The organism is Micromonospora sp. DT201, assembly GCF_049841575.1.
Classification (GTDB): Bacteria; Actinomycetota; Actinomycetes; order Mycobacteriales; family Micromonosporaceae; genus Micromonospora.
The window spans coordinates 79,467-194,809 of the sequence record NZ_JBNCKP010000007.1 but is presented as its reverse complement, the minus strand read 5'-3'; the positions used below and the strand labels follow the sequence as shown (position 1 = coordinate 194,809).

Genomic DNA, 115,343 nt, shown 5'->3' with positions numbered 1-115,343 from the left:
GGGCGGTGGGGATCTGGGCGAGCGCGGCGGCGAGCGCGTCCCGGTCGGCGACGTCACACGCCACGACGGTCACCTCGGCGCCCAGGGCGGTCAGCTCCTCGGCCAGGTGGTCGGCCGGTCCCCGGCTGAGCAGCAGCAGACGGCGTACGCCCCAGGCGGTCACCAGGTGCCGCGCGACGATCCCGCCGAGCGTGCCACGTGCCCCGGTGACGAGAGCGGTACCCGACTCCTCGATCGGCCGGGGAACGGTGAGCACGATCTTGCCGATGTGCCGGGCCTGACTGAGCTGCCGGAACGCGTCCCGGGCGCGGCGCAGGTCGACAGCCGTGTACGGCAGCGGGCGCAGCGTCCCGGCCGCGAAGACCGTCAGCAGAATGTCGAGCAGTTCCGCCGTCCGGTCCGGTCCGGCCTCCTTGAGGTCGAACGCCCGGTAGTGCAGCCGCGGGTGGTCGGCCGCGTCGCGGATGTCGGTCTTGCCCATCTCGACGAAGCGGCCCCCGTCGCGGACCAGTCGCAGCGACGCGTCGACGAACTCGTGCGCGAGGCTGTTGAGGACGACGTCCACGCCGCGCCCGCCGGTGGCTGCCCGGATCCGTTCCTCGAAGCCGAGGTCACGGGAGGACGCGATGCGCTCGGCCGGTACGCCCAGCGCCCGGACCGCGGCGTGCTTGGCTGGGCTGGCGGTGGCGTAGACCTCGGCGCCGAGCAGCTGGGCGAGCTGAACGGCGGCCATCCCGACCCCGCCCGCGGCGGCGTGCACCAGGACCGTCTCGCCGGGGCGGAGCCGGGCCAGGTCGACCAGACCGTAGTACGCGGTGAGGAAGGCGATCGGCGCGGTGGCGGCCTGGGCGAACGACCAGTCGGCGGGGATGGGCGCGAGCAGCCGCCGGTCGGCCACCGAGACCGGAGCGAAGGAGCCGGGCAGCAGGCCGAACACCCGGTCGCCGGCGCGCAGGCCGGTGACGTCGGGCGCGGTCTCCAGCACGATACCGGCGCCCTCGCCGCCCAGGCCGGTCTCGCCGGGTACGGCGCCCAGCGCGACCATGACGTCCCGGAAGTTGAGGCCCGCGGCCCGGACGGCGACACGGACCTGACCGGCCGTCAGCGGCTGGGCCGGGGCCGGATCGGCGGTCAGCCGCAGGTTCTCCAGAGTGCCCGGCTCGGTGCTGTCGAGATGCCAGGGCGCCGGTGGCGGCGGCTCGGCAGTGGTCGGCACGAGCTGGGGCACGAGGACCTCGCCGGCACGGACGGCGACGCCGACGTCGGGGCCCGCCTGGATCCAGGCCAGGGCGCGGGGCAGCGCGGCGTCGTCGTCCAGGTCGGCCAGGCCGAACCGTCCGGGGTGCTCGGCGGCGGCGGACTTGACGAGCCCCCAGAGCGGGGCCGCGACCGGGTCCGGCCGCTCGCAGGGGCCGGTGGCGACCGCGTGGCGGGTCGTGAAGACCAGGCGGGAGCCGGTGAACCGTTCGTCGGCGAGCCAGCCCTGCACCAGCGCGAGGCCGTGGTGCAGCACCTCCCGCACCGTGCCGCCGACGGGCGGCCCGACGACCACCACCGGCGGCGTCGGGTCGGGCACCACGGCCAGGTCGCCGACGACCGGTGCTCCAGCGCAGACCTCCGCCGCCGGCACCGGGGTCCACCGCACCCGGTGCAGGGCATCGGTGCCGGCCGCGTCGGCGGTCAGATCGGCGGGGATGAACGGCCGCAGCGCCAGGGCGGCGACTGTGGCGACCGGTGAGCCGCGATGATCGGCGACGTCGATGCCGATCCGGTCGGCGCCGGCGCGGTGCAGGCGTACCCGGAGACCTGTGGCGCCGGCCGCGTGCACTGTGACGCCACTGAAGGTGAACGGCAGCCGGTCGACGTCGGCCACGTCCACTACCGTGCCGGCGCGCACCGCCTGCACCGCCGCGTCGAGCAGCGCGGGATGCACCAGGTACGAGCCTGCGTTCGCCTGCTCGCGCTCGGGCAGGGCGACCTCGGCGTACACCTCGTCGCCGAGCCGCCACGCCGCCCGCAGCCCCTGGAACGCCGGCCCGTAGCGGAAGCCGTCGGTGGCGGCGCGCTCGTAGAAGTCGTCGAGCGCGACGGCGGTGGCGTCGGCCGGCGGCCAGGACGTCAGATCCATGCCCGGCGTGCCGGTCGCGGAGAGCACACCCGTTGCGTGCCGACGCCACGGCCCGTCGGGTGCGCCCGCCTGAGCGTGCACGGCGATCGGCCGGCGCCCGTCCTCGTCGGCCTCGTCGACCCGGACCTGCATCGGTACGCCGCCGGACGCCGGCAGCACCAGCGGCGCCTCCAGGGTCAGCTCGTCCACGCCGGCGCAGCCGGTCTGTTCGGCGGCGGCGAGGGCCAGTTCGAGAAACGCCGTGCCGGGCAGCAGCACGGTGTCGCCGACGGCGTGGTCGGCCAGCCACGGGTGGTCCTGCCGGGACAGTCGGCCGGTGAACAGGCGACCACCCGTACCGGCCAGTGGCGTGCTGGTCTCCAGCAGCGGGTGGCCGGCGTCCCCGGCGGCCGGTACGCCGGTCAGCCAGTACCGCTCGCCCTGGAACGGGTAGGTGGGAAGGGCGGCGAGCCGAGCGGCGACCCCCGCGTACGCCGTGCGCCAGTCGACGGTGAGCCCGTGGGCGTACGCCGTCGCGAGGGAGTCGAGCAGCCGCTCCACGCCTCCGTCGTCGCGGCGCAGCGAGCAGGTCCCGAGGGCGTCGTCCGGCAGCACCGGCAGCAGCACGGGGTGCGGGCTGATCTCGACGAACACCGTCGGCTCGGCGTCCGCCAGGTCCTGCACGACAGACCCGAAGAGCACCGTCTCGCGCAGGTTGCGGTACCAGTACGCGGCGTCCAGCCCCGCCGGGTCGACAAGCGCACCGGTGACCGTGGAGTGCAGCGGCACCGCGCCGGCCTGCGGGACGATTCCGGCCAGGGCGACGAGCAGTTCGTCGCGGATGGCTTCCACCTCGGGCGAGTGGGAGGCGTAGTCGACAGGGATCCGCCGGGCGTGGATCTCGTCGGCGGCGCACGCGGCCAGCAACCGGTCGAGGTCGTCCACCGCGCCGGAGACGACTGTCGAGCGGAGGCCGTTGACCGCCGCGATCGACACCTCGCGACCGAACCGCTCGGCGACCTCGGCGGCCGGCAGCGACACCGACACCATCCCGCCCCGCCCGGCGAGGCCGGCCAGGCAACGGCTGCGCAACGCCACCACCCGCGCCGCGTCCTCCAACGACAGGGCACCCGCCACGTACGCGGCGGCGATCTCACCCTGCGAGTGGCCGACGACCGCGGACGGCTCCACCCCGTACGAGCGCCAGACCGCCGCCAACGACACCAGCACCGCGAACAGGGCCGGCTGCACCACGTCCACCCGGTCCAGCGGCCCGGCCAGCACCTCCCGCAACGACCAACCCGTGTGCGGACGCAACGCCTCCTCGCACGCCTGCATCTCGGCGGCGAACACCGGCGAGGAGTCCCACAGCTCCAGACCCATACCGGTCCACTGTGAGCCCTGGCCGGGGAAGACGAAGACGGCACGGCGGGTCGTGGCGGCGGTGACCGGTGTCGTCGCCAGCTCGCCGAGCCGGCGTACCAGCGAGTCGCGGTCGGCCGCGACGGCGACCGCCCGGTACGGCAGGTGGGCCCGTCCGGCGAGGGTGTACGCCACGTCCCGCAGCGGCAGGGTGTCCTGCTCGCGCACCGCCACGGCCAGCTGCTCCGCCTGGGCGTGCAGCGCGGCCTCGCTGCGGGCCGACAGGACGAACGGCAGCACCTCGTCGCCCGTGTCGTCCGATGCGGCCGTTGGCTCCGGCGCCTGTTCGAGGATGACGTGCGCATTGGTGCCGCTGACGCCGAACGACGAGACACCCGCCCGGCGCGTCTCTGCGCGCCACTCGACCGGCTCGGTGAGCAGCCGCACCGGACCCGTCGACAAATCCACGTGGCGCGAGGGCTCGGCGGCGTGCAGCGTGCGGGGCAGCGTTCCGTGCCGCATGGCCAGGACCATCTTGATGATCCCGCCGACACCGGCGGCGGCCTGGGTGTGTCCGAGGTTCGACTTCAGCGAGCCGAGCCACAGGGGACGCTCGCGGCGTCCGCCGTAGGTGGCGAGCACCGCCTGCGCCTCGATCGGGTCGCCGAGGGTGGTGCCGGTGCCGTGCGCCTCGACGGCGTCCACGTCACCGGGCTCCAGGCGGGCGTTCGCCAGTGCCGCCCGGATCACCCGTTCCTGGGCGGGTCCGCTGGGGGCGGTGAGGCCGTTGCTCGCGCCGTCGGAGTTGACAGCGCTGCCGCGCAGCACGGCCGCCACCGGGTAGCCGAGCCGGCGGGCGTCGGAGAGCCGGGCCAGCAGCAGTACGCCGGCACCCTCGGCGAAACCGGCGCCGTCCGCGTCCGCCGCGAAGGACCGGCAGCGCCCGTCCGGGGACAGGCCCCGTTGCCGGCTGAACTCGGTGAACAGTCGGGGTGTCGACAGCACCGTGACGCCGCCGGCCAGGGCGGTGTCGCACTCGCCCCGGCGCAGCGCCTGGGCGGCCAGGTGCACCGCGACGAGCGACGACGAGCAGGCCGTGTCGATCGTGAGGGCCGGCCCCTCCAGGCCGAAGGTGTACGCGACCCGACCGGACACCACACTGCTCGAACCGCCGGTGCCGAGGAAGCCCTCCACCTCGCGGGACACGTGTGGCAGCCGGCTCGCGTAGTCGTGGTACATGACCCCCGCGAAGACGCCGGTCCGGCTGCCGCGTACGCCGGTGGGGTCGATGCCGGCCCGTTCGAAGACCTCCCAGCACAGTTCCAACAGGATGCGCTGCTGCGGGTCCATGGCGAGGGCTTCCCGCGGGCTGATGCCGAAGAACCCGGCATCGAACCGGCCCGCGTCGTGCAGGAAACCACCTCGGCGTGTGTACGAGGTGCCCGGGTGGTCCGGGTCGGGGTGGTACAGGGACGCGACGTCCCAGCCCCGGTCCTCGGGGAAGTCTGTGGTGGCGTCGACGCCGTCGGCCAGCAGCCGCCACAGTTCGTCCGGCGAGGCGACGCCGCCCGGGTAGCGGCAGCCCATCGCGACGATGGCGATCGGCTCGTCGACGGTCGTCGGCATCACCTGCGTGGCCGGACTGCTGGCGGCCCGACCGGCCAGGCGGTCGGTGAGGTGGGCGGCGAGCGCGTTCGCCGTCGGGTGGTCGAAGACGAGCGTGGCGGGCAGGGTCAGGCCGGTGGCGGCAGCCAGGCGGTTGCGCAGCTCGACGGCGGTGAGCGAGTCGAAGCCCAACTCGCGGAAGGCGAGGTCGGGGTCGACCGAGCCGGGCGCGGCGTGCCGCAGCACCGCCGCGACGTGCTGCCGGACGAGGGCGAAGGGGTCGGCGATGACCGCGTCCGGCACCTGCCGAGGCACGCGGGCCGGGTCGGGTCGGACGGCATCGAGGCGGGCGGCGACGACGGCGGCCTCGTCGGCGACCAGGGCGGCGTCGAGGAGGGCGAGGCCGTCCGCGTCACTGAGCGGCGCCATGCCGGATGCGGCCATCCGGGCGAGGTCCGCGTCGCCCAGCCGACCGGTCAGGCCGCTGGCCCCGGCCCACAGGCCCCACGCGATCGACACCGCCCGACGGCCGGCGGCCCGCAGGTGCGCGGCGAAGGCGTCCAGGGCGGCGTTGGCGGCGGCGTAGCCGGCCTGGCCGGGTGCGCCGGCCGTCCCGGCGTACGAGGAGAAGAGCACGAAGGCCGCCAGGTCGGCGTCCTCGGTCAGCTCGTGCAGCAGCCGCGCCGCGTCGATCTTGGGGCGCAGAACCGTGTCCACCCGGTCCGGTGTCAGCGCGGTGAGCACCCCGTCGTCGAGCACGCCGGCCGCGTGCACCACGATGCGCAGCCGGTGGTCAGCCAGCGCCGCCCGCACCGCGTCCCGGTCGGTGACGTCCACCGCCGCCACGGTCACCTCGGCGCCCAGCTCGGTCAGCTCCGCGGCGAGCGCGGTCGCCGGGGTCCGGCTGAGGAGCACCAGCCGGCGTACCCCGTGCGCGGTCACCAGGTGCCGCGCGGCGAGCCCGCCGAGCCGGCCGCTCGCGCCGGTGACCAGGGCGACCCCGTCACCGAACTCCGGTACGGGGTGACCCGGCTGGTCCATGAGCAAGCTCGTGCTGCCGGCCGGCGCGACCTCCAGCCGGGACCCGTAGGCCCGGCCGTCGCGGACCGCCACCTCGGTGGCGCCGGCCGCGATCGCCGCGACCGCCACCGACCCGTCGCCGTGGTCGTCGGCCAGCGCGAACCGGTCCGGGTGCTCGGCGCGTGCCGAACGGATCAGTCCCCACACCGCGGCGGCGGCGACACCGGCGGCGGTCACCGGATCGTCCGGGCCGACGGAGACCGCGCCCCGGGTGACGTAGACCAGCCGCGAGCCGGCGAACCGCTCGTCGGCGAGCCACGCCTGCGCCGCGGCGAGCGCGGCGTGCGCGGCGGCGCGCGGCTCGTCGGCAACGACCGGCAGGAGCACGGTGGCGGGCACAACGTCGGTACCAGGAAACGCGGCCGGGTCGCGCATGGCCCAGTCCCGGGCCGGCACCGGCGGGGCGGCGGGCAGGGGTTCCCAGACGAGGCGACGCAGAGGCGTCAGGGTCGCGGGCAGCGGGCGGGTGGTCAGCGCCTCGACGTCGACGACGGGCCGACCGGCGGGGTCGGTGACGGCCAGCGACACCGCGCCGTCGCCGGTTACCCGGAGGCGGACCCGCAGCGCGGTGGCACCCGTCGCGTGCAGGGAAACGCCGGTGAACGAGAACGGCAGGCGGCCCGGCTCGTCGTCGGCCGCGCCGGCGGCCATGGCCTGCAACGCGGCGTCGAACAGGGCCGGGTGCAGCCCGAAGCGCCCGCTCTCGATCCCGAGGTCCGGCGGCAGCTCGACGTCGGCGTACAGGTCGGTGCCGGTCCGCCAGAGCACGCGCAGTCCCTGGAACGCCGGGCCGTACCGGAACCCGGCCGCGCTCAACCGGTCGCGCAGCAGGTCCACGTCGACCGGCTCGGCGCCAGCGGGCGGCCACTCGCCGGGTGCGACGGCCGGCTCGGCCGGCGTGCTGGGCGCCAGGACACCGGTGGCATGGGTGGTCCACGGCTCGTCGCCGTCCTCCGGCCGGGCCCACACCGTCGCGACCCGGCGACCCGCCGCGTCCGCCGCTCCCACCGACACCTGCAACTGGACGCCACCACGCTCGGGCAGTGTCAGCGGCGCGGAGATCACCAGCTCGTCAACGCGCCGACAGCCGGCGGGGCCGCCTGCCTGGAACAGCAGTTCCAGCACCGCGGTTGCGGGCAGCAGCACGGTGTCGCGGACCGCGTGGTCGGCGAGCCACGGATGGGTCAGTCGCGCGACCCGCCCGGTGCAGACCAGTTCCCCGTCGGCACCGGCCAGGCTCACCGTGGCGCCGAGCAGCGGGTGGCCGGTCGGCCCGGCGTACGGCGGCGCGTCGAGCCAGTGCCGTCGCCGCTGGAAGGGGTAGGTGGGCAGGGTGACGGGCCGGCCTCCAGGCACCGTGCCGAGCGTCGCTGCGCCGCGTACCTGCGCCTCCGCCACGGCACGCAGGAAGCGGTCCGGATCGCCCTGGTCGCGGTGCAGCGACCCGATCGCGGCAGCGTCCGGGGGCATCGCGACGAGAAGGACGGGGTGCGGGCTGACCTCGATGAACAGGTCCTGCCGCAGCCGCTGCACCACCGGGCCGAACCGGACGGTGTGCCGCAGGTTGCGGTACCAGTAGTCCGCGTCCAGCGGAACCGGGTCGTCGGTGACCGTCGAGTGGAACGGCACCTGTGGCTCGCGCGGCTGGATGCCGGCCAGCGCGGTCAGGATCTCGTCGCGGACGGCTTCCACGTGCGGTGAGTGCGACGCGTAGTCCACAGCGATCCGCCGCGCACGCGGCTCGGCCGCCAGGAACCGGTCCACCGCAGCGACATCACCAGACAGCACCGTCGAGTCCGGGCCGTTCACCGCCGCCACCGACAACTCGCCCGGATCCACGTCGGCGAACGGCACCGACACCATCCCACCCCGCCCCGCGATGGCCCGCAACGCCCGACTGCGCAGAGCGACGACCCGCGCGGCGTCGTCCAACGACAACGCACCCGCCACATAGGCGGCGGCGATCTCACCCTGCGAATGACCCACCACCGCCGACGGCTCCACACCGTAGGAGCGCCACAGAGCGGCCAGGGACACCATCACCGCGAACAACGCCGGCTGCACCACATCGACCCGGTCCAACGGACCCGCCAGGACCTCGCGCAGGGACCAACCGGTATGCGGGAGCAACGCCTCCTCACACGCCCGCATCTGCGCGGCGAACACCGACGACGAGTCCCACAACTCCAGACCCATCCCCGTCCACTGCGACCCCTGACCGGGGAAGACGAAGACGACACGGCGGGTGCCGGCGGGCGCCGTTGCGCGTACCGTGGCGGGCCCTGGTGTCCCGGCGGCGAGCAGGCACAGCTCGCCGACGAGCGTCTCCCGGTCACCGGCCAACACCACCGCCCGCTCGGCGAAGCGGGCCCGGCCGGCGGCGAGCGTGTGCGCCACGTCGGCCAGCCGGGGTGCGGTCCGGGCGTACTCGGCGAGCCGGGCCGCCTGCTCGCGCAGCGCCGCGTCGTCGCGGGCCGACAGCAGGTACGGCAGCACCCCGTCCACCGGAGGCAACTCGGGCTCGGCCGGGACCTCCTCGATGATCGCGTGGGCGTTCGTGCCGCTCGCGCCGAACGACGAGACCCCGCCCCGGCGCGGTCGGTCGGCACCGCCGGGCCAGGGCGTCTGCTCGCTCAGCAGCGACACCGCGCCGGCCGACCAGTCGATCCGGCTGGACGGCTCGGTGGAGTGCAGCGTGCGCGGCAGCACACCGTGCCGCAGTGCCAGCACGGTCTTGATGACGCCACCGACCCCGGCGGCGGCCTGGGTGTGGCCGATGTTCGACTTCAGCGACCCCAGCCACAGCGGTCGCTCCCGATCCTGCCCGTACGTGGCGAGCAGTGCCTGTGCCTCGATCGGGTCGCCGAGCGGGGTGCCCGTGCCGTGTGCCTCGACCACGTCCACGTCCGAAGGGGACACTCCCGCGTCGGCGAGCGCGGCGCGGATCACCCGCTGCTGGGCGGGCCCGTTGGGTGCCGTCAGCCCGCTGCTCGCGCCGTCGGAGTTGATCGCGGTGCCGCGGACCACGGCGAGCACCGGGTGGCCGTGCCGGCGGGCGTCGGAGAGCCGTTCCAGCAGCAGGATGCCGGCACCCTCGGCGAAGCCGGCGCCGTCCGCGCCCTCGGCGAAGGCCTTGCATCGCCCGTCGCGGGCGAGCCCCCGCTGGCGGGCGGCCTCGATCAGCATGTTCGGGGTGGCCATCACCGTGACGCCGCCGGCCAGCGCCATGTCGCAGTCGCCGTTGCGCAGTGCCCGCACGGCCAGGTGCAGGCTGACCAGTGAGGACGAGCAGGCGGTGTCGACGGTGACGGCGGGCCCCTCCAGGCCGAGGGTGTACGCGATCCGGCCGGAGGCGATGCTGCCGGCGCTGCCGTTGGCGAAGTAACCCTCGCTGCCCTCCGGTGCCCGGGGCAGGCGGGCGGCGTAGTCGTGCGACATGACTCCGGCGAACACACCGGTCTGGCTCCCGCGGACCGTGGACGGATCGATGCCGGCTCGTTCGAACGCCTCCCACGAGATCTCCAGCAGCAGGCGCTGCTGTGGGTCCATGGCGACGGCCTCGCGCGGGCTGATCCGGAAGAACGCCGCTTCGAAGTCGGCGGCGTCGTCGAGGAAGCCGCCCTCCCGGGTGTAGCAGGTGCCGGGCTGGTCCGGGTCGGGGTCGTAGAGGGTGTCGAGGTCCCAACCGCGGTCGGTCGGGAACCCGGCGACCGCGTCGCCGCCGGCGGTCAGCAGCGACCACAGATCCTCGGGTGACCGCACACCACCGGGGTACCGGCAGGCCATCGACACGATGGCGACGGGCTCCCGGTCGCGGCCCTCCAGCTCGTGGATGCGTTCCCGCGCCGAGGCGAGGTCGGCGGTGACCCACTTGAGGTAGTCGAGCAGCTTCTCCTCTTTGCTCACCGGATGCCACCTTCCTGGGCGGTGGAGCGGCCGAGCTGCTCGTCGATGAAGGCGAACACCTCGTCGGCGCTCGCGTCGCCGAGCACGGCCGGGTCGGGCCGCACCGCTGCGGGCGCGAGGGCTCGGCTCGGCCGGTGCTCCACCGGCGTCAGGACGGTCGCGAGGTGCTCGGCGAGCCTCTGCGGCGAGGGATGATCGAAGACGAGCGTGGCCGGCAGACGCCTGCCGGTCACGGTGGCCAGGCGGTTACGCAGCTCGACCGCGGTCAGGGAGTCGAAGCCGATTTCGAGGAAGCCGTGCGTCTCCGGGATGGCGTCGGCGGTGCCGTGGCCGAGCACCACGGCCGCGTGTTCACGAACCAGGTCGAGCAGGGAGGCGGGGGTGTGAGGGGTGCCCCGGGCCGCTGGGGGGGAATCAGCGGCCCGGGGCACGTCGCGAGCCGGGGGATCACCCAGGCCGCGTAGGAGGGCGCACGCTCCTGCTTCAGGCAGCGCCGCCAGGTCGAGGCGGGCGGCGACGACGGCCGGTGCCGTCATCGCCAGTGCGGCGTCGAGGAGGGCGAGCCCCTGCGCCGGGGAGAGCGTCAGCACGCCGGCACGGCGTACCCGTGAGAGATCCGCGTCGGTCAGGTGGCCGGTCATGCCGCCACCGCCGTCCCACAGACCCCAGGCGACGGCGACCGCGGGGAGCCCCTGCGCCCGGCGGTGCTGGGCGAGGGCGTCCAGGAACGCGTTCGCCGCCGCGTAGTTCGCCTGCCCCGGACGGCCGAGCACGCCGGCCGCGGCGGAGAAGAGCACGAACGCGGCGAGCTTGTCGTCGCGGGTCAGCTCGTGCAGGTGCACCGCCCCGTCGATCTTCGGTCGGGTGACCCGGTCGACCTGCGCGGCGGTCATCGTCTCGACCAGGCCGTCCTCCAGCACTCCGGCCAGGTGGACCACAGCGGTCAGCGGATGCGCGGCGGGAACCCGGCCCAGCAGCCGCGCGGTCGCCTCCCGGTCGGCGATGTCGCAGGCCACGACCGTCACGCTCGCGCCGAGTGCCGCGAGTTCGGCGACGAGGTCCGCTCCCCCGCCACCGCGGCTCGCCAGCAGCAGGTGACGGACGCCGTGCGCGGCGACCAGGTGCCGGGCAACCAGGGCGCCCAGCGCGCCGGTGCCGCCGGTGACGAGGACCGTGCCGTTGGGGTCCAGCGCGTCCCAGTGCTCCCGGGGAGCCGGGGCCCGGACGAGCCGGGGTACGAGCGGCGCACCGGCACGGACGGCCAGCTGCGGCTCGGTCGCGGTGAGCACGTCGGGGAGCACCCGGTGCGACTGAGGCGTGTCGTCCACGTCGACCAGGAGGAACCGGTCCGGGTGCTCGGACTGTGCCGAGCGGACGAGTCCCCAGACGGCGGCGTGGGCCAGGTCGGTGACGTCGGCGTCCGGACCGGTGGCCACCGCGTCACGGGTCACGATCACCAGGCGGGACGCGGTCAGGGCCGGCTCGGCGAGGAACGCCTGCGCCAGTTCGAGGACCCGGTGAATCGCCGACCGTGCGGACGCGGCCGGGCCGGGAGCATCGGACAGGCAGGTCGCCAGCACGTATCCGGGCACCGGAGCGCCCTGTGCGACCGCCCGACTCAGCGTCGCCAGGTCGGCGTGGGCCGGTGCGCCACCGGCCAGCGCCAGCGGGTCGGGGCCGATGACGGCCCGCTCGCCGGGGGTCGCGGCGGCGGTCGGGGCCGACCACGCGACCCGGAACAACGCGTCGGACGGCAGTGCGGTCAGTGGCCGGCTCACCAGGGATCCCACGGTGGCCACCGGTGCGCCGGTGCGGTCGTACAGGGCGAGCGACACCGCGCCGGACGGGGTGTGGCGCAGTCGTACCCGGACGGCGGTCGCGCCGGTGGCGTGCAGCCGTACCCCGGTGAAGGTGAACGGCACCCGCGCCGGATCGCCGGCCGTGACGCCGGTGACCGCCGCCGCGTGGGTGGCGGCGTCGAGCAGCGCCGGGTGCAGTCCGAAGTGGTGGCCGTCGAGGCCCTCGGGGAGCGTCACCTCGGCGAGGATCTCGTCACCGTGCCGCCACACCGCCCGCAGGCCCCGGAAGGCCGGCCCGTAGGTCAGCCCGGTGTCCGCCAGCTGGTCCAGGACGTGCTGCGGGTCGACCGGTACGGCGTCGGCGGGTGGCCAGGGGCCGTCGTCGGGCGCCGGTACGGGGGCGTCGTCGGGTAGCAGGGTGCCGGAGGCGTGCAGGGTCCACTCACCACCGGTACGCGAGTGCACCGACACGTCACGCCGGCCACTGCCGTCCGGCCGTCCGACGATCATCTGCACCTGCGCCGGCGGGTGCAGCGGGGCGTGCAGGGTCACCTCCTCGACCAGACCGCCGGCGCGCAGCACCATCTCCAGCAACCCGGTACCGGGCACCAACGTCGTCCCGGCGACAGCGTGATCGGCCAACCAGTCTCCGGTGACACGACCCTCGAACAGGAGGCCCTGCGCCCAGGACACCGGTTCACCCAGCCAGCCGGGCAGGGTCCCGTCCAGCCAGTAGCGGCGACGCTGGAACCGGTACGTCGGCAACGTCATCCGGCGGGCACCCCGACCGTCGAACACCGCCTCCCAGTCGACGTGCGCACCCCGCGCCCAGGCCCGCGCCACCGAGTCCAGGAACCGCGGCACCCCACCGTCGTCACGCCGCAACGACCCGAGTTCACGGGCCAGGATCGGGTGCGGGCTCACCTCCACCAGCGTGTCGAACCCGGCCACCGCGTCGGCGTAGCGCACCGTCTCCCGCAGGTTGCGGAACCAGTACCCGGCATCCAGACCAGCCGTATCCAGCAGCCCACCGGTCACCGTCGAATAGAACGGCACCTCGGCCGAGCGCGGCTCGATGTCCCGCAACGCCTCGATGATCTCGTCGCGGACCGTGTCGACGTGGGGTGAGTGCGACGCGTAGTCCACCGCGATCCGCCGCGCTCGCGGCTCGGCCGCCACGAACCGGTCCACCGCCTCGACGTCACCGGACAGCACCGTCGAGTCCGGGCCGTTGACCGCCGCCACCGACAGGTCCCCCGGGTCCACGTCGGCGAAGGGCACCGACACCATCCCGCCGCGCCCAGCGATGGCCCGCAACGCCTTACTCCGCAACGCGACGACCCGCGCCGCGTCGTCCAACGACAACGCACCGGCCACATAAGCGGCAGCGATCTCACCCTGCGAGTGACCCACCACCGCCGACGGCTCCACCCCGTACGACCGCCAGAGAGCCGCCAGGGACACCATCACCGCGAACAGGGCCGGCTGCACCACGTCGACGCGGTCCAGCGGACCGGACAACACCTCCCGCAACGACCACCCCGTGTGCGGGAGCAACGCCTCCTCGCACGCCCGCATCTGCGCGGCGAACACCGGCGACGAATCCCACAACTCCAGACCCATCCCGGTCCACTGCGAACCCTGACCGGGGAAGACAAACACCACCCGGCCGTCACCGGCACGAACCGGCAGGTCCTCCCCCACCACCCACCGCCACGGCAGGGCCGCCCGACCCACCGCCAACGTGAAACCCACATCCACGCCCCGCAGAGCCGACACACCCGACACCGCAGAGACCTGCTCGCCCAACGCCTCCCGCGACGCCGCCGACACCACCCACGGCGCGCCCGCACCCGAACCCACGGCGGTCGGCACGGCCTGCACCGGTGGGGCTTCGACGATCACATGGGCGTTGGTCCCGCTCATCCCGAACGCCGACACACCCGCCCGCCGCGCGCCACCACCCCAGGGCACCTCGTCGGTCAACAACCGCACCGCATCCGATGACCAGTCCACCGCCGACGACGGCCGATCCACATGCAACGTCCGCGGCAGGACACCGTTGGTCATCGCCAGCACCATCTTGATCACACCGCCGACCCCGGCCGCCGCCTGCGTGTGCCCGAGGTTCGACTTGAGCGATCCCAACCACAACGGCCGGCGCCGCTCCCGCCCGTACGCGGCGATCACCGCCTGCGCCTCGATCGGATCCCCCAACCGGGTCCCCGTACCGTGCGCCTCCACCACATCCACATCCGCAGGCCGCAAACCCGCATCCGTCAACGCATCCGCGATCACCCGCTCCTGCGCCGGACCACTCGGCGCCGTCAACCCATTCGACGCACCGTCCTGATTCACCGCCGAACCCCGCACCACCGCGAGCACCTGATGACCGTGCCGCCGCGCATCCGACAGCCGCTCCACCACCAACCAACCCACACCCTCGGACCAGCCGGTGCCGTCGGCCGCCTCGGCGAACGACTTGCACCGCCCATCCGCCGCCAGGCCCCGCTGCCGACTGAACTCCACGAACACGTCCGGGCTCGCCATCACCGCGACTCCACCGGCCAGCGCCAGGTCGCACTCCCCGCGTCGGAGCGCCTGGGTGGCCAGGTGCAGCGCCACCAGCGACGACGAACACGCCGTGTCCACGGTCAGCGCCGGACCTTGTAGTCCGAGCACGTACGACACCCGTCCGGAGAAGACGCTCGTGGCGCTACCGGTCAGCTGGTATCCCTCCACCTCGGACGGCACGGCGACGGCTCCACTGCCGTAGCCCTGGGGTGAGGCGCCGACAAACACCCCGGTACGGGTGCCGCGCAGTGATCGTGGATCGATGCCGGCCCGCTCGATCGCCTCCCACGACGTCTCCAGCAACAACCGCTGCTGCGGATCCATCGCCGTCGCCTCCCGCGGACTGATCCCGAAGAACCCCGCGTCGAAATCGGCGGCACCCTCCAGGAACCCGCCCTGCCGTACATCGCTGCGCGCGGCGCGGTCCGGATCCCATCCGCGGTCTTCCGGGAACGGGCCGAGCACCTCCCCGCCCTCGCGGATCAGCCGCCACAGGTCCTCCGGCGAGGTCACTCCGCCCGGGTACCGGCACGCCATCGCGACGATCGCGATCGGCTCGGCCGGGTCGGCGAGCGCCAGCGGCACGGCAGCGTCCGACACCTCCTCGTTCAGCCGGGCGGCGAGGGCGCCCGCCAGCGCGGCCGGGGTGGGGTGGTCGAACACGACGGTGACGGGCAGCGGCAGGCCGGTCCGTTCCTGGATCAGCCGGCGCAGCTCCACCGCCGTCAGCGAGTCGAATCCCAGGTCGCTGAAGGCCCGGTCGGCCTCGACGGCGTCCGCCGTGTCATGACCGAGGACGGCCGCAGCGTGTTCCCGGACGAGGTCGAGCAGGAACCGGTCGCGGTGCACGGCCGGGATCGGGTGTGCCTCGGTCCGCGCGACCGGCTCGACCAGGCCGGCCAGCAACGGGCGGGAACGGGTCGCGGCGAAGGTGGCCCCGAAGGTGTCCCAGTCGACGTCGGCCACCGCGCACGTGGTCTCGTCGTCGGCGACGACGCGCCGGAGCACGGCGAGCGCGGCGGCCGGCTTCAGCGCCGCCACTCCCCGGCGGCGCAGGCGCTCGGTCGACGCCTCGTCCGCCATCCCGCCTCCCGACCAGGGTCCCCAGGCGATGGACGTGGCGGCCAGGCCGCGGGCCCGACGTCGCTCGGCGACGGCGTCCAGGGCGGCGTTGGCGGCGGCGTACGCAGCCTGCCCGCCACTGCCCCACACACCGGAGACGGACGAGAACAGCACGAACGCGTCGAGCGGGGTGTCGGCGAGCAACTCGTCGAGGTGCTCCGCGCCGGCCACCTTCGCGGCGGCCACCTCGTGCAGGTCGGCGACGTCGGTGTCCCGCAGCGGGGCCTCCCGCACGATGCCGGCGGTGTGCACGACGGCGCTCAGTGGCTGGTCGGCGGGCACGTCGGCGAGCAGCCGCTCGACGGCGCCCCGGTCGGCGATGTCGCAGGCGGCGATGGTGACCCGGGCACCGAGGGCGGTGAGGTCCGCGCGCAGCTCGGCGGCGCCGGGTGCATCCTCGCCCCGGCGTGCGGCGAGCAGCAGGTGCGCCGCCCCGGCGCGGGCCAGCCAGCGGGCGACATGCCCGCCCAGCGCCCCGGTGCCGCCGGTGACCAGCACGGTGCCGCGCGGCTGCCAACCGCGCCCCCCGCCGGCAGCCGGGGCGACGCGCTCCAGACGCCGGGCGAAGACACCGCTGCCGCGTACGGCGATCTGGTCCTCGTCGCCAGCGCCACCACCGAGAAGGCAGAGCAGCCGGTCGAGGACGACGTGGTCCGGGTTTTCCGGCAGGTCGACGAGGCCGCCCCAGAGATCCGGGTGTTCCAGGGCGAACACCCGGCCGAGGCCCCACACCGCGGCGGCGCGCGGGTTCGGTGGCGCGTCACCGTCGGTCGCGCGGACCGCTCGGCTTGTCACGAGCCAGAGCGGGGCGACGAGGCCGGTCGCGGCGAGTGCCCGCATCGCGGTCAGCGTGCCGTCCGGCGAGAGCAGGCTCAGCACTCCGGCGATCGGCCCGGCGGCCGCCAGGCGCGCCGGGCCGGGCAGTTCGGTCGCGGCCAGCACGCCGGTGCCTCCGGCGACCAGGGCGTCCGCCAGCGGGTTCGGGCCGTCCTGGAGGACGAGCCAGATGCCGGCCGGCCGGGTGGGCGCCACCTCGGGCAGCGCACGCCAGCCGATCCGGTAGCGCGAACGGACCACGGCCTCGGCGGTCCCGTCGCCCGCGCCGGGCCAGAAGCGGCGGCGTTGGAAGGCGTACGTGGGCAGCGGTGTCCGGCGTGCGCCGGTGCCCGCGAACAGGGCGGGCCAGTCCACGCTCACGCCGTGCACGTGCAGGTGGCCGACGGCGCTCATCAGCGCGGCCACCTCGGGCCGTTGACCGCGCAGCACCGGCACGCCTGCCACGCCGACGCACTGCTCGGCGAGGCCGGAGAGCACCCCGTCCGGTCCGATCTCCAGGTAGGTCGTCGCGCCGTCGGCCCGCAGTCGGCGCATCGCGTCGAGGAACCGCACCGGCTCGCGCAGTTGCCGGACCCAGTAACCCGGGTCGGCGGCCTGGGCGGCGGTCAGTGGCTCACCGGTGACCGTGGAGACCAGCGGGATTCGTGGCGTCGCGTACCGCAGGCTCTCGGCGACCCGGCGGTAGTCGTCGAGCACGGCGTCCAGGTGCGGCGAGTGGAACGCGTGGCTGACCCGCAGCGCACGGACCTTGCGGCCGAGCCCGCGGAAGTGGGTGGTGATCCGCCGCACCTGGTCTGGATCGCCGGAGACCACGCAGGCGCGGGGCGCGTTGACGGCGGCGAGTCCGACAGCGGCTTCGTGACCGTCCAGCAGCGGCTGCACCTCCTGAGCGGTGGCCTCGACGGCGGCCATCGCCCCCGGGCGCGGCACCGCCTCCATGAGCCGGCCACGCGCGGCGACCAGGGTCGTGGCGTCGTCCAGGTCGAGCACGCCGGCGACGTGAGCGGCGGCCAGCTCGCCGACGGAGTGCCCGGCGATCCGGGCCGGCCGGACGCCCCAGCTCTCCAGGAGCCGGAACTGGGCGACCTCGAGGGCGAACAGCGCGGGCTGGGCGTACCCGGTGCGGTCGAGGGCTTCCGGGTCGTCGCGCAGCACGTCGCGGATCGGCCGGTCCAGGTGCCGGTCCAGCCGGTCGCACACCGCGTCGAACGCCTCGGTGTACGCGTCGAACGCCGCATAGAGGTCGAGTCCCATCCCGGTGTGCTGGCTGCCCTGACCGGTGAACAGGTAGGCGAGCCCGTCGTCGGCGCCGGTGGGTACGCCCCGGACCAGCCGCGCCGAGGGTCGGTCGTCGGCCAGGGCGTCCAGCCCGCGCAGCAGCTCGTCGCGGTCGGCGGCCACCACCACCGCGCGGTGGTCGAGGGCCGCCCTCGTGGTGGCGAGCGAGTACGCGAGGTCCACGTCGGCGGCGTCCGTACCGGCACGCAACGCGACGCGCAACCGGTCGGCCTGCTCCCGCAGCGCCTGCGCGCTCTGCCCAGCCAGCGGGAACGGCAGCGCCTCCGGCACCGCACCGGGCCGAACCGCCGGATCGGCCGGCGGCACAGTCTCGGCGGCAGGCACCGTCTCGGCCGAAGGCACCCTCTCGCCGGAAGGCACCGTCTCGGCCGAAGGCACCCTCTCGCCGGAAGGCGCCGTCTCGGCCGGTGCCGCCTCCAGGATGGCGTGCGCGTTGGTGCCGCTGATGCCGAACGCCGAGATGCCGAACCGGCGCGGCTCACCGTCGTGCGGCTGCCACCGCGTCGGTTCGGTGAGCAGCCGCACCGCACCGGTGGACCAGTCCACGTGCGGGGTCGGCGCGTCCACGTGCAGCGTCGGCGGTAGGACACCGTGGCGCAGCGCCTCGACCATCTTGATCAGCCCTGCCACACCGGCTGCCGCCTGCGTGTGGCCGAGGTTCGACTTGACCGATCCCAGCCAGAGCGGGCGTTCCCGGTCCTGTCCGTACGTCGCCAGCAGCGCCTGCGCCTCGATCGGGTCGCCGAGGGTGGTGCCGGTGCCGTGCGCCTCCACGGCGTCGATCTGGCCGGCGGTCAGGCCGGCGTCGGCAAGCGCCTGCCGGATGACGCGCTGCTGGGCCGGGCCGTTCGGTGCGGTCAGGCCGTTGCTGGCGCCGTCGGAGTTGACCGCGCTGCCGCGCAGCACGGCGAGCACCGGGTGCCCGTGCCGGCGCGCGTCGGATAGCCGTTCGAGGACCACCAGGCCGGCGCCCTCGCCCCAGCCCGTCCCGTCCGCGCCCGCCGCGAAGGGCTTGCACCTGCCGTTCGGGGCGAGTCCGCGTTGACGGCTGAACTCGACGAACAGCGCCGGGGTCGACATGACCGTGACCGCGCCGGCGAGCGCCAGGTCGCATTCGCCGCGGCGCAACGCCTGCGCGGCCAGGTGCAGGGCGACGAGCGCGGACGAGCAGGCGGTGTCGACAGTGAGCGCGGGTCCTTCGAGGCCGAGGGCGTACGCGATGCGGCCGGAGAAGACGCTCGCCGCGCTGCCGGTGACCAGGTAGCCCTCGCCGCCCTCGGCCGCGTCCGTGCTCGCGAGCAGGGCCGGGTAGTCCTGCCCGTTGGTGCCCGCGAACACGCCGGTCCGGCTGCCACGCAGCGACGACGGGTCGATGCCGGCCCGCTCGGCGGCCTCCCAGGCGAGTTCCATGAGCAGGCGTTGCTGCGGGTCCATGGCGAGCGCCTCGCGCGGGCTGATCGAGAAGAACGCGGCGTCGAACCCGGCCGGGTCGCGCAGGAACGCGCCTTCGCCGGCGTACGAGGTGCCGCGGTGCGCCGGGTCCGGGTCGTACAGGTCCTCGCGCCAACCCCGGTCGGCGGGGAACGCGCCGACGGTGTCGATGCCGGCGGCGACCGTACGCCAGAGGTCTTCGGGGTTGTCGATGTCGCCGGGGAAGCGGCAGCTCGCGGCCACCAGCACGACGGGGTCTCCGTCGTGGCCGCCGTTCGGGGCCGGGGCGGGGGCTTCCGCCGCGCCGCCGAACAGCTCCACGTGCAGCCGGTTCGCCAGCGCCCGGGGCGTCGGCTCGTCGAAGACGACAGTGGCGGGCAGCCGCAGTCCGGTGGCGACGCCCAGTCGGTTGCGGATCTCCACGCCGGTGAGTGAGTCGAAGCCGAGGTCCTTGAACGAGCGGTCGGCGCGTACCTCGTCCGGTCCGGTGTGCCCGAGGGTGGCCGCGACGTGCTCGCGGACCAGGTCGAGCAGTGCGCGCCGCCGGTCCTGCGTGCTGACGGCGGCGAGGGGCGCCGGTTGCGCCCGTCGTGCCTCGGCAGCGCGGATGGCGCGTACCTCGGGCACGGCGTGCAGCAGCGGCCGAACCCGGGAGGCGGTGAACGCCAGGTAGAGCCGGTCCCACTCGATGTCGACCACGGCCACGGACGGGACGCCGGCCTCGACCGCCCGGCGCATGCCGTCGAGTGCCGTCTCCGGCGGCATCTGCGGCAGACCGTGCCGGCGCAGCAACTCCTCGACGCCCGCCTCGGCGGCCATGCCGCCGCCGGCCCACGCGCCCCAGGCGATCGACGTGGCGGGCAGACCGGCGGCGTGGCGGCGTTCGGCGAGGGCGTCGAGGAAAGCGTTGCCGGGGGCGTAACCGGCCTGCCCGGGTACGCCGAGCGTGCCGGCGATCGACGAGAACAGCACGAACGCCTGGAGGTCGAGGTGGCGGGTGAGCTCATCCAGGTGGGCGGCGGCCGTGGCCTTCGCGGCCAGCGCGGTGGCGAGCTGCTCCGGACGCAGTTGCTGCACAACGGCGTCGTCCAGCACCGCAGCGGTGTGCACGACGGCGGTGGGCGGGTGACCGGCGACGATCGCGGCGAGCCGGTCGCGGTCGGTGATGTCGCAGGACGCCACTGTGACGCGGGCGCCGAGCCCGGTGAGGTCTGCCCGGAGCCGGTCCGCGCCGGGCGCGTCGGGTCCACGGCGGCTGACCAGCACCAGGTGCTCGGCACCGTGCCGGGCGGCCCAGCGGGCGACGTGGGCGCCGAGAGCGCCGGTGCCGCCGGTGATCAGCACGGTCCCGGACGGCTGCCAGGGCGTTCGTGGGGTCGGGTCCGCAGGCGCTGGTGCCAGGCGGCGCAGGAGGACGCCGTGCGGTCGGATCGCGACCTGGTCCTCGCCGTCGCGGCCGGTCAGCACCGCGGCGAGCCGAGCGCCGGCCGGGGCGTCGATCTCGTTCGGCAGGTCGACCAGGCCACCCCAGCGGTCGCCGTGCTCCAGGCCGATGACCCGGCCCAGGCCCCAGATCAGCGACTGCGCCGGCGCGTTCAGGGGGTCGCCGGGGCCGGTCGACACCGCGGACCGGGTGGCCAGCCAGAGCGGGGCACCGATCCCGGTGTCACCGAGGGCCTGCGTGAGCGCCAACGTGGCGGCCAGGCCATTCGGAACTCCCGGGTACGCCGGGTGCGGGCTCTCGTCGTACCCCAGTAGTGACAGCACCCCGGCGATCGGCCCGGCGGCGGCGGCCGCGCGCAGCGGCCCGGTGAGGTCGTCGTCGGCGGCCACGGCGAGGTGCCGGATCGTGGCACCGTGCCGGGTCAGCGCCGACGCGAGGTCGGGGTGCGGTGCGTCGGCCGGGGTGACGAGCAGCCAGGCGCCGTGCAGCGCGGCGTTCGGCAGGGTGGTCGGGTGCCAGGCGATCCGGTACTGCCCGGGCCCGCCGGTGGCCGGGGCGGCGGGCGCCTCCAGCCAGTAGCGACGACGCTGGAATGCGTAGGTGGGCAGGTCGACACGCACCGGCTGGTGCGGTGCGAAGCGCCGGGTCCAGTCGACAGGCACGCCAACGGCCCAGGCGCGGGCGAGCGCGGGGTCCAGATCGCCCTGGTCGCGGCGTAGGGTGCCGAGACCGAGACCCAGTACGGGGTGGGGGCTGATTTCGATAAGCACCCCCGGCAGCGTGGCGACCGCGTCCGCGAAGCGGACCGTCTCCCGCAGGTTCCGGTACCAGTAACCGGCGTCCAAGCCGACCGTGTCCAGCAATTCGCCGGTGACCGTGGAGTGGAACGGCACCTCCGCCGAGCGCGGTTGGATGCCGGCCAACGCCGCCAGGATCTCCTCGCGCACCGCCTCGACGTGCGGTGAGTGCGACGCGTAGTCCACAGCGATCCGCCGCGCCCGCGGCTCGGCGGCCAGGAACCGGTCCACCGCGTCCACGTCACCGGACAACACCGTCGAGTCCGGGCCGTTCACCGCCGCCACCGACAGATCCCCCGGATCCACGTCGGCGAACGGCACCGACACCATCCCGCCCCGCCCGGCGATGGCCCGCAACGCCCTACTGCGCAACGCCACCACCCGCGCCGCGTCCTCCAACGACAGAGCGCCCGCCACGTACGCGGCCGCGATCTCACCCTGCGAATGGCCCACGACCGCCGATGGCGTCACTCCATAGGAGCGCCACAGAGCGGCCAGCGACACCATCACCGCGAACAGGGCCGGCTGCACCACGTCCACCCGATCCAGCGGACCGGACAGCACCTCCCGCAGGGACCAACCGGTGTGCGGGAGTAGCGCCTCCTCACACGCCCGCATCGACGCCGCGAACACCGGGGACGAATCCCACAACTCCAGACCCATCCCGGTCCACTGCGACCCCTGACCCGGGAACACGAAGACCTGTCGCGCCACCGTCGTCGCGGCACCTCGGACCAGGCCCGGGTGTTCCCGGCCCGCGATCAGGGCGGCCAGCGCGTCGTCGTCGGCGACGACCGCGCGGTGCTCGAACGCGGTCCGCGCGGCCAGCGCCGCGCCGACGTCGACCCGACGTCCGCCGGTGCCAGCTCCCAGCCGTACGGCCTGGTCGTGCAGTGCCTCGGGTGAGTGTCCGGAGAGGATCCACGGAAGGTCCGGCCCCGGCTCGGCGGGCGGGACGGGGTCGGACTCGACGCCCTCGACGACGACGTGCGCGTTGGTGCCGCTCACCCCGAACGACGACACACCGGCCCGGCGCGGACGCCCCTCCGCCTGCCACGGCTCGGCCTGCTCCAGCAGCGACACGGTGCCGGCGGACCAGTCCACGTGCGGGCTCGGTGCGTCCACGTGCAGCGTGCGCGGCAGCACGCCGTGCCGCATGGCGAGCACCATCTTGATCACCCCGGCGACGCCCGAGGCGGCCTGGGTGTGCCCGATGTTCGACTTCACCGATCCGAGTCGGAGCGGATGCGTCCGTCGCGTGCCGTAGGCGGCGATCAGTGCCTGCGCCTCGATCGGGTCACCGAGGGTGGTGCCGGTGCCGTGGGCCTCCACCGCGTCCACGTCCGACGGCGACAACCCGGCCGCGTCCAGCGCCGCCCGGATCACCCGTTGCTGCGCGGGCCCGCTGGGGGCGCTCAGCCCGTTCGACGCGCCGTCCTGATTCACCGCCGTGCCGCGTACCACCGCCAGCACCGGATGCCCGAGCCGCCGCGCGTCGCTCAGCCGCTCCAGCAGCAGCACGCCCGCGCCCTCGGACCACCCGGTCCCGTCGGCCGCCGCCGCGAACGGCTTGCACCGCCCGTCCGCCGACAGGCCGCCCTGGCGGCTGAACTCGACGAACGTCGTCGGGGTCGCCATCACCGCGACGCCGCCGGCCAGCGCCATCGTGCACTCGCCGCGCCGCAGCGACTCCACCGCCAGGTGCAGCGCCACCAACGACGACGAGCACGCGGTGTCCACGGTGACCGCCGGGCCCTGGAGGCCGAACGTGTACGCGACCCGGCCCGACATCACGCTGCCGGTGTTGCCGGTCAACAGGTGCCCCTCGTAACCCTCCGGAGCGGTGGCGAACCGGCCGGCGTAGTCGTGGTACATCGCCCCGGCGAACACGCCGACCTGCTGCCCGCGCATCGAGCGGGGGTCGAGGCCGGCGCGTTCGAAGGCCTCCCACGAGATCTCCAGCAGCAGCCGCTGCTGCGGGTCCATCGCGGTCGCCTCGCGCGGGCTGATGCCGAAGAACTCGGCGTCGAAGTCGGCGACGTCGTACAGGAAACCGCCGTGCCGGGTGTACGAGTGCCCGGTGCGCTGAGGGTCAGGGTCGTAGAGCCGTTCATCCCAGCCGCGATCGGCGGGGAACACGGAGATGGCGTCGGTCTCCGCGGCCACGAGCCGCCAGAGGTCCTCGGGTGACCGCACGCCACCGGGGTAGCGGCAGCCCATCGCGACGATGGCGATCGGCTCGTCGGCGGGTCGGGCGGCCGTGGGGGCGGCGACGACGGCCGCCGCCTTCCCGGCGAGTAGGTCGTCCAGGTGGCCGGTGAGCGTGGCGATCGTGGGATGGTCGAACACCAGCGTGGCCGGCAGCCGCAGCCCGATGGCGGCGGCGAGCTGGTTGCGGAGTTCCAGGGCGGTGAGCGACTCGAAGCCGAGCGCCTTGAACGGGCGCTCCTCGTCGACCGGGTGGTCGGCGGGGTGCCCGAGGACCGTGGCGACGGCCCGCCGGACGACCTCCCGCAGGGCGTCGCGGCGTTCGGTGGCCGGCAGGTGGCTCAGCCGCCGGGTCGCTCGGGGAGCCGCGGCGCGTTCCAGACGGGCCGGCACGGCCACCGCGACGTCCAGCGCGCAGGCCCGGTCGAGAAGGTCGAGGCCCTGTTCGGTGGTGAGTGGCACCAGGCCGTTGCGGGCCAGCCGGCGCCTGTCGACCTCGCTCAACTCCCCGGTCATCCCGCTGCGTTCGGCCCACAGGCCCCACGCGAGGGACAGCGCGGGTCGGCCGGCGGCCCGCCGGTGCTGGGCCAGGGCGTCGAGGAAGGTGTTGGCGGCCGCGTACGCCGCCTGGCCCGGGCCGCCGGTGATGCCGAGCACCGAGGAGAAGAGCCAGAAGGCCCGCAGGTCCGCGTCGGCGGTCAGCTCGTGCAGGTGGACCGCGGCGTCGAGCTTGGGGCGCAGCACCGTCGCGACCCGCTCGGGGGTGAGCGACCCGAGCACACCGTCGTCGAGGACGCCGGCCAGGTGCACGACAGCGGTCAGGGGATGGTCGGCCGGGATGGTGGCCAGGGCTGCCGCCAGGGCTGCTCGGTCGCCCACGTCGCAGGCGACGAAACGGGCGTCGGCGCCGAGGTCGCCGAGTTCGCCGGCCAGGTCCGTGGCGTGCCCGCGCCGGCTGAGCAGCAACAGGTGGCGTACCCCACGGGTGGTGACCAGGTGGCGGGCGACCAGCCGGCCGAGGGTGCCCGTCGCCCCGGTGATCAGGACTGTGCCGTCCGGGTCGAGGGCGGGTGGTGTCGCGTCCACGGGTGGTGCCGCCGGAACGAGCCGGGGGACGTACGCCTTCCCGCCCCGGATGGCGATCTGCGTCTCCCCCGGCGGCAGCGCGGCCGGCAGGTCCGCGCCGGGTTCCAGGTCGAGCAGCACGAACCGGTCCGGGTTCTCGCTCTGCGCGGACCGGAGGAGGCCCCACACCGGGGCGGCGGCCAGCCCGGGCACCGCGTCCGTGCCGGTGACGGCCACCGCACCGCGCGTGACGACCACCAGCGGCCCGCTGTCGGTGGCGAGGTGCTCCTGCGCCAGGCGCAGCGCCGTCGCGGCGGCGGCGTGGGCGGCCGCGGCGAGGTCCCCGCCGGCCGGCGGGTCGACCGCGACGACCTCCATGCCGGGTACGCCGTCGGCGCGCATCGGCACCTCGGTCCACTCGACCCGGTGCAGGGCCTTCGTGGCCGCGCCGAGCTGGGCGGCGGTGACCGGGCGGGCCCGCATCGACGCGACGGTCAACACCGGATCGCCTGCGTCGTCGTAGGCCGCCAGGGCCACCGCCTCCGGCCCGGCCGGAGTGATGCGCACCCGCAGCCCACCGGTGGGTGTTGCCGCGTGCCGGGTCACGCCGGTCCAGGCGAATGGCAGCCAGGTGTCGCCGGCCAGCGGAAACGGGCCGAGGCCGAGCGCGTGCAGGGCGCCGTCGAGCAGCGCGGGCGTCGCGGCGGGGGCGTCGGCGGCCGACTCGACCTCGGCGTACAGCTCGTCGCCGTGGCGCCACACCGCCCGCAGCGTCCGGAACGCCGGCCCGTAGCCGAACCCGTCGTCGGCAAGGGCCTCGTACCGGCCGTCCAGGTCGAGTGGTACAGCGCCCGGGGGCGGCCACGCGTCCATCGGTGCCGGTGGCGCGGCGGCGGGCTCGGACGCCACGACACCCTGGGCGTGCCGGTTCCACGGCTCGCCGGCGCCTGTGCGGGAGTGCACCTCCAGCGCGCGCCGGCCATCGGTGTCCGAGGCGGCCAGGGCGACCTGCACCTGCACCGGCACACCGGGCGGCAGGCGCAGCGGCGCTTCGAGGACCAGCTCGGCGACGGGGTCGCCGCCGGCGGCGTGCAGGGCGAGTTCGACAAGGGCGGTGCCGGGCAGCAGGACGGTGTCCAGGACGGCGTGGTCCGCCAACCAGGGATGGTCGTCGGTGGACAGCCGGGCGGTGCAGAGGCGTCCGCCGCCGGGCAGGTCGATGGCCGCGTCGAGCAGCGGGTGGCCCGCGCTGGTCGGGTCGCCGCCGCGACGCGGGGTCAGCCAGTAGCGCCGCCGCTGGAACGCGTAGGTGGGCAGCTCGACCTGGTGCGGGTGGTGCGGCGCGTACACAGTGGCCCAGTCGACGGACGCGCCGTGGGTCCACGCGCGGGCGAGCGCGGCGTGCACGTCGCCCTGGTCTCGGCGCAGGGTGCCGAGGGCGATGCCCAGGACGGGATGCGGGCTGACCTCGATCAGTACCCCCGGCAACGCCGCGACCGCGTCCGCGAAACGCACCGTCTGCCGCAGGTTCCGGTACCAGTAACCGGCGTCCAGACCGGCAGTGTCGAACCGCTCGCCAGTGACAGTCGAGTGGAACGGCACCCGTGCCTCGCCCGGCTGGATGTCCGCCAGCGCCGTCAGGATCTCGTCGCGGACCGCCTCCACGTGCGGCGAGTGCGACGCGTAGTCCACAGCGATCCGCCGCGCACGCGGCTCGGCCGCCAGGAACCGCTCCACCGCAGCGACATCACCGGACAGGATCGTCGAGTCCGGGCCGTTCACCGCCGCCACCGACAACTCGCCCGGATCCACGTCGGCGAACGGCACCGACACCATCCCACCCCGCCCCGCGATGGCCCGTAACGCCCGACTGCGCAGAGCGACGACCCGCGCGGCGTCGTCCAACGACAGGGCACCCGCCACATACGCGGCGGCGATCTCACCCTGCGAATGACCCACCACCGCCGACGGCTGCACACCGTACGACCGCCACACCGCCGCCAACGACACCATCACCGCGAACAACGCCGGCTGCACCACATCGACCCGATCCAACGGCCCGGCCAACACCTCCCGCAACGACCAACCGGTATGCGGACGCAACGCCTCCGCACACGCCGACATCGACGCCGCGAACACCGGCGACGAATCCCACAACTCCAGACCCATCCCGGTCCACTGCGACCCCTGACCCGGGAACACGAAGACGACACTGCCGTCGCCGGCACGCTGGATCACGTCCTGACCGACGACCGCGCGGTAGTCCAGTGCAGTGCGACCGACCGCCAGCGAGTACGCGACGTCCACCCGCCGCGCGCCGACGGGCAGTGCGGTCAGGTTGTCGATCTGCGCGGTCACCGCCTCCGGGCTCGCGCCGGAGACGATCCAGGGCGCGTCAAGGTCAGGGCCGGGTGCGGTGTCGGTCGGCTCGCCGGCGGCGGCCTCGACGATGACGTGGGCGTTGGTGCCGCTGATGCCGAACGACGACACCCCGGCCCGACGCGGCCCTTCCCACGACACCTGCTCCGTCAGCAGCGACACCGCGCCACCCGACCAGTCGACGTGCGGGGTGGGCGCGTCCACGTGCAGCGTGCGCGGCAGCACGCCGTGCCGCATGGCGAGCACCATCTTGATCAGCCCGGCGACGCCTGCCGCCGCCTGGGTGTGCCCGATGTTCGACTTCAGCGACCCCAGCCACAACGGCCGGTCCCGCTCCTGCCCGTACGCGGCGATCAGTGCCTGCGCCTCGATCGGGTCACCGAGGGTGGTGCCGGTGCCGTGGGCCTCCACCGCGTCCACGTCCGACGGCGACAACCCGGCCGCGTCCAACGCCGCCCGGATCACCCGCTGCTGCGCGGCGCCGCTGGGGGCGCTCAGCCCGTTCGACGAGCCGTCGGAGTTGACCGCCGTGCCGCGTACCACCGCCAGCACCGGATGCCCGAGCCGCCGCGCGTCGCTCAGCCGCTCCAGCAGCAGCACGCCCGCACCCTCGGACCAGCCGGTACCGTCGGCCGCCGCCGCGAACGGCTTGCACCGCCCGTCCGCGGACAGCCCACCCTGGCGGCTGAACTCCACGAACATGCCGGGCGTCGCCATCACCGCCGCGCCGCCGGCCAGCGCCATCGTGCACTCGCCACGCCGCAGCGACTCCACCGCCAGGTGCAGCGCCACCAGCGACGACGAACATGCGGTGTCCACGGTGAGGGCGGGACCGTGCAGACCGAGGGCGTACGCCACCCGGCCGGACGCCACGCTGGGCGTGGTGCCGGTCAGCCGGTGCCCCTCGGTACCCTCGGCCGGCTCGTCGAGCCCCGGGCCGTAGCCGAGGGGGCTCAGGCCGAAGAAGACGCCGGCGCCGTCGTCCGGGCGCATGCCGGCGCGCTCGAACGCCTCCCAGGACAGCTCCAGGAGCAGGCGTTGCTGTGGGTCCATCGCGACGGCTTCGCGCGGGCTGATCCCGAACAGTTCGGCGTCGAACCCGGCCGCGTCGTAGACGAAACCGCCCCGGCCCTCGCCCTGCCAACCACGGTCGGTGGGGTAGTCCCCGATCGCGTCGACACCGTCGGCGACCAGCCGCCACAGCTCGTCGGGCGTGGTGACCCCGCCCGGATACCGGCAGGCCATCGCGACGATCGCGATCGGCTCGCCGGTGGCTGCCGTGGCCGCCGGCGCGTGCGCGGCCGGTGCGGCGGCCCGCAGATGCTCGGCGAGCCGCTCCGGCGTGGGGTGGTCGAACAGGTCGGCGCTGGTGAGCGTGACTCCGGTCGCCGTGGTCAGCCGGGCCGCGAGCTCGACAAGCGAGAGCGAACCGAGACCGAGGTCGTGGAAGGACTCACGGACGGCCGGATCCGCCACGCCCAGGGCGGCGATCTCCGCGCGGATGAGGCTCAGCGCGTCGCCGTCGTAGCGCGGCGCTGGTGTGGGCGCGCGGGTGGGGACCGGCTTCTCGCCGAGCCAGTACCGCTGCCGCTGGAAGGCGTAGGTGGGCAGCGGGATTCTGCGGGGCGCGTACGGCCGGAAGTACCCGGCCCAGTCCACGTCCTGCCCGGCGCCGTGCAGTGTGGCGAGCGCGGTGGCCACCGCGGCGGTGTCGCCCAGGTCCCGCCGCAGCAGGGGAACGACAGTGGCGGCACGCCCGGCGAGGCACTCACGGGCCATCGCGCTGAGCACCCCGTCCGGGCCGAGCTCCAGCAGGCGCGTGATCCCCGCGTCGTGCAGCGTGGCGACACCGGCGGCGAACCGTACGGTGTCGCGGGCCTGCTGGACCCAGTGCTCGGCGGTGAACGCGGTCACCACCGTGCCGGTGACGTTGGAGACGACCGGCACGGTTGGCGGCGCGTACGACAGACGCCGCGCCACCTCGGCGAACCGGTCCAGCATCGGTTCCAGCAGCGGGGAGTGGAAGGCGTGGCTGACCGGTAGGTCCCGGGTCCGACGCCCCCGGTCCCGCAGCTGCGCCGCGACGCGGGCCACGGCCGCCTGGTCACCGGAGACGACGACCGCCGACGGACCGTTGACAGCGGCAACCGTCACCCGGCCAGTTTCCGCGGCAAGGAGAGCGCCGACCTCGTCCTCGGTCGCCTCGACGGCGGTCATGACACCGCCGGCGGGCAGCTCCCCCATCAGCCGGCCGCGCGCCTCGACAAGCGTGCAGGCGTCGTCGAGAGTGAGCACGCCGGCGACATGGGCGGCAGCGATCTCGCCGACCGAGTGGCCGAGCAGCCGGTCCGGGCGCAGCCCCCACGACTCGACGAGGCGGTAGAGGGCCACTTCCACGGCGAACAGGGCTGGCTGGGTGACCTCGGTGCGGTCCAGCCGGGAGGCCGGAGCCGCGGCGAAGATCTCGTCCCGCAGCGAGGTGCCGGTGAGCGCGTCGAAGCGGGCGGCGATGTCGTCGAGGGTGGCGGCGTACACGGGGAACTCGGCGTACAGCTCGGCGGTCATGCCGGGGCGTTGCGCGCCCTGCCCGGTGAAGAGGAACGCAAGGCCACCGGCGGACGGTGTGCCGCGCAGCATGCCGGGCGCCGTCCGGCCGTCGGCCAGCGCGGCGAGCCCGGCGGCCAGGTCAGCGCGGTCGTACCCGACGATCGCGGCCCGTTCCGCGAAGGCCGTCCGGGTCACGGCGAGACCGTGGCCCACGTCGGCGAGCGTCGCCTCCGGCGCCCGATCCAGCCGGGACAGCAGGGTGCGGGCCTGGTCGCGCAGGGCTTCGGGGGTACGGGCGGACAGCAACCACGGTGCCGCGCTCATCGGCGGCGCGGGGTCGGACCGCCCATCCGTCGCCGGACCGGGCCCGAGCACCACGTGGCAGTTGGTGCCGCCGATACCGAACGAGCTGACGCCCGCCAGGAACGGCCGCTGCCAGCCGAGGCGTTCGGTGACCACGCGCAGGCTCAGCTCGGTCAGCGGCACGTCCGGTCGCTCGGCCGTGAAGTTGAGGCTGGGTGGCAGCTCGCCGTGTCGCATCGCGAGCACCACCTTGAGCAGGCTCGCGATCCCGGCGGCGGCCTCCAGGTGGCCGATGTTCGTCTTGACCGAGCCGACCAGCAGTGGCGACCCGGCCGGCCGGTCGGACGCGACCGCGCCCAGCGCGGCAGCCTCGACCGGATCGCCGCGACGGGTGCCGGTGCCGTGCAGCTCGACGTAGCGCAGGTCCGCCGGGTCGACGTCGGCGCGGGCGCAGGCGAGTCGGATGACCTCCTCCTGGGCGCGTGCCTCCGGCACGGTGAGGCCCGCACCGCCGCCGTCGTTGTTCATCGCGCTGCCCCGGATGACGGCGCTGACGACGTCGCCGTCCGCCAGGGCCGCGGCGAGCGGCTTGAGGACCACCATCGCGCCGCCCTCGGCGCGGACGAAGCCATTGGCGTCGGCGTCGAAGGCGCGGGAGCTGCCGTCCGGCGACAGCGCCCCGGTGCGGGCCACGATGAGGGCGTTCTCGACGGTCAGGGTCAGGTTGACGCCGCCCGCCACGGCGACGGCCGACTCACCTCGCCGCAGGCTTTCGCAGGCCAGGTGCACGGCGACCAGCGACGACGACTGTCCGGTGTCGACGACCATGCTGGGCCCGCGCAGGCCCAGGGCGTACGAGATCCGGTTGGCGATCATCGCGCGTTGCTGGCCGGTGAAGGTGTGTGCGTTGATCTCGTCCCGGCCCCGGCGGTCGAGCAGCAAGGCGTAGTCGTTGCCGGTCGCGCCGAGGAAGACGCCGGTGGGCCCGGCGAGCCGGGTGGGCACCAGGCCGGCGTCCTCCAGTGCCTCCCAGCCCAGCTCGAGGGCCAACCTCTGCTGCGGATCCATCGCGGCGGCCTCGCGTGCCGCGATGCCGAAGAACGCCGGGTCGAAGTGGTCGACCCGATCCAGGAAGCCGCCGAAGCCGACTCCCCGGGTGGTCTCGGTCCAGCGGTCGGCCGGTGTGCGGCCGACGGCGCTCCGGCCGGCGCTCAGCAGATGCCACAGAGAATCGGGATCGGGGGCCTGCGGCAATCGGCAGGACGCCCCGACCACGGCGATTTCCATGACGGAATTCATGACGCGCGCTCAACCTTCTCAACTCCGGTGGTCGCGTCGACACCACTCCGACGGACCGGGAAACGAATAGTCGCTAATAGTTCACGACAATGAGAACCGGAGTTCGAAAACTTACTCGCGCGAAGCACTTTTCGTCAATGCAGGTATCTGCATACACGGAATGCGCACACCCTGCAAGGACGCATTGAAAAACTCTATGCGCCGCCTCTTGTCCCGGTCACCTGCTCCAGCACGCGCAGCACGCCGAGGGCACCGTCCTCCTGCGCCAGCCGACCAGCCACGTCGGTCGCGCGACGCCGGTACTCCGGGTTGCCGGTGGCCTCGGTGAGCGCCGCGGCGAGCCGGCTCGCGCTCAACTTCCGGAACGGGATCACGCCCGGCGCGACACCCAGCCGTTCGAGCCGCTGCGCCCAGAACGGCTGGTCCACCATGAACGGCACCGGGACCGTGGGCACCCCAGCGCGCAGGCCGGCACCGGCGGTCCCCGCGCCGGCGTGATGCACCACCGCAGCCATCTGTGGGAACAGCCAGTCGTGCGGCACCTCGGACAGGGTGAGCACGTCGTCGCCGGCAGCTCGCAGGCCAGCCCAGCCGCTGTTCACGACCGCCCGCAGGCCACTGGTGCGCAGTGCGTCGAGGATCAACGCGGACAGCGCGTCGGAGTCCTCGGCGGGCATGCTGCCGAACCCGATGTAGACCGGCGCCGGCCCAGCGGCGATGAAGTCGACAAGCTCGGGGTCGGGCTTGACGTCCGGGTCGTTCGCCGGCCACCAGTAGCCAACCGTGTGGTTCCACTCCGGCCAGTCGGCGGGCTGCGGCACCACGACAGGGCTGTAGCCGTAACAGATCGGCCAGCGCGCCGCATCGACCTGGGCCAGCCAGGCGTCCGGCTTCATGATCGGAAGGCCCAGCTCGGTGCGCAGCTGGTCGACGACCGCCCGGAAGGGCTTCTGTCCCATGCTGCGCAGGGACGTCGCGGCCTTACGGTTGCCCCACCCGCCCAGCGAGCGGGTGGTGACGGTCGGCGGCGCGAACTCCCGCGTCGGGGTCAGTGGCTGCAGGTAGACACCCATGCTCGGCAGACCCAGCCCCTCCGCCACGTGCGCACCGATCCAGCCGGCCGGCGTCAGGAGCACGACGTCCGCCTCCCGCGCCGCCGCGAGCATCGCGTCCGCCATCGGCCGGGCGTGATCGGCCACCACCTTGTTGACCGCGAGCGTCACCTTCAGCGGGCTGGTGGTGCCGCTCGCCGCGAGCCGGGAGGTCATCTCCTCCTGGGTGTCCAGCGGCAGAACCCGGAAACCCAACCCTCGGCTCCGTACCAGTTTCTCGAAGAGGGCATGCGTGGCGAGGGTGACCTCGTGCCCCTCCTCCTGCAAGCGCACGCCCAGCCCGGTGTAGGGCGCGACGTCACCGCGACTGCCAACCGCCATGATCACAATTCGCATCGAAATGCCTCCATCGACTTCCGGACGGACGGCACCTCGGGAGAATGGCCGGGAACAAGGTGCCGGAGTCCGGACTGTACCGTGTGGATCGACGGCTGCGGTCAGCCACCGCAGGTGCGACGCGACACAGATATCTGTCGAGAAATAGGCCAGCAAACACCGCAGTCCTGCCGGCCGCAACATCTCCGACTCGTCCTGTTCAAAACATTCGATGCGCATTTCGTCGGCACGGCAGGGTGCTGGAAGGCTTCGACCCGGACGGGTCTGTCCGTCCTTCGACACGCCCGTCACCGAGCTCCGGGAGACACCGATGACACCGATGACACCCGAGAAGTTGAACTCCGCGGTCTTCGGGCTCTTCGCCACGCATGTGCTGCACCTGGCGGACAAGCACGACGTCTTCGCCCACCTACCGGACGCCGGATCGGCTCCGGCCGAAAAGATCGCTGTGGCGGCCGGCGTCGACGCGGAGACCCTGGAGCGGATGCTTCTGGTGCTGTGCGCGCTGGACATCGTTCTGCGGGAGGACGGCGGGTACCGCCTGCACGCCGGATACCGGCCCTACCTGGACCGGACCAGCCCGCTCTATCTCGGCTCGTTCCTGGAGCACCTCGTCACCAGCACGAGCACGAAAATCGATCGGCTCGACGACTATCTGCGCCTCGGCAAGGTCGAAGCTGACCGGGGTAACCCGGCGCCCTTCGCGGCGATCTACGCAACCGAGGATTCGACCCGGCGGTTCCTCGCTGCCATGTGGAACCTGAGCTTCGACGTGTCGCACGAGTTGGTCAGCCTGGCCGGGTTCCACGGCACCGAGCACATCGTGGACGTCGGCGGCGCGAGCGGCGCCTTCGCCGTTGCGGCCCTGCAGGCCCACCCGGGGCTCACTGTCACGGTCTTCGACCTCCCCGAGGTGGAGCCGTTTCTGGCCGAGACCGCGCGCACGCACGGCCTCGGCGACCGTCTGCGGTTCGCGGCCGGCAACTTCTTCACCGACCCTCTGCCGGCCGCGGACTGCTACAGCTTCGGCTACATCCTGTCCGACTGGACCGACGAGACCTGCGCGAGCCTGCTACGCAATGCCTACGACAGCGGCAGCGCGGGGGCGCGTGTGCTCATCGCCGAGCGACTCTTCGACGAGGACCGCACCGGGCCGCTGCCGACCGCCGTCATGAACCTGTCGATGCACGTGGAAACCGAAGGTCGCCACCGGACCCCAGAGGAGTACGTGCGGCTGCTCGCCGGAGCCGGTTTCCCGCAGGGCCGCGTGCACCGCACCACTCAGGACAAGCATCTCGTCATCGGTGCTCGGCCTGCGACCGACTGATCGCGGGACGATCGGCGACAGCGGCGATAGGGCGGCGATAGGACCAGATCAGTAGATCCTGCAACGCTTGGCAGATAGAACCCAGCGCCGAGTGACGGGACAGATGACATGCACGAGCGCGAGCTTAGAGCCTTCGTCGCCATCGCCAGGGCCGGCCGGATGGACCGCGCCGCCGAGTTCCTGGGCTACTCACAACCCGCCGTCAGCTACCAGATCAAATGTCTGGAACAGCGGCTTGGCACACGTCTGTTCTCGCGGGATCCTGACGGAGCACATCTGACCAAGGCGGGGGCCATGATCCTTCCGTCGGCTTACGCGATTCTCACCCTGTTCGAGGGAATGAAGGGCCTCTCCGTCGACAGGGCTGGGGCCACCGATTCCCGGAAACTCCAGAGAGCCGGCTGAGCCGACCGTAGGCCGCCGCGATCCGGAGTGCCGACCCCACCGTCCGTATTGCGGGTCGTCGGCGGCCACGTGCGACGTCGGCATCCGCGCCGCCAAGGGAGCGACGCATGACATCCGAAGACCGAACGCCATCCTTCTCGGTCATTTCCGGTGCCCAGGTTCATCAGGTTCTGCACGGCCGGGAGAAAGACGTCGTGCGGCTGGTGGAGAATGCCTACCGGCTGCACGGGCAGGGCGAGACGGTCAACCCTCCGTCATACTTCCTGCGATTTCCGGACCGGCCGAGCTCGCGCATCATCGCCCTTCCGGCATCGATCGGCGGTGACTCCCCCGTCGACGGCATCAAGTGGATCAGCAGCTTCCCCGAGAACATCCACGAAGGGCTGCCCCGAGCATCGGCACTGGCTATCCTCAACGATCCGCGTACCGGTTACCCGTACGCCTGTCTCGAGGCGTCGATCGTGAGCGCCACACGGACCGCGGCCTCCGCCGCACTGGCCGCCGACTGGCTGAGCCGTGACCGGCCACGTCCGCGGCGCGTCGGCATCATCGGCGCCGGGCTGATCGCCCGGTACACCCTCAACTACCTCACCGGTGACGGCTGGTCGTTCGACACCATTGGAGTGCACGACCTGGCCGCTGAGCAGGCTGCCAGCTTCGGCTCGTACTGCGCCGACAGCCACCCGGGCAGCGAGGTCGTCACCTACGACACGGCCGAGGAGCTCATCCGCTCCTGTGACCTCATCGTGTTCGCCACCGTGGCGTCCACGCCGCACGTCGACGACCCGACGTGGTTCGCGCACAACCCGATCGTCCTGCACCTGTCGCTGCGCGACCTGGCACCGGAGGTCCTGCTCACGGCGAGCAACATCGTGGACGACGTGGAGCACTGCCTGAAGGCGGCGACGTCACCGCACCTGACCGAGCAGCTCACCGGCGCTCGGGATTTCCTGGACGGCACGCTCTACGACGTCATGGCCGGCGCGGTCCGGCTGCCGTCCGACAAGCCGATCGTCTTCAGCCCGTTCGGCCTGGGCGTGCTGGACCTGGCCGTGAGCCGGCACATCCACGACGAGCTGGCCGCGGCCGGTGAGTTGCGGCCGGTCGAGGACTTCTTCTTCGATCTCAGCCGGCACGCCAACCCGAGCGGGTCGGCGGCGCGCGAGGGCTGAGCGGCCCGGGCGTCGCACGAGCGAGCCCGTCCACGTCAGACGCGACGTGGACGGGCTCTCGTGCCTGGTGGGACGCGTGCTAGCGGTAGGCGAACTCGAGCAGGGCACCCGACGGGTCGTCGGCGGGCGCGGCCGGCAGAGGCAGTTCCTTGCGGACGAAGCGCTTGAGATAGGCCGCGCCCTCCGTTCCGCCGGAGCCCGCGATGTCGGCGAGATAGCGCCGCCCGAACCCGTAGTGCCGCCCGCGCCAGGCGAGCATCGGCCCGTCGACGGCTTCGAGCATCTCCCGCAGGCCCTCGTCGCCGGAGCCGAGAACCGCCGACCGCAGTGACTGCTGGACCCGCACGTCGGATGAGCGCAGGTACGCCAGGTGCGGGAACCGCTCGAAGACCTCGGCCTTACGGGCGTCGTAGCCGTAGAGCACCAGCTCCATCAGGTGGTAGTTCAACGACTGCACCGCGCTCGCCGCGCCGGTCGCCTCCCGGAACACCATGAACATCTCCGGTGACAGCGTCCGCAGCACGTGGAAGATCTCGTTGAACAACCCGGCGTAGACGGTGAGGTGACGCATCCGGCGCATCCCACCGTCCCGGTCACCCGCGACGCCGGCGATCGCCCGGCAGGCCAGCCACCGTACGGCGAAGAAGACCACCTCGCAGGCGTGCACGGCCCGCAGGAAGAGATTTTCGTGATGATCGGCGCTCTGCGGGAAGCCGGTGCACTCCCCCAGCAGGGACATCCGCCACGCGAGGCGACTGTCGTTCCTGGATCGCTCGATGACGTGGGCGGCGTCCACGGTCTCCGACGGGTTCATCGGAAGCTCAAGGACCCGGGCGACCAGCGCACGCAGTCGATCCAGGCGCTCCGGCACGTACTCGGGCGCACTCTCGTGGCCGGCCACCCGCTCCTCCTCGGCGAGCAGCCAGGTGAGCGAGGTGTACAGCGCGAGCACCGCGCCGGTCATCGGATCATGGCGGTGGAAGGAGAGAAACCAGCCGAAGACGTGCAAGTCGGTGTACCGGTAGTACTCCGGGATCGACTCGGTCGAGAACGACCGGGTCAGTAGCCGGAGCAGTGCGTTCTCGACGGCGGGCGGACCACAGCTGGCCACCCGGTACGTCTCGGCCAGCTCCGCACGCTGCTCGCCGGTCAAGGCCTCGCGACCCGCGGCGCACTGGAGGTCGACGATGCGCAGGCAGCTCGGCGGGAGCTGGAAGTCGTCGGGCAAGCTCAGGCGTCGCGGGCTCGGTGCTTGCTGGACAGATGATGTGCCTGACATGGCGTACGCCTCTCCTTCATGAACCATGATCGGAAGGCTGTCCTACGACCGGACGGACTATCGGCGCCTGTCGCACCACGGTCCTCGCCGAACTGTCGGTTTGTCGTCGGTGAATCGCCGGCGGGAAAGCCGGGGACAACTATTTGGATCATGCCATCGCCCAGCCTGCGTTTATACGCTGGATAGAGAACTTTGCAGAGCAGGTGTGCGCACCCTCCACAACAGATCGAGGTGAGGTATTTCACCCCGACGGGTATCACAGTTCGCCTGCGGTCTGCGGCTCATAGAATGAGCTCATCCTGGGGATGCGACCGCGTCAGATCGGAGACAGACAAGATGCAGAGGCCCGCCGACCCACCAGATCCAAACGAATCCGCAGCCGTCCCGGTCAGGCCGAACGTTCCGCCACCTCCACGATGGGCTCGCATCGCCGGCCACGTCGGCTGGATAGCGCCAATCGTGGGATTCGTCCCGCTTCACATTCCGTGGATCTTCGGAATTCCGGTGATGGCTCACAAGGAGAGCTTCGAAGCCTGGTATCACGGGCGCGGACACGGCTCGGGTTCCTATCCAGAGGCCGGGATTTTCGGGATTCCGGCCGGGGCGATGTATCTGGGCATCCTCCTCGTCCTGGCAGTTCTGGGCGGCATCCTCTCGCTCGGCCTGATTCGCGACTGGGGGCTCGTCTACCCGAGGTGGGTGCCGATCCTGCGTGGCCGCCGGGTGCCGCCGTGGTTCCCGCTGACGCCGGGTGTGCTCGGCTCACTGCTCCTCGTCGGCTATGGGCTCACGCTGCCCGTGCAGATCCCGCGAGGCATCGCGGAGGCCAGCACCGAGGACCCCTTCACCCTCACCGGCGCGCTGATCGGGCTGCCCATCCTGATCATCTGGACGATCGCGCTACCCATCGTCACCTACTCGTACTGGCGTCGTACCCGGACGCCGCGCACGCCGGCCCGGAGCTTCGCCATGGACGGCGCCTGACCGCCGATTCGGACACGACGATGGCCACCACGGATCGTGCCGCGGTGGCCATCGCTGTCGGTCCGTCGTTCCGGCGAGCCGCCGTCACCGGTGCCGCGATCCGTCACTCCGGTGTGGCGATCGGCTGGATGCGCGGACGGCTGAGCCGCACGTAGTCGTCGGTCCGCAATGCCAGTGACCGGTCCAGACGTGCGGCGTTGAAGTAGATGTGCGGGTGCACCAGGAGGCCGGGGTCGACCACCAGGTCGAGATCGGGGTGGAAGGAGAACGGCAGGACGGCGCCCGAAACCGCCCCGGACAGGCGCTCCGCCGTCTCGGCGGAGGCCAGGGAGGCGGCTCGCGCCCCGTACCGCTGCTGAAGCGTGCGCAGGCAGACACGGCGGTCCCCGGGCACCACGCCGAGCAGATAGCGCGATGACCGTCGGGTGACCGACAGGCGCACGACCATGCACTTGGCCGCCTGATCGGCGGGGTGCCCGCGCAACCGGCTCGCGGCCACGGTGCCGCCCTCGGGCGGGTGGTCGATGAGCCGGTAGCGGGCGCTGCCGTCACTCAGCAGGCTCATGAGCCTGTGGTAGGTCTGTTCCTCGTCATCGGGAGCATCGAGATCGGTGTTCTCCGACAGCGGTTCCACAATCGCCATGTCGTCTCCACGATGGATTCGGCACCATTGGCAACGCGATCCGCCCCGGCACCTCGTCGTGCGGGCGTCCCGGCCATCAGCGTCGGGCCGGCGACCGCGAGCTCAGGAAGCTGCCGCCTCCATGGCGTCCACCAGGCTCTTGGGCCGCATGTCGGTCCAGTTGGCCTCGACGTAGTCGAGGCAGGCCTGCCGGCTGTCCTTGCCGAAGACGACCGACCAGCCGGCCGGCACGTCCGCGAAGACGGGCCAGAGCGAATGCTGACCCTCTTCATTGACCAGGACAAAGAATTCGGCGTCATTGTCGTCGAACGGGTTGGTCATCACTGCTCCTCATCGAGGCTGCGTGTCGAAAACAACAATAGGAACGGTCGACCCGCCGGTCGACCGGCCATCGAAAACATGAATGACAGGTCGCGGGTGTGTCACAACCGGATCGGAAGGGACTTGAGACCCCGCACGATGTTTCCGTGCCGCCATTCCAGCGACTCCGGCGGGACCGCGAGCCGCATGTCCGGGAAGCGTTTCAGCAGCCGGCGGAACGCCACGTCCGCCTCCATGCGCGCGAGCGGCGCACCGAGGCAGTGGTGGATGCCGTGCCCGAACGCCATGTGCTTGTTCGCCGTCCGGGTGATGTCCAGCCGGTCGGCGCCCGCGAACCGTCCCTCGTCCCAGTTGGCCGAGCCCAGGCACAGCAGCACGACCTCGTCCGCGGGAATCGTCACGTCGCCGATGCGGGTCGCCTCGGCGGTGAAGCGGGTCGTGGCGGTGTGCACCGGGCTGCCGTAGCGCAGGAACTCCTCCACCGCGCCGGGCGTCAGCTCCGGGTTCGCCTTCAGCATCTCGAACTGCTCCCGCTCCTGGAGCAACGCGGCCATGCCGTTGCCGATCAGGTTGACCGTGGTCTCGTATCCGGCCATCAGCAGCAGGAACGCCATCGAGACGCCCTCGGCGTCGGTCAGGCGGTCGCCGTCGTCCGCGGCGGTCATGAGGGACGAGAGCAGGTCGTCGGCGGGGTTCTCCCGCTTGTCGACGACCACCCTCGCCAGGTACGCCGACATCGCCTCGGAGGCTCGCCCGAGCTGGTCGGTCGTGCTGTCACCGGCGATCACGTTGGACCATCCGCGGAAGGACTTGCGGTCGTCCATCGCGACCCCGAGCAGCTCGCAGATCACGGTGATCGGCAGCTGGAAGGCGAAGTCGGTGATCAGGTCGGCCGTCGGGCCGGCGGCCATGCCCTCGATCAACTCGTCGGTCACCTGCTCGACACCGGGACGCAGCTGGGTGACCCGCCGGGCGGTGAACGCCTTGGTCACCAGCTTGCGCAGTCGGGTGTGCACCGGCGGGTCGCTGTTGAGCATGTGGCTGGCGAGTGACTCCGGGAAGGTGTCGTGCCGGCCCCCCTTGCTCAGCTGCAGCTCCAACACCTCGTGCATGCGCCCCGCGTCCTTGCTCAACCGCGGGTCGAGCAACGCGGCGCGCACGTCGGCGTAGCGGCTCACCACCCAGCACCGACCGCCGCCCTCTGGGAACTCGGCGCAGTAGACTGGTTGCTCGGCCCGCATGCGTTCCCAGATCGGATGCGGCTCGCGCAGATAATCACTGGTGAAAATCGCGTACCGGGACAACACGCGCTTGGTCCGGACGTCCGACATGGGTCCGTTCCCCCATCGTTGCGTCAATCAATGCGGCAGCCGGACTCTATGTCGTTCGAGAGGGCCGGAAACCGGCGGATAGAAGACTGCGATACGCGTGCGTCGACGATGCGACGCGGGACGAGAGTGGGTTCTCCGACCTAATTCTGGAGGGCGACATGAGTGACGCCGGCAACATTCTCGTCCGACCGCGCCCGCGTCCGGACGCGACGCGGACCCTGCTGTGCTTCGGTGCCTGCGGCGGCGGCACCTCGGTGTTCCGGCCGTGGGCCGATGCCGTCGACGGGCACACGGAGCTCGCCCTCTACTGCTACCCCGGACGGGAGAACCGGTTCGGCGACCCGTTCGCCACCGACTGGCGCCAGATCGTCGACGAGGCGACCGAGGCAGCGACGAGCCTGGGCGACCGGGAGCTCGTCCTCCTGGGGCACAGCATGGGCGCCTGGGTCGCGTTCGAGGTCGCTCGCCGGCTGGAGAGCGGTGGCGGCCCGGCCCCGGTGGCGGTCGTCGCGTCCGCCTCCGATGCGCCCACCCGCTGGTCGCACATCTGGGACCGGCCGCCGACGCCGGACGACTCGGATGCCGAGTTGCTGGGCTGGATGGAGCGCGTCGGGCAGGTGCCCCGGATCGTGCTGGAGGAGCCGGATCTGGCGGACCTCGCGGTCGAGGTGTTCCGCGCGGACATGGCGATGGCCGACACGTACCGCTACAAGCCCGGCTCGCGGATCACCACGCCCGTCCAGGTCTGGTACGGCGCGGACGACGACGAGGTGGACCGCGAGGCCGCCCTGCGCTGGCGGGAGGTGACCGCGGGCGGCTGTGACGTCACGGAGCTGCCCGGAGGGCACTTCTACACCGGGGAGGTCTGGTCGGGACTGCCCGGCCGGATCCAGGTACCGATCCGGCCGGGAGTCCCCGGCGCGGCTGGGCCCACGTCGTGATCAGGCCCGACCGGGCGGCACCGCGGTCCTGATCAGACGGGCCCGAGGCTGTCGGCCAGTGCGGCGACCGTGCGGTGCCGCAGCACGTCCCGGGGGCCGAAGGTGAGTCCGGCCTTACGTGCCCGGCTCACCACCTGCACACAGCCGATGCTGTTGCCGCCGAGCTGGAAGAAGTTGTCGTCGATGCCGACGTCGGTGACCCCGAGGACCTCCGCGAACAGCCGACACAGTAGGGCGTCGCGTTCGTCGCGCGGTCCACGGCCGTCCGACGAGGAGGGGAACTGCGGGGCCGGCAGCGCCGCCACGTCCAGCTTGCCGTTGACCGCGAGTGGCAGTCGGTCGAGAGGCACGACCGCCGCGGGGAGCATGTAGTCGGGCAGTGTCCGGGCGAGCTGAGCGAGCAGGTCGGTGACCGGGACCTCGGCCCCGGGACGGAGCACCACGTACGCCGCCAGGTATCTGCCCCGGTTGTCGTCACTGCGCACGACGACGGCGACGTCCTCAACCGCCTCCAGATCGCCCAGTGCGGTCTCCACCTCGCCGATCTCCACGCGGAAGCCGCGGATCTTGACCTGGGCGTCGCTGCGCCCGACGAACTCCAGCTCACCCGCGACGTTCCATCGGACAAGGTCGCCGGTGCGGTACATCCGGGTGCCGGAGCGGCCGAAGGGATCGGCCAGGAAACGGTGCGCCGACAGCCCCGGACGGGCCAGGTAGCCGCGGGCCACCTGGGCGCCCGCCACGTACAGCTCGCCGACCATCCCGGCCGGGACCGGCTGCAGCACCTCGTCGAGCACGTAGACCCGGGTGTTCAGGGTCGGCCGGCCGATCGGCGGCGACCCGGCGCCCGGGCGCAGCGGGTCGCTGATCGTGGACACGACTGTCGTCTCCGTGGGGCCGTAGGCGTTCACCATGCGTCGGCCGACCGCCCAGCGTGACGTCGTCTCCGCGGTGCAGGCGTCGCCGCCGACCGCGAGTGCGCGTAGGGAGGGCAGGCCGGTCGCTGGGACGCCGCCGAGCGCCACCGGCGGGATGCCGGCGTAGGTCACCTTCCGGTCGTTGATCACGGTGGCGAGCGCCTCGCCGGCGAGTGGTCCGGGCGGTGGCACCACCAGCACGCCGCCACCGAGCAGTGCGACGCAGATCTCCTGGAAGCTCGCGTCGAAGCTGGGCGACGCGAACTGCAGCACGCGGACGTCGGGGCCGGTCTCCGCGCAGAGACGCTCCCGGGCCGCGACCGAGAAACTCGCCAGCGCGGCGTGCTCGACGACGACGCCCTTCGGCGTACCGGTGGAGCCCGAGGTGTAGATGACGTAGGCGGCGTCGTGGAGGTGCAGCGGGCGGCGCCGCTCGACGTCGGTCACGTCGTGCGCGGGCTCGGCCGCCACCGCGGCCTGTACGGCACTGTCGTCGAGGACGACGACCGGGATCTCGGTCTCCGGCAGTCGCCCGACCAGGTCGGTGCTCGTCACGATCAGCACCGGCCGGGCGTCGCCGAGGGCGAAGGCGATCCGCTGCGCCGGATAGCCCGCGTCGATCGGCAGGTACGCCGCGCCAGACTGCATGATGGCGAGCATGGCCACCAGGCTGTCCAGCGAGCGGGGCAGCACCACGGCCACCAGGTCGTCCGGGCCCGCGCCGCGTGCGACGAGGTGCCGAGCGGTCTGGTTCACCCGTTCACCCAGCTGGGCGTACGTCAACGTGGACTCGCCCAGGTCGACGGCCACGCCGCCAGGGTTGTGGGCGACCTGTTCGGCGAACAGGGCGGGGAACGCCGCCTGGTCGACGTCCCGCTCCGTGTCGTTGTAACGGCGCAGCAGCAGATCGCGTTCCTCGTCGCCGAGCAGGCTGATCGACGCCACCAGTCCGTCCGGACGGAATGCGAGCGCAGAGAGGACCCGCACGAGCTGAGCGGCCGTGGTCGACGTGGTGGTGGTGCCACCGCCCGTTCCCGCGCGGTGGTGCAGGATCACCTCGCTGTGCGCGTACTGCCAGTTCATGGTGACCGCGAGGGCCGCGTGGCGAGCCACCTCGGCCACGGCGAAGGGGTGCGCGACGATCGTGTCGAACGGCCGGTCGGGCGCGCCCAGCTCGGTCGCCGGCACGAGGTGCTCGCCGTCCGCCAGCACGGCGGAGTGCAGGCCCGTCACGATGTCGAGCAGCCGATCGGTGGGCCGCACCCCGAGCCGCACGGGCAACGCCCCGTCGAGCGGCCCACGGGACACCACGCCAAAGACCACGTCGTCGCGCGAGGTCAACCTCGTGAGCAGGAGCGCCCACGCGGCGTGTAACCACGCCACCGGCGGAAGGCCGTGCCGGAAGGCGAGTTCGGTGATCGCCTCGACCACCGGGTGCGGGACGGAGACCCGCACGACGGTCACCGCCTCCTGGCCGCTGTCCGGCGACGGCGGCACCAGCAGGGTGGGACCAACCACCCCGGACAGCGCGGCCTGTCCGGCAGCCCGGACTCCCGTCCGGGCAGAGGCTGCCCGCGTTTTCGTGACCGAGCCCATGTCGTTATTGCTCCTCTACGTGTGGTCGCCGACCCATCGGACCTGGGCCGGCGCAGGGTCAGTCGTCGGCCCGGCGCAGGGCCGCGAGCCCGGCCACGTCCGGCGTGAACCGCACGGGAAGGCTGCTGAACCCGGACAACAGGGTGGATCGGATCGGGTTGGGTGTGCCCGTCAGCTCGACCTGGACGACGGCGGCACGCAGGCTTTCGAACATCGCCGCGATCTCCATCCGGCCGAGGTAGGCGCCGAGGCAGAAGTGCGGCCCGAAGCCGAAGGCGACGTGTCGGTTGGGCGTACGGGCCAGGTCGAACACCTCGGGCGCCGGGAACACCGCCTCGTCCAGGTTGGCCGACGCGTTCCAGAGCGTGACGATGTCGCCCTTCGCGATGGGTTGCCCGCCGATGACGGTGTCCACGGCGGCACGCCGGCCGAAGTGCATCGTCGGCGCGACGTAGCGCAGCAACTCCTCGACCGCGGACTCGATGGTGACGCGGCCCTCGCGCAGTGCGGCCCACTGGTCGGGGTGGTCGACGAGGGTGCGGAGGCCACCGATGGTGGTCAGCCGGCTGGTCTCGTCGCCAGCCACGATGAGCCCGTAACCGTTGAGGATGACCTCCTCGTCGGTGAGCGGGGCGCCGTCGACCTCGGCGGTCGCCAGCAGGCTCAGCGCATCGTCCCCGGGGTGACGCCGTTTGTGCTCCGCCAGTTCGGCGAAGTACAGCAGGATCTCGTTGCGCGCCTCCCACGCGTCGTCGGCGCTCTGCTGGTCGTCGTCGGCGCTGAGCACCGCCTTGGTGAGGGCGAGCATGCGGTCGTGGTCCTCGGCCGGAATGCCGAGCAGGTCGCAGATGGTGGCGATCGGGATACGGTCGGCCACCTCGTGCGCGAAGTCGACCTCCTCCGCCGCGACGGCCCGCGCCACGAGCCGCCGTGTGCGCTGCCGGACGAGGTCGACCACCGGCTGTAGCCGTCGCGGGGTGAACGCTTTCAGCAGCAGCGTCCGCAGGGCGCGGTGCCGGGCACCATCGGTGACCGCGAGCAGCTTGCCGGCCGCAGAGTCTCCGCCGTACAGCAGCGTGTCGATCACGTTCCCGGATTCAGAGACGAACGACTGGTTGTCCTTGTACGCCGCCACGACGTCGGCATAGCGGCTGACGACCCAGAACTCCGGCTTGCCACCCTTCCCGGGATGCCGGTGCACCGGGCTGTGCGTGCGGAACCGCCGCCACAGCTCCGGAAGGTCGTTGTCGAGGAACGTAGCCGGGTCGGTGAGATCCACCGCGTCCAGATCGGCTGCGACGGTGTCGACGGGGACGGGGGACACAACGGTCATCGATTACTCCGTTCCGGTCAGCGGCGCGATCCGGCCACTGCCGCGCCGGTTCACTGAACAGCGCGTCAGCGCGCAGGCACAAGGATGATTCGAATCCTTGGTGACACGGCCGTCACCGCACCGCATCCAGCACCGCGGCCCCCACCTCCTTCGTGGTCAACGTGCCGCCGAGGTCGGGGGTGCACTCTCCGTTGACGACCGTCGAGTGGACCGCCGCCTCCAGGGCGCCTGCCGCCTCCGGAAGGTTGATCCGGGCAAGCATTAGGGCTGCGCTGAGGATCGCCGCGATCGGGTTGGCCGCTCCGGTGCCCGCGATGTCGGGCGCACTGCCGTGTACGGGTTCGTACAGCCCGTAGCCCGTCGCGGGGTTGATGTTCGCCGAGGCTGCGGTGCCGATTCCGCCGGCGATTTCGGCAGCCAGGTCGCTGAGAATGTCGCCGTACGAGTTGTTGGTCACGATGACGTCGAACGACGCCGGCTCGGAGACGAGCTTCATCGCCGCCACGTCGACATAGAGGTGACGGACGGAAACCTCGGGATGCCGCTCGCGTGCCTCCTTCCAGCACCGTTGCCACAGCCCGCCGCCGTACCGCACCGCGTTCGACTTGTCGACCAGGCAGACACCACGGCGGGCGATCGAGAAGGCGTAGTCGATGACCCGGCTGATGCCGTAGTGGGTGTTCACCTCGGTGTCGACAGCGATTGCCTGCGCGTCGCCCGGACGCAGGGCACCGCCGATGCCGACGTACAGGCCCTCGGTGTTCTCGCGCACGATCACGCAGTCGATGTTGCGTGCCTTCGCGTCCCGCAGCGGGCTCAGGCGGCTGTCGAAGAGCCTGGCCGGGCGGTGGTTGACGTACAGGTCGAGTTCGAACCGTAGGCGCAGGAGCACGCCGCGGGCGTATTCCGACGACGTGACTCGCGGGTCCCCGACGGCGCCGAGCAGTGTTGATCTGCTCTCCGCGACGCGACGAAAATCCCGGTCGGACAGCGCTACGCCGGTCGCGAGGAAGTGGTCGGCGTTCACGTGGCTCAGCACGTCGAAGTCGAGACCGAGGCGCATGCCGTCCAGAACGGCGACGGCTTGCTCGGTGACCTCGGGGCCGATCCCGTCGCCCGGAATGACGGTAATTACGGTCATGCTCCCTCAGCTTTCCCGTTCCAGGGTTGACAGGTTCTGCCCGGCAGCCTGTAGCGTCTCCATCGACCGGTTGAAGGCGATGCGGACGAAATTTCGGCCGCGTTCCGCGGCGGAGAAGAACGGTGTCGCCGGGACCAGCAGCACTGCGTGCTGCTCGAGCACGCGCCGGACGAAGCGGTGGCAGTCCTCGTCGGTCACCTTGCTGATGTCGCTGAACAGGAAGCAGCCACCGTCCGGCCGACGGATCTCGAAGTCCAGGTCGGAGAAGATCTGCATCGCGAGGTCGCGACGTTCGGCCAGCGCGCCGGCTGGACGCCACCACTCCGCCGCGACGACGCCGGCACGCCCCGCCGCGTACTGCAGCGGCGCGGCTGTGCCGCTCGTGGTCACCTCGTGCAGGCGCCGCATGACCGTCGAGCGCTCCGCGCTGGCCCGCAGGTAGCCGAGGCGCCAGCCACTGATCGCCAGGCTCTTCGACAGCGATCCGACGACGATGCTGCGCTCCCGCAGCCGCGGGAGGTCCGACACCGAGAGGTGCACCTGGTCGTCGAAGACGAGATGGGAGTACACCTCGTCGGAGATCACCGTGACGTCCCACTTCTCGGCGAGTTCGGCGATGAGTTCGAGCTCGTCCAACGTGAGCATTCGGCCGGTCGGGTTGCTCGGGGTGTTGAGCAGGATGGCGCGCGTCCGTGGGCCGAACGCCTGCGCCAGTTCGTCCGGGTCGAAGTCCCACCGCGGCGGGCGCTGCTGCACGAAGCGCGGCACGCCGCCGGCGAGCGCGATGGCGCTGAGGAAGTTCTCGTAGAACGGCTCCATCAGGATGACTTCGTCGCCTGGGTCGATCGAGCCCAGCAGCGCGATGCACAGCGCCTCGGTGCCGCCGACGGTGATGGTGAGTTCGGTGTCCGGGTTGGGCGGGGTGTTGAGCGACTTGGCGATCTCCTGTCGCAGGTTCACCTCGCCGATCGGCGCCTCATACTGGTTGTACCCGCCGCGCAACGCGGCGACCGCCTCGTCGACGAGAGACACCGGTGTGTCCGGGAAGCTCGGCGTGCCGACCGCGAGGTTGATCGCGCTCCGATTGCGGGCCAGAACGAACAGCTCCGCGAGGCTGCTGCCGCGCAGCTGCGCCGCGCGGGCGGAGACCACGCTCCGGCGGGCCGGGGCGCTCACCGGAACTCACCCGAGACGAGCAGCTCGCCGGTGGAGATCTCGCCCCGACGCAGTGTGGGCAGCCAGTGGCGGCGCCGTGACTCGTACTCGCCGATGAGCTCGTCGCGCCCCAGCGTGACGGCGATCTCGTCCATCCCGTTGAGCAGCAGCCACTGGGCGCGGTCGTCCACCGGGAAGGTCCAGGAATCCCCGTCGGCCCGCACCCGGCAATCGGTCAGGTCGACCTCGATCTCGAAGCCGGGGTCTCGCTCGGCGCACCGGGCCAGACGTTCCACCGTCTCCTCGTCGAGGGTGACCGCCAGTAGCCCGTTCTTGAACGCGTTGCGGAAGAAGATGTCCCCGAAGCTGGTCGCGACGACCACGGTGAAGCCGAAGTCCCGCAGCGCCCAGACGGCGTGCTCGCGTGAGCTGCCGGTGCCGAAGTTGTGGCCGCCGATCAGGACGCTCGCGCCGGCGTGCTCCGGGCGGGTCAGCACGAAGTTCGGGTCGTCGCGCCAGTGCGCGAAGAGGGTGTCGGCGTAACCGCTCTTGGTCAGGCGCTTGCAGAACTCCGCCGGGATGATCTGGTCGGTGTCCACGTCGCTGCGGCGCAATGCCGCGGCACGACCGACATGTGTCTTCAGTGCTTGCACGGCTGATTCTCCTGGAGGTCACTGGGTGCGGTGAGCCGGCCGGTCACGGCCGTGGCGGCGGCGACGACGGGCGACACCAGATGGGTACGCGCGGTCTTGCCCTGCCGACCCTCGTAGTTCCGGTTCGAGGTGGAGGCGACCCGCTCGGTGCCTTGCAGACGGTCGGTGTTCATGCCCATGCACATCGAGCAGCCGGACAGGCGCCACTCCGCACCGGCGGCGCGGAACACCTCGTCCAGGCCCTCCTCCTCGGCCTGGCGCCGGACGTCCATCGAGCCCGGCACCACGAGCATCCGCACGTCCGCGCTGATCCGCCTGCCCCGCAGCACGTCGGCCGCGTCGCGCAGGTCCTCGATCCTGCCGTTGGTGCAGGAGCCGAGGAAGACGGTGTCGATCCGGAGGTCCTGCATGGGGGTACCGGGCGACAGGTCCATGTACTGCAACGCACGCTCGGCGGCGGCCCGCTGCTGCGGGTCCGCGAAGGAGTCCGGCCGCGGCACGACCGAGCCGAGCGGCACGGCCTGACCCGGGTTCGTGCCCCAGGTGACGAACGGCCGGAGTTCGGTGACGTCCAGTGACACCTCGCTGTCGAAGACGGCGTCGTCGTCGCTGCGCAGCGTCTCCCAGAAGGCGAGCGCCTCCGCGAGATCGGTGCCGGCCGGAGCGCCACGGCGGCCGTTCAGATAGTCGAATGTGTGCTGGTCCGGCGCGATCAGCCCAGCGCGGGCGCCGGCCTCGATGCTCATGTTGCAGATCGTCATCCGGCCCTCCATGGAGAGCGCCTCGATGGCCGGACCGCGGTACTCGATGACGTGTCCGTGGGCACCGTTCGCACCGAGGTGCGCGATGAGGGCGAGAATCAGGTCCTTCGGCGTCACGTCCGCGGGCGGCAGCCCGACGAAGTTGACGGCCATGGTCTTCGGTAGCGGGATCTCCAGCGTCTGGGTGGCCAGGACGTGCTCGACATCGCTGGTGCCGACACCGAAGGCCAGCGCGCCGAACGCGCCGTGTGTGGACGTGTGGCTGTCCCCGCAGATGACGGTCATGCCGGGGTGGATCAGGCCCAGTTCCGGCGCGACCACGTGGACGATGCCCTGTCGGGCCTCACCGTGGCGCAGGTGCTCGATCCCGTGCGTCGCACAGTTGACCCGCAGCTGCTCCACCTGTGCCCGACCCATGGTGTCCCGGATGAACAGGGTGTCGGTCGGGACGTTGTGGTCCTCCAGGGCCAGGGTCAGGTCGGGACGGCGTACCTTGCGGCCGGTCAGGCGCAGGCCGTCGAACGCCTGGGGCGAGCTGGCCTCGTGCACGAGGTGCAGATCGACGTAGATCAGGTCCCGACCGTCGGGTGTGTGGTAGACGACGTGGTCAGCCCACACCTTCTCGGCAAGCGTCCGCGGCTGCGCCACGCTCGTGCCCGCCATCAGGCGGCCACCATGGCGGCCAGGCGGGACCGCAGGACGGTACGCACCTCGGCGCGGTCGACGCAGTCGCTGGCGGTCCGATTGACCACGTACTCCTCGTAGACGTCGTTGAGCAGGGCCTCGTCGACCGGCGCCCCGAGGTCGGCGAACATGTGCCGGATGACGTTGCGCCCGGAGTGCCGACCGATGAGGATGACCCGTTCCCGGCCGAACCTGTCCGGCTCGGCGAACTCGTACGTGATCGGGTTGCGCAGCATGCCGGCCTGGTGGATGCCGGCCTGCGTGGCGAACGCGTTCGTGCCGAAGATGGCCTTGTTGCGCGGCGCCTCCAGCCCGACGGTCCGGCAGAGCAGCTGGAACGCCGCGAAGAGCTGCTCGGTGCGCAGCGACGTGGTCACGCCGAGCTGCTCGCCCTTGTACGCCAGAACGGCGGCGAGCTCCTCCAGCGGGGTGTTGCCGGCACGCTCGCCGATGCCCGCGAGGGTGGCCTGCACCTCGTCCGCGCCGGCCTCGATGCCCGCGAGCGCGTTCGCCAGTGAGAGCCCGAAGTCGTGGTGGCAGTGGGTGGACAGGATCACGTCGTCCGGGATCCACGAGCGGACCCGGCCGATGAGTGCCCCGAACTCCGCGGGCAGCATGCAACCGACGGTGTCGGCCAGCACGAGGGTGCCCGCGCCTCCGGCCAGGGCCAGGTCGATGAGGGGACGCAGCAGGTCGTCGGTGCCGCGGCTGGCATCCTCGATGCCGAGGGAGATGTCCGTGAAGCCCAGCTTTCGCGCGTGCCGGAAGCTCTCCCGGACCTCGTCGAGGCCCTCCTGGCGGGTCAGGCCACGCTTGTGCTCCAGGTGGACGTCGCTGCCGGTGACCATGATCTGGATCTGGTGGTTCTCGACGCCGCCGGCCTCGGCCGCCGCGTCGATGTCGTCGATCGTAGCGCGGTTGAGCGTCGACACCTTGGCGGTGGTCAGCGCCTGGGCGATCAGCTGAGTGGCCTTGAAATCGCTCGGTGAGGAACTCGGGAAACCGGCCTCGATGGTGTCGACGCCGAGTGCCTCGATTGACAGCGCCAATTCCACTTTCTGCTCCGGCGTCATCGCGTTTCCGGGAGCTTGCTCACCGTCGCGGAGGGTCGAGTCGAAAACCCGCAGGCGCCGTGTCGTTGCACTCATCTCTACTCCGTTCCTCGTGGGATCACTCTCAATCCCCGCACTCCGCATGTCCGTGCGGTACAGGGAGCAGATCCGTCTTAAACAGCCTCTGCACGAGGTCGTTGTCACGCAACGATTTTCAGCGGAGCCTGAAAAGACAAAGAATCGAAATCGGCAGTCGAGGGAGCGTGGTACGCCTACCTGTGCACAATCTCGGATTGGGGCAGCGAAGCGGGGCGGCTCGCCGCGTCACCGTCGAGGTGCAGGCCGAGCACCACGGCCGTGCCGAGTCTGGTCAGGGTGTGCAGCACCGTCTTGCGGTCCCGGCGTGAGGTGATCAGGCCCGCGTCGCGCAGGACGGCGGTGTGCTGGCTCACCCCGGCCGGGGAGATGCTGAGCCGCTCGGCGAGTTCCCCGTTGGTGTGGCTGTCGGTGAGCACACGCAGCAAGCCGGCCCTGGTGCGTCCGAGCAGCGCCTCCAACGTCTGGTCGCCCTCCTCGACACCGTGCCAGAGCATGAGGGCGGCGCGCCGGTCGGGCGGCACCGGAAAGACCAGGACCGGCGGCTCGCCCGGCAGGTCGGTGTCGACGAGCACGCAGCAACGCGGGGGCAGGAACAGCGACGGGGCGAGGGCGAGGCCACGGCCGTCGAGGTAGACGTCGCCGGAGCGTTCCAGCGGGAGTTCCAGCATCGGGGCGCTCCACCGCGCACCGGCGTGGACCATGCCGAGGAGTCGCTCGATGCCTCCGGTGACGAGCATGCGCCCGTGCGCGTCGCGCTCGGACTCGAGGTACCGGCGTGCCCTCCCCCAGTACGGCACGACGGCGATCCGGCAGAAGTCCTGCACCGCGGAGGCGACGGCCGTCCGGGTCAGGCCCGTGGCGCGCAGACGCTCGTCGTCGACGCCGGACGGCCGCCGCAGCAGCCACAGCAGGTCGGGGATGGGACGGAATCTCTGCCGCAGAAGCGACGTCGTGGCCGTCCCGGACCGGCCGGCAGCGAAGACGCGGTGCCGCCAGTCCTGGTACACCACACTGCTGGGACGGGCCAGCAGATCGAGCGCGAAAACGCTTTCCGCAAGCGGACCAAGGGTGGTCGTCAGCCGAATCCGGCTCAGGTCTTCCGCGGCAAAATAGATTCTCGCCACGATTCCCCCATCGCAGCCGACAAATGTCGGCAGTCGAGCGGGGCACCGGCGCTCATTGCGCCGGTGTCCCGCCTGGCGGGTGGTTCCGACTCTACCGAGAAGGCACCTGGGAAAAGGGGTGCGGATTTGAATTTCCGAACCGCTTTCATTGACGCTCGGCCTCCAACTTGTCCAGCTGCTGGAGAATCACGTCGGCGATCACCTGCAACGGCCCCGGCCGCAGCAGATGTTCGTGCATGCTTTCGATTTCGTGGATATCCACCCGGCCGGTGACGGCCTGCCGCATCGTCCGTTCCCACTGCTCGGTGTCGGAGTCCTGCGACACGAAGAGCAGAACATCCCCCTCCACCCGGGGCAGCGGCTCACCCGAACCGGCGATCCGGAAGTTGTTCGACACCGCCAGACTCAGACGCCGCAACTGATCCTCGGTGATGGCGCCGAGAGCCGCGCCGCCCCGACTCAGGACAGCGCTCACCTCGGTGAAGTCCAGCCGCTCGCCGAACTCCGCCGGGTCGAGGCCGAGGAAGCGCAGCGCCGCGGCGAGGATGTCGTGTTCGCTCGTCGGCACCGCCTCCAGCACCATGGGGATCTGGTCCAGGTTGACCAGTAGGTCCACGGCGTCGCCACGCCGCTGCAGCTCTGCCGTCATCTCGTGCGCCACCAGGGCACCCATCGACCAGCCGAGCAGCCGGTAGGGCCCGTCCGGTTGCACCCGCTTGATCGCGTCCACGTAGGAGGCCGCCATCTCCTGGATGGTCGACGGTAGGGGTGCCGGCTCGGCGACTCCCTGGGACTGCACGCCGTAGATCGGGTAGTCGGCCGGGATGTGCCGGAGAAGGCCCGAATACAGCCAGCCCAGACCACCGGCCGCGTGGATGCAGAACAGCGGTGTCCAGTCCCCGGCCGGACGCAGCGGCAGGATGACCTCCAGGGACGACGGCTTCTCCCCTCCCTCGTTGATCACGTCGACCAGCTCCGCGACCGTCGGTGCCCGGAAGATGGTCTGGTTGCCCGCCCGCACCCCGAGGACCGCCCGGATCCGGCTGGTGAGCTGCAACGACGTGATGCTGTCGCCGCCCAGGGCGAAGAAGCTGTCGTCGATGCCCACCCGGTCGACGCCCAACGCCTCGGCGAAGAGCTCGCAGAGCAGCTCCTCCTGGGGGGTACGCGGTCCGCGCCCGTCGCCGGCCACGACCGGCTCCGGGTCCGGCAGGGCCCGACGGTCGACCTTGCCGGCCGTGGTCAGCGGCAGCTCGTCCAGCACGGTGAACACCGCCGGCACCATGTACTCCGGCAGCAGCCGGGCCGCATCGCGGCGCAACTGGGCCACGTCCAGCTCGCCGCCGCGCTCGGGCACGACGTACGCCACCAGCCGGGGTCCGTTCGCCCCGTGCTGGGCGGTCACCGCGCACTGCGACACCCCGGCCAGCTGACCGAGGTTCGCCTCGACCTCGCCGATCTCGATCCGGTGACCGCGGATCTTGACCTGGGCGTCCTCCCGACCCACGTAGTGCAACTGCCCGTCGGACCGCCACCGCACCACGTCCCCGGTGCGGTACATCACCGTGCCGGGGTCGCCGAACAGGTCGGCCACGAACCGGTGCGCGGTCAGACTCCGGCGGCCCAGGTAGCCGCGAGTCACACCGGGACCGGCCACGTACAGTTCACCCGGGACGCCCGGCGGAACCAGGCGCAGGTGGTCGTCGAGCACGTAGAGGCGGGTGTTGAGGGTCGGCCGCCCGATCGGTGGCGGCGTCGGTCCCGACTGCGGGCTGCTGACCGTGCAGATGACCGTGGTCTCGGTCGGACCGTAGACGTTGCGCAGCTCTCGCCCGGCCGACCAGCGGGTCACCACCTCGACGCCGACCATCTCGCCGCCCACCGCCAGGTGGCGCAGGTGTGGCAGCTCACGCTGCGGCATGCTCGCCACGACCGCCGGCACCAGCAGCGCGTGCGTGACCCGCTCACGCTCGAGGAAGTCCGCGAGTGCCGCTCCGCTGTTCTCGCCGGACGAGCCGATCACCAGCGTGCCGCCGCTGGACAGGGCGATGCACCGCTCACCGACGCCCATGTCGAAGCTCGGGGAGGCGAGCTGGGCCGCCCGGACGTCCCGCGGGTCCGCGCCCAACTGCTCCCGCCCCACCGCCGTCAGGTAGTTCACGACGTTGGAGTGGGTCACCACGACGCCCTTGGGCTTGCCGGTCGAGCCCGAGGTGTAGATGACGTACGCGGAGTTGCCGCGCCGCAGCGGTCGGAGCCGGTCGCCGTCGGTCAGGTTCTCCGACCCGAGTTGGGCGATGCGCGCCGCCGTGGACGGTTCCTCCGGAACCACTGTCGGCACGGTGGCGGGCACCGACCCGGCAAGGTCGGAACTCGTCACCACGATGGAGGCCCCGGCGTCACCGAGGATCAGGGCGACCCGCTCCGGCGGGTAGTTCGGGTCCATCGGCAGGTAGGCGCCGCCGGACTTGAGCACCGCCAACTCGGCCACGACCAGGTCGACACCGCGGGGATAGAGCAGGCCGACCACCGCCTCGGTGCCGATCCCCCGCTGCACCAGCAACCGGGCGAATCGGTTCGCGCGGTCGTTGAGTTCGGCGTACGACGTCTCCGCGCCGTCCTGCGACAGGGCGGGACGACCGGCGGACGCCACGGCCTGATCCTCGAAGATGCTCACCATGGTGCCCGGGGTCTCCGCCGAGGCGCCGGCCCCGCAGGCGATCAACCGCGCGCGTTCCGCTCCGCCGACCAGGTCGAGACTGTTCAACCGGAGCGACGGCTCGGCGACCACGGCCGCGAGCAGCTCGCCGAGGCGCGCGCACAGCCCTTCGACCGTCACCCGGTCGAACAGGTCGGCGCTGTACTCGACGACCACGTCGAGACCGTCCGGGGCACCGTCCGCCGTGCGGTTCTCCTCGAACACCAGGCAGAGGTCGAACTTTGCCACCGACGAGCGTGCCGTCACGCCTTCCACCGCCAGGTCACCCAGCCGCACCGAGCCGCTGCCCGCGTTCTGGAGCGTGAAGAGCACCTGGAAGAGGGGGTTGCGCCCGGCCACGCGAGCGGGGTTGAGCACCTCGACCAGGCGCTCGAAGGGCACGTCCTGGTGGGCGAAGGCGGCCAGATCGGTGGCGCGTACCCGGTCGAGTAGCTCCCGGAAGGTCGGGTCGCCGCCGAGATCGGCACGGAGCACGAGGGTGTTGACGAAGAAGCCGACGACCTCGTCGAGCGCCGCGTCGTCCCGCCCGGCGACGACCGTGCCGAGGGGGATGTCGGCGCCGGCGCCGTGGCCGTGCAGCAGCGCGCTGATCGCCGCCTGTACCACCATGAAAAGGCTCACGTTGGCCCTGTGGGCCAGCTCGGTCAGCTCGCCGTGCAGGGTGGCCGGCACCTCGAACTCGACAGTGCCGCCCTCGTTGGTGGGTTGCTGCGGTCGCTGCCGGTCGACCGGCAGCGGCACTTCGGCCGGCAGATCGGCCAGCGTCCGGCGCCAGTAGGAGAGTTGGCCCGACATCAGGCTGCGCGGGTCGTCCTCGCTGCCGAGCAGTCGGCGCTGCCAGAGGCTGTAATCCGCGTACTGGACCGGCAACGGCGTGAACCGGGGAGCCGCCCCGGCGATCCGCGCCCGGTACGCGGTGTCCAGGTCCCGGGTCAGCGGGGCCATCGACTGGCCGTCCGTGGCGATGTGGTGGATGACCACCAGCAACACGTGCTCCTGCGGCGTCAGAGCGAACAGTGTCGCCCGCACCGGGATCGCGGCGCTGAGGTCGAAGTCCTCCGCGACCGCGGTCTGCACCGCCTTGTCGAGTTCCTCCTCGGCGACGTCCACGACGGGAAGGTCGAGCGTCACCGCACCGGCCGGGACGATACGCGGCCGGGGACGGCCCTGGCCGGTGTCGAAGACGGTGCGCAAGCTCTCGTGGCGGCCCACGACGTCGATCAGGGCGGCGCGCAGCGCCGCACGGTCGAGCGGTCCGCGCAGCCGAAGCGGCAGCGGGATGTGGTAGACGCCGGGCATGCCTTCCATCTGGCTCAGGAACCACATGCGCTGCTGGGCGAAGGACAGTGGGACGTCGTCCGGGCGGTCCTCGGCCAGCACCGGCGGCCGGGCCGCCGCGGCGCTCTCCAGCACCGTGGCCAACGCCTCAGGTGTGGGCGACTCGAAGACCGCGCGTACCGCGATCTCCACGCCGAACACCGAGCGGAGCCGGCTCACCAGCCGCGTCGCCAGCAGGGAGTGCCCACCCAGGGCGAAGAAGCTGTCCTCGGGACTCACCCGTGACAGCCCGAGCACCTCGGCGTAGAGCTGGCAGAGCACGGCCTCCGCGAAGGTCGCCGCCTCCCGTCCGGCCGGTTCCCCGCCGGCCTCCGGCGCGGGAAGACCCCGTCGGTCGAGCTTGCCGTTGGGGGTGAGCGGAAACTCCGACAACTGCACGAACGCCGCCGGCACCATGTACTCCGGCAGGGCACTGGCCGCGAGGGCGCGTACCTCGTCGACCGGGAAGTCGTTCGGCGCCTCCGCCGACGGGACCACGTACGCGACGATCCGCCGGTTGCCCGGCACGTCCTCGCGGACGACGACCACGGTCCGGCCGACAGCGGGGTGCCCGGCGACCACGGCCTCGATCTCGCCCAACTCGATCCGGAAACCGCGCACCTTCACCTGGTGGTCGACCCGGCCGACGAACTCCAACTGCCCGTCCGGGGTCCAGCGGGCGAGGTCACCGGTGCGGTACATGCGCTCGCCGGGACGGCCGTACGGGTCCGCCACGAAGCGCTCGGCGCTCAGGGCCGGCCGGCCGATGTAGCCACGGGCGAGACCTGCGCCGGTCACGTACAGCTCCGCGGCGACCCCCGGCGGCGCCAGGCGCAGTGCGGCGTCGAGCAGGCGCACGGTCTTCCCGATCGCCGGGCGGCCGATCACCTGGCTGGTGCGGCCGGACAGTGGCCCGCTGGCGGTCACCGTGCAGGTGGCCTCGGTGGGGCCGTACGCGTTGATCAGGCGCCGGCCGACACCCCACTGCTCCACCAGCCCGGGCGGGGCGCTCTCGCCGCCGATGGCCACGCAGCGCAGGGTGGGCAACTCCCGCTCGGGCAGCGTGGCGAGGAGCGCCGCGGGCAACAGCACAACGCTGATCCGCAGTCGTTCGATCTGGTCGGCCAGGTCGGTGCCGACCAACTCCAGGTCGTCGCGGGGCAGGACCAGTGCCGCGCCGTGCAGCAGGGCCGTGACCGCGTCGGCGAAAGCGACGTCGAAGCTCGGTGAGACGAGCTGCAGGACACGGTCCTCCGGCACCACGGCGAAACTCTCCAGGTGCGCCGCCGCGAGGTCGGCGATGCCGGCGTGCGAGACCAGCACGCCCTTGGGGCGCCCCGTCGACCCGGAGGTGTAGATCACGTACGCGGCGGAGCGTGGCGTCAGCAGTCCGTCCCGCTCGGCCGCGGTCACCGGCGCGGTGTCCGGCGTCCACCCGGCAACGGCGCCCAGCGGACCGACGGCCAGCGTCGGGACGGACACCGGGAGTTCGTCGGCGTCCTCCGTGGTCAGCACCAGCGACGGCCGCGCGTCCGTCAGCATGTACGTGATCCGGTCGGTCGGATACGTCGGATCCACCGGCAGGTACGCGGCCCCGGACTTCAGCACGGCCAGCATCGACACCACCGAGGCCAGCGACCGGGGCAGCATGACCGCGACCACCAGTTCGGGACCGGCGCCGCGCTCGATCAGAAGCCTCGCCAACGCGTTGGCTCGGGCGTCGAGCTCGGCGTAGGTCAACTCGGCGTCGCCGTCGGCGAGGGCGAGCCGTTCGGGGTCGGCGGCCACCCGGGCGTCGAACAGGTCGGTGAAGGTTGCCGACGACGTACGCCGGACCCGATCCCGCCAGTCGTTCCAGTCGGTCAGGACCTGCTGGCGCTCCAGCGGCTCCAGCAGGTCGAGCCGCGCCACGGGCGTTTCGGCAGCCGTGGCGATCGCCCGCAGCACCCGGACGAACCGGCTGGCGATCCGGTCGATCTCCTGCTCGGTGAACAGGTCCGCGCGAAAGTCCCAGCGGACCTGCATCCGCGTACCCTCGTGGTTGACCTGGAGCGCGAGCGGATAGTGGGTCGCCTCGCGGCTCTCGTCACCGACCACGCCCAGCCCGCGGGCCGCGGTGCCCAGGCTCTCCTCGTCGACCGGGTAGTTCTCGAACACCATTGTGGTGTCGAACAGCTCACCGCCGCCGGCCAACTGCTGGATCTCGGCGAGACCCAGGAACTGGTACGGCAGCAGCTCGGCTTGCTGGTCCTGGAGGGTCCGTAGCGTCTCGAGGAGCGTGGCCGCCGGGTCAACCCGGGCGACCACCGGCAACGTGTTGATGAACAGGCCCACGATGGACTCGACACCCGGGATCTCCGGCGGCCGGCCCGACACGGTGGTGCCGAAGACGACCTCGGCACGGCCGGTCAACTGCGCGAGCTGCACCGCCCAGGCACCCTGCACGATGGTGTTCATGGTCAGCCCGTGCCGGCGACCCGCCTCGGCGAGCCGGGCCGTCACCTCACCGGGTATCTCGCTGACCAGTCGCTCGGGTCGAACCGGCCGCCGCTGGGGATCGGCCGGCGCGACGAGGGTCGGCTCCAGCGACGAGCCCAGCGCCCGACGCCAGGCATCGACGGCCGCCTCCCGATCCCGGGTGGTGAGCCAGGCGAGGTAGTCACGGTAGGGGCGTACCTCGGGTAGGTCGGCGTCGTCGCCACCCGCCGCGTACATCGTGAACAGGTCCTGCATGATCAGGGGCACCGACCACCCGTCGAGCAGGATGTGGTGGTTCGTGAAGATCAGCCGGTGCCGGGCCTCGCCGAGGCGGACCAGCAGGAAGCGCAGCAGCGGCGGCCGGTCCAGGTCGAAGCGGCGCGCGTGCTCGTCGGCCTGGACCGCCGCCAGCCGTTCGTCGCGCTCCGACGGCGCCAGGTCGCGCAGGTCCAGCTCGGCCCACGGCGTCGCGACGTGGTCCGCGACGATCTGGACCGGTTCACCCGACGCCCGGTAGCGGAAGCCGGAGCGCAGGCCGGCATGCCGCCGCAGCAGGCTCTGGACCGACCGGCGCAGGACGTCCCGGTCCAGTTCGCCCTCGAGGTCGAGAGCCAACTGGGTGATGTACGGGTCCAGTCCCTCGCGGTCGTAGACCGAGTGGAACAGCAGCCCCTCCTGGAGAGGAGCGAGGGGCAACACGTCCTCGGGCCGTACGTCGGGGGCGTCGAGGTGATCGTGGTCGGCGGCGGAGAGCTCGACCAGGGCGCCCTCGTGCGAGCGGAGCACCGCCGCGGGGTCGACGAGGCCGACGAGCCGAGTGAGCTCCGCGCACCAGGCATCCGCCAGGAACCGGACGTCCTCCTCGGCGAAGATGTCCCGCGGCCAGGTCCACGTCGCGGACAGGCGGGGCCCGTCCGGGTACGACCGGGTGACGGCGTTGATCTCCAGCGCGTGGCTGAACGGCATGCCGTCGTCCGCGCCACCGCCGAGTCCACCCGTGTCGTCGTCGTCGTCACTGCCATCGGACGTACCCAACCGACCGAGGTAGTTGAAGCCGATCTCGCGGCGGCCCAGATCAGCCAGCAGTGGCTCGGTGTCCGGGTTCAGGTAGCGCAACAGCCCGAACCCGAGCCCGCCGTCGCGGACGTCGCGCAGCTGGGTGCGGATGCCAGCCATCGCCGCCATCGCCTCGTCGCGGCCGTCCCACGGCTGGGTCGGCGTGTCCAGGCGCACCGGGAACATGCTGGTGAACCAGCCGACCGTACGGGAGAGGTCGACGCCGTCGGTGATCTCCTCCCGACCGTGACCCTCCACGTCGACCAGCACCGTGCACGCGTCGGCGCGCGCCTCGGCGGCCCTTGAGGAGCGCCACGCGCCGAAGGCGCCCGCGAGCGCGGTCAGCAGGACCTCGTTGATGCCGACCCCGAACGCGCGGGGCACGGCGCCGAGCAGTGGTTCGGTGAGTTCCACCGGCAGTCCTGCGGTCACCTGCTCCGCGCGGGACAGCAGGTCCTGACGTGGGTCGATCGCCCGCCGGGCCACCGGCTGTTGGGCGCCGCGCAGCCGCCGCATCCAGACCGGCAGCTCGGCCACCACGGCGGTGTCGCGAGCATGGTCGGCGAGGAGCAGGGACCAGGCCCGGAACGAGGTGGGCACCGGGGCGAGCACGACCCGCCGACCGGCCAACAGCGACTCCCGGGCGGACTCCAGATCGGGCAGCAGGACGCGCCAGGAAACGCCGTCCACGACCAGGTGGTGGGCGAGGACGAAGAGGGTGCCGTCCTCGTCCGGGCCGGCGTCGAACCAGACCAGTTCGATCATCCGGCCGGCGTCCGGTGCGAGCCGTTGCAGCGCGGCGTCGCACTCGCTCGTCATGACCGCGCGCAGCCGTTCGTCCGTCAGCCCCGCGACCTCGACCCGGCGCAGGCAGTCCTCGGCCCGGACGGCACCCGACGGTGGCACCACGAGCGCCCAGCCGTCGGCACGGATGAGGCGGGCGCGCAGCATGTCGTGGTGGTCGAGCATGGCCTGCACCGCGGCACCGGTGGCACGGCCGTCCGGGTCGGGCGGCGCCGGAATGAACATGGCCTGGCTGAACCGGTCGATCGGGCCGGACATGTCCCGCAGCCAGTGCATGATCGGCGTCAGCGGCACGTCGCCCAGGGCGTCGCCGGACACCGCCGGCGCCTCCTCGACCGGTGGCGCGGCCGGCTCCGCAGCGGGTTCCTCGTCGACCGGGAAGAGCACCGCGCTCAGGGCGGCCGGCGTCTTGTGCTGGAACACGTCACGTGGGCTGAGCACCAGCCCGGCCCGCCGGGCGCGGCTGACCAGTTGGAGCGAGACGATGCTGTCGCCACCCAGCTCGAAGAAGTCGTCGTCCACACCCGCCCGGGGCACCTGGAGCACCTCGGCGTACAGCTCGCACAGCACGCGCTCCGGTTCGGTGCGGGGCGCCCGGCTCGCGGCCGGGTCGGCCCGCTCCGGCACCGGCAGAGCCCGGTGGTCGAGCTTGCCCGCCGCGGTCAGCGGCAGCGCGTCCAGGGCGACGAAGACCGACGGCACCATGTGCTCCGGCAGCATGGCCGCCACCTCGGCGCGCAGGGCCACGGTGTCGAGGGCGCCGCCATCCTCCGGTACGACGTACGCGGCGAGCCGGGCACCGGACAGGCCGGGGAGCGCGACGACAGCGGCCTGCGACACACCGGCCGCCCGGGTCACGGCTGCCCGTACCTCGCCCAGCTCGATACGGTGACCGCGAATCTTGACCTGGTCGTCCGCGCGGCCGACGAACTCGAGCTGGCCGTCGGGACGCCAGCGCACGAGGTCACCGGTGCGGTACATCCGGGCGCCGTGGGTGGCGAACGGGTCAGCGACGAACCGTTGGCCGGTGAGACCGGGCCGTCCCAGGTAGCCGCGGGCCACGCCGGACCCGGCGACGTACAACTCGCCGACGACGCCGAGGGGTGTCAGGCGCAGTTTTCCGTCCAGGACGTACAGGCGGGTGTTGAGCATCGGTCGGCCGATGGGTGGGTTGCCGACGCCGGCCAGCGGATCGCTGATCGTGCAGCCGATCGTGGCCTCCGTCGGACCGTACGCGTTGATCATCCGGCGTCCGCTGGACCAGCGCTGCACGAGTTCCTCGCTGCACGCCTCCGCGCCCGAGATCAGCAGGCGCAGGTGCGGCAGTTCCTGATCGATGGGCAGGCTACGCAGGACGCCGGCCGCGATGGCCGCGTGACTGACCCGCTGCCGGTTGAGCAGGCCGGCCAGTTCCTCCCCCGCGTGCGTGCCGGGCCCGGCGAGGACGAGCGTCCCGCCCCCGTGCAGCGCCATCATCCGCTCGGCGATTCCCATGTCGAAACTCGGCGAGCTGAGCTGCAGCATCCGTACCGCACTGCCGGAATCGGCGGCGAGCTGGTCGACAGCGATCGAGGAGAAAGCCACAGCGTTGGCGTGGGTGACCACCACGCCCTTCGGCTGACCGGTCGAGCCCGACGTGAAGATCACGTAGGCCGGGTGCGCGCCGTGCAGCGGCGTCGTCCGGTCGGCGTCGCTCAGGTCGGTTGCCGGGAGTGCGGCGACGCGCGCCGCCGTCGCCGGATCGGACAGGTCGACCACCGGCGTCGCGACCTCCACCGGGCCGTCGGACACCAGGAGTGCCGGCCGCGCCTCCTCGATCATCAGGTCGATGCGCTGGGCCGGGTACTGCGGGTCGATGGGCAGGTAGGCACCGCCCGTCTTCTGCACCGCCAGCTCGGCGACCATGAGGTCCACCGACCGGGGCAGCAGCAGGGCGACCACCGTCTCCGGACCGACGCCGCGTTCGACAAGCAGCCGGGCGAGCCGGTTCGCGCGGGCGTTCAACGCGTCGTACGTGAACGAGGCGTTGTCGGTGGCGAGCGCGGCACCCGCTGGGTTCTCCCGCACCCGTTCCTCGAAGATCTGCGCCACGCCGCCGGGCCGCCGAGCACGCAGCTCGCCCTGCCACTCGTGCAGTAGGGCGGCGCGCTCCCGGTCGAGCAGCACCGTCAGGTCACCGACGCGGCCCGGCCGGGTCACCATCTGGTCCAGCAGCCGGACCAGCCGCTCCGCCATCTCCTCGACCCGCTCGCGCACGATCGCGTCGGCGCGGTAGCTCCAGAGCAGGCGGAACTGCGCATTGCCCACCAGCGCGGCGAAGCTGACCGGATAGTGGACGGTGTCCCGCCCCTCGACCTCGATGACGTTGAGGTGGGTGGCCGTGGCGCGCTGGGTCTCCGAGTCGATCGGGTAGTTCTCGAACACCACGATGTTGTCGAACAGCTCCCCCACGCCGGTCAGCCGCTGCACCTGGGCGAGGCTGACGTGGTGGAAGGACATCAGCCGGGACTGCTCGTCCTGGAGGCGGACGAGGAACTCGCCCACCTGCTCCGCCGGGTCCGTCCGGACCCGCACCGGCACGGTGTTGATGAACAGGCCGATCATGTCCTCGATGCCGGCCACCTCGGGCGGACGTCCGGAGACCGTGGTGCCGAACACCACGTCCTCGCGCCCGGTGAGCCGGCCGAGCAGCACACCCCAGGCGCCCTGCACGACGGTGTTCACGGTGATGCCGTGCCGGCGGGCGAAGGCGGTGAGGCCGGTCGCCAGCTCGGCCGGCAGTTCGACCTCGAACCGCTGCGGGTCGCCGGCACCGGCGGGGACGCCGGCCGGGACGAGCTGCGTCGGCTCGGTGACGCCGGCCAGCGCCTCGGTCCACGCCTGCTCGGACGCCGCACGGTCCTGAGCCGTCAGCCACGCCAGGTAGTCCTTGAACGCCCGCGGACGGCGCAGCCCCTCGTCCCGGCCGTTCTGGGCGTACAGCTGGTACATCTCGGCCACCAGCAGCGGCATCGACCAGCCGTCGAGCAGGATGTGGTGATTGGTCAGCAGGAACCGGTGGTCGCCGTCGGCCAGGCGGATCAGCGTGAACCGCAGCAACGGGGGCCGCGCCAGATCGAAGCGCCGGTCCCGGTCGGCCGCGATGACACGCTCCAGCTCGACCGGCCGCTCCAGCTCGTCCAGGTCACTCAGATCGACGTACCGCCAGGGCAGCTCCGCCTCGCTGTGCACGACCTGGATCGGCTCGCCGGACTTGCGGTACCGGAAGCTGGTCCGCAGGTTGGGATGACGGCGCAGCAGGGCTTCGCCGGCTGCGCGCAACCGATCCGCGTCCGGCTCGCCGCCCAGCTCGAAGATGGTCTGGACGGTGTAGACGTCCGAGGCGCCCTCGTCGTAGGCGGCGTGGAAGAGCAGACCCTCCTGCAGAGGCGAGAGTGGGAGAACATCGTCGATCTTCGGCTTGCTCATCTGGTTCGCTCCCTCAGTCCAGCTCATCCGCAAGGTCGTCCAGCTCGTCCTGGCTCAGGCCCGCCAGTGAGATGTCGGACGGGGTGACGCCTCCGGCATCGGAGCGGCGGGCGTGGCGGGTCAGCCCGTCGAGCGCCTCGAACCAGGTCTGCGCCAGGTCCCTGATCTCGTCGTCGCCGAGCAACGAACCGGCCCAGTACCAGCGGGCCATCAACTGTCGGCCGTCTGGCCGCTCCAGCGTGGTCGCGTCCAGCTGGACCGCGTGCGCCAGCGGCATCCCGGGGTCGCCGCCACCACCCAGACCGTCGAGCGCCTCGGGCGCCACACCCCAGTCCACGGTCTCCTGGGCGAACTGTGTGCCCGCCGAGAGCCGGCCCATGTAGTTGAAGCCCACCTGGGGAGCCCGCAGCCCGGCGAAGGTCTCCCGCGACTGCGGGTTGAGGTAGCGGAGCAGGCCGAAGCCGATGCCCCGATCGGGCAGGCTCCGCAGCTGCTCCTTCACCGACTTGAGAGCGGCGCCCAGGGCCGGGCCGCCCTCCGCCCATTCCTCGCGCGCCACAGCCCCCGGGTCGAGCCGCACCGGGTACTGCGTGGTGAACCAACCAATGGTGCGGGACAGGTCCGTGCCCTCGATGATCTGCTCCCGCCCGTGGCCCTCGGAACTGACCAGCAGGGCGCTGCCCGCGTCGGCCCGGTGCCGGCGGCGCCAGTCGGCCACCGCCAGCGCGAGACCGGTCAACAGCACGTCCTCCACGCCGGCGCGGAAGAGCGTGGGCACTGTCGTCAGTAGCTCCTCGGTCTGCTCCGTGGGCAGGTGCAGCACGAGCGTGCGTCCCTCGCGGGCGACGTCGAGCCGCGAGTCCATCTCCCGGCTGCCGAGCCGGGGATCGGGCGTCCGCATGATCTCGGTCCACAGCGGCAGCTCGGCCAGCCGCTCCGCGCTGCGCGCGTGCTCGGTGAGCTTCGTCGCCCACCGCCGGAACGAGGTCGGCACGGGTTGCAACTGCGGCTTGCGGCCGGCGACGACGGCGTCCCAGGCGGCGGCGAGGTCCGGGCGCAGGATGCGCCACGAGATGCCGTCGACCAGCAGGTGGTGGATCGTCAGCACGAGCCGCCCGGGTCGGTCGGTGCCCCGGTCCAGCCAGGCGGCCCGGACCATCGCGCCTCCGGTCAGGCTGAGGCTGCGTTGCACGGCCTCGATCTGCTCGTTGATGGCCGCGCCGAGTCGCTCACCCTCGAGGCCGGCGGCATCCACCCGGGTCAGCAGCTCCGCCGCCGGCACCGGGGATCCGTCACCGATCTCAAGGTGCCAGTCGCCGTCGCCGTCGCCGGCGACCACCCGGGCGCGCAGCACGTGGTGGTGGTCCAGCACGGCCTGCAGGACCGCGGCCAACTGCTCGTGGCTCGCGCCCGCGGGCACCTGGAGCAGCATGGACTGGTTGAACCGGTCCACCGGGCCGCCGAGCTCGTGCAGCCAGTGCATCACCGGCGTCGGCGGCACAGTGCCGACCGCGACATCGGTCTCCGCGACGGCCACCCCCTCCTGCCGGGCCACGCGGGCCAACCCGGCGACCGTCCGCTGCTGGAAGACATCGCGCGGCGTGAAGACCAACCCGGCCGCCCGGGCCCGGCTGACCAACTGGATCGAGACGATGCTGTCGCCGCCGAGCTCGAAGAAGTTGTCGTCGACGCCGACCTGGGGCAGCTCCAGGACCTCCTCGAAGAGCTGCTGGAGCAGCGTTTCGGTGGGGTTGCCGGCCACCGCGGCGCCGGTGCGGGCGGCGAAGTCGGGTGCCGGCAGTTGAGCCGTGTCGAGTTTGCCGTTCGCCGTCTGGGGCAGGGACGCCAGCTCGACGAAGGCGGCCGGCACCATGTACTCCGGCAGCCGCGTCGACAGGTGCTCGCGCAGTGCCGCGACGTCCAGGTTCGGACCGTCGGCCGGCACCACGTACGCGACGAGTTGGCGCCGCCCCGGCTGGTCCTCACGAACCAACACGGCGGTGGACGCCACCGCGCCCCACCCGGCGACCGCCGACTCGATCTCGCCGAGCTCCACCCGGAAACCGCGGATCTTGACCTGGTGGTCGGCGCGGCCCATCGACTCCATCTCGCCGGCCGTGTTCCAGCGAGCCAGGTCGCCCGACCGGTACAGCCGGGTGCCGGGAGCACCGAACGGGTTGGCGACGAACCGCTCGGCGGTGACGCCCGGCCGGCCCAGGTATCCCCGGGCGAGCAGATCGCCGGCGATGTAGATCTCACCGGTCACGCCGGTCGGCACCGGCCGCAGCCAGGCGTCCAGCACGTACATCTGGGTGTTCCAGGCCGGGACGCCCAGCGGCAGGCCACCCGGCGGGATCGCGACACCCGGCTCGATACGCACGCCGCTGCAGCCGACCGTCGTCTCCGTCGGACCGTACTCGTTGCTCACCGCGACCGCCGGGTGCCGGCGGCGCCAGGCGTCCAATGTCTCGCCCACCAGCAGCTCACCGCCGAGGACCAGCTCCTTCGACGGGGAGAACTCGTCCGGCAGGATCGCCAGCAGCCCCAGGTGCGACGGCGTCCCCTTGACGAAGTCGGGCTTGGCCACCGGCTCGGCGGCGGCCACCCCGGACTCCGCCTCGGCCAGCGGCGCGAGCTGCATGGTCCCGCCGGAGACGAGCGGCCCGAACAGGCCGGTCACCGTGAGGTCGAAGGCGAGCGGCGAGTGCACCAGCACCCGCCCGGTCAGGGCCGGATACCGGTCCAGGGCCCAGGCCAGGTACATGGCGACCGAGCGGTGCTCGACCGCGACGCCCTTGGGGCGCCCGGTGGAACCGGAGGTGTAGATGACGTATGCCAGGTGTCCGCCGGTCACCGGTCCGCCGCGGTCAGCGTCGACCGGCGCATCGGCCGATTGCGCCGCCAACGCGGCCGTGATCTCCGGGTCGTCCAGCAGCAGCGTCTCCAGCGGCAGGTGCGGCATCGCCTCGGCGACCTCGCGCTCGCCGAGCAGCAGGACTGGCGCCGCGTCCTCGACCATGAAGGACAGCCGCCCGATCGGATAGTTCGGGTCGAGCGGCAGGTACCCCGCGCCGGTCTTGAGGACGGCGAGCACCGCGACCACCGACCGGGCCGACCGCAGGGCGATCGCCACCAGTTGGTCCGGCCCCACGCCACGGCCGAGCAGCAGCCGAGCCAGCCGGTTGGCGTCCGCGTCGAGCTCCGCGTACGTCAGCGTCGTCGCGCCGCGCACCACCGCCACCAGGTCCGGGGTCCGCCGGGCCTGCTGTTCGAAGAGTTCCACGAGCGTGGCCGGCTCCACCGGCCGCGCCGTCGCGTTGTACGCCTCGACCAACCCGGCCCGCTCGCCGACGGAGAGCGTGTCGAGCGCAGCCACCCGTTGATCCGGCTCGGCCGCGACGGTCGTCAACAACTGGCAGAGCCGGTCGACGAGCCCTGCGGCGGTGTCGCGGTCGAAGATGTCCGGCCGGTACGCCAGTCGCAGCCGCAGCTCCCCGGAGGGACCCGGGACGACCATCAGGTGAAGCGGGTAGTGCGTCGCGTCCACCGTCTCCATGTCGACCAGACCGAGGCCGGTGCCGGTCTCGGCCAGACCGTCCGCGTCGAACGGGAAGTTCTCGTTGACCACCAGCGTGTCGAAGAGTTCTCCCCCACCAACCTCCCGCTGGATGTCGGCGAGCGAGACGTGGTGGTGGTCCAGCAGATCGGTCTGCCACTGCTGCAGGCCGGCGAACAGCTCGGCGAGGGTGTCGGCGCCGCGGACCCGGACCCGGACCGGCAGCGTGTTGATCAACAGCCCGACCATCCGGTCGACGCCCGGGATCTGCGGCGGCCGTCCCGAGACGGTCGCGCCGAACACCACGTCGTCGCGGCCGGTGAGCTGCGCGATCAGCAGACCCCAGCAGCCCTGGATCAGCGTGTTGAAGGTGACGTCGTGCCGGCGGGCCTGCGTGCGCAGCGTGCCCAGCAGCGCCTCGTCGAGGTCGACGGCGACCTCCTCGGGCACAATCGGCCGGCGCCCGGGATCCACCGGGGCGACCAGCGCCGGCTCGGCCAGGCCGGCAAGGGCCTCGCGCCAGGCCGCCAACGACGTCGGGTGGTCCTGTGCGGCCAGCCAGTCAAGGTAGCTCCGGTACGCGACGACCGGCGGCAGCCCGCCCTCGTCGCCCTCGTCGTAGATCTCGGCGAGTTCGGCGGTGATCGTGGGCAGCGACCAGCCGTCGACGAGGATGTGGTGCGCCGTGAACACCAGACGGTGGTCGCCGTCCGCGAGTCGGATCAGCGTGAACCGTACGAGCGGCGGTCGCGCCAGGTCGAAGCGGTGGACGCGGTCCTCGGCCAGCACGGCGGCGACCTGTTCGGCACGCCGCTCTTCGTCGAGACCGGAGAGGTCGATCTCGCGCCAGGGCACCTCCGACGCGCCGAGTACCACCGCGACCGGCTTGGTCAGCCCCTCGTACGCGAAGCCGCTGCGCAGGTTCTCGTGACGGTGCAGCACCCCCTGCGCCGCCTTGCGCAAGGCCGCCGGATCCAGGGCGCCGTTCAACGTGTATATCGTCTGGACGTTGTAGAGATCGGTGTCGGCGTCGTCGTAGGTGGCGAGGAAGAGCATGCCCTCCTGGAGGGGCGCCAGCGGCAGGAGGTCCTCCAGGTCGGGGTAGGACGCCTCCAGCAGGTCGATGTCGGCCTGGGTGATGTCCAGGCCGGGAAGGTCGGCCGGGGTGCGACCGCCCGCGTCCGGCAGCGCCGCGTGCGCGACGATCGCCTCGAGGGCGGCGGTCCAGTGCTCGGCGAGCGTCTCGACGGCCTCCTCCGCCAGCAGCGCCTCCGGCCAGGCGAAGCTCACCGTCAACCGGGTGCCGTCACCGGGGTTCTGGGCGGACGCCTTGACCTCGATCGCGTGCGTGGCCGGCACGTCCGCGTCGGCGGCCGGCAGGTCGGTGCCGATCAGGTCCCAGGGTTCCGCGCCGGAGCCGGCGAAGACGTCGTACCGGCCCAGGTAGTTGAAGACGATCTGCGGACGCGGCATCGCGGCGAGCACAGCCACCGTCTGCGGGTTGAGGTACCGCAGCATGCCGTAGCCAATGCCCTTACCGGGAACGGCCCTGACCTGCTCCTTCACCGCCTTGATCATGCTGCCCACGGCGGTGCCGTCCCGCAGGTCGGCCAGCTCCGCCACACCGGGTGCCAGGCGCACCGGATAGAGCGAGGTGAACCAACCGATCGCCTGGGAGACGTCCACACCGTCACCGACGTCCTCGCGGCCGTGACCCTCCATGTCGATGACGACCTCGCTGTCGTCGCCCAGGCCGGTCGACCGACGCCAGGTGACGACGGCGGCGGACAGCGCCGCCAGCAACACCTCCTCGATGCGGGCGCGGAACAGTGCCGGCGCCTTCGTCAACAGCGCCTCGGTCGACTCCGCCGGCAGCACCACCCGCACCTCGCGCACGGTGCCGTTGGTGTCGCGCGACGGGATCAGGGGCTGCGGAATCACCGGCGTGACGCCGGCCAGCGTCTCGGCCCAGTACGGCAGCTCCTCCATCCGCTGGGGATCGGCCGACTCGGCGACCAGGCGGTTCGCCCACTCCCGGTACGAGGTGGACAGGCGCCGCAGCACCGGCTCCCGGCCGACCGCCACCTGCACCCAGGCGTCCTGGAGGTCGGGCAACAGGACGCGCCACGAGACGGCGTCGATGACCAGGTGGTGCGCCACGATCAGCAGTCGGCCGCGCTGGTCCTGGCCCCCGTCGAACCAGACCGCCTGCACCATGACGCTCGCCTCGGGGTCGAGCCGGTCGCAGGCCGCGACGAACTCGTCGCGAATCACCTGCTCCGCCTCCTCGGGCCCGACACCCGACACGTCGACGCGCCTCAGCACACCCGCCGCGTCCACCGTGCCGCGGGGCGGCACCTCGAGCGACCAGACGACGTTCTGGAGACGGCGGGTGAGCCGCAGTCGCAGGACGTCGTGGTGGTCGAGCAGGGCTTGCAGGGTGCGGGTGAGTCGAGTCTCGTCGCAGCCGTCGGGCAGCCGGAGCAGCGCGTGCTGCTGGTAGCGGTCGATCGGGCCGCCGCGCTCCCGGGCCCAGTGCATGATCGGGGTCAGCGGCAGGTCGCCGATGCCGGCCGAAGCGTCCGCCTCCGCGGGCCGGCTGACGCCGGTCTCCCGCACAACAGCGGCGAGCGCCCGCACGGTCTTGTGGGTGAAGATGTCCTTCGGCGTCAGCGTCAGGCCCTCCTGGCGCGCCCGGCTGACCAGCTGGATCGACACGATGCTGTCGCCGCCCAGGTCGAAGAAGCTGTCGTCCGCGCCGACCGCGGTCACCCGCAGCGTCTCCGCGAACAACTGGGCCAGCTTCTCCTCCTCGACGCCCGTGGGTGCCTCGCCGCTCTGCGGGGCCTCCTCCACCGCCGCGACCGGGGCCGGCAGCGCCTTGCGGTCGAGCTTTCCGTTCCGGGTCAGCGGCAGCGCGTACAGCGGGACGAAGACCGCCGGAACCATGTAGGCCGGCAGCGTGGCGGTGAGGTGCTCCCGCAGCGACGCGGCGGCGGGCGCCTGCGGACCGGCGGGCACGACGTACGCGACCAGCCGATCGGAGCCGACGTCGTCGGTGACGGCGAGGACCACCGCCTGCGCCACCTCCGCGTGGGTGAGCAGGGCCGCCTCGATCTCGCCGAGCTCGATTCGGTGACCACGGATCTTCACCTGGTGATCCGCGCGGCCGAGGTACTCCAACCGACCGTCGCGCAGCCACCGCGCCACATCGCCGGTGCGGTACATCCGATCGCCGGCGACACCGAACGGGTCGGCGACGAAACGGTGGCCGCTGAGCCCGGCCCGGTTCAGGTAACCGAGCGCCAGGCCGTCGCCGGCGACGTACAGCTCACCGGCCACACCCACCGGCGCCGGATTGAGCCGGTCGTCGAGGACGTACAGCCGCAGGTCGGGGATGCCAGCGCCGATCAGGCTCGCGCTGCCGGCGGCGGCGGCCATGGCGGAGTCCAGTTCCAGGTAGGACACGTGCACAGTGGTCTCGGTGATGCCGTACATGTTGACCAGCCTGGGCGCGGTGTCGGCGTGCCGGCCGTACCAGTCCGCCAGCCGGCGCAGGTCGAGGGCCTCGCCGCCGAAGACGACAGTGCGCAGGCTCAGCTCCCCGGCGCTGCGCCCGGAGGTGAGGTCCGCCTGAATCAGCCGGTAGAACATCATCGGCGTCTGGTTGAGCACCGTCACCTTCTCGCGCACCAGCAGGTCGAGGAGGCGATCCGGGTCGCGGCGGTCGTCGTCGCCGACCACGACCAGCCGGCCGCCGTGCAGCAGCGGCCCCCAGATCTCCCACACCGAGAAGTCGAAGGCGTAGCTGTGGAACAGGGTCCACACGTCGTCCGCGCCGAACTCGAACCACGGCCGGGTGCGTTCGAAGAGCCGGACCACGTTGTGGTGCGTGACGACGACGCCCTTGGGCTGCCCGGTCGACCCCGAGGTGTAGATGACGTAAGCCGGTGCCTCCGGCAGCGCCCGGGACGGCGGGACCTCGGCGGCGTCCGCCGGGACGGTGAGGTCGTCGACGATCACCTGTGGCACGCTGGCCGGTATGCGGTCGCGGATCGCCGAGGTGGTGACGACCGCGGCGGGGGCGACGTCGTCGAGAATCAGCTCGATCCGTCCGGCGGGCAGGTCGGCGTCGATCGGCACGTACGCCGCACCGGTCCGCAGCGTCGCCAGGATCGCGGCGACCATGTCGACGGACCGGGGCAGGATCAGGGTGACGTAGGAGCCGGGGCCGGCGCCGGCGCCGGCGAGGACCCGCGCCAGATCGTCCGCGCGGGCCGCGAGCTCGGCGTAGGTGAGCTGCTGCTCCCCGACGGTGATCGCCGGCTGGTCCGGGTGGGCCGCGACCTGGGCCGCGAAGAGCTCCGGCAGGGTCGCCGTAGGCGTGCTGCGCACCTCCCCGTTCCATCCGGCGATCAGGTCGTGCCGTTCCTCGGCGGTGAGGATGTCGATCCGGCCGATGGACTGCGCCGGCTCGGCGAGGGCACCCGTGAGGAACTGCTGGAACTGGCTCGCGAAGCGCGCGACCGTCTCCTCGTCGAACAGGTCGCTGTCGTACTCCACGACGCTCTCGACGCCGGCCGGGACGCCGTCCGCGCCGAACCGCTCGTCGAGGCTGAGCGACAGGTCGAACTTGGCGGTGCCGCTGCCGCGGGTGAGTATCTCGGCGGTGACGCCGGGCAGGCGCAGCTCGGGCTCGGGGGTGTTCTGCAGCACCAGCGCGACCTGGAACAGCGGGTGCCGGCCGTTGACCCGCTCCGGGTTGAGCGCCTCGACGACTCGGTCGAACGGCAGGTCCTGGTTCGCGAAGGCGGCGAGGTCGGCCTCGCGCACCGACGCCACGAGGTCCTCGAACGACGGTGAGCCGGCGGTGTCGGTCCGCAGCACCAGCATGTTGACGAAGTAGCCGATCAGCTCTTCGAGGACCACGTCACCGCGGCCGGCCACCGGTGTGCCGACCGGAATGTCGGTGCCGGCGCCGAGCCGGGTGAGCAACGCGGACAGTGCGGCGTGCAGCACCATGAACGGGGTGCACCGGTGGCGCCGGGCGAAGTCGTGCAGGTCCCGGTGCAGCTCCGGCGTCAGCTCGAACCACCACTCGCCGCTCCGGTGTCCCGCCTGCTGGGGGCGGGCCCGGTCCCAGGGCAGGGTGATCTCGGCGGGCAGGTCCGCCAGTTCGTTCTCCCAGTACGCGCGCTGCTTGGCGACCGCGCTGTCCGCGTCGTCCTCGACGCCGAGCGTGGCGCGCTGCCAGAGCGTGTAGTCGGCGAACTGGACCGGCAGCGGCGCGAGCCGCGGCTCCTGCCCGGTCGCGGCGGCCCGGTACGCCGCGGAGAAGTCCTCGGCCAGCACCGCAGTCGACCAGCCATCGGTGGCGATGTGGTGCATCGACACCACCAGCACGTGGTCGTCAGGTGCCAGACGCAGCAGCGCCGCCCGCAGCGGGATCTCGGCCGACAGGTTGAACGGCCGCTGGGTGACGGCCCGGACGGCATCCTCCAGGGACTCCTCGGTCACCGCCGACTCGGTCAGCTCCAGGCGCGCCTCGGCGGGTTCGAGGACCCGCTGCCACGGCCGCCCGGAACTGTCCGGGAAGATGGTCCGCAGGCTCTCGTGCCGCACCAGTACGGCGTCGAAGGCGGCGGTCAGCGCGGCCCGGTCCAGCTCGCCGCGCAGCCGCAGCACCAGCGGGATGTGGTAGGCCTCGCTGTCCTCGCTGGAGGCCTGGTTCACGAACCACAACCCCTGCTGCGCATACGACAGTGGCAGTTCGGCGGGCCGGTCGACACGCGTCACCCCGCTGCGGGCCGGCTCGGCGCCGCCCAGTCGTTCCGCTATCCCGGCAACAGTCGGCGCCTCGAACACGACGCGTACCCCCAGTTCACAGTCGAAGGCCGAACGAATGCGGTTGGCGAGCCGGCCGGCCAGCAGCGAGTGACCACCCAGCTCGAAGAAGTCGTCGTGGCGTCCCACCACCGGCCGGCCGAGCACGTCGGCGAAGATCTCGGCCAGGAGTCGTTCCGCCGGAGTCCGTGGGCTGGCGTCGCCCGGCTCCTCGGACACCGGTTCGGGCAGGGCCGCCCGGTCCACCGCGCCGTCGGCGGTGACGGGCAGATCCGTCAGTACGACGACGGCCGCCGGCACCGCGTGCGGCGGCAGGGCGTCCGCGAGGTGTTCCCGCAGGACGACACCGGTCGCCGCCGCGTCGTCCGTGACGGCGTACGCCAACAGGCGTGTTCCCCCATCGGGCAGGTCGCGCACGGTCACCACCGCCCGGCGCACCGCCGGGTGCCCGGCCAGCGCGGCTTCGATCGTCGCGGGGTCGACGGTGAGCCCGTGCCCCCGCGTGCCGGTGTTCCGTCGTCCCAGCACGAGCAGGTCTCCGGAACTGTCGCGCCGTCCCAGGTCACCGGTGCGCACCATGATCGATCCCGGCGGGCCGAACGGGTCGGCCAGCAGGCGCGCCGCCGTCGCGGCCGGGCGCCCTTGGTAGCCGCGGGCGAGCAGGTCGCCCCCGACGTAGATCTCCGCGGCAACGCCCGGCGCGACCGGCCGCAGCTTGTCGTCGAGCAGGTAGGTCCGCTGACCCGGTGCCGGGCGCTCCAGGATGGCGATGGCACCGCGCGCCCGGCCGTGCTTTCCGGGCCGTGCGCGGCCAGCGCCGCACGCGGTCTCCGCCGGGCCGTACTCGGTGCGGACCACGACGCCGTCCGGGGTCCCGGCCGGCGGTGTCCCGAGCACTACCAGTTCGGCCGCGCCGACGGTCCCGGCCGACGCGCCCGCCGCGTCCGTCACGATCAGCTCCGGGCCCGTGTCGGCGGTGTCGGCGAAGGTCAGCGAGCCGCCGGCGGCCAGCGGCGCGAGCAGCCAGTGCAGCAGCAACGGGTGCGCGTCCGGCAGGCGGACGGCCACCCGTCCGGTCAGCGCCCGGTGCGTCGTGGCCGCCCGGGTCGCGAAGCGGCCGACAGCGCCGTGGTCGAACAGGATGGACTCGTGTCCGCAGATCAGCGCGGGCGCGGAAGCCGCAACGGTCACCGATGCCGCGACCGCCGCCGGTGCCGCGTCCTCCAACCGGCAGACCGGGGTGAGGTCGCCCAGGAACGGGCCGTCCGACCCGGACGCGAGCACCAGGACCGGTTTCGTCCCGGCGGGGATCGTGGTACCCACCAGCGGCAGGCAGACTCCACCCGCCTGGAGGACACCGAGCGCCGCCACCAGCAGGTCAGGCCCGGGCGGCAGCGCCAGGGCCACCACTGCGCTGTCCCGAACCCCGTGGTCGGCCACCAGCGCGGCGACAGCGCGGGCGCGATCCGCGAGCTGCCCGTACGTCAGCGGCACCGGACCGGCCACGGCAAGCGCGGCAGGGTTACGCCGGACGTGCTCGTCGACCAACGCGGCGAGCGTGGCAGACCGGACCGGCGCCGAACCGCCGTCGCCGTACGCGAGCGCCTGGCGCCGTTGCTCGGCCGACAGGTACTGCAGGTCGCTGACCCGACGGGTCGGGTCGGCGGCCGCGCTCTCCAGCAGGCGGACCAGCCAGTCGGCGATCCGGGCGGCCGTGCCGGCATCGAAGAGGTCGGTGCTGTAGTGCAGCCGTCCACCCAGGCCCGCCGACGACCCGTCCGCGTCGCGCTTCTCGGCCAGCTCGAAGAGCAGGTCGAAGCGGGCGGACGTCACATCTGCCTCGATCGGCCCGACCTGCAGTCCGGGTAGCGCCAGGGACGGTACGGCAGTGTTCTGCAGGGTCAGCATCACCTGGAAGAGCGGGTGCCGGGACAGCGAGCGGACCGGGTTGACGAGCTCGACCAGACGCTCGAATGGCACATCCTGGTTCGCGTACGCTGCCAGGTCGGTCTCGCGTACCTGGCGCAACAGCGCGGCGAAGGCCGGGTCGCCGTCCAGGTTGGCGCGCAGGACCAGCGTGTTCACGAAGAACCCCACGAGGTCGTCCAGCGCCTCGTCGCCGCGCCCGGCTACCGGGCTGCCGATGGCCAGGTCCGGTCCAGCGCCGAGCCGCGACAGGAGCGCCGACAGGCCGGCCTGCAACACCATGAACATGCTGACCTGGTAGCGCCGGGCCAGGTCGGTCAGCTTCCGGTGCAGGTCGGCGGAGATGTCGAAGGTGGACTGGGCCGCGCCGTACGTCGGCGTCGCCGGCCGTGGCCGGTCGGTGGGCAGCGCCGTCTCCTCGGGCAGGCCGGCGAGCGCGAGCCGCCAGTAGCCGAGCTGCCGGGAGAACACGCTGTCCTGCTCCGACTCGGCGCCGAGCAGCTGGCGCTGCCACAGCGCGTAGTCGGCGTACTGCAGGGCGAGGGCTGGCAGACCCAGCTCGGAGCCGGCCCAGCGGGCGGCGTACGCCACGGAGAGGTCCCGGGCGAGCGGAGCGTTCGACCATCCGTCGGTGGCGATGTGGTGCACGACCACGAGCAGGACGTGCTCGTCGGGCGCTGTGGTGAACAGCACCGCGCGTACCGGCGGCTCGGTGGCGAGGTCGAAGGGCACCTGCACGGCCGCCCGCAGCCGATACGACAGCTCTGCCGGCGACACCGTGTGCCGGTCGAGCAGCAGCGGCATCTCGGTCGGGTCGAGGATGCGCTGATAGGGCTCGCCGTCGACGGCCGGGTAGCACGTCCGCAGAATCTCGTGTCGGGCCGTCACGTCGGCCAGCGCCGCCTGGAGAGCGTCGACGTCGAGGCGTCCGGTGAGGCGCAGGGCCACCGGGTTGTTGTACGCCGACCCGTCGGCCTCGATGGTGTCGAGCAGCCAGAGGCGCTGCTGCGCGAACGACAGCGGCATAACGTCCGGCCGCAGGGCCGGGCGCAGCGGCGGGCGGGCGGCAGCCGCGGAGTCCAATCGGCGGGCGAGGGCGGCGGCGGTCGGATTCTCGAAGACCGCCCGCACCGGCACCTCGACGCCCGCGACGGCCCGGATCCGGCCGGCCAGGCGCACGGCGAGCAGGGAGTCGCCGCCGAGCTCGAAGAAGTCGTCGGTGACCCGGACCTGCGGCACCGGCAGCACCTCGGCGATCAGGTCGCAGAGCAGTTGCTCCTGTGCGGTGCGCGGGGCACGCGAACGTCCGCTGCCGGACATGACGGGAGCCGGCAACGCGCGCCGGTCCAGCTTGCCGTTGGGTGTCAGCGGAAGCTGCTCCAGCACGACGATCGCCGACGGCACCATGTACTCGGGCAGCGCCGCCGCGGCATGCGCCCGCAGGTCGGCCTCGGCGGGCGGCTCGGCCTCGGCGGCCGGCACCACGTACGCGACGAGGCGCCGGTCCCCGGGACGGTCCTCACGCAGCACGACCGCTGCCGTGGACACCGTGACGTGGTCGCCGAGCACCGCCTCGATCTCACCGGTCTCGATGCGGAATCCCCGCAGCTTGACCTGGTGGTCCGCGCGGCCGAGGAAGTCCAGCACGCCGTCGGCCCGCCACCTGGCGATGTCGCCGGTGCGGTACATGCGGTCGCCGGGGCGTCCGGCGACGTCGCTGACGAACCGCTCGGCGGTGAGGCCCGGGCGGCGGTGGTAGCCGCGCGCGAGTTGGACGCCGGCCAGGTAGAGATCGCCCGCGACGCCGGGCGGCACCGGCCGCAGCGCGCTGTCGAGCACGTAGACGCGGGTGTTCCAGACCGGGCCGCCGATCGGCACCGAGGCCGTGTCGGCCGGGTGGCACTCCCAGGACGTCACGTCGACGGACGCCTCGGTCGGGCCGTAGAGGTTGTGCAGCCCGACGCCGCTCAGCACGGTGAAGAACTGGTCGCGCAGCTCGGAGCCGAGCGCCTCACCGCTGCAGATGACGCGGCGCAGGCCGGTGCAGCCGGCGGCGAGCGGCTCCTCCAGGAAGATCTGGAGCATCGACGGTACGAAGTGGACGGTGGTGATCCGCTCGCGGATGATCAACTCGGCCAGGTACTGCGGGTCGCGGTGTCCCTCGGGCTGTGCCACGACCAGCGTCGAGCCGACCAGCAGCGGCCAGAAGAACTCCCACACCGAGACGTCGAAGCCGGCGGGGGTCTTCTGCAGCACCCGGTCCAGCGGTGTCAGTCCGTAGCGGTCCTGCATCCAGGCGAGCCGGTTCACGATGCCGGTGTGCGGCACCACGACGCCCTTCGGCCGTCCGGTCGATCCGGAGGTGTAGATGACGTACGCGGGGTGTTCCGGCCGCAGCGGCGCGGTGCGCTCGGCGTCGGTGACGTCGCCGTCCGGGAGACCGGCGAGGGCCGCCGTGGTGTCCGGGTCGTCGAGCACCAGCACCGGTACGCCGGTCCCGCCGAAGCGGTCGGCCACCGCGGAGCCGGCGAGCACGATGGGCGGGCGGGCGTCGTCGAGGACGTACGCGATGCGGTCCGCCGGGTAGTCGGGGTCCAGGGGCAGGTACGCGGCACCGGTCTTCTGCACCGCGTACAGGGCCGTGATGAGTTCCACCGAGCGCGGCACGCCGACGACGACCTGCCGCTCGGGACCGATCCCGCGGGCGATCAGCAGGCGGGCCAGACGGTTCGCCCGGGCGTTGAGTTCCGCGTAGGTGACCTGCTCAGCCTCGAACACCACCGCTACCGCGTCCGGCGTCGCGGCGGCCTGCGCCTCGAACCAGGACGGGAGCGTGGTCACCGGGACATCGTGGCCGGTGCCGTTCCACAGCTCGATCGCCTCGCGTTCCGGGGCGCTGAGCAGGTCGCAGCCGGCGACCTGGCGCTGCGGGTCGGCGGCGATCGTCTCGATCACACGGACGAGCAGCTCTAGCACCGACTGTGCCCGCTCGTCGTCGAACAACTCGGGCGCGTAGTTGAGGCGCAGTTGCAGGCGCTCGTCGGTGACGTCCGCGATGAGCCCGAGCGCATAGTGCGTCTCGTCGTGGCTGTCCAGGAACTCCGCCTCGACGCCGTCGACAAGCCGACGGCTGCCGGCGTTCCCCATGGGAAAGTTCTCGAAGACGACGAGGGTGTCGAACAGGTCGCCGATGCCCACCGCCTGCTGGATCTCGCGCAGGCCGACGTGCTGGTGCGGGATCAGGGCGACCTGGGCGTCCCGCAGACGCAGCAGCAGGTCGATGAGCCGCTCGGCCGGCCGGATCACGGCGCGGACGGGCTGGGTGTTGATCAGCAGCCCGACCATGCGCTCGACGTCCGGCAGCTCCGGTGGCCGTCCGGACACCGTGGCACCGAAGACGACGTCGTCGTGGCCGGTCAGATGGCTCAGTAGCAGCGCCCACGCGCCCTGCACCACGGTGTTCATGGTGAGGTTGTGCTGGCGGGTCAGCGCGGCCAGCCTGGCCGTCACGTCGACCGGCAGCGCGGTGACGGCCGGCAGCTGGACACCCGCCCGAGCCGCGCTGTCGGGCAGCAGCCGGGTGCCGGCATCGAGCCCGGCGAGCGCGTCCATCCAGGCCCTGCGGGCCGTCGCCTGGTCCTGCGACCGGAGCCAGGCGATGTAGTCGCGGAACGGGGGCGCCGGCGGCAACTGCCGGTCGTCGCCGTGGCTCTCGTACAGGTCGAGCAGCTCACCGATGAGCACCGGCATCGACCAGCCGTCGAGGAGGATGTGGTGGTTGGTGAGGACCAGCACGTGGCGCTGCTCCCCGAGCCGTACCAGGGTCACCCGGGCCAGCGGCGCGCGGGTGAGGTCGAACCGGCGGGCCCGGTCCTCGGCGAGGAACTCGTCGAGGCGTTGCTCGCCGTCGACGCCGCTGAGGTCCAGTTCTGCCCAGGGCGCGTCCAGCTCCCGGGCGACCACCTGCACCGGCTGCGCGAGGCGCTCGTGCAGGAAGCCGGTGCGCAGGATGCTGTGCCGACGCCACAGCGCCCGCACCGCGGCCTGCAACGCCGCCGTGTCGAGGTCGCCGTGCAGCGCGAACACCGACTGCACGGTGTAGCTGTCCGCGCCGTCCGGGTCGAGCAGCGAGTGGAAGAGCAGGCCCTCCTGCAGGGGTGACAGCGGGAGGATGTCCTCGGGTTTCTGCCGGGTCACTACAGCATCCTCCAGTCGGATTCAACGAGATCGATGTCGTCCTGCGAGATCGACATCAGGGACAGGTCTGATGGCGTGTGCCCGCCGGCGTCCGCCTGACCGGCGTGGTCGGCGAAGACGTCGAGGGCCCGGTGCCAGGCGTCGGCGAAGCGTCGTACGTCCTGCTCGGACAGGGCCGGCTCCGACCAGGCCCAGGTCGCCTGGAGGCAGGGGCCGCCCGGCCCGTCGCGGGTCACGACGGTCACCTCGAGCGGGTGCATGAGTGGCGCGTCGACCTCGGCCGCGTCGGCGATGTCGCCCGCCTCGGCCGCCAGGGCCCAGTCGGCCGCGGGCTCCGGGCCGGCGGTGTCGAAGCGACCGAGGTAGTTGAAGCTGATCTGTGGAGCGGCCAGGGCAGCCAGCCGCGGCGCGGTCTCCGGGTTGAGGTAGCGCAGCAGCCCGTACCCGAGCCCGCGGTCGGTCAGCCCGGCCAGTTGCTCCTTGACGCTCTTGATGGCCCGGCCCACGGACCGGCCACCCGCCCAGAAGTCGTGCCACTCGGTCACCTCCGGGTCGAGGCGTACGGGGCAGATGCTGGTGAACCAGCCGACCGTTCGGGACAGGTCGATGTTCGAGGCGATCTCTTCGCGACCGTGGCTCTCCAGGTTGACCAGGATGCCGCCGCCGTTGTCGAGGCCGCGCGCCCGGCGCGCGTCGAGCACGACCGCGGCCAGCGCGGCGAGCAGGACGTCGTCCACTCTCGCCCGGTACGCCTTGGGGACCGTGGTCAGGACCGCGGCGGTACGGTCGGCCGGCAGGGTGACGGTGAGCCGCCGACCTGTCCCACAGACACCCACGGACGGGTCGCCGAGGGCGGGCTCCGGCTCACGCAGCAGCCGCTCCCAGCCGGGCAGCTCGGCGACGCGGGTCGGTTCGTGCGCCGCGACGACCAGGCGCTCGGCCCAGCGCCGCACGGACATCGTGGCCGGCTCCAGGCTCGGCGTGCCAGCACCGGCCGTCTCCCAGGCCTGCTGCAGATCGGGCAGCAGAATGCGCCAGGAGACGCCGTCCACGGCCAGGTGGTGCGCCGTGACCAGGAGCCGCCCGGACTGCTGCGGCCCGGCGTCGAACCACACGATCTGGACGGATGTGCCGTTCAGTGGATCGAGCCGCTGCCAGGCGGCTTCCGCCTCCGCCGCGAGGACCTCCCGCAGCCGGACATCGTCGGCACCGGCCACCTCGACCCGCCGGACGACGTCGGCCGCTCGCACCGCGCCCACCGGGCGGATCTCCGGGATCCACTCCCGTTCCGTCCCGGAGAGGGTCAGCCGCAGGGCGCCGTGCCCGTCGACGACCGCCTGCACGGCTGCGGCCAGCCGTTCCTCGCCCAGCCCCGCCGGCACGGTGACGACGGCGGTCTGGTTGAACCGGTCGAGCGTGCCGCCCCGCTCCCGCCACCAGTGCATCACCGGCGTGAGCGGGAAGCGACCGACGTCGCCGCCGGTCCGGTGGGACTGCTGCTCGCTGCCGGCCTCCGCGGCGATCTTCGCCAGCCGGGCGACCGTCTGGTGCTCGAAGATGTCCTTCGCCGTCATGACCAGTCCCGCGCGACGGGCCCGGGCGACCAGTTGGATCGAGAGGATGCTGTCGCCGCCGAGCTCGAAGAAGCTATCCTCGATGCCCACCGACGGCACGCTGAGAACGTCGGCGAACAGGTCGCACAGCCGCTGCTCCCGCTCGTCGCGTGCCGCGACGGTCCCCGCCGCGGCGGCGAAGTCGGGCGCGGGCAACGCGCGCCGGTCCAGCTTGCCGTTCGCGGTCAACGGCAGCTGCTCCAGCGTCATGATCGCCGCCGGCAGCATGTACTCCGCCAGTCGGGCCCGCGCGTGCTCCCGCAACGCCTCGCCGTCGAACGCCTCCCGGTCCACGGCGGGCACGACGTACGCGACGATCCGCTTGTCGCCGCGTTCGCTGCGGGACACCTCGACCGCCACGTCCCGCACCACCGGGTGCGCGCCGAGCACAGCCTCGATCTCGCCCAGCTCGATCCGGAAGCCACGGATCTTGACCTGCGAATCGGCACGGCCGGTGAACTCCAGAGCGCCGTCGGTGCGCCAGCGGACCCGGTCTCCGGTGCGGTAGAGCCTGCCTCCGGCGGGGCCGAACGGGTCCGCCACGAAGTGGTCCGCGGTGGCGCCCGGGCGGTGCAGATAGCCGCGCGCGTGGCCGCCGCCGAGGTACAGCTCGCCTTCCACCCGAGGCGGTACGGGGTTGAGGCGCTCGTCCAGGACGTACGCCCGCATGTCGTGCAGCGGCACACCGATCGGGATGGGATTCGGCACGTCGTCCTCGGGCCGGATGCTGAAGGTGGTGGCGTACGACGTGGTCTCGGTCGGTCCGTAGACGTCGACCACGGTCAGCCCCGGGTTGGCCGAGAGCGCCTGGCGCACCAGCTTCGGCGGCACCACGTCACCGCCGGTCCAGACCTCCTCGAACCCGCCGAAGCACTCGGGGTCCTCCTCGGCCAGCGCCCGGAACAGCCCGGAGGTGAGGAACAAACGGCGCGCTCCCCGTTCGGCGAAACCGCGCACCACGGCCGGGTCCAGTTCCTCGTCGACCATCACGGCGGCGCCGCCGTGCAGCAGCGCCCGCCACAGCTCGAACGTCGAGGCGTCGAAGGCGAGCGGCGAGTGGTTGATGACGACGTCGTACCCGTCCCCGAAGCGAGGGTCGGCGACGAAGCTGAGGACGGCCCGCTGCCGGATCACCACCCCCTTGGGCAGCCCGGTCGAGCCGGAGGTGTACAACACGGACATCGCCTGATCGGGGTGCACCGTCACTGCGGGCACCGTGGTGGGCTCGCCCGCCAGGGCGTCCTCGGCATCCAGCACGATGACCGGCCGGCCGTTGGCGACCGCGGTCGCGCGCATCTCGTTCGCCCGGTCGGTGACGACAGCGACGCAGCCGCTGTCGTCGAGCTGCCAGCGCAGTCGGTCGTCGGGGTGGCGGGCGTCGAGCGGACAGACGACGCCTCCGGCCCGCAGCACGCCCAACTGTGCCACCGGCACGTCGAGGCCGTGCCGGAGCAGCATCCCCACGGCCGTTTCGGTCCGCACGCCGAGGCGCAGGAGCCGATGGGACAGCTGGTTCACCCTGGCGTCGACCTGCCGGTACGTCCTCGATCCGGAGGCGTCGAGCACGGCGGTGGCGTCCGGGACCCGGCGCACCTGCTCGGCGAACGCCTCGGGCACCGACTGGTCCGGTTCGGCCGCGTCCAGGCCCCTCCCCCACCGGGTCAGCACGGTCTCCCGCTCCGCGGTGCTGAGCAGGTCGAGCTGACCGATCGGCCGCGACGCGTCGGCGGAGACCGCGCGCAGGACGATGAGCAACCGGTCGGCGATGGCCTGAGCCGTGCTCGCGTCGAAGATATCGGTGGCGAACTCGAGGCGGCCGTCGATCCCGCCGCCGTCGACCCGCTCGTCCAGCTCGAAGAGAAGGTCCCACTTCGCGATGGGCAGTTCGACGGGTTCGGGGGTGACGCGCAGACCCGGCAACTCCAGGCTCGACTCCGAGGCGTTCTGCAACGCCAGCATCACCTGGAACAACGGATGCCGCGCCAACGAACGCACCGGATTCAACGCCTCGACCAACCGCTCGAACGGCACATCCTGATTGGCGTACGCGGCCAGGTCACCCTCCCGCACCCGCGCCAACACCTCACCAAACTCCGGATCCCCACTCAGATCCGTCCGCAACACCAACGTGTTGACGAAAAACCCCACCACCGCGTCCAACGCCGCGTCACCACGACCCGCCACCGGACTGCCCAACACCACATCCGTACCGGCACCCAACCGCGACAACAACACCGCCACCGCCGCGTGGAACACCATGAACAACGTCACCTGACGCTCCCGCGCCAACGCCGTCAAACGCCCATGCAACTCCGCATCGATCTCGAAGCCGATCACCCCGCCGCGGTAGGACGCCACGCCGGGGCGGACCCGGTCGAGCGGCAACGCCATCTCCTCGGGCAGGCCGGCGAGGTGCTCGCGCCAGTACCGCAGCTGCTGTCCGATGCGGCTCTGCTCGTCCTGCTCGTCACCGTGGACCTCGCGCTCCCAGAGCGCGTAGTCCGCGTACTGCACGGGCAGCGGTGTGAAGGCAGGCTCGGCACCGCCGAGCCGGGCGGTGTACGCGGTGGCGAGGTCCTTGACCAGCGCCTCCTGAGACCACCCGTCGCTGATGATGTGGTGCATCACCACCATCAGCACGTGCTCCTGCTCGCCGTCGGCGGGAGCGTCGGCGAGGCGGAACAGACACGCGCGCACCGCCGGCGCGGCGGCGAGGTCGAAGCCCTCCATGGCGAACTCGGTCAGCGCCGCGCCGAACTGCCCGACCGGCACCGGCACGACGGGCAGCTCCGGACGCACCAGGCCAGCCGGGAGCACGAGCTGGTACGGCGTGCCGTCGACGTCCGGGAAGACGGTGCGCAGACTCTCGTGGCGGACCATGACGTCGGCGAGCGCCGCCCGTAACGCCGCCACGTCGACGGCACCGGTGAGCCGCAGGGAGAGCCCCATGTTGTAGGTACCGGGCACTCCGTCGAAGCGGTCGATGAACCACAGCCGGCGCTGGGCGCTGGACAGCGGCACCAGGTCCGGCCGTGGCCGGGACACCAGGGACGGCAGGGTCGACGCGCCGGCCTGCAGACGCCCGGCGAGCTCGGCGACGGACGGTGCTTCGAACAGCGCGCGTACCGGCAGCTCGACTCCGAAGGTGGACCGCATCCGGCTCAGCAGCCGGATCGCGGACAGCGAGTGGCCGCCGAGGTCGAAGAAGCCGCTGTCGATGTCGACGTCCGGGCGGTTGAGCATCTCGGCGTAGAGGCCGCGGAGGATCTCCTCCGCCGGGGTCCGGGGCTGACGCGGCGCCGCCGGGACGACTGCCGCGACGACGTCGTCGGGCGCGTCGTCGGTGACCATCTCGATGGTGCCGTCGGCGCGCCACCGTCCCTGTTCGCCGGTGCGACGCAGGTACCGGCCGGCCGGGCCGATCGGTGCCGCGACGGCACCGTCCGCGTCGGCCCGCGCCAGGATGTGGATGTCACCCGGGACGCCGGTCGGGAGCAGTTCGCCGTCGGGACCGAGGACCAGCCGGGCGCCGGGCTCCGCCGCGCGCGCGATCTCCGCCTCGGCGAGGACGTCGAACGCGCCGATCCGCGTCGCTGGCGCCTCGACGATCTGGCGGAGGAGCTTGATGAGCCGCTCCGCCAGCAGCCCGACCGTGGTCGCCGTGAACAGGCCGACGCTGTACTCCAGCTTGCCGGTGATCCCGGACGGCTCACCCGTGGCGGACAGGTGCTCGTCCAGCATCAATTCGAGGTCGAACTTCGCCGTGCCGACCTCGACGGGTTCGGGGGTGACGCGCAGGCCCGGCAGCTCAAGACTCGACTCCGAGGCGTTCTGCAACGCCAGCATCACCTGGAACAACGGATGCCGCGCCAACGAACGCACCGGATTCAACGCCTCGACCAACCGCTCGAACGGCACATCCTGATTGGCGTACGCGGCCAGGTCACCCTCCCGCACCCGCGCCAACACCTCACCAAACTCCGGATCCCCACTCAGATCCGTCCGCAACACCAACGTGTTGACGAAAAACCCCACCACCGCGTCCAACGCCGCGTCACCACGACCCGCCACCGGACTGCCCAACACCACATCCGTACCGGCACCCAACCGCGACAACAACACCGCCACCGCCGCGTGGAACACCATGAACAACGTCACCTGACGCTCCCGCGCCAACGCCGTCAAACGCCCATGCAACTCCGCATCGATCTCGAAGCCGAGATGGTCGCCCGCGTGTCCGGCCACCTCGGGGCGGACGTGGTCGGCGGGGAAGGTGACCTCCTGCGGAGCGCCCGCCAGCGTGGTCCGCCAGAAGCCCACCTGCTGCGTCATCGGGGCGGTCGGCGCGACGCCGTCGCCGAGGATGCGCCGTTGCCAGACGGTGAAGTCCGCGTACTGCACGGTGAGTGGCGGTCGCCGCGGTGCCTCTCCGGTCAGCCGCGCGACGTACGCGTCCGCCAGGTCGAGCAGCAGCGGCTCCAGCGAGAGGCCGTCGCTGATGATGTGGTGCATGACCACCATCAACACGTGATCGGTCGGCGAGAGCGCGAAGAGCAGGGCTCGTACCGGGGGTTCGGCCGCGAGGTCGAAGGGTGTCGACGCGGCGTCACGCAGGATGGTCGCGAGGTCTGCCGGCGCGATGTCGCGCACCTCGAGATCCGGTGCCGAGACAGGCGCCGGGCTGATGCGCTGCCAGGGCTCGCCGTCGTCCTCCGGGAAGGAGGTGCGCAGGTTCTCGTGCCGCCGCAGCAGGTCGCCGATCGCCAGCCGCAGCGCCGCGCGGTCGAGGTCGCCGGAGAGCCGCAGGGACAGGCCGTGGTGGTAGGAGGGGTTGGGGCCCTCCAGCCGGTCGAGGAACCAGAGTCCCCGCTGGCCGAGGGACAGCGGCAGTCGCTCCGGCCGTTCGGCCGGGAGCAGCTCGGGCCTCGCCGATTCGCGGGCCTCCTCGATCCGCTCCGCCAGCAGCGCCACGGTCGGCGCCTCGAAGATCGTCTTGATCGACAGCTCGGTCCGGAACGTGGCGCGGATGCGGCCGAGCACGCGGATGGCGGTCAGCGAGTGCCCGCCGGCCTCGAAGAAGTTGTCGTGCAGGCCGATGCCGGAGTTCGACAGCGCCTCCGCGAAGAGGACGCGGAGTTGCTCCTGACGCACCGTCGCCAGCGTGGCCAGCTGGCTCGCCGCCGTCGACGCGTCGTCGGGTGCGGGCTCGCCGGCCGTCTCCGGCGTCGGGCCGGCCAGGACCGGCAGTGCGCCGACGAGTTCGAACATGCCGTCGGCGTGGCGGCGAACGAGCTGCCCGGTGCGTGCCATCGACGAGCCGGTGCCGCCGAAGGGATCGGCGACCGCGGTGGCCAACAGCACCCCGGCCGCCTTCGGTGCGGCCGTCGGCAGGTACAGCTCCCCCACCCCGCCCGCCGGCACCGGCCGAAGAGCCGCGTCGAGAATGTAGACGGTGTGGCCGGTGAACCGGCCGGCCCTGTCGTCCGGCGTCACGGTCAGCCGGCCGACGGACCGCTGTGGGTCACCGGTTGTCATGTCGTGCAGGAAGTGCCGTAGCAGGTCACGGTGGTTCGCCAGGGCGTTCGGCCGGTACAGGTCAGCGTTGGCGTGAAAGTCGATACGCATGCCGGAGCGCGTCGACCTGCCGTCGATGAGCAGCGAGAGGTCCTCCTCGGGCCCCAGCGCGAAGGCGCGCACGCTGGCCGGATGCTCGGCGAACGACAGGTTGTAGTCGAACAGCACGACGTTCGCCTCGGGCCCCCACAGCCGCTGGCGCGTGCCGACGAGGCCGAGGTCCCGGTGCAGATCCTCGTAGCGGTACCGCTGGTGCCGGAGGGCCAGGCGCAGTTCACGGTTGACCCGGTCGAGCAGCTCGGCGACCGACGAGTCCTGGCGCACCCGCACGCGGATGGGCAACGCGTTGGAGACCATGCCGGGGGTCCGCCGGGCGGCCGGCTTCTGGCGGCCGGCGACGGCCATGCCGAGGATGACGTCCCCGACGCCGGTCATCCGGGCCAGGTAGGCCGCCGTTCCGGCCAGCACGACGGTGGGCCAGCCCATCCCGGCCTCGCGGGAGAGCTCCAGCACGGCCGCGGTGAGCTCCGGTCCGAACGATCCCGAGAGGCGCTCATGCCCGCGCGGCACGGCCGGCGGTACGGCGGCCAGGCTGACCGGTACGGGGCGGTCCGCGAAACGGCTCGTCCAGTACTCCCGGTCGTCGGCCTGTTGGTCGGATCCGCGGTACGCGGCGTCGTACTCGACCAGGTCGCTGAGGCGGCCGAAGGGCGAGGAGTCCACCGGCGTGCCGTCCACGAGGGCCGTGTAGACCTGCGCGACGCGCTGGGCGATCAGGGCGCCGCTGTAGCCGTCGACGGCCGCGTGGTGGGATCTGTTGAACCAGATGAAGTCGTCGGCCGCGACTTTGATCAGTGCGTGCGTGAAGACCGGACCGCTGGACAGGTTGACGGGCCGGTCCGCCTGCCGGCGCATCCAGACCTCCGCCGCCGCCCGGCCACCGTCGTCGGCGACGTCCACGTGGTGCATCGACCAGTCGACCTCGGGCTGCACGACCTGCCACGGCCCCGAGTCGTCGCTGTCGAAACGGATCCGCAGCGCGTCGGTCTCGGTGACGACCCGGCGCAGCGCCCGTTCGAAGAGGACCGGGTCGATCGCACCTCGGATCTCGACGCACTCGGCGATGCTGTAGGTCGGGTTGGTGAGGTCCAGTTGTTGGGCGAGCCACATGCCGGACTGGGCCGCCGTGAGACCCAGCCGGTCGCCGCGCATGCCAGCCATTCAGGCACCTCTCCGATCGGGTGAAGTCGACGCACGCCGGACCCGTGCGGCGTCGCGCGGCGCCCATCGGCCAGTCGGATTCGGCGGGCGAATTGGCAGCGGCGAAGGCGCGGGACACGGTGTCGGCGATCCACAGTGAATCGGCTGGGCATCGAAGGCAGCAAGACCGGATCGAAAAGCCCGAAGCACACGGCCGCGGCCGGCACAAATTCTTCTATCGGGCCGCCGCGCGTCGTCGGATCACCGTTTACTGTTCGGCCGACGGAGCCTACCGCGGAAGTGACGGCTGACGAACATGACAAGCGCTGAGCAGCACGGCGACATGCTCATCGACGATTTCCTCGATGAATGGCACTTCCATGAGGTGCATCGGGTGCGGATCAACGCGCCCCCCGACCGGATCATGACAGCCGCGCGCGCCGTGACCTGGGGCGAAGCCAAGCTGGGACGCCTGTTGATGGCGGTGAGCCGCAACGACGTGACACCCAGCCGGCGGGTGCTGGCCGACTTCGACGGCCTCCAGCTCGGCGAGCGGGAGACCGAGATGGTGTTCGGAGTCATCGGGTCCGAGCGCGGGAGTCCCGAGCTGAACGGGCCGATGGCCACCGAGTTCCGCGCCTTCTCGGAACCTGACTACAACAAGATTGCGCTCGACTTCCGCTACGCCGATGGCATTTTGAGCACCGAGACCCGCGTTTTCTGCACCAGCGACAATTATCGGCGCAAATTCCGTTTCTATTGGATGCTCATCCGCGGCGGCAGTGGGCTCATCCGCCGCTCCGTGCTGGCCGCTATCAGCCGGCGGGTCGCGCTCGAGACCACCGGCTAGTCCATTCAGGAAGGGAAGCTCGATGTCAGGCATCAGAGCGCTGTCCAAGTACTGGCTCTACACCGAGGACTTCGCCCAGGACCCGTACCCCTACTGGGAGAAGGTCCGCACCGAGGAGCCCGTGCGCGAGGTCAAGGCTCCCGACGGCACCCGCTCCTGGGTGGTCTCGCGTTACCCCGATGTCCGCCCACTCCTCGCCGACCAGCGCCTGAGTCGTGACATCAACCGCCTCTACGCCGTCATGTCGCGGCAACTCGGCCGGGAGTACAAGCCCGACCCGGAGCTGAGCAACCACCTCGTCGACGTCGACCCGCCCCGCCACACCCGGCTGCGCAAGCAGCTGACCGGCACGTTCACCAAGCGGCGTACCGAACTGATGCGGCCGGCCATCGAGGAGATCGCCGACGGGCTGCTCGACCGGCTCGCCGAGTCCGACCAGCCGGACCTCGTCACCGGTCTCGCCAGCCCGCTGCCGATCATGGCGGTCGCCGAACTGCTCGGCGTGCCCAAGACCGACTGGGCCGACTTCGATCGCTGGTCGGCGACGCTGCTGCGCACCGACGCCTCCGACGAGAGCGGGATCCTGGACGAGACCGTCGGCGAGGTGTCCGCGTACATGCGGTCGCTGATCCGCCGCAAGCGCGCCGACCCGCAGGACGACCTCATGTCCGCGCTGATCCACGCCGAGGACGAGGAGCGGCTCGACGACGGCGAGGTGCTCTCCACCTGCATCGCGCTGATGACCGGCGGCAACCAGACCACCGTCGGCCTGCTCGGCGGCGGCGCCCTCGCCCTTCTCCAACACCCGGAGCAGGCAGCGCAGCTGCGCGCCGACCCCAGCCTCTGGCCCACTGCGGTGGAGGAGCTGATCCGGTACGTGACGCCGGTGAACTGCGCCCTCAAGAGGGTCACCAAGGAGCCCATCACGGTCGGCGACGTGACGATACCCGCCGACGAGGTCGTCATCCTGTCAATCACGTCGGCCAATCGGGACGAGCAGCATTTCGTGGACGACCCGAGCCGGTTCGACATCACCCGCAAGCGCATCACCCACGTGTCATTCGGCCACGGCATCCACTTCTGCTCCGGCGCCCACCTGGCCCGATTGGAGATCGAGGCGGCATTTTCCCGCATGCTCACCCGCTTCCCGAAGATCCGGCTCGACATCGACGAGTCCGATATCCGCTACCACCGGGACATCTTCGTACGCGCGGTGGTCTCCCTGCCGGTCACGCTCTGACCGTCGATCGGCCGTTACACGCCGGGTCCGCCCCTTCCCCCCGGGCGGGCCCGGTTTTTGATTGTGCGACCCCGGCATCGACGAGTCATTGAAGCCCAGACCGAATTGGTCAATTCTTCAATCGGCGGTGGCTCCCGGCTACGCGTTCGGCGACGCTGTAAATGCTCGTAACCTCATCTGCCGAAGGCCCTTTCCCGTCGCACCGACGTCGGAAGGAACGGTATGCAGGAACGGAGATGCTTTTGTCCGTCGACGTCGAAACCCCCGTCCATGCAGAATTCGCCCTGTCCGCAGCCGAGCACGACGAACTGGAGGCGGCAGCGCTGCACCTGACCACGCTGCCGGTCGCCCGCGTCGACGACCCGGCGTGGCTCGACGAGGCGCGGCGCGCCTCCGTTCGGCTCCCGGAACGGGTCCGTAACGCCCTGCGGCAGTTCCAACGCGACCCCGGCCCCGACGCGCTGCTGCGGTTGCGCCACCTGCCGATCGGCGAGGGTCACCTGCCGGCCACGCCCACGATGCCCGGATCGGTGCAGCGTGTGGCGACGATCGCCGCCGCGACCGAGGTGCTGATCGGGCTCCAGCTCGGCGAACTGGTGTCCTTCCGCGAGGAGAAGACCGGCGCGCTGGTGCAGGACGTCGTGCCCGTGCCAGGCATGGAGAAGTACCAGGGCAACGCCGGCTCGGTGGCCCTCAACATGCACGTGGAGAACGCGTTCCACCCGCGCCGGCCCGACTACGTCGGGCTGCTCTGCCTCCGCAACGACCATGACAACGTCGCCGGCCTGCAGGTGGCGTCGATCCGCCGCGCCCTGCCGCTGCTGTCCGACGAGGTACGCGCCGTGCTGCACCAGCCGCGGTTCATCACCGAGCCGCCCGCCTCGTTCGGCATGCTCGACATGGTCCCCGATCCGCAAGCGATTCTTCGCGGTAGCTCGGACGATCCCGACATCATCGTGGACTTCGAAAGCACCCGGCCGCTGGACGGCGAGGCGACCGCCGCGCTGGCCGCGTTGGGAGACGCCCTGTCAGACGTCCGGCGCACGATCATCCTCGAGCCCGGAGACCTCGCTTTCGTGGACAACCGCCTCGGCCTGCACGGCCGCACCGCCTTCACTCCTCGTTACGACGGCCGAGATCGCTGGTTGCAGCGGGTGTTCGTACACCTGGACATCCGGCGCTCCCGTGACCGGCGGCACGACGACGGGAACGTGCTGACGTTCGTCGGTTGACCGGGCGGTTCGATCCGCACGACGGCCCGGCCAGGCAACCATGCCTGGCCGGGCCGTTTCGCGTGCGAGCTTCCTCCTCCGAAAAGAGCCGGGCGCCGTGCCCGGTCGGCACGGCGCCTGGCGGCTAGTCGAGGATCACTGGCTGATCTTCAGGGACCACGCGTGCTTGCCGACCGCGCTCGCTGCGGCAGGGATCTGGATGGTCAGCTTCCCGTTCTGCTGGCTCCAGCTCAGCGGTCCGCCGTCGTACCCGAGCAGGGTCACCTTGTCCCCGGCGCGGATCGGCACCGGCGCATCGACGACGACCTGCGAGCCGAGCGACTCCGTGGAGATGACGTAGAACGCGTCCGGCTTCACCGTAAAGCGCAGTGAGCCCTGCCCCGACATCCGCGACCAGTACGTGGTGCCGTAGACGGCCTCACCGTTGGTCTTCAGCCACGCCCCGACGTCCCGCATCCGCTGGGCGAGGAAGCTCGGGAACGTGCCGTCGCCCTGGGGTGAGAGCGTGAGGAGCAGGTTGCCGTTCTTGCTCACCACATCCACGAGCTGGTCCACGACCTGGTCGGTCGACTTGTACGAGCTCAGCGGCGTCGTCTGGTTGAAGCCGTAGGAGATGGGCTCGATGGTCTGGCTCGCCTCCCACTTCTTCGCGACGGTGTTGCTGTACCGGACGTTGGCGGTGGTGGTGAAGTCGTTGGTCGGGACGCTGCACACGTCGTTGACCGCGACGTCGCGCGGCTTCGCCTTGTTCTTGTCGGCGTTGAAGAAGCCGGCCTGGACCTGACGGCTGTCGCCGGGGCCGAGGATGTCGCACCAGAGCAGGTCGAGGTCCGGGTACTGGGTGTACAGCTCCTTCATCTGCGGCACCTGGTAGTCGGCGATGTAGTCGCGTCCGCTCTGGTAGCCCGTGTACGGCACGGATTCGCCGGTGAACGAGTTGATCGGGCCGTGGCCGAGCCACGGCAGGTCCGGGTTGTACCACTCCTGCATGGAGAAGTAGAGCCCGTTGCGCAGGCCCGGCGCGTACGTGCGGGACGCGTCGAAGAGTTCCTTCACGAAGTCCCGCTTCGGGCCCAGGTCGACCGAGTCCCGGCCGGACACCTTCGAGTCCCACATCGCGTACCCGTCGTGCTGCTTGGCGCTGAACACGTAGTACTTCGCCCCGGACTGCTCGAAGAGGCGAACCCATTCGGCCGCGTCGAACCGCTCGGCGGAGAAGTCCTTGATGAAGTCGTCGTACGTGAAGTCCTCGCCGTACGTCGCCTTGTGGTGGTCCTTCGTCCGCGGGTCCGGGACATCGGTCATCAGCGCCCAGTACCACTCGGCCCAGAGCTCGCCCGCCGGCGCCCAGGCCGGCAGCGAGTACGGGCCGTACATGACGAACAGGCCGAACTTGGCGTCGTCGAACCAGTACGGCGACTCGTGCTTGCCCAGCGAGGCGTCGGTCGCGACGTAGTCGGGCACACCGACGGTCAGCGTCGTCGTCCGGCGGGTGGTCACCCGCACCGACGTCGCGGTCACCGCGGCGGAGACCCTGGTGCCGGCCTTGACGGCGCTCGTGCCCCGGATCCCGACCCGGACGCGGGTCTCCTCACCGGGTGCGAGCCTCCCGACGGTGGCGGCCGTGGTGGTGCGGACGCCGTTGGCGGTCACGCTGACCACCAGGCGGTCCTGCGCCGTGATCCACTGGTTGCCGGTGTTGACGACGGTGGCCTCGACCGCCTGGTCGCCGGTGCCGGGCATCCGCTTGGTGGTGGACCGGACACCACGCAGGTCGAGGCTGCGTCCGCTGGTCACCGGTTGCAGCGACGCGGCGAACACGTGCAGACTGGTGGAGCCGGCGGCGACCGGGTCGGTCGCCGGCAGCGTCACGCCGACGGCCGTACGCGCCGGGTCGAGCCAGATCCGGCTGGTGTACATCGAGACCGGGTCGAGCACGTTCGGCTCGGTGTCCGGGCTGTAGAACGGCACCTTGAGGATGCCACCGCCGCCGATCCAGTCGGTCGCGGTGAGGGGTTGCGCGCTGGTCGTCCCGTCGGAGTAGCGCACCGTCGCGGCACCGGAGGCGCTGCCCCCGAAACCGGCCGCGGTGCTCGCGGAGACCAGGAAGTACGCGCTGTGGTAGCGGCCCGCGGGCAGGGTGATCGTCTGCCCGCGCGCGACCACGTTGTTCTTCGCGCCGGCTGCCGCGGAGGGGAACCGGAACGGCACGCCGTCGAGGTCGACCACGCCGGAGGCGGGTAGCGCCTCGGCCTGGAACGCCTTCCTGGCACCGTCGAAGTCGCCGTCCCGGGCACCGCTGGTGTCCAGGCCGTCGTTGTCGAAGTGACCGTCCAGGACCAGCGGCACCGGTGCGACCGCACCGGCGTCGGTGTGGGCGACGGCTGGTGGAACGCCAGGGCACAAAGTGGCCAGCGCCACGGTCAGGACGACCGACAGGCGCAGCGACGTTTTCTTCATGGACGACTCCTTGAGGAGATCTCGGACAGCCAGCGGCGCGGCCGTGTCACGGCCGCGCCGAGGTCACATTCAGTTCCGGCGGGCGATCAGCCGCGTCGGAAGTTGCGGGTCGCGATGGGTGCCGCGATCAGCACGACCACCGCGCAGATCGCCACCGGCGCCAGAATGGTGCCCGTGTCGGCGGTGCCGAGGGCAAGCTCGCGCGCCGCCTCGATCGCCAGCGACAGCGGGTTGAGTTCGGAGAGGAAGCGCAGCCACGTCGGCATGGTCGAGGTGGCCACGAAGGCGTTCGAGGCGAACATCAGGATGATCGTCAGCATGCTGCTGATCGGTTCCAACACCTGCGGCGCCTTGAGCCACGCCGCGAGCGCCATGAAGACCCAGCCGAGCGACCAGCCCACCACCAGCGAGACGAGGATCGCACCGAGAACCCCGACAAAGCCGCCTGCGGGCGAGAACCCGAAGATGAGCGCGGCCAGCGCGGTGGTGACCGCCATCTCGCCGAGGAACTGGATCAGGTCGGCGAAGCTGCGGGCGGTGAGGATGGAACCGGTGCGGATCGGCATCGACTTGAACCGGGCGATGATGCCGTTCTGCATCTCGGTGGTGAGGATCGTGCCCGTCTTCGCCCCGGCGCCGAGCCCGGTCGTCACGAGGATGGCGGGCAGCAGGTAGTCGATGTAGGCCACGCCGGCCGGGAAGCCGGGTGTCTGGTCGATGCTCCGGAACACCTGGCTGAAGATCGACAACATGATGATCGGATACAACAGGCTGGGGATGAACAGCGCGGGATTGCGCAGCGTCCCCATCGTCCGTCCGGTCAGGACCACCACCTGGGTGATCACGCCGGTCCGGAGGGCCCGGTCCCTGAGGGCGGACCGGCGGGCCGGCTCGGTCTTCTCTACGGTGGTCGTCATGGCCGACTCCTCGATCCGAGTGTGCGCTAGGCGTTCGTGGCGACGGGGTGCCGGTTCAGGGCGATGTAGGCATCGTCGAGCGTCGGCTCGGCGAAGGTGAGCTCCTCGATCTCCACGCCAGCTTCGTCCATCGCGCGGACCACGATGGCCAACTGGGAGGAGGCGTTGACCGGGGCAGTCACCACGGGGCGGTCCTCGTCGAGGCTCGCCTGGATGCCCGCCCGCTCCAGCATCCTGAGCACCAGCGAGCCGTCCTCCGACCTGGCGAACGTGATCGACGCGGTGCGCTGACCCACCGCGGCCTTCAGCTCGCTGGCCGAGCCCGACGCGATGACCCGCCCCTGGGACAGGACGCTGATGGACGAGGCGAGACGGTCCGCCTCCTCCAGGTACTGCGTGGTGAGCAGCACCGTGGTGCCGGCCCGGGCGAGGTTCTCCACCAGGTCCCACACCGACCGGCGGCTCACCGGGTCGAGCCCGGTGGTCGGTTCGTCGAGGAAGACAACGGCCGGCTCACCGATGATGCTGGCCGCCAGGTCGAGGCGGCGGCGCATCCCGCCGGAGTAGTCCCGCGCCGGACGGCCGGCCGCCTCGGTGAGCTCGAAGGCTGCGAGCAGTTCGTCGGCGCGAACCCCCGCGGCCCGGCGGCCGAGACCGAGCAACCGACCCAGGATGACGAGGTTCGCCCGGCCGCTGAGGTGCTCGTCGACCGAGGCGAACTGGCCGGTGAGACCGATCCGCTCGCGGACGCGTTCGCCCTCGCGGACGACGTCGTAGCCCGCGATTCGCGCCGAGCCGCTCGTCGGTCGGACCAGCGTGGTCAACACGTTGACCAGGGTCGTCTTGCCGGCACCGTTGTGGCCGAGCAGGCCGAGGATGGAGCCTTCGCCCACGGAGAGGCTGATTCCCTGGAGCGCCTTCGTCTCTCCGAACGACTTGGTGACGTCGACCGCCTCGATGATGGGAGTATCCACGGTGGTGTCCTTTCCGAGCCAATCCAGTGGTGCTCCGACCAGCAGTTCCGTCGCGTCACATGAGATTCCGCGCCGGGCCCCACGCGCAATCGCACATCAAAGAATCGACGCCGCTCAGGGCGCCACGTCGCCGAGCATCACCACGGTTTCGCGCTTGCCGGTGTACGGCTCTCGGCTGTGCGCGGTGCGGATGTTGTCAATGACGAGCAGGTCGGCGCGCTCCCACGGCCGTCGCACGGTCAGCGACTCGTAGGTGGCGTTGATCGCCGCGACGACCTCCTCCTCGATCGGGTCGCCGTTGCCGTACCGGGTGTTGAACGGCAGGCCGTCCGGGCCGAACGCGAAGATCAGGTACTCGCGGACCATGGCATCGAGCGTCCACTCGTTGAGGAACGCGATCTGGTTGAACCAGCAGGGTGTGCCGAGTACGGGGTGGTCGACCACGGCGGGACGCCACTGCCGGGTTCGCAGGCCGCCATCGGGCAGCCAGGCGAACTCGATGTCGTTGGCCTGGAAGTAGGCTTCGGCGCGGGCCGGATCGTCAACGCCGAACGCCTGCTGCCACTTCACGCCCACCGTCGTGTTGTAGTGGCGATCCAGCCGCCAACCCTCGCGCCGAAACCGTTCCAGGATCGGTGGGGGCAGCTCCGCCAGCATCCTGGTCGCGTCGGCGAGCGCCGTGATGCCGCCGGACTCGGCCGGTCGCAGGCATCCGACGACCATCCGGGGTGGCGGCGTCCGCAGGTAACTCAGTTCGTGGTGCATGCACATCGGCTGGTCCGGTGGCCACTCCGCGGACGAGTAGACGCCGGGGGCGTGCAGGTGCCGTTCGGTGAAGGCCTCGCGCTGCTCCCAGGCGGCGCCGAGCAGGACCCGGCCGACGACCGCGACGTCCTCCGGGGTGGCGAGCGGCAACCCGCGTACGGTCACGGCGCCGTGTTCGAGAACCGCCGCCTCGATGTCGGCGCGCCGCTCGGTCAACACGGCGACGGCCGTGGGCACGTCCGGCGCGGCGAGGGCCAGGATCGGCGGTGCGCCGCCGCCGGGGGCCGGGCCGTCCGCGGCGACGGAGGTCGAGGGTGAGGCAGTCATGGGGCGTCCTTTCGGTGCTGGGACGGGCGATGCGTGAGCGCGATCAGGGCTGCCCGGCCGAGATGCGGTCCGCTGGTGCGGACACCTCGGGTCGCAGCTCGAAGTTGTCCCAGACCCAGTCGTCGTCGTAGATGGACTCCAGGTAGCGCTCCCCCAGGTCAGGCGCGAGGGCCAACGCCTGGGGCGAGTCGTCCAGGTGGTGCTCGGCGAGCCAGGAGAGCGCCCCGCTGACGACCGTTCCGGTCGACCCGCCGAAGAGGAAGCCCCGGCGCGCGAGCGCCCGGCACGTTGCGATCGTGTCCGGCTCGGACACGTAGACCACGTCGTCGACGAACGAGGCGTCCAACTGCGGCGGGCGTACGCCGGTGCCGATGCCGGGAATCAGCCGCCGCGCGGGCTGGCCGCCGAACGTCACCGATCCCACCGCGTCGATGGCCACCACCTTGACCGAGGGCCGGTGCTCCCGCAGGTACCGGGCGCATCCCATCAGCGTTCCGGTGGTGCCCGCGCCGACGAACAGCACCTCCAGGTCGGGGAAGTGCTGGGCCAGCCCGGGACCGGTCAGCCGGTGGTGCGCCCGCCAGTTGTTCGGGTTCGCGTACTGGTTGAGCCAGACGTGTCGCGAATCCGAGGCGACGAGGTCCTGCACGTACGCGATGCGGGCGCCGAGGAAGCCGCCGGGATGGTGGACACCGTCGATGACCTCGACCTGGGCGCCGTACGCCTCCATCGCGCGCCGGCTGGCGTGGTTGCTCCGGACGTCGGTGACGCAGATGAAGCGGTAGCCCCGGCTCGCGGCGATCATGCTCAACGCGATGCCGAGGTTGCCGGACGAGGATTCGATCAGCACGGACCCCGGCAGCAGCTCGCCGCTGCGCTCGGCCGCCTCGACCATCTCGACCGCGGCGCGCAGCTTGACCGAGCCGGCGAAGTTGAAGCCCTCACACTTGAGGTGCAGCGTGCGGCCGAAGATTCCGGACAGGTCGACGTAGAGGTTCTCGACGTTGAACTGCTCCGGACCGGTGATGATTCGCGGCCCGGGGAACGCCTGTGGGCGTGCGGGCGCATCGATCGACGGCAGTAAATGAGGCATGGCTGGCTCCCTGCGGTACGAACGGAGATCACAAGGTCGGTGCCGACTCGGCGTCGACCTTCGCCGCAAGGTCGGCGAGGACGGGGTGCTGCACCAGGTCCTCGAGCTTGAACAGGCGGTCCAGCTTGACGATGAGCCGGATGCCGGTCAGCGACGTGCCGCCCGAGGCGACGAAGTCGTCCCGGCGCCCCACGGTCTCGACCGGGACGTTGAGCACCTCGGCCCAGGCCGCCGCGATCCGGCGTTCCATCGCGGTACGCGGCGACTCGTAGGCCGGCGGCCCCACCCGGTCCGCCGCCCGGGCCCGCAGATCCTTGCGGTCCACCTTGCCGTTGCCGGTCAGCGGCAGCGCGTCGACGCGGCGGAACTCCCCCGGCACCATGTACGCCGGCAGCGACGCTCCCAGCAGCTCCGCGAGCCCTTCAGCGGACACCGCCGTCGACACGTCAGTGGTGTAGAAGGCCACGAGGCGGGCCCCGTCGCCGCCGTCCACGGCCACCACCGCGGCCTGCCGTACGTCCGGCGCTTCCAAGAGGCGGTGCTCGATCTCGTCGATCTCGACTCGGAAACCGCGGATCTTGATCTGCGCGTCGCGGCGCCCCAGGAACTCGAGTCGCCCGTCGTCGAGCCAGCGCCCGAAGTCGCCGGAACGGTACAGGCGGCTCCCGGGCCGGGCCGGGTCGTCGAGGAACGCCGCGGCCGTACGCTCGGGGTCGTTGATGTAGCCACGGCCCACGCAGACGCCGGAGAAGACGATCTCACCCGGTGCGCCGAACGGCACCGGCCGCAACTGCTCGTCCACCACGGAGACGACGACGTTGCGCACCGCCCTGCCCAGCGGCACCCGGGGCCCGGCTGGTGGCTCACGCAGGACCTCGTGGTTGGTGTCGTCGGACGTCTCGGTCAAGCCGTACGCGTTCACCAGCGCCATGCCCGGGAACGCGGTGAACCAGCGCTCGACGAGGTCCTTGCTGACGGCTTCGCCGGTGACCGAGACGCAGCGCAGTTTGCCGAGCGACCGGGGGCGTTCCTGCAACTGGCCGAGGATGACGTCGAGATAGGAGGGCACCATCTGCACCACCTCGACCCCGCCCTCGACCAGTGTGTCGAGGTAGAGGTCGACGTCGACCACCGCGTCCTGCCCGACGATGAGCGTCTCTCCACCCACCAGCAGCGGGGCGATCAGCTGCCAGAGCGAGATGTCGAAGCACTGCGGCGCCGTCTGTGCCACCACCGTGCCGCTCTCCACGCCGAGATCCTCGATCTTGGCGAGCAGGTGGTTCACCATGCCGCCGTGCTCCAGCATCGCACCCTTGGGCTCCCCGGTGGAGCCGGAGGTGAAGTAGATGTACGCCAGCCGCTCGGGCCCGACGACGACCTGCGGATCGGTGTCGGGGTACGCGTCGAGGTCGACCCCGTCGAGAAGCACCACCCGACGGTCCGGCAAATCGGGCAGGCAGGCGGTGGTGTCCCGGACGGCGATCAGCGTGCGAGCGCCACTGCGCTCCAGCATGGCCCCGACCCGCTGCGCCGGGAAGTGCGGCTCGACCGGCAGATACACCGCGCCGGCCTTGAACACGGCAAGCGTGGCGACGAGCCACTCGAGCGTGCGCTCCAGCACCACGGCGACCGGTTCCTCGGCCTCGACCCCCTGGGCGAGCAGGAACCCGGCCAGCCGGTTGGCGCGTCGGTTCAGCTCACCGTAGGTCAGCGTCCCCGCTGCGGCGCGGGCCGCCACGCGGTCCGGGAACTGACCTGCCCGCTCCGCGATGATCTCGTGGGCCCGTTGGTCGGGCAGCTGCCGGACCGGGCCGGACAACTCCTCGATCTGCCACCGAGCCTCGGCCTCCGGCACCAGGGTGTCGGCCTCGTGCTGACGGTGCGGATCCTGGGTGGTCAATCGCAGGGCCGTCGCCAGATAGCCGGCGATCCGCCGAGCGGGACCGGCGGCGGCATGCGCGATCCGGATGGTCACGCGATCGGGCCGCAGCAGCACGTCGGTGCCGAACAGCGCCGACTTCGGCAGCGCGGCCACTGGCAGGGCGGGCTCCGCGCGTACGGCGAACGTGGTGACCGCTCGGCCGACCACCGGCTTCCCGCTGCCCTCCGCCACGATCCGGACCAGCTCCGCCCACGTGCCCGCGAGCACGCTCAACCGGACGACGGCGCCGAGCTCACCGACCCCGGTGTGCACGGCCCGCTCGCCGGTGAGCACACCGGCGACCTTCGCGTGTGCGGCGAGCAGGATCGTCTCGACCGGTACGGACAGCTGACCGGCGGTCCGCTCGATGGCGGACGCGAGCTCGGCCGGCAGCTCCACCTCATGGATCGCCGTGTCGTCGGCCGGTGTTCCCATGGGCTTCCTCCCTGCGCGTGCAGTCGGTAAACCTGCGCATGCGGCGGCGAATGTCGATACATCCCGGCACCGGGGGCAGGCCCGATCGGATGGGTGCCGGGCGCCGGCCGTGGCCGTGCGCCGGGTCAGCTAATCAATCGGCCGCTACGAGGGCCTAGGCCACATCGAAAAGTCGATCGCGCGAGCCCTTTCCGCTTTCAATTCTTCGGCAGAGTGGCACAGATCGCGGGATGGCCGGACTAATGTCCGGGCGGCTATGTGTACCGTCCGACCGGAGGGAATTGAGCGTGCCCATTTCGTCATCTGCTTTGATCCGGCCCCGGCCACGACCGGACGCACCCGAGACACTGGTCTGCCTGAGCTTCTGCGGCGGCGGCACCTCGCCGATGCGGGCCTGGGCTCGTACCGCTCCGGAACGGGTCGAGGTCGCGCTGGTCTGTTATCCGGGCCGGGAGGGCCGGTACAGCGAGCCGTTCGCCCCGACCTGGTCGAATCTGGTCGACGACGTGCTGCACACCGTCGAGCCGATCCTCGACCGCCCGTTCACCCTGATGGGACACAGCATGGGCGGCTGGGTCGCCTTCGACGTCGCCGTCGAGCTGCGTCGCCGGGGTCAGCCCACCCCCGAGCACCTCGTCGTGTCGGCGGCCGAGCCACCGACGCGCTGGCGCGCCAAGCAGGCCAGTTCGCCGCGGTACACGGACACCGACGACCAACTCGTCGCCTGGATGCGGTCGGTCGGCCAGATCAACGAGCAGATCCTCGCCGAGCCCGATCTGCGTGCCATGGCGGTCGATCTGCTTCGCGCCGATCTGGGGATGCGCGACAGTTATCGATATGTTCCCGGGACTGCCGTCGACATCCCCATGACCGTCCTCTACGGCGCCGAGGATCGCGGGGTGAATCGTCGGGCCGCGGAGGGCTGGCGCGATCTGACCATGCGGGGATGCGTCATCAAGGAATTGCCGGGCGGCCATTTCTACGACGCCGCCACGTGGCCGGCGCTGCCCGCGCAGATGCTGCCGGCCGAGCCGGCCATCAGCTGACGATCCACGGATCGCCGCCGATGGCCGGACCGGCCGTCTCGAATCCGGTTCAGCCGATCCGTGCCAGGCCGCGAGCGCCGACGCGCTGGGCGCCGCGCGACGCCTGGACCGGATCCCAGCCCACCGGGCGGTCGGGCAGCCGGCTGAGGTCGGCCAGTACGGTGCCGCCCATGACCTCCGCCAGCAGCCGCCGTCCCAGCAGTTGCGCCACGCAGCTGATGCCGCTGACGGCCACTCCCGTGATGCCGCTGCCGTAGCGGGTGCTCTGGCCGACGACGTGCAGGCCGGAAATCGTGGTCCGGGTGTCCGGCCGGCCGCCGCCGGAGCCCCACTCCGCCAGGCCGAACGGCGTCCCGCCGGTGGAGAGGGTGTACCGCTCCTGGGTCAGCGGGGTGGCGAGCTCGCAGTGCACCAGGTTGTCGCGGACCGGCCCCACGACGCGCTCGACGCTGTGCAGCATCCGTTCGGTCATCCGCTGCTTCGCCGCACGGTACGCGGCGCCGCGGCGGTAGGGCACACCGTCCGCGGGACCGCCCTCGACGCCCCAGACCGAGTAGTCGGTCGGGCAGAGCGTCATCGCCTGGAAGTTGCTGTGGCCCGGCGGGCAGACGGCCGCCGATCCGGGGTCCTTGGCGGAGGCGAACGACATGAACAGGAACGGCACGTCCTCCATCCGGCCGTCGGCGAGACTGTCGTAGTACCCGTCGACGTCGTCGGTGTCGTACCACCAGATGTTGCCGTTGCGCATCGACGGCAGCGGCCGGTCCATCGCCAGGTAGAGCGTGACGAACGGTAGGCCCATGCGCGCCTCGCGGGTCTTGCGTACCAGGCTCGCCGGGAAATGCTCGGCCCCGACGAGGTCCAGCACGGTACGCCGGTAGTCCGCGTTGGAGATCACCAACTCCGCCCGGATCGGCTCGGGCTCGTCCCTGACCCGGACGCCGGTGACCCGGCCACCCTCGACGAGGATCCGCTCCACCCGGCACCTGGTGCGGACCTCACCGCCGTGCGCCTCGATGACCTCGACGAGCGACGCGGCGAGCATCTGGCCGCCACCCTCGGGATAGTAGGCGCCGCGCACGTAGTGGTCGGTGACCATGGCGTGGACGCTGACGGTCGCCTGCCGCGGGCCCATGCCGTAGTTCGGCGACTGGGCGGCCAGCAGCGTCCGCGCCCGGACGGACAGCCGGCAGTGGTCGAACAGCTCCTGCAGGCTCCGCCGGCCCCAGGACAGCGTGGCCGGCGTCGTCCGGATCAGCTCCTGGATCGTCGGCTCGGACGGCAACAGCATCGTGTCGCGCATCTCCTGCCCGACGGTCGCGCAGATGCCGACGAACTCGGTCAGCCCTGCCGCGTCGTCCGGCAACGCCTCGACCAGGCGTTGCCGGTACCGGTCCCAGCCGGCCGGCATGTTGAAGTTGAGGCCGGGCAGCTGGATGTTGTCGAAGGCGTCCTGGTCCATCGGTCGGAACGTGACCCGATCGCGCAGGCCGACGCCGGAGAGGATCGCCGGCAGGACCCCGTCCGGGCCGCAGTCGCCCAGATAGTGGATGCCGACGTCGAACTCGTACGCGCGGCGGCGGCGGAAGACGTGGCTGTTCCCACCGGCCACGTCGTGCTGCTCGGTGACCAGTACACGGCGTCCGTCGCAGGCCAGGTAGGCGGCGCAGACCAGACCGCCGATGCCCGCGCCGACAACGACGACATCCCACTCATCGGACGACACCCTCGGTTCCTCTCACGTAGCGCGTCCACTCCGGCGGCGATTGCCTCCGGAGTCGGCGCGTCCGGGTTCAGGCACATCCGCCTGCCGGGCCTCCATCGGCCCCGGCCGCCGAGAACTCCGGGACGGCCGCGTACTCCTGCCAGGTCGTGGTCTGTTCCGGCAGGTCGCCGCCCCGCACCGCGGCCGCCCACGGCAGCAGGCGGTCCAGACCGAAGTACTTCTCCCTGCCGTGCACGAAGAAGGGCACCCCGAACAGGCCGTCACGCCACGACGAGGTCAGGCAGGCGACGCCCCGCGCCCGCAGCTCGGGATCGTCGGAGGCTGCGGCAAGCACGTCGCCGTCCAGCCCGATACCGTCGCCGATCTCCTTGACGGTCACCCGATCGGCGATGTCGCGCGCCTCCTGCCAGCGTGCCCGGTAGGCCGCGTCGACGAACTCGCGGCCCCGACCGGCGTCGGCCGCGAGCAGGTAGGCCAGATGGGGGATCTCCCAGCAGGGGTCCTTGTCGATCGGCCAGGTGACGTCCCACCCGCGAGCCCGGGTCAGCCGCCGGACGTCCTGGAGGATGTAGAAGTTCTTGGCTCGCGACATCGCGACGATGGGCAGCTCGACCTTCGCCTCGTCGAGCAGGCGGGAGGTCAGCTCGTCGGGCTCCCAGAACGGGATCCATTCCACGGTCTCGAGCACCTCGGGAAAGCGGTCGGCGAGGTCCCGGTACGCCAGCCACGAGTATGGGCTGCGCAGTGAGTAGTACCAGCGGGGGCGCTTGGGCGTGGGCATTGCCCTGCCTTTCTGTGATGTCCGGGAGGATGCGACGGGCTCCTAGAGGGAGATGCCCCCGTCGACGTGCAGGACGGCGCCCGTGACGTACGACGCCCGGTCCGACGCCAGGAACGACACCAGCCCCGCGACGTCCTCGGCGCTGCCCATCCGGCCGAGCGGGACGGCCTTGCGGGCCTTGTCCTTCACCGCGTCGGAGAGGCCGGCGGTCATGTCGGTCTCGATGTAGCCGGGCGCGATCGCGTTGGCCCGGATGCCGTACCGGCCGACCTCCTTGGCCAGCGCCTTGGTGAAACCGATGATCCCGGCCTTGGCCGCGGAGTAGTTGGTCTGCGTGGGATTGCCGTAGACGCCCGCTACCGAGGAGATGGTGATGATGCAGCCCGACCGTCGCTTCATCATGTCGAACGCCACGGTCCGGGCCACGTTGTAGACGCCGGTGAGGTTGACGTCGATCACCTCGTGCCAGTGCTCGTCCTTCATCATCACGAGCGCGGCATCCCGGGTGATCCCGGCCGAGGTGACGGCAACGTCGATCGGGCCGAGCCGCTCGGCGGCCTCGCCGACGAAGCGCCGCACCGACTCCAGGTCGGTGACGTCCACCTGCTGTGCCACCACGCGGGCGCCGGCCTCGGTCGCCAGCTTCTCCACCTCGCGAGCGGCGTCGTCGGCGCTCCGGTAGCAGAAGGCGACGTCGAGGCCGTCGGCGGCGAGCGACAGCACGGCTGCGCGTCCGATGCCGCGGGTGCCTCCCGTGACCAGCGCCACGCGGCGAGCGTTGTCTGCCATGACTTCTCGTTCTCCTCTGCTGCGGACCGGTCAGGCCGCGGTCGGTCGAAGTTGGTCGGCGGGGCGGAAGGCCATCACCATGCGGGTGTACGAGACGACGAGCCGGTCGTCGACATAGGTCTCGCCCGCGAACACGACGGTGTCACTGAGCGCCCGTTCGAGGCGGACCTCGTGTCGCAGCACAGCACCGGGGTACACCGCGGCGCGGAACTCGATGCCGGCCATGGCGCCGGCGAGCATGACCGGGCTGTCGGGGCCCTGCTCCTGCTCGGCGCTCAGCACCGCGAGCAGGCCCGCGGACTGGCCCCACGACTCGATCAGCAGCGACTGGGGATAGGCCAGCTGCTCCGTACCGGCATCCTCGCCGAGCCCCGCGTAGCACGGTTCGTTCCAGGTGACCGCCTTGACCGCGGACAGCCGGTCGCCGGCAGCCACCTCCGGCACCCGGTCGACGAGCAGCATGGGGTACCGGTGCGGCAACAGCCGACGAACCTGCGCCGGCGTCAGGGACTTGGGCGGCGGCGTCATGCGCTGCGATGCAATCTCTCGGTCAGAAGCGCGTGCGCCTGGTTCAACGTGGTCACACCGCTCAGGTCGGACTCGACAAACTTCACCCCGTACCGCTTCTCCAGCACGACGATGACCTCGAGCGTCATCAGCGAGTCCGCCTCGAGGTCGTCGATGAAGTGCGCGTCGTCGCGGATGTCCGCGACATCCATGTCGAGGACGTCGGCCACGGTCGCCCGCAGCTCCTCCTTGTCCAGCACGACACCAGACGTGGTCGTGGTCATTTATTCCTCCCTCGGTCGGCGGCTGGCGGTAGTCAGCCGCAGCACGGCGCACCCGAGCGCGCCGTCGGCATCGGTTGCGGTCACCACGGCGACCCGGCCCAGTGCGTCGGGGCTGCGCTCCGCCTCGGCGAGAACCGCGCCCAGCTGGAACCCCGCCGCGACGCTCGCGGTGTCTCCGATCGCCGCCAGGCAGTCGATCCGCCGGGGACCGTCGCCGAAGACCCGGTCGAGGACGCGTTCCTCGGTGCGGTCCCGCGCGTCCGGCGCCGCACTCATGGCGACGGCCCACACCGCGGCGGCGTCCACGTCGGCCTGCCGGAGCGCCTGGCGTACACAGGCCTCCAGCGCGGCCTCCGCGCCCGGTGCGCCAGCGACCCTGCTGTGTACGGCGAGCAGTTCGGCGATGCCGTCGGCAGGCGCGGTCCGGGCGTCCACCCGGAACATCACGCAGCCCTCACCGCCAGCGGCACCGGAGCGCGGGTCCGCCGCGTGACGGTCCCACCAGGCACGCGCCACGGAGTACTCCTCGGCGGCACCGGAGAGCACCGTGCGAGCCCGGCCCGTGGCGAGCAGTCGGCGCGCGTACGCGAGGGCCGACAGCGACGAGACCCGACCGGCCGCGACAGTGGCGTTCGGCCCGCGCAGGTCGTAGCGGATCGCGCACTGCCCCGCCGGCGAGTTCATGATCGCGTTGGGGATGTGCCCGGTCTCGATGTAGAACGGCTTCGCGTGGATCAGGGTGTCGCGGGTGATGTCGGCCATGCTCTGCTGACTGCCGGTGGTGGTGCCCACCACCAGCCCGACCAGCTCCCTCTCCGGCAGATCACCGGCTAGGTGCCCGACGGCCACCGCGGTCAGCCCGGTGAGGCGGTCCATGCCCCGGGTGCCCTTGGCGCCGAGCACCTTCCGCACCTCGAAGGACGGCACCAGACCGGCACGCCCGGCCGGCATCCGCTCGTCCGTCTCCGCCGCGTCGGTCAGGCCGGAACGCCCCGAGCTCAGACCCAGGCTGAAGTCGTCCCGGCCGTAACCGAACGGGGAGACCGCGGACCAGGCCGAGATGACGGGCACCGGCCGAGGTGTGGGAGTCATGTCAGCCGACCTCGGCAGCCTTGCCGTCCAGCGCGTCGCGCACCCGGTCGTCGAAGGTCACCAGGCGGCCGTGCCGGCCGTTCTCCACCACGCCGTACGCGTGGGTGATCGTGCCGGTCGCGGTGTGCACCAATGCGCCGTCGCGGACCACGTAGCAGTCCATCCGCGCGGAGTAGAGCAGGTTCTTGAAGACGTCCTGCACCGTGAAGACGGTGTAGAGCTCCTCCTCCATGATGGTCTCGCCGAGCATCCGGATCCGGGACGCGGTGACCGCGGGAATCCAGTTCCGCTCGTCCAGCAGCGGCTTGATCGACAGGCCCCGGTCGGCGAGGAAGAGGTCCACGACCTCCTCCATCTGGCGGAGGTAGCCCGACATCTGCATGCGCTCGAAGAAGTGGCAATAGAAGTACGGGATCCGGTACTTCCAGGCGTACGCGTTGCGACCCTCGGTCAGCTGCGCGATGACCGGGTCCGCCCCCGGCGCCACCGCGACGTCCGTCAGCTCGGACACGGCGGGATCGCCGATGCGGTCGACGACGAACCGGAGCATCGCCTCGGGAACGGGGTGCGGGTCGGTGACCCGGGCGTCGCTGCGCAGTTGGGCGCGGACCTTGGAGGTGACCGCCTTCTTCGACTCGCCGTCGCGGACGACGGTCAGCGTCACCCGGAACCCGAACTCGGCGCTGTCGTCGGCGGTGTCCGGCCGTACCTGGGCCGTGACGACGTCGTCGACGAGCAGCGCCGTCTGCAGACGGGTGTCCAGCTCGATGACGTCGAACCCGAGACCGTGCTCCTCGTAGAGCGCGCCGACGGGCACGCCGGCGGCGTCGAAGTGACGCAGAACTGCGGCCTCGACGAGGTAGTTGACGTGCTTGAAGCCGATGATGGTGCCGATGTTGGCGCCCTCGTAGCCGGGCCGCAGCTCGGTTTCGGTGACGCTTTCGAGCAGCTGTTTCATCACCGTCGGCGGCATGGTTTCCACAGTTCAGACCTTCCTGTTCAGGACGCGCCCGCAAGGGGCGAGGACGGGGCGGCGACCGACTCCGCGAACTCCCGCAGCGTGGCGGCGAACCACTCCACGTCGTCGACCATGGGAAAGTGGCCGGAGCGCGGGCCGACCGCGAGGCGGCCGCGCGGCAGCGCGTCCGCCAGCGCCTCGGCCTCGCCACCGACCGGATCGGTCGTCCCCGCGATGACCAGCGTCGGCAACGAGACATCACCGAGCCGCAGCCACGGGGTGGACAGACACGCATCGAGGACGCGGAACCAGCCGTACGGCCCGATGCGCTCGCATACCCGGGCGGCCATGTCGTGCACCAGTTCCGGGTCGGGCGCCCGGTGCCGCTGCAGCCGGATGCCCTCCTCCATGACCTGGACGTAGCTGTCGTACAGCTGGGCGACGGTCAGACCGTTGAAGTTCTCCGGCGCCCGGCGGTAGAGCGGAGCTACCAGGACGACCGCGTCGATCCCGTACCGCTCGACCGGGTCGGCGCCGTGCCGGTGGCCCTCGGCGAGCAGCCGGAGCAGCAGATTGGCGCTGAACGAGTGGGCGACCACCAGATGCCCTCGTCCCGGCACCGCAGCGAGGACGTCGGCGAGCGCGGGCACCGGGTCCGGGCGGTGACACCAGTCCACCGGGCCGTCACCGGCCCAGGGCAGATCCGCAGCCCAGAGCGTGCGGCCCTCCGGCTGCCACCGTTGCCCCAGCCGGGACCAGATGCCCGAGCTGTTGGCCAGCCCGTGCAGCAGAACGACGCGGCCGCCGTCGCCGTGGGTGGCGTGCCACCCGACGGTCGGATCGTGCCGCTGCCGCAACCGCTGCGCGTACACCATCAAGCACGCTCCACGGGCCTGGTGATCAACACGCCGGAGCTCGCGTCGTCCGCGTCGGTCCCGGCGACAGCGGCGATCGGGCCGTCCGCCCCCGCCTCGAAACGCGATATCGCCGCCACGCACTGCAATACACCCAGGGCCGCCGAGGCGAGCCCCCAGCGCTGACTCAGGTCGTGGCGAAGCAGGCCGGGCAGCACGCTCGGGGCGGCGGGCTCGACGTGGTGCTCGGGACCGAACCACTCCTGTGGTGCGCTGGCGGCGCCGTCGATGCCGAGCCGTCGCAGGCAGTCCTCAATGCCGGTCGCGCGTACCACGCGTTCGAGGCGGGCCCGCTCGGGCACACCCCGGTCGGCGGCGCTGTCCGGGAGTTCGAGCACGACCGCGGCCGCGCCGTCGACCAGGGGCAGCCCGCCGGTCATCCGGCGCGCCACCTCGTTGTCGGGCTCCACGCCCACGACGAGGACCTGGGTCGCCCGGCCGGAGGTGAGCAGCCGGCGTCCCCAGGACAGCGCGTCGATGCCCGTTGCGGCCCCGTTGCACAGCGTCAGGTTCGGCCCGCGCAGGCCGAGCCGGATGGCCACCGCGGCGGCAACCTCGTTGCTGGAGGCGTTCGGCGTGTCCATCGGGCTGAGCCCGCCGCTGCCCGAATCTTCGACGAGTGAGTCCATGATCTTCGCGACCGTGTCCAGGTTGCCGAAGTTGGAGCCGACGATCACCGCGATCCCGTCACCGTCCTGGGCCTTGGCACCCGCCTCGTCGGCGAGACCCGCGTCGCGCAGTGCCAGCATCGCGGCGGACAGGCCCAGATGGGTGGCCCGATCCTTGTAGCGCAGGCCCTTCCGACCGAGGACGCCGGCGGGCTCGAACGACACCTGATCGACACGCGTACCGGACAACAGGTCGGCGCCGGTCGGCGCGCCGCCGAGGGCGAGACCGGTTCCCACCACCACCACCGCGGTCATGCCGCCTCCACGATCGCCACGGAGTTCAGTCCACCGAAGCCGAACGCGTCGACCTGGCACAGCGCACTCTCGGTGCGCACCGCGTCCGTACGAACCAGCCGGAAGGGGCTGATGCTCTCGATCGGCTCGTCGAGGCCGACGATGGGTGGTATCCGCCCGGAAGCCATCGCCAGCATCCCGACGATGACGCTGAGCAGCCCGGAGGCCCCGGAGGTGTGACCGGTCGCCCCCTTGAGGCCGGTCATCCAGGGCTGCGTGTCGCCGAAGACCTCGCGCAGGGCGGTGGCCTCGGCCTCGTCGTTGAGGGGTGTGCCGGTGCCGTGCAGCATGACGAGGTCGATGTCGTCGGGCTTCACACCGGCCCGGCGGTGGGCGCTGCGCACCGCCTCGGCGATCCACTCCGTGTCGGGCGCCGTGACGTGGTACGCGTCGCAGTTGATGCCGACCTCGCGGACACGCCCTGCGATCGGTCGGCCGCGCCCCCGCTCGGGAGTGGTGAGCACGACTGCGGAGGCGCCCTCGCCGAGGACGGTGCCCTTGCGGCTGACGTCGAACGGGCGGACCTGGCCCGGCGGCTCGGGCTGCACCCGGTCGGCGAGCCCGAACATGCTTTCGGTGATCACGTCCACCCCGGCGACCACCACCGTCTCCGCCTCACCCGAGCGCAGCAGGTCGATGCCGAGCGCCAGCGTGTGCAGGGATGCCGAGCAGGCGTTGGACACGGTGAGCGTGTCGTGTGCCTGGAAGGTACGCCGCAACGCGGTGCCGAAGTGCAGGTCGGCCGCCTCCAGCGGAGCGCCGTCGCGCCACCAGAGCTCCACCGAGCGCAGCTCGCGCAGGCCGGTGCCGACCAGGACCGGGATGTCGCCGAGGTCGCGGTCCAGCCCGGCGGCGTCGACCGCCTGCCCGACCGCGTCCAGCAGCAGCGCGGTCGCCCGCCCGGTCACGTCTTGGCCGGGATCCGGCCGGTTGTCCAGCTCGTACAGGTGCCCGGCGTGGTACCACTCGGGGGCGAAGCCCCGCATCGGCGCCAGACCACTGCGACCCGCACAGAGGCTCTCGAAGGTCTCCTCGGCGGTGCGACCCACACTCGTCACGGCACCGACACCGATCACCGGCCAGCTCACGACGCCTCCTCGTATGCTCCGAGCACGACGACCGCGTTGTTGCCGCCGAAGGCCAGTCCGTTGTTCTGCACCACACGCAGGCGGGCCTCGACGGCCTGGTTCGGCACGCAGTCGATCTCGCACTCCGGGTCGGTCTCGACGTGGTTGATCGTGGGCGGGATGAAACCCTGGTCGATGGCGACCGCGCAGCCGATCGCGCCGAGGGCGCTCGCCGCGCCCATGGTGTGACCGAGCATCGACTTCATCGAGATGGTGCGCGGCAACTGCTGGCCGAAGACCTGCCGGATCGCCCGCGACTCGGTCACGTCGTTGGCCTTCGTCCCGGTGCCGTGCGCCGAGATGAGGTCGACCTCCTCGGGCTTCACGCCGGCGTTCGCCAGTGCGAGGGACATGCACCGCGCCACGCTGTCCTCGTTCGGCGCCACCTGGTGGTAGGCGTCGCAGTTGAGGCCGTAGCCCAGGACCTCCGCGTAGATCCGCGCGCCGCGGGCGCGCGCCGAGGAGAGGCTCTCCAGCATCAGCATGCCGGCGCCCTCGCCGGTGAGGATTCCCTTACGGCCCTTGTCGAAGGGCTGGCACCGGTCCGGCGCGATCGTGCCGAGCCGGTAGAAACCCGCGAAGGTCTTGCGGCTCATCGCGTCCGCGCCACCGCACAGGGCGAAGTCCGCCTCACCGGTGCGTACCGTGTCGAAGCCGTAGCCGATGGCGTAGTTGCCCGCCGCGCAGGCGGTCGGGATGGTGACCGCCTCGACGTCGGACAGACGCAGTTCCTGCGCGATGGAGGCCGAGAGCCGACCGGCACGAATGCGTCGGGCGTGCAACGGATCCATGTTCTCCGGGCCGCCGTCGAGCTCGTTGCGGACCAGGTGTTCGAGATCGAACGACTCGCCGTCGGTGGTGCCGACGCAGATCAGGCCACGCGCGTCCGCGAGGTCGTCCGGAGCGAGGCCAGCATCCTCCACGGCCATCCGGGCCGCGGCGGTCGAGAACTGGCTCGCCCGTCCGAGGGTCTCGACCGGCAGGTTGTGCACCCACCGCTGCGGGTCGAATCCGACGACCTCGCAGCCGTTCCAGTGGGCGAAACCGGCGGTGTCGAAGGCGGAGATCGGCCTCGCTCCGGACTTGCCCGCCCGGAGCCCCGCCGCGAATTCCGCCGTTCCGATACCAATGCTGGAAATTACTCCGAACCCGGTCAGCACTACACGTTGGAAATCGTTGCGTAGAGCAGTCCCAGGCACATCAATAGCTGATGACATCGCCGTCCCTCACTGATGTGCGGATCGTTAATCTGCGGTGGCTGGATTTACCAGCCGGCGGCCTCCGCGACCACTTCGCGAACGCCCTTGAGATTCACCATCCGGGCCAGTTCAGACTGGTCGATGACCACGCCGAACTCCTTCTCGAGCGAGGCGAGAATCTCAATCGCCCGCAGCGAGTCGGCGCCATGGTCCTCGGCGAAGAGGCTCGTCTCGCTGACCTCGTCCTCGTCCAGCTCGAGGATCTCGCACACCAGATCCTTGAGCTTGGCATCGCGCTGCTCGTCCACAGTGGGCATCTCGTGCTCCTTCCGCCGCCGATCGGCGACTGCCTTGATCCAGAACGGCGCCGAGTGACGCTGAAAATGGGATGACACCGACGGGTCCCCAACAGGATTCGACCCAGTTCCGGCTGGACCTCAGCGTAGGTAAGGCCGGAGTCCCGGCATACCGCTGCTAAAAGAATTCGATCCGCCGGTGCGGCGCCTGCTCGCCGACAGCGGATCGATACCGCAGACGGACCTCGGCCGCGAGGTGCGATACGACCTCGAGGCGCGCGGAGCACACCCATTCATCGCCGCGCGGGATCCACCGCATCGTCACCGTGACGCGATCCCCGGGGTAGACCGGCCCCCGAAATCGGGCGGACTCCACCGCCGCCAATTCCAGTGCCGCCTCCGGATGCACAACCGCCCGCGCGCTCAGTTGCACCGTCTCGATGAGGCAGACGCCGGGAAAGATAGGGAAGTCCGGATAGTGACCGACGAACACGGGCTCCGTGGGTGCCACCACGAGTTCGGTCCGGGCGATCAGTTCGCCGTCCTTGCCGTCCGGACCGGCAGGGGCCGGAGCCTCCAGAACGGCGATCTGTCCGGCTATGGGGCTCGCTGGTGACAATCTGGTGGTCATGGCACGGCCCTTCGTCGCCGGGATTTCCGCGACCGGATCCGCCCGGTCGGCAGTGCCGGAGCGTAGTAACAGCGCTGGATGGCGGCGAGCGCACGTCGAATAGTTCGATGATGCGCGTCCCGATCCTCGGCTCAGGGTGTCCATACAGGAGCGTTTCTGCCCATGATGGGGGTTGATTCCCCGGGAGCAGCGGACAAGAGCGGCGGCGCGAACGAATGAATGTGATCACTCAGATGGGTTCGTACCTGATCATCGCCGTCATCTTTGTCGGCCTGTACGCGGCGATTGCCATCGGCGCGCGCCAGTTGCTGGGGTTGCGGGTCCGGCCGATGCGGATGTTCCTGGCCGCCGCGGTTTCGTGGGTCAGCAGCACGCTGATCATCGGCTACGTCGGACCGCCGGAGCGGCAGAGCATCCTGTTCAGCGTGGTCCTGGGCCTCTCGCTCCTGATCACCATGGTCTTCCTGGCGGTGGCGGAGCTCGTGCTGCCACACGGCCTGCGGCCGGCCGTCTGGAAGCGCCAGATCCACCACGAGGTGCGCCGGGTCCGCCGCTACCGGCAGGTCGCGCGGATCGCGTCCCGCTACCGCCTCGCCCGGCTGCTCCTGCCGATCCGCGGTGACCGCGTCGAGGTGAGTCAGGAACGGGCACGCCGGGCCATCGCGCTGCGCCGGGCGCTGGAGGAGTGTGGTGTCACGCTCGTCAAGCTCGGCCAGGCGCTGTCCGCCCGGCACGACCTCCTTCCGGCCGAGTACATCACCGAGCTGAGCCGGCTGCACGACCAGGTGCGCCCCAGCCCGTGGCCGGAGATCGAGGCGGTCCTGACCGAGGATCTCGGCGCGGCCGCGGAGGAGGTGTTCCTGGATTTCGAACCCAAGCCGATCGCGGCGGCGTCGATCGCGCAGGTGCACCGCGCACGCCTGCGGTCCGGCGTCAAGGTCGCGGTCAAGGTCCGACGCCCGGGGGTGGCGGCCATCGTCGAGGACGACCTGGCGATAACCCGGCACGTCGCCCGGATCATCGAGAGCCGGACCGAGTGGGGGCGCACCATCGGCGCGGCGGCGCTGGCCGAGGGCTTCGCGACGGCGCTGCGGGAGGAGCTCGACTTTCAGATCGAGGCGCAGAACATCGCCACCATCACCGCCTCGGCCAAGGCGCGACCGGGCAGCGCCAGTGTCCGCCTGCCTGCGGTCCACACGGACTACTCCAGCGCACGGGTGCTGGTCATGGAGTTCCTTGAGGGGGTGCCGGTCGGCGCGGCTGCCGAGCTGCTCAACGGAGGCGACGTCGAGCGCCGCCACAAGCTCGCCGCCAGCCTGATGTCCTGCATCCTCGAACAGATCCTGGTCTCCGGTACGTTCCACTGCGATCCGCATCCGGGCAACGTCCTGATCATGGAGAACGACGAGTGCGGGCTGCTGGACTTCGGCGTGGTGGGCCGTTTCGACCCGGCGATGCGCGACGCGGTGCAGCAGTTGCTGCTTGCCATCGATCGGACCGACCGAGCCGGTGCGTGCGACGCGCTGCTGGACATCCTGGAAAACAGCGACAGCATCGACTCGGCTCGGCTGGAGGTGGCTGTCGGTCAGTTCATGGCCCGGCACCTGGGCGCCGGCAGGACGCCCGGCCTGGACACGTTCGCCGCGCTGTTCCAGCTGGTCACGATCCACGGCCTGCGGGTGCCGCCGGAGGTCGCCGCGATGTTCCGGACGCTGACCACTTTGCAGGGCACCATCGACCGGATCGATCCGCGGTTCAATCTCCTCGAGGAGGCGCGCGACTTCGCCGCCGGCCACTACTCCGAGGCCACCAGCTTCAGCAAGATCACGACCGGCTTCGGCGAGGACCTCTTCGCCCTCCTGCCGTCGCTGCGACGTCTCCCGCGACGCATGGACCGGATCAGCGCGGCCCTGGAGCAGGGACGGCTGAGCGTCGGCGTGCAGCTCTTCGCCCACGAACGCGACCGCAACCACGTCACCGGCCTGGTCCACCAGACGCTGCTAGCGTTCCTGGCGGCGGCCACCGGGGTGATGGCGGCACTGCTGCTCTCCTCGACCGGCGGGCCGCCGCTCACGCCGGATCTGCAGCTGTTCCACGTCTTCGGCTACAACCTGCTGATCATCAGCGCGGTACTGATGCTCCGGGCGCTCGTCCGGATCTTCCGGCGCGAGCCGTGAGATTCACGGTTTCGATCGCCGATTGTTCCGGCGGCGGAAGCGTCCGAGACTGCACCCCAGTACCGGAGCGCGGCCCAGCGGGTCGGGCACCGTCCGGTGACACCACGAAAGGACTCCCCCATGGCCGTGACGGAAAAGTCGGCCGCGCCGGCAATCATCACCACCTGGTCGGCGGTGTCGCCGTACGGGGTCGGCCGCGAGTCGTTCGTCGAGGGGTTTCACGCCGCCGCCGAAACGCGCGCCGTGCCGAATCCGGAGCAGTGGGCGGTCCCCGCGGACGGCGCACACCTGGTGCCCGACTTCGACGTCCGGGCACAGCTCGGCAAGAAGGGGACCCGGTCGATGGATCGGGCCACCGCACTGGCCGTGACGGCGGTGCGGCAGCTCATCGGCGAGGGTGGCGACACCCAGCCCGCCGACGTGATGCGCGACGCCGCCCTCGTGCTCGGGACGGCCAGCGGCAGTGTGCACAGCATCATGAGCTTCGCCCGCGACACCTACGTGTCGGAGAAGCCGTACATGGTCGACCCGGCCCGGTTCCCCAACGCGGTGATGAACTGCCCGGTCGGCACCTCGGCGATCTGGCACGGCCTGCACGGGCCGAACGTCACGATCGCGGGCGGCCGGGTCTCCGGGCTGCACGCGCTGCGCTATTCGCTGCGGCTGCTCGCCGGCAACCGGGCGCCCCTGGTGCTCTGCGGAGCGGTGGAGGAGTTCTCCGAATCTCGGGCCTGGATCGAGCACTCGGTCCGGCGGCACCCGGCGGCGACCGGAGCGGTACTCCCCTCTCCCAGTCCGGAGCCGCTTGGCGAGGGCTGCGCGGTCCTGCGGATCGAGCCGGGCGGCGGTAGGGACCGGGCCGGGCTCGCCGAGGTGCTTGCCGTCGAGTTCGGGGTGCACGGCCCGACCTCGAGCGCGAGCGAGACGCTCGGGTCATGCCTGCGGCGCGCCCTGCGGGCCGCAGGCGTCGAGGCGGAGATGGTCTGGGCCGTCGCTCCGAGCGCCCCGGCAGGGCCGCTGGGCGAGGAGGAGGCGAGCGTCCTGGACGCCGTGTTCGGCCCGGCCGTGACCCGGATCCGGCCGCTGTTCGGCGACACCGCGGCGGTCTCGGTGCCGTTCCAGATCGCCGCGACGTTGACGGTGGCGGAGGGGTCGCCGGAGGCCGCCGGCGCCGTGGCCGTCATCTCCTCGATCGACCACGACGGTGAGGTCGGCTGCGCGGTGCTCGGCATCCGCTGACGTCCCACCCCTGCGGATTCACGAAGGTGGTGGGGGGGGCGGGGGGGGTTGTGGGGGGGGGGGGGGGTTTTGGGGGGGGGGGTACTGCTGCGGGGGTTTGGGTGGCGGCACGCTGGGCG

Annotated in this window: 47 protein-coding genes and 3 pseudogenes (1 of these 50 only partly in view); 11 read left to right on the top strand and 39 right to left on the bottom strand. The window is 71.8% G+C overall.

The genetic code is table 11. The annotated features are described in order from the left end of the window. The 3 genes from ACLQ28_RS15215 to ACLQ28_RS15205 all read right to left on the bottom strand — a co-directional run. Positions 1–10,060, bottom strand: partial view of an SDR family NAD(P)-dependent oxidoreductase gene (locus tag ACLQ28_RS15215; protein ID WP_425686916.1) — the 5' portion only. It extends 5,912 nt beyond the left edge of the window; the window shows 10,060 of its 15,972 coding nt (coding positions 1–10,060); its start codon is at positions 10,058–10,060; its stop codon lies off the left edge, out of view. Continuing rightward, positions 10,057–31,164 (bottom strand): SDR family NAD(P)-dependent oxidoreductase, encoded by a 21,108-nt coding sequence (locus ACLQ28_RS15210; RefSeq protein ID WP_425686915.1) that lies wholly within the window; start codon positions 31,162–31,164, stop codon positions 10,057–10,059. The genes ACLQ28_RS15215 and ACLQ28_RS15210 overlap by 4 nt, the downstream gene beginning before the upstream one ends. 194 nt (positions 31,165–31,358) lie before the next feature. Then, positions 31,359–32,612, bottom strand: coding sequence for a glycosyltransferase (locus ACLQ28_RS15205; RefSeq protein ID WP_425686914.1), 1,254 nt, complete (start codon positions 32,610–32,612; stop codon positions 31,359–31,361). A 310-nt stretch (positions 32,613–32,922) separates the two neighbouring features. Here ACLQ28_RS15205 and ACLQ28_RS15200 point away from each other — a divergent pair, with 310 nt between their 5' ends. From ACLQ28_RS15200 to sbnB, 3 genes are all read left to right on the top strand, one after another. Further along, on the top strand, positions 32,923–33,939 hold the full coding sequence (locus tag ACLQ28_RS15200; RefSeq protein ID WP_425686913.1) for a methyltransferase: 1,017 nt from the start codon (positions 32,923–32,925) through the stop codon (positions 33,937–33,939). 108 nt (positions 33,940–34,047) lie between these two features. Continuing rightward, entirely contained in the window at positions 34,048–34,344 is a 297-nt protein-coding gene (locus ACLQ28_RS15195; RefSeq protein ID WP_425686912.1) for a helix-turn-helix domain-containing protein, read from the top strand. A gap of 107 nt (positions 34,345–34,451) precedes the next feature. After that, a complete protein-coding gene (gene sbnB / locus ACLQ28_RS15190) occupies positions 34,452–35,516 on the top strand; it encodes a 2,3-diaminopropionate biosynthesis protein SbnB (RefSeq protein WP_425686911.1) in 1,065 nt (354 codons plus the stop codon). Between the two features lie 79 nt (positions 35,517–35,595). On the opposite strand, the gene ACLQ28_RS15185 is transcribed toward sbnB, so the two are convergent. Next, on the bottom strand, positions 35,596–36,822 hold the full coding sequence (locus tag ACLQ28_RS15185; RefSeq protein ID WP_425686910.1) for a hypothetical protein: 1,227 nt from the start codon (positions 36,820–36,822) through the stop codon (positions 35,596–35,598). Positions 36,823–37,302: 480 nt separating this feature from the next. Here ACLQ28_RS15185 and ACLQ28_RS15180 point away from each other — a divergent pair, with 480 nt between their 5' ends. Beyond that, on the top strand, positions 37,303–37,779 hold the full coding sequence (locus tag ACLQ28_RS15180; protein ID WP_425686909.1) for a hypothetical protein: 477 nt from the start codon (positions 37,303–37,305) through the stop codon (positions 37,777–37,779). 103 nt (positions 37,780–37,882) lie between these two features. Here the strand turns inward: ACLQ28_RS15180 and ACLQ28_RS15175 are convergent, their stop codons facing one another. From ACLQ28_RS15175 to ACLQ28_RS15165, 3 genes are all read right to left on the bottom strand, one after another. Next, positions 37,883–38,422, bottom strand: a complete 540-nt coding sequence (locus tag ACLQ28_RS15175; protein WP_425686908.1) for a YbaK/EbsC family protein — start codon at positions 38,420–38,422, stop codon at positions 37,883–37,885. Between the two features lie 102 nt (positions 38,423–38,524). Next, on the bottom strand, positions 38,525–38,743 hold the full coding sequence (locus ACLQ28_RS15170; protein ID WP_425686907.1) for an MbtH family protein: 219 nt from the start codon (positions 38,741–38,743) through the stop codon (positions 38,525–38,527). Positions 38,744–38,844: 101 nt separating this feature from the next. Further along, positions 38,845–40,074: a cytochrome P450 family protein gene (locus ACLQ28_RS15165; protein ID WP_425686906.1), complete on the bottom strand. Its 1,230-nt coding sequence runs from the start codon at positions 40,072–40,074 to the stop codon at positions 38,845–38,847. A gap of 158 nt (positions 40,075–40,232) precedes the next feature. Between ACLQ28_RS15165 and ACLQ28_RS15160 the strand changes: the two genes are divergently transcribed. Continuing rightward, complete coding sequence (locus tag ACLQ28_RS15160; protein ID WP_425686905.1) at positions 40,233–41,015, top strand: thioesterase II family protein; 783 nt, start codon at positions 40,233–40,235, stop codon at positions 41,013–41,015. A gap of 32 nt (positions 41,016–41,047) precedes the next feature. Here ACLQ28_RS15160 and ACLQ28_RS15155 read toward each other — a convergent pair whose 3' ends face one another. The 13 genes and pseudogenes from ACLQ28_RS15155 to ACLQ28_RS15095 form a co-directional block, all read right to left on the bottom strand. Next, a complete protein-coding gene (locus ACLQ28_RS15155) occupies positions 41,048–43,528 on the bottom strand; it encodes a non-ribosomal peptide synthetase (protein ID WP_425686904.1) in 2,481 nt (826 codons plus the stop codon). Between the two features lie 58 nt (positions 43,529–43,586). Beyond that, positions 43,587–44,861: a cytochrome P450 gene (locus ACLQ28_RS15150; protein WP_425686903.1), complete on the bottom strand. Its 1,275-nt coding sequence runs from the start codon at positions 44,859–44,861 to the stop codon at positions 43,587–43,589. Positions 44,862–44,973: 112 nt separating this feature from the next. Beyond that, a complete protein-coding gene (locus tag ACLQ28_RS15145) occupies positions 44,974–46,002 on the bottom strand; it encodes an isocitrate/isopropylmalate dehydrogenase family protein (protein ID WP_425686902.1) in 1,029 nt (342 codons plus the stop codon). Between the two features lie 6 nt (positions 46,003–46,008). Continuing rightward, on the bottom strand, positions 46,009–47,178 hold the full coding sequence (locus ACLQ28_RS15140; protein WP_425686901.1) for a pyridoxal phosphate-dependent aminotransferase: 1,170 nt from the start codon (positions 47,176–47,178) through the stop codon (positions 46,009–46,011). Beyond that, on the bottom strand, positions 47,175–47,810 hold the full coding sequence (gene leuD / locus ACLQ28_RS15135; protein WP_425686900.1) for a 3-isopropylmalate dehydratase small subunit: 636 nt from the start codon (positions 47,808–47,810) through the stop codon (positions 47,175–47,177). The genes ACLQ28_RS15140 and leuD overlap by 4 nt, the downstream gene beginning before the upstream one ends. Continuing rightward, positions 47,798–49,234: a 3-isopropylmalate dehydratase large subunit gene (leuC, locus tag ACLQ28_RS15130; RefSeq protein ID WP_425686899.1), complete on the bottom strand. Its 1,437-nt coding sequence runs from the start codon at positions 49,232–49,234 to the stop codon at positions 47,798–47,800. The genes leuD and leuC overlap by 13 nt, the downstream gene beginning before the upstream one ends. Continuing rightward, a complete protein-coding gene (locus tag ACLQ28_RS15125) occupies positions 49,234–50,403 on the bottom strand; it encodes a LeuA family protein (RefSeq protein ID WP_425686898.1) in 1,170 nt (389 codons plus the stop codon). The genes leuC and ACLQ28_RS15125 overlap by 1 nt, the downstream gene beginning before the upstream one ends. Positions 50,404–50,579: 176 nt before the next feature. After that, on the bottom strand, positions 50,580–51,530 hold the full coding sequence (locus tag ACLQ28_RS15120) for an ArsR/SmtB family transcription factor (protein WP_425686897.1): 951 nt from the start codon (positions 51,528–51,530) through the stop codon (positions 50,580–50,582). Positions 51,531–51,675: 145 nt separating this feature from the next. Next, on the bottom strand, positions 51,676–63,372 hold the full coding sequence (locus ACLQ28_RS15115) for an amino acid adenylation domain-containing protein (protein WP_425686896.1): 11,697 nt from the start codon (positions 63,370–63,372) through the stop codon (positions 51,676–51,678). 13 nt (positions 63,373–63,385) lie between these two features. Then, positions 63,386–65,095, bottom strand: a pseudogene (locus ACLQ28_RS15110) (condensation domain-containing protein); the annotation flags it as partial. A 105-nt stretch (positions 65,096–65,200) separates the two neighbouring features. Beyond that, positions 65,201–66,601, bottom strand: a pseudogene (locus ACLQ28_RS15105) (amino acid adenylation domain-containing protein); the annotation flags it as partial. Between the two features lie 114 nt (positions 66,602–66,715). Continuing rightward, positions 66,716–78,895 (bottom strand): annotated as a pseudogene (locus ACLQ28_RS15100) (amino acid adenylation domain-containing protein); the annotation flags it as partial. Further along, positions 78,895–87,303: an amino acid adenylation domain-containing protein gene (locus tag ACLQ28_RS15095; RefSeq protein WP_425686895.1), complete on the bottom strand. Its 8,409-nt coding sequence runs from the start codon at positions 87,301–87,303 to the stop codon at positions 78,895–78,897. The gene ACLQ28_RS15095 and the pseudogene ACLQ28_RS15100, both read right to left, overlap by 1 nt. A 295-nt stretch (positions 87,304–87,598) precedes the next feature. On the opposite strand from ACLQ28_RS15095, the gene ACLQ28_RS15090 reads away from it, so the two are divergent. The 3 genes from ACLQ28_RS15090 (at position 87,599) to ACLQ28_RS15080 (ending at position 90,604) form a co-directional block, all read left to right on the top strand. Next, positions 87,599–88,132, top strand: coding sequence for a hypothetical protein (locus ACLQ28_RS15090; RefSeq protein ID WP_425686894.1), 534 nt, complete (start codon positions 87,599–87,601; stop codon positions 88,130–88,132). Between the two features lie 22 nt (positions 88,133–88,154). Beyond that, positions 88,155–89,372, top strand: a complete 1,218-nt coding sequence (locus ACLQ28_RS15085) for a cytochrome P450 family protein (protein ID WP_425686893.1) — start codon at positions 88,155–88,157, stop codon at positions 89,370–89,372. 236 nt (positions 89,373–89,608) lie between these two features. Then, a complete protein-coding gene (locus ACLQ28_RS15080) occupies positions 89,609–90,604 on the top strand; it encodes a TauD/TfdA family dioxygenase (protein ID WP_425686892.1) in 996 nt (331 codons plus the stop codon). 135 nt (positions 90,605–90,739) lie between these two features. Here the strand turns inward: ACLQ28_RS15080 and ACLQ28_RS15075 are convergent, their stop codons facing one another. The 6 genes from ACLQ28_RS15075 to ACLQ28_RS15050 all read right to left on the bottom strand — a co-directional run bounded on the left by ACLQ28_RS15075 (position 90,740) and on the right by ACLQ28_RS15050 (position 99,496). After that, positions 90,740–93,064 carry an alpha-L-fucosidase gene (locus ACLQ28_RS15075; protein WP_425686891.1) on the bottom strand — a complete coding sequence of 775 codons (2,325 nt, stop codon included), beginning with the start codon at positions 93,062–93,064 and terminating at the stop codon, positions 90,740–90,742. Positions 93,065–93,150: 86 nt separating this feature from the next. Beyond that, the gene (locus tag ACLQ28_RS15070; protein WP_425686890.1) at positions 93,151–93,981 is read right to left on the bottom strand and encodes an ABC transporter permease; all 831 of its coding nucleotides are present in this window, start codon (positions 93,979–93,981) and stop codon (positions 93,151–93,153) included. A gap of 26 nt (positions 93,982–94,007) precedes the next feature. Continuing rightward, positions 94,008–94,955: an ATP-binding cassette domain-containing protein gene (locus ACLQ28_RS15065; RefSeq protein ID WP_425686889.1), complete on the bottom strand. Its 948-nt coding sequence runs from the start codon at positions 94,953–94,955 to the stop codon at positions 94,008–94,010. Positions 94,956–95,069: 114 nt separating this feature from the next. Continuing rightward, positions 95,070–96,047, bottom strand: a complete 978-nt coding sequence (locus ACLQ28_RS15060) for a TauD/TfdA family dioxygenase (protein WP_425686888.1) — start codon at positions 96,045–96,047, stop codon at positions 95,070–95,072. Between the two features lie 43 nt (positions 96,048–96,090). Beyond that, a complete protein-coding gene (gene sbnA / locus ACLQ28_RS15055; protein ID WP_425686887.1) occupies positions 96,091–97,140 on the bottom strand; it encodes a 2,3-diaminopropionate biosynthesis protein SbnA in 1,050 nt (349 codons plus the stop codon). A 28-nt stretch (positions 97,141–97,168) separates the two neighbouring features. Further along, a complete protein-coding gene (locus ACLQ28_RS15050) occupies positions 97,169–99,496 on the bottom strand; it encodes a non-ribosomal peptide synthetase (RefSeq protein ID WP_425686886.1) in 2,328 nt (775 codons plus the stop codon). Between the two features lie 287 nt (positions 99,497–99,783). Between ACLQ28_RS15050 and ACLQ28_RS15045 the strand changes: the two genes are divergently transcribed. Continuing rightward, on the top strand, positions 99,784–100,542 hold the full coding sequence (locus ACLQ28_RS15045; RefSeq protein ID WP_425686885.1) for a thioesterase II family protein: 759 nt from the start codon (positions 99,784–99,786) through the stop codon (positions 100,540–100,542). Between the two features lie 49 nt (positions 100,543–100,591). Here the strand turns inward: ACLQ28_RS15045 and ACLQ28_RS15040 are convergent, their stop codons facing one another. From ACLQ28_RS15040 to ACLQ28_RS14980, 13 genes are all read right to left on the bottom strand, one after another. Beyond that, positions 100,592–102,268 (bottom strand): phytoene desaturase family protein, encoded by a 1,677-nt coding sequence (locus tag ACLQ28_RS15040; protein ID WP_425686884.1) that lies wholly within the window; start codon positions 102,266–102,268, stop codon positions 100,592–100,594. Between the two features lie 67 nt (positions 102,269–102,335). Further along, positions 102,336–103,049: a 2-hydroxychromene-2-carboxylate isomerase gene (locus ACLQ28_RS15035; protein ID WP_425686883.1), complete on the bottom strand. Its 714-nt coding sequence runs from the start codon at positions 103,047–103,049 to the stop codon at positions 102,336–102,338. A gap of 42 nt (positions 103,050–103,091) precedes the next feature. Further along, positions 103,092–103,838 (bottom strand): 3-oxoacyl-[acyl-carrier-protein] reductase, encoded by a 747-nt coding sequence (fabG, locus tag ACLQ28_RS15030; protein ID WP_425686882.1) that lies wholly within the window; start codon positions 103,836–103,838, stop codon positions 103,092–103,094. Between the two features lie 30 nt (positions 103,839–103,868). Next, a complete protein-coding gene (locus ACLQ28_RS15025) occupies positions 103,869–104,366 on the bottom strand; it encodes a 3-hydroxyacyl-ACP dehydratase FabZ family protein (RefSeq protein ID WP_425686881.1) in 498 nt (165 codons plus the stop codon). Further along, on the bottom strand, positions 104,363–104,629 hold the full coding sequence (locus ACLQ28_RS15020) for an acyl carrier protein (protein WP_425686880.1): 267 nt from the start codon (positions 104,627–104,629) through the stop codon (positions 104,363–104,365). Before ACLQ28_RS15020 ends, ACLQ28_RS15025 begins: the two co-directional genes overlap by 4 nt. Further along, positions 104,630–105,721, bottom strand: a complete 1,092-nt coding sequence (locus ACLQ28_RS15015; RefSeq protein WP_425686879.1) for a beta-ketoacyl synthase N-terminal-like domain-containing protein — start codon at positions 105,719–105,721, stop codon at positions 104,630–104,632. Between the two features lies 1 nt (position 105,722). Continuing rightward, entirely contained in the window at positions 105,723–106,703 is a 981-nt protein-coding gene (locus tag ACLQ28_RS15010; RefSeq protein ID WP_425686878.1) for a thioesterase, read from the bottom strand. A gap of 17 nt (positions 106,704–106,720) precedes the next feature. Then, positions 106,721–107,554: an alpha/beta fold hydrolase gene (locus ACLQ28_RS15005; protein WP_425686877.1), complete on the bottom strand. Its 834-nt coding sequence runs from the start codon at positions 107,552–107,554 to the stop codon at positions 106,721–106,723. Further along, positions 107,554–108,516 (bottom strand): beta-ketoacyl synthase N-terminal-like domain-containing protein, encoded by a 963-nt coding sequence (locus tag ACLQ28_RS15000; protein WP_425686876.1) that lies wholly within the window; start codon positions 108,514–108,516, stop codon positions 107,554–107,556. The genes ACLQ28_RS15005 and ACLQ28_RS15000 overlap by 1 nt, the downstream gene beginning before the upstream one ends. Next, complete coding sequence (locus tag ACLQ28_RS14995; protein ID WP_425686875.1) at positions 108,513–109,643, bottom strand: beta-ketoacyl-[acyl-carrier-protein] synthase family protein; 1,131 nt, start codon at positions 109,641–109,643, stop codon at positions 108,513–108,515. Before ACLQ28_RS14995 ends, ACLQ28_RS15000 begins: the two co-directional genes overlap by 4 nt. Then, positions 109,640–110,881: a beta-ketoacyl-[acyl-carrier-protein] synthase family protein gene (locus tag ACLQ28_RS14990; protein ID WP_425686874.1), complete on the bottom strand. Its 1,242-nt coding sequence runs from the start codon at positions 110,879–110,881 to the stop codon at positions 109,640–109,642. The genes ACLQ28_RS14995 and ACLQ28_RS14990 overlap by 4 nt, the downstream gene beginning before the upstream one ends. A 65-nt stretch (positions 110,882–110,946) precedes the next feature. Further along, the gene (locus ACLQ28_RS14985; RefSeq protein WP_425686873.1) at positions 110,947–111,198 is read right to left on the bottom strand and encodes an acyl carrier protein; all 252 of its coding nucleotides are present in this window, start codon (positions 111,196–111,198) and stop codon (positions 110,947–110,949) included. Positions 111,199–111,355: 157 nt separating this feature from the next. Beyond that, a complete protein-coding gene (locus ACLQ28_RS14980; RefSeq protein ID WP_425686872.1) occupies positions 111,356–111,808 on the bottom strand; it encodes a 3-hydroxyacyl-ACP dehydratase FabZ family protein in 453 nt (150 codons plus the stop codon). Between the two features lie 221 nt (positions 111,809–112,029). On the opposite strand from ACLQ28_RS14980, the gene ACLQ28_RS14975 reads away from it, so the two are divergent. Next, positions 112,030–113,985, top strand: a complete 1,956-nt coding sequence (locus tag ACLQ28_RS14975) for an ABC1 kinase family protein (protein ID WP_425686871.1) — start codon at positions 112,030–112,032, stop codon at positions 113,983–113,985. Positions 113,986–114,105: 120 nt separating this feature from the next. Continuing rightward, a complete protein-coding gene (locus tag ACLQ28_RS14970) occupies positions 114,106–115,224 on the top strand; it encodes a beta-ketoacyl synthase N-terminal-like domain-containing protein (RefSeq protein ID WP_425686870.1) in 1,119 nt (372 codons plus the stop codon). Positions 115,225–115,343 lie beyond the last annotated feature (119 nt).

Excerpts from the sequence above, each read along its gene's own strand:
- ACLQ28_RS15080 (WP_425686892.1), top strand. The coding sequence starts at position 89,609 with ATGCTTTTGTCCGTCGACGTCGAAACCCCCGTCCATGCAGAATTCGCC.
- sbnB (WP_425686911.1), top strand. The coding sequence starts at position 34,452 with ATGACATCCGAAGACCGAACGCCATCCTTCTCGGTCATTTCCGGTGCC.
- ACLQ28_RS15070 (WP_425686890.1), bottom strand. The coding sequence starts at position 93,981 with ATGACGACCACCGTAGAGAAGACCGAGCCGGCCCGCCGGTCCGCCCTC.
- sbnA (WP_425686887.1), bottom strand. The coding sequence starts at position 97,140 with ATGCCTCATTTACTGCCGTCGATCGATGCGCCCGCACGCCCACAGGCG.
- ACLQ28_RS15025 (WP_425686881.1), bottom strand. The coding sequence starts at position 104,366 with ATGACGCCGCCGCCCAAGTCCCTGACGCCGGCGCAGGTTCGTCGGCTG.
- ACLQ28_RS15005 (WP_425686877.1), bottom strand. The coding sequence starts at position 107,554 with ATGGTGTACGCGCAGCGGTTGCGGCAGCGGCACGATCCGACCGTCGGG.
- ACLQ28_RS15180 (WP_425686909.1), top strand. The coding sequence starts at position 37,303 with ATGGCTCACAAGGAGAGCTTCGAAGCCTGGTATCACGGGCGCGGACAC.
- ACLQ28_RS15060 (WP_425686888.1), bottom strand. The coding sequence starts at position 96,047 with ATGACTGCCTCACCCTCGACCTCCGTCGCCGCGGACGGCCCGGCCCCC.
- ACLQ28_RS15175 (WP_425686908.1), bottom strand. The coding sequence starts at position 38,422 with ATGGCGATTGTGGAACCGCTGTCGGAGAACACCGATCTCGATGCTCCC.
- ACLQ28_RS15145 (WP_425686902.1), bottom strand. The coding sequence starts at position 46,002 with ATGACCGTAATTACCGTCATTCCGGGCGACGGGATCGGCCCCGAGGTC.
- fabG (WP_425686882.1), bottom strand. The coding sequence starts at position 103,838 with ATGGCAGACAACGCTCGCCGCGTGGCGCTGGTCACGGGAGGCACCCGC.
- ACLQ28_RS15210 (WP_425686915.1), bottom strand. The coding sequence starts at position 31,164 with ATGAATTCCGTCATGGAAATCGCCGTGGTCGGGGCGTCCTGCCGATTG.
- ACLQ28_RS14970 (WP_425686870.1), top strand. The coding sequence starts at position 114,106 with ATGGCCGTGACGGAAAAGTCGGCCGCGCCGGCAATCATCACCACCTGG.
- ACLQ28_RS15150 (WP_425686903.1), bottom strand. The coding sequence starts at position 44,861 with ATGACCGTTGTGTCCCCCGTCCCCGTCGACACCGTCGCAGCCGATCTG.
- ACLQ28_RS15050 (WP_425686886.1), bottom strand. The coding sequence starts at position 99,496 with ATGGGAACACCGGCCGACGACACGGCGATCCATGAGGTGGAGCTGCCG.
- ACLQ28_RS15195 (WP_425686912.1), top strand. The coding sequence starts at position 34,048 with ATGCACGAGCGCGAGCTTAGAGCCTTCGTCGCCATCGCCAGGGCCGGC.
- leuC (WP_425686899.1), bottom strand. The coding sequence starts at position 49,234 with ATGGCGGGCACGAGCGTGGCGCAGCCGCGGACGCTTGCCGAGAAGGTG.
- ACLQ28_RS15035 (WP_425686883.1), bottom strand. The coding sequence starts at position 103,049 with ATGCCCACGCCCAAGCGCCCCCGCTGGTACTACTCACTGCGCAGCCCA.
- ACLQ28_RS15170 (WP_425686907.1), bottom strand. The coding sequence starts at position 38,743 with ATGACCAACCCGTTCGACGACAATGACGCCGAATTCTTTGTCCTGGTC.
- ACLQ28_RS14985 (WP_425686873.1), bottom strand. The coding sequence starts at position 111,198 with ATGCCCACTGTGGACGAGCAGCGCGATGCCAAGCTCAAGGATCTGGTG.
- ACLQ28_RS15125 (WP_425686898.1), bottom strand. The coding sequence starts at position 50,403 with ATGAGTGCAACGACACGGCGCCTGCGGGTTTTCGACTCGACCCTCCGC.
- ACLQ28_RS14980 (WP_425686872.1), bottom strand. The coding sequence starts at position 111,808 with ATGACCACCAGATTGTCACCAGCGAGCCCCATAGCCGGACAGATCGCC.
- ACLQ28_RS15185 (WP_425686910.1), bottom strand. The coding sequence starts at position 36,822 with ATGGTTCATGAAGGAGAGGCGTACGCCATGTCAGGCACATCATCTGTC.
- ACLQ28_RS15015 (WP_425686879.1), bottom strand. The coding sequence starts at position 105,721 with ATGACTCCCACACCTCGGCCGGTGCCCGTCATCTCGGCCTGGTCCGCG.
- ACLQ28_RS15155 (WP_425686904.1), bottom strand. The coding sequence starts at position 43,528 with ATGGGCTCGGTCACGAAAACGCGGGCAGCCTCTGCCCGGACGGGAGTC.
- ACLQ28_RS15000 (WP_425686876.1), bottom strand. The coding sequence starts at position 108,516 with ATGACCGCGGTGGTGGTGGTGGGAACCGGTCTCGCCCTCGGCGGCGCG.
- ACLQ28_RS15115 (WP_425686896.1), bottom strand. The coding sequence starts at position 63,372 with ATGAGCAAGCCGAAGATCGACGATGTTCTCCCACTCTCGCCTCTGCAG.
- ACLQ28_RS15090 (WP_425686894.1), top strand. The coding sequence starts at position 87,599 with ATGACAAGCGCTGAGCAGCACGGCGACATGCTCATCGACGATTTCCTC.
- ACLQ28_RS15075 (WP_425686891.1), bottom strand. The coding sequence starts at position 93,064 with ATGAAGAAAACGTCGCTGCGCCTGTCGGTCGTCCTGACCGTGGCGCTG.
- ACLQ28_RS15020 (WP_425686880.1), bottom strand. The coding sequence starts at position 104,629 with ATGACCACGACCACGTCTGGTGTCGTGCTGGACAAGGAGGAGCTGCGG.
- ACLQ28_RS15165 (WP_425686906.1), bottom strand. The coding sequence starts at position 40,074 with ATGTCGGACGTCCGGACCAAGCGCGTGTTGTCCCGGTACGCGATTTTC.
- ACLQ28_RS15200 (WP_425686913.1), top strand. The coding sequence starts at position 32,923 with ATGACACCGATGACACCCGAGAAGTTGAACTCCGCGGTCTTCGGGCTC.
- ACLQ28_RS15095 (WP_425686895.1), bottom strand. The coding sequence starts at position 87,303 with ATGGCTGGCATGCGCGGCGACCGGCTGGGTCTCACGGCGGCCCAGTCC.
- ACLQ28_RS15160 (WP_425686905.1), top strand. The coding sequence starts at position 40,233 with ATGAGTGACGCCGGCAACATTCTCGTCCGACCGCGCCCGCGTCCGGAC.
- ACLQ28_RS15085 (WP_425686893.1), top strand. The coding sequence starts at position 88,155 with ATGTCAGGCATCAGAGCGCTGTCCAAGTACTGGCTCTACACCGAGGAC.
- ACLQ28_RS15205 (WP_425686914.1), bottom strand. The coding sequence starts at position 32,612 with ATGCGAATTGTGATCATGGCGGTTGGCAGTCGCGGTGACGTCGCGCCC.